Consider the following 87,451-nt stretch of genomic DNA (forward strand, 5'->3'; position numbering starts at 1 on the left):
ACAGCCACGGCCAGGGGCACGAGACCACCTTTGCGCAGGTGGTGGCCGCGCGCCTGGGCATCCCGGTGGAGAACGTGGACATCGTGCACGGCGACACGGGCCGCGTGCCGTTTGGCATGGGCACGTATGGTTCGCGCTCCATCAGCGTGGGCGGCGCGGCCATCATGAAGGCGCTGGACAAGATCGAAGCCAAGGCCAAGAAGATCGCGGCGCATTTGATGGAAGCGAGCGACGCCGATATCGACTTTGCCAACGGCGAGTTCAGCGTGAGGGGCACCGACAAGAAAATTCCTTTCGGCTCGGTGTCTCTGGCTGCTTATGTGCCACACAACTACCCGCTGGATGTGCTGGAGCCGGGCCTGAACGAAACCGCGTTCTACGACCCGACCAACTTCACCTTCCCCGCAGGTACCTACATCTGCGAGGTGGAGATTGACCCCGCCACAGGCAGCACCCGTGTGGACAAGTTCACCGCCGTGGACGACTTCGGCACCATCATCAACCCCATGATCGTGGAGGGCCAGGTGCATGGCGGCCTGGTGCAGGGCATTGGCCAGGCGCTGATGGAAAACTGCGTGTACGACCGCGAAACCGGCCAGCCGCTCACCGGCAGCTTCATGGACTACGCCATGCCACGCGCCGACGACTTCCCCGAGTTCAAGCTGGGCCATGTGTGCACACCCTGCACGCACAACCCGCTGGGCACCAAGGGCTGCGGCGAGGCAGGGGCTATCGGTTCGCCTCCCGCAGTGATCAATGCGGTGCTGGATGCGCTGCACCCGCTGGGGGTCAAAGAATTCGACATGCCCGCATCGCCACACCGTGTGTGGGAAGCGATTCAGAACGCCAAAGCCTGAGGAGAACCAGCATGTACGCATTCACCTTTGAAAATCCCTCCTCCACCGCAGCCGCTGCACAGCTCATCGCCCAGGGCGGCAAGCTGCTGGCCGGTGGCCAAAGCCTGCTGCCGTCGATGCGGCTGCGCCTGGCCAATCCAGAGAAGATCGTTGACCTCAACAGCATCCCCGAGCTGGCGGGCATCCGCCGCGAGGCCAACGCGCTGGTCATCGGCGCCATGACGCGCCACATGGACGTGGCCAACAGCGCCGATGTCAAGGCCGCCATCCCCGCGCTGGCCGACCTGGCGGCGCACATCGGCGACCGGCAGGTGCGCGCACGCGGCACGCTGGGTGGTTCGGTGGCCAACAACGACCCAGCGGCGTGCTACCCCAGCGCCGTGCTGGGCCTGGGCGCCACGGTCATCACCAACCAGCGTGAGATCGCAGCCGATGACTTCTTCGTGGGCATGTACACCACGGCGCTGGAAGGGGGCGAGATCCTCACCGCGATCCGTTTCCCCATCCCCAAGCGTGCGGCCTACCTCAAGTTCAAGCAGGCGGCATCGCGCTTCTCGCTGGTCGGCGTGTTTGTAGCGCAGACCGATGCCGGCGTGCGCGTGGCCATCACCGGCGCGGCCAGCAGTGTGTTCCGCCACGCGGGGTTGGAGGCAGCGCTGAACCAGAGTTTTACAGCGCAGTCGGCTGCGGCTGTGAAGATCGATGCGAGCGATCTGAACGCCGACATCCACGCGAACGCGGCCTATCGCGCCAACCTGATCAGCGTGCAGACCCAGCGGGCAGTGGCGCAGATGTTGGGCTGATGGGGGGAGCACCCGCTGCCACTGCACCGGGTCTCGCAGCGGGTTTTTGAATGAAATTGGCATCTAGCGCTTGTCCATAAAGCGCTAGTAGCTATAAAAATAGTAGCAATGAACATTTCCCCTCCTGCGCCCATGGCCGCACCCACGTTGTCCTCTATCGACGCCCTGGTGTTGGCCTTGCAGGGCGTGGGCTACTTTGCCGACCGGCGCCTGGCCACGGCCGTGTTCTTGGCGCTCAAACTGCAGCGCCCGCTGCTGTTGGAGGGAGAGCCCGGTGTGGGCAAGACGGCGCTGGCCCACGCGCTCTCCAAGGTGCTGGAACGCAGCCTGATCCGCCTGCAGTGCTACGACGGGCTGGAGCAGCGTGAGGCGCTGTACGAGTGGAACTACGCCGCGCAGCTGCTGCACATGCGTGCGGCGGAAGGCAAAGGCAGTGCCGACATGGCGCAGGTGGAGCGCGAGGTGTACCAAGACCGTTTTCTCATCCGCCGCCCCTTGCTGCAGGCGCTGCAGGCCCCAGCGCCCGGCGCGGTGCTGTTGATTGACGAGGTGGACCGAGCCGACGAGCCCTTTGAGGCGTTTTTGCTCGAATACCTGGGCGAGTACCAGGTGAGCATTCCCGAGATCGGCACTGTGCGCGCTACGGCCACGCCGGTCACCATTCTCACTAGCAACCGCACGCGGGATCTGCACGACGCCGTCAAGCGCCGCTGCCTGTACCACTGGCTGGACTACCCCGAGCGCGAGCGCGAGCTGGCCATCGTGCGCGCGCAGGTGCCGGATGCCAGTGCGGCTTTGGCCACCCAGGTGGCGGATTTTGTGGGCCGCCTGCGCAGCCAGCCGTTTGCCAACGCCTTCCAGCGCGCGCCCGGCATTGCCGAAAGTGTGGAGTGGGCCAAGGCGCTGGTCGCGCTCGACACCATCGTGGTGGACCCCGAGGTGGTGTCCGACACAGCAGGCATTTTGTTCAAGCAGCGCGAGGATGTGGCGGCGCTCACGCGCGACATGGCGGTGCAGTTGCTGCAGCCTGCCGACACGACTGCGTGAAGGCTCGCGCCATGGCTGAGGGCAGGACGATCTCTCAATTCGGCGATGCCCGCACGGGCAAGCTCGCCGACAACCTGAGCGGTTTTGGCCGCACCTTGCGCCGCGCTGGTGTGCGTGTGGACGCCGCCCGCATGGCGCTGGCCCAGCAGGCGGTGATGCTGGTGGGCCTGCGGCGTGAGGATTTCAGCGCCGCACTGGAGGCCGTTCTGGTCAGTCGCGAGCAGGACCGTTTGATCTTCCGCGAGTTGTTCGACGCGTACTTTCGCAACCCCAACGTGGCGCAAAAGCTGCTGGCGCAGATGCTGCCCAGCGCCGAGTCCAAGGCTGAGCCTGCCAAGCGCCGCCCGCGCGTGAGCGAGGCGCTGGCCCCCGTGCGGGCCGCGCGCAACGCGCCCCCGCCGCGCGAGGACGAGAAGATCGATTTCGACGCCGCCATGACGGCCAGCGACCTGCAGCGCCTGCGCCATGCCGACTTCAATCAGCTATCGGCCAGCGAATACCTGCTGGTGGAGCGCCTGGCGCGTGAGGTGCCCTTGCCCTTGCCGCGCTACGCGGCCCGCCGTACCCGCCCCGGTGTGCGCGGCAGCCGCCCGCACTGGCCGGGCGCCATGCACCACGCGGCGCGCAACGGGGGCGAGGTGTTGCACATCCCGCTGCTGCAGCGGCGCCAGCAACCGCTGCCGCTGCTGGTGCTGGTGGATGTGTCCGGCTCCATGGAGCGCTACGCGCGGCTGCTGCTGGCGTTTTTGCATGCTGCCACGGCACCGCGCCACACCGGCGATGCCGTGCGCCGCGACGTGTTTGCGTTTGGCACCGGGCTGACCGACCTGACGCCGGCTTTTCGGCTGGCGGACACCGACGCCATGCTACAGACGGCAAGTCATGCGATTGCCGACTTTGCCGGTGGCACCCGCATGGGCGACAGCCTGGCCCAGTTACGTTTGCAGCATGCCCGGCGGTTGGTGGGGCGGCGCACCCTGGTGCTGCTGATCAGCGACGGGCTGGATACAGGCACGCCCGAGGTGCTGGCGCAAGAACTGGGCTGGCTGCGGCGCCACTGTGGTCGGCTGCTGTGGCTCAACCCGCTGCTGCGTTTTGAAGGCTATGCACCCACGGCACGCGGCGCTGCCGAGTTGCACCGCCAAGCCCACGGCATGGTGGCCGTGCACAACCTGAGCCGCCTGCAGGATCTGGCGGCCAGCCTGGCGGCCGTGCTGCGGCAGTGACCGATTTCAGAAACAACCAGACAACACAAGGAACCCACCATGGAAATGCAAGCCAGCCGCACCCTTGCCGTGAGCCAGCAGCAGGCTTGGGAAGCGCTCAACGACCCTGAGGTGCTCAAGCTGTGTATCCCCGGCTGCGACAAGGTCGAGGCGACCGGCGAGAACCAATATGCCGTTGCCATGGCGCTCAAGATTGGTCCCGTTTCGGCCAAGTTCGCGGGCAAGATCACGCTGTCAGAGATCGTGCCGCCCGAAAGCTACACCATTGCTTTTGATGGCTCAGGCGGAGTCGCTGGTTTTGGCAAGGGCAACGCGCAAGTCAAACTGGTGCCGTTGCCTGTCGATGCTGCTGGGCAGGAAAGCTGCGAGCTGCACTACACCGTGCATGCCACGGTGGGCGGCAAGATCGCTCAGCTGGGACAGCGGCTCATCGACGGCGCGGCCAAGAGCATGGCGGAGGATTTTTTCAAGCGCTTTGACAACGAGATGCAGCGCCGCCATCCGCGCGCCGATGTCGCAGAGACGACCGATGGGATTGATACGGTTCCATCAGAGGAGCCCACGCAGCCCGGCGCATTGGCTGCGCTGGCTGCATCCGCAGGCGAGAACAATCCCCCCAGCGGCATACCGGTGTGGGTGTGGGTGGTCGGCGCAGCGGGGCTGGTGCTGTTAGCGTGGGTGGTCAATTGACTCCCCCTGAGCCGCTACGCGTCATCCCCCTGAGGGGGACGCCTCCGGTGGACCGGCGGAGCCGGATCCACGGTGGCGCTGGTGTGGCGCTGCGCCAGTTTCATGGGTTGTTTGGACGCTGAGTAGATGAATTGGTGATGAAACGATGGAAAACTTGGATGTGATGGTGTTGCGTACGCTGCAGGGCTGGCGGGCCGCCGGGCGGCGGGCGCTGCTGGCGACGGTGGTACACACGTGGGGCTCTTCGCCCCGGCCGGTGGGCTCCATCATGGCGCTGTGTGAAGACGGGTCTGTGGTGGGGTCGGTGTCGGGTGGCTGCATTGAGGACGACTTGATTGACCGCCATACCCGTGCCTACGCGCAGGGCGCGCCCACGGCGAATGCGGGCAAAGATCACCGCATTCCGAATGGTCCGCCGACGTTTGTGAAATATGGCGTCACCGCGGATGAGGCGCACCGCTTTGGGCTGCCTTGCGGCGGCACGCTGGAGCTGCTGCTGGAGTACGACCCGGACCCCGAAAGCCTGGCGACACTGATCACTGCATTGGAGGCCGGGCGCCTGATGCAGCGCACTGTGCGCCTGGCAGACGGTGCGGCCGCGTTAAAACCTGCGGCAGCGCCCGCCGATCTGGTGGTGGACGCCGTGCAACTCACCAACACCTTTGGCCCTGAGTACCGCATGCTGCTGATTGGCGCCGGCCAGCTGGCGGAGTACCTGGCCACCATGGCGCTGTTCAACGGTTTTGCGGTAACGGTGTGCGACCCGCGCGAGGAATACCGGGGCAGCTGGAACGTGCCCGCCGCCACCGTGGTGAGCGATATGCCCGATGACGTGGTGCTGGCCTTCAAGCCCGACCGGCGCAGTTGCGTGGTGGCCCTCACGCACGACCCCAAGCTCGATGATCTGGCGCTGCTGGAGGCGCTGAATACTGATGCGTTTTATGTGGGTGGCATAGGCTCGCGCCGCAACAACGAGGCGCGCCGTGCCCGCATGATCGAACACTTCGACCAGACCGAGGAGAGCCTGGCGCGCCTGCGTGGGCCGATTGGCATCTACATCGGCAGCAAGACGCCTCCCGAGATAGCGGTGAGCGTGATGGCCGAAATTTTGGCCGTCAAAAACGGCGTGACCCTGCCGCGCGACATGGAAGTGGCCCAAGCCAAGAACGACCGGGAGCTGGCGCACAACGACCCCGGTGTGCTGGTGTGTGGGGTGCGCGCCGCCTAGTGCTAAAGCGGCTTGGACCGCAGCTGCAACTGCTGCCGCACATGTTGCAGTAGGCCATCACAGGCGTCTTCCACCAGGTCCAGCACCTGTTCAAAACCAGCGGCCCCGCCGTAGTACGGATCGGGCACCACGGGGCTGTCGAATTGTTGGCAGAACTCTGTCATGCGGCGCAACTTGCGGGCGTGGTCGGGTGGACAAAGGTCTTGCGCAAGGGCCAGGTTGTCCCAGTCCATCGCCAGAACCAGATCGTGGCGTTCAAAGTCGTTGGCCAGCATCTGCCGAGCGCGCAGATCCGACAGGTCGTAGCCCCGCTGCGCTGCGTGGCGCTGGGTGCGTTCGTCCGGCGCCTTGCCAGGGTGGTAGTTATGGGTTCCGGCCGAGTCCACACGCACCTGGCTGGCCAAACCGCTGTGAACCACCTTGTGCCGGAAAACCCCGTGGGCCGTGGGGCTGCGGCAGATGTTGCCCATGCACACAAAAAGCACCGAGTAGGTAGCGACGCGGTCAGGCATCTCTGTGATCCCGACTATGTTCAGGCGGACATCACCACCGGGCCACCCTTGGCAATGCCGCGCTGGTACGCGGGGCGGGCCTCCATGCGCTGCTTGTAGGCCAGAAGGTTGGGGCACGCACCGGCCTTGCTGGCGCGTGAGAGGGCAGCCTCCACCGCAAAGCTCATCTGAAAATCGGCCATGGTGAGGTGCTCGCCCGCAAACCAGCGGTGCGTGCCCAGGTGTGCTTCCATGAAGTCGAGCGCGGTGTTCACGTTGGGGTCAATCACCTTCTCCTGCACCTTGCCGCACAGCGCCTTGGCAATCGGCTTGACAAAGAAGGGCATGGGCTGGGTGGGAATAGTCATGAACACCAGCTTCATCACCAGCCAGTTCATGAGCGAGCCTTCGGCGTAGTGCATCCAGAAGCGGCACTGGCGATACTCTGGCGTGCGCGGCGCCGGCTGCAGGTGGGCCAGATCACCGCCCGCCTGCGCGCCGTAGGTTTCCACCAGGTATTCGATGATCGCGCCCGATTCAGCAATGACCTCGTCGCCGTCGGTGATGACGGGAGACTTGCCGAGCGGATGAATCTTCTTGAGCGCGGGCGGGGCCAGCTTGGTGGCTTTGTCGCGCTGGTAGACCTTGAGTTCGTAGGGCACTCCCAGTTCTTCCAGGAGCCAAAGAATGCGCTGCGAGCGCGAGGTTTCGAGGTGGTGGACGGTAATCATTCGCACTATCTTAGAGCCTGTTCAAAGTCTTTTTGGAGACTCCAAAAAGACTTTGAACAGGCTCTTGGGACCCGTTGGCGCAAAGGGCTTGTCACCTGCCTGTAGCGCTGGCTGCGGCTTGGATAAAAAAGTTCGTGGTACGGGATGTTGCCAGCCCGATACGCCCCCCGTGTCAAAGTTGCAGCAAGAATGCCCGCAGCACGAGCCACTGCTCAACGCACCGCCCGGCGGCCGATTGGGCGGCGGCATCTTCAATCTGCCGTGCGCGCGCGCTTTCGGTGGGGTAGCCCAGCGTCAGCAGCACGGTCGCCAGGCTGTGTGTCAGGCGCCGCAGCGCTTGCCAGTCTTGGGCTGCACAGGCCGCGTCTCCCTGTTTCACATCCGCCGGAAACTGGCCCACACAACTGGCCCGGTACGCCTTGAACAGAAACGCATCGCCTGCAAAGTGGGTGGCTATGGCTTCTGCCTCATCAGGCGCAGCTGCAGCATCTGCGTACGCTGTGGTGTGCGTGTCTGTGGATGGGGGCGTGGGCGTGCTCCATGCTGGGTCCTCGTTCAGACTGAGTGCGTCTCGCACACAGGCCTCCAGTTCAAGCACCGATGCCGGTTTGGACAGCATGCGCCACACCTTCATGGCCTGAAGCTGCTCACGCACCGCCGGTGTGAGCCCGGCGCTGAAAACGGCCACGGGCACTCTGTACCCGATGGCTGGATCGCTGAGCAGCCTTTGCAGCAGACCCATGCCCGACTCGCCCGGCAGCATGAGGTCCGTGATGATCAGCTGCATGCCGCCCCGGTGGAGCGCATCCATGGCGTCGGGTACGTTGCTGCAGGTCACCAGTTCAATCGGCAATTCATCGAGCGCCATTTGCACAAAGCGCGCGATGGAACTGTCGTCTTCGACCAGCAGCACCCGGGGCAGCGTCATGCCGATGCCTTGACCGTCGGAAGGCATGCCGCCAGCGCAGCGGGTAGTTCGGCCACCAGGCGGGGCTTGTGGATTACTTTGACGCCTTGCAATGCAAACGCGTAGGGCTCGCGTTGTTCGGCGTCCAGGGATGTAACGACGATGAGGTGGCTGCGAGCAAACTGCGGCTGCGAGCGCAAGGCAGTAATGAGCGTGGCGCCATCAATGCCCGGCAGCAGGATGTCCACGATCAGCACGTCGGGCTGCGTCTGGCCGTACATCGCCAGCCCGGAAATTCCGTCGTTGGCCACATGCAGCACAACGCCGGGAAAGTGCTGCTGAACGATCAGACCCACCAGATTCTGAAAGTGAATGGAGTCTTCGATCAGCAGAACTTGCTGCACGCCAGGCGCCGTTTTAGCGACCGTTTTATTGGCTTTGACCGTACCTGCAGCGGCTGCGCCTTCTGCGGTGGCAGAACCTGCCATGTCCGCTGCGGTGTGCCCGCGGGCGCTGATCCACTGTTCGACAGAGGTGCGCGAGATCCTTCGGTGTCCCCCGGGCGTTTTCCATGCCTCCAGCTCATTGCGGTCCACCATGAGCTGAACAGACCGTACGGCCATGCCTAGCATCTTGGCCACCTCGAGCGTGGTGTAGTGATCTGGCAGCGCGGGTGAGGGGGTGTAGGGGTCAGGTTGCATAGCTCATGCATTTTGGCGCAAATTTTCTGTTCAAAACACTTGTATTTGATAAATATGATTGATATGATTGTTTTAATCGTAAAAACATCCAAATTGCCCCCCTAAGGACCCATGCCATGTCATCTATCCGAAAGTACCCTGCTGTGAAGAGAATCCTTATCGTCGAAGACCACATGGATATTCGCAAGCTGCTCAAGATGACACTCGAATTTGACGATTTCGAAATTCATGAGGCTGCCGATGGCGATGCGGGCTGGGTCATGGCGCAAGAGCTGCGGCCCGACATCGTGTTGCTGGATGTGATGATGCCGGGCACGCTCAGCGGGCTGGACGTGTGCCGTCGCCTCAAAGCCGACCCCGCGACCCGGCACGCCAAGGTCATCATGCTGACGGCGCGAGTGCAGGCGGCTGACCGGGAGGCGGGCGCTGCTGCCGGCGCGGACGACTATTTGATGAAACCGTTCAGCACGCTCCAGGTGCTTGAAACCATCTACCGGATGGAGGCGGCTCTGTGACTGCCGAATGCGCGCAGGATATGGACGGCTCTTTACTGGCCCAGGGATGTCCTCGACGCTTTGAAGAAGCGGCGGCGGCGCAAATGGAGCGGTTTGTGCTGGACTTTGGGCGCATGTACCGAGAACGCAACGAAGCGCTGCGCGAGGTGACACGGGCGCATCATGCGGCGCTGCTGCAGCTGTCTGCAGCAGCGGACCTGAAAGACGACGACACGGGGGGGCACATCGTGCGCATCGGCTACCTGGCGGAGGCCTTGGCGCTTTTAGTGGGGCAAACCCCTGCCTATGCGCGCATGCTGCGCAAGGCCGCGCCCATGCACGATATCGGCAAGATAGGAACCCCCGACAGCGTGCTTAAAAAGCCGGGCCCTCTGACGCCAGACGAGCGGGCGGTGATGAACAGGCACGCTGCCATGGGCGCAGAGATTCTGGGGCGCTCGAACATCCCCGTGTTCCGCATGGCGGCCGATGTGGCGTTGACGCACCACGAGCGCTATGACGGCCTGGGCTACCCGGCCGGGCTGTCTGGGGATGCAATACCACTGTCCGGGCGCATCACCGCTGTGGTGGATTTTTTTGACGCGTTAACCATGGACCGTGTGTATCGCCCGGCGTTTACCGCAGAGCGCGCCCTGGAGATGCTGGCAGCAGAGCGAGGCGCCGCCTTTGACCCCGTGGTGGTGGATGCACTTCTTGCGCATGCCGATGAATTGAACGAATTGCGATGCAAGATCACGCGGGAGTGCCGATCTTTTGATGCATTGATCAATTCGTAGTGAAAAATGGCTGAAGCCTGGATACTGGAGCCAAAACATGAAAATCAAAATCAGCATCTGGCGCCAGTTTGTGGCCGCCCTAGGCGCGTGTCTGGCGCTTTTTGCAACCCCATCCTCTGCGGGGCCAGTTTTGCAGCGGGTGCAGAGACAGGGCTTGGTGAAGGTGTGCATCTGGCCCGGCTACTACGGCGTGACCTATCGCCACCCCCGTACGCAGGAGCTGGGTGGCATCGACATTGAACTGGCCGCCGAGCTGGGCAAAGATCTCAAGGCCAAGGTGGAGTATGTGGAGTCATCTTTTCCTACGCTGGTCGATGACCTGACGCAAGACCGGTGTGATGTCGCAATGTTTGCCATTGGCATCCTGCCCCAGCGCGCTGAGAAACTGGCGTTCACCCAGCCTTACCTGCGCAGCGACATCTATGGCATTACTACCAAGAGTAATGCAGTGGTCAAACAGTGGTCTGACATCGACAAGCCGGGAGTGATGGTGGGGGTGCAGGCAGGCACCTTCATGGAGCCTGTGATGGCGCAGAGCCTCAAGAAGGCAACGATGGTTACGGTGAAGCTGCCAGCCACCCGCGAGCGTGAGTTGGTGGCTGGCCGCGTGGATGTGTTCATGACGGACTACCCCTACAGTCGCCGGCTGCTGGACAACGCCGACTGGGCTCGGCTGATTGAGCCGCCGCAGCCCTTTTTTGTGCTGCCCTATGGCTATGCGGTAAAGCCCGGCGATGAGAGCTGGTTGGCCGCCGTGGATGCGTTTGTGACTCGCATCAAGCGGGATGGTCGGTTGAAAAACGCAGCCAGCCACCACGGCCTGGGCACGATCGTGGTGCGCTGACATGGCGGTTTTTCGCCAACCCCTGCTGGGCGGACTTCGCTCCTGGTTGTCTCACACCAGTCATCTGGTGCTGATTGGTGGGGGGCTGGCAACGCTGCTGACGCTGGCTGCCGTGGTTGCGCTGGCGGTGAATGACTTTCGCGCCACGCGTGCCAACAGTCAGACGCATGCGGCAATGTTGGCCCGTGTGCTTGAAGATCAGGCCACGCGCACGGTGGATACCGCAGAACTGGCTTTGGAGGCGCTGTCGAGTTCCCCGGCTCTGAATGCTGCGTCTTCAGACCCGCGCGGCATGGCTGATGCACTCAATCAGGCATTGGTGGGGCTGTCTTTTCTGCGCGGCCTGGCGGTGGTGGACACCGGCGGTCGCGTAGTGGCCAGTACCCTGGAGGGAGATGCAGAGATTTTTGTGGATCTGCCTTTGCTAGGCCCCCGGGTCATCCCTGGCCAGAGTGCGCTGGGGGGGTTGCTAGCGGGGCGCAGTTTGCAAAGTATCCGGCTGCGCGGAACACCCGCACAAGCGCCCAAAGGCGTTGGTTACATTCCACTGTTGTACGGGTACTCGAACGAAACCGGACATGTGCTGACCCTTGTCGCCTTGATCAACCCTGATGCCTTGTCCAACTTCCAGAACCTTGCGCTGGAGTCTGATCCGTTTGAGTCGGTGGTTACGTCCTACGACGGCCAGATTTTGGCGAGTTCGGGCGCTGCGGCTTCTCTTGCGGGTGCCAGTGTTCGGCACATACCCGTATTCAGCCAGTACCTGCCGAAGCAGGAGCATGCCACCTACCTGGGGCAGGGGGTTCTGGGTACGCAACAGATACTGAGTTTCAGGGCGTCGGGCACCAAGCCTCTGGTTGTGATTGTTGAGGAGTCGTACAGCACGGCCGTCTGGCAGTGGTTCACCGATGCGCGCGCACTGCTGGGCATTGGCACGACCTTGACACTGGTGGTCCTGGGTTTGACCTTTGCTGTGTGGCGCGGTGTGCGCACCCGCGAATCGGCGCAGCAGGCGGTGCTGGTAGCGCAGACCCGCATCGCGCAGAACGAACGTGAACTCACGGTACTGATGCGCAGCGTGCAGGAGCTGATCTTTCGCACCGATGTGCGCGGCGTGATCACGTATGTGAACGCTCACTGGACTGCATTTTCGGGGCGTGATGTGAGCGGTGCTGTGGGGCAGCGGCTGCAAGACCGGGTGGAACCCCAGAGCCGGCAGCATGTGTTCAAAGCCCTGGACCCCGGAGCCGATGAAGGCGTGCGCATGTGCGAAGTAGTGGTCCGAGGGGCCGATGGGCGCGAATTGCTGTTCCAGATGGCCGTGGTACCTCTGCGTCTGGACGGGCGCGTAGTCGGTTTCGCCGGGAGCGCGGTGGACGTGACCGACCGCTGGGAGGCACAGCAGCAAGTGCAGGCGCAGTTGGCGTTCCAGGACCTGCTCCTCGAGACCAACCCGCTGCCCGTGTCGGTAATCGACGAGCGGGGTTGCCTTGTGCGTGTGAATCGCGCATGGGAGGAGTACAAGGGGTGTACCCGAGACTCCGTGATGGGGCGAGAACTGTGCAGTTTGCTGCCAGCGGATGAGGCCAAGGTCCATGACGCGGCCAATGTGCAACTGCTGCGTTTTGGAGGGCGCACTCATGTCGAAACCAAGGTCTTGCATGCGGATGGGTCTCGTCGGGACACCCGAATTGCCAAAGCGGCGATTGCGGACGAACACGGGCGGGTCACCGGGGTACTCAGCATTCTGATGGACGTCAGCGAGTTCCGTGAGGCTGAGCGCGCCACGCAGGAAGCGCGTAGTGCTGCCGAGGAGGCGTCACGCTCCAAATCGGAATTTGTGGCAAACATGAGTCATGAATTGCGCACGCCCTTGCAGTCGATCCTTGGATTCGCCGAACTGGGCATGATGCGAGGCAAGGCCACCCCCAAGCTGGCGGGCATGTTTGAAGACATCCACTCTGCAGGCCAGCGCATGCTGACATTGGTGAACGATTTGCTCGATGTGTCCAAGCTCGAAAGCACGGTGGGCACATTCCACATGGAGCGCATCGACCTGCGCGGCATCGTACGTCCAGTGATCCAGGAACTGGAGCCATTGCTTGCGCGCAGTCATTTGATGATGGATGTGCGCCTGTCTGGCCTGCCGCTGATTGCGAAGGCGGACCCTGTGCGGTTTCAGCAGGTCATTCGCAATGTGGTTGCCAATGCCATCAAGTTTTCGCCGCCCGGCAGCACCATCACCTTGGAGGGCTACATCGATTCGAAAGGCCAGGCGAACCTGGTCATCAGGGACGAGGGCCCGGGTATCCCGGACGCAGAACTGGATCGCATTTTTGAAGCCTTTGTGCAGTCCAGCAAAACCAAGGATGGGTCTGGAGGGACCGGGCTGGGCCTGGCGATCTGCCGCAAGATCGTGGAGGCCATGGGTGGTCAGATCTATGCGCTCAATATACCTGGCAGTGGCGCTGCGTTTTATATCGTGTTGCCCGCACGCGGGCAGTCGGAGACCATGCCCGCCCCGCTGGAGTAGATTGGAAAAGTCTGACAAGCCTCCCGGGAGTACCCATAAACAACAAAGCCCTCACGAGAGGGCAATGTTTTAAGAGGGCGGGGCAGCTCGTGCCCCTTGGCGATTCAACCGCCCTTTTTGGAGCGCTTGCCAGGGTTCTTCTTGCTGCGGGTTGCAACACCGCGCTCCAGGCTCACGCGCTGGCCACGGCCGGCAGTGCGCAGGCTGAAGCCGGGCAGGGGCTTAGGTTGGGGTGTGTGCTTGCGGTCTGCTTCGGTGACGATCTTGTTGCCCATGATAGGTCTCTGAGTTGGTGGAAAAGGAGGGATTTTAGGCTACAGCCCGGTTGCCGGGCTTTTGCAGGTATTTGGCGAGTGTTTCGCGAGTCCGTTACGACGCCACAAACCCTGCGGCTACGCCAGCGCCATGGTCAGTTGAAAGCGCCTGTGCGCAGTGGCGTGGCAACTCGAAACCCCGTGCCGCGTCTTCAATGGCGGTCGTCCGGATGACGGGGGGCTTGGCCCAGACACCGCCAAAGATCGTGGCAAACGCCACATCGGCCGCATCGCGTCCTACGCCAAAACGCAGCAGACCCATGGGGATCGCCGTACCTGATGGATCAAAGATGTACCAGCGGTCCCCTAGGTACACCTCGACATAAGCGTGAAAGTCGGGCGCGCCGAGTGCGGGGTCAGCCCCATAGTCGGTCCCGGTGGTGAAGCGGGCCGGAATGTTGATGGCTCGGCACAGCGCGATCATGAGGTGGGCGAAGTCGCGGCAGACACCCACCTGCTCCACCAAAGTGTCAACGGCCGACGTGTTGGAGTTGGACGTATTGGATGTGAAAGCCACGTGCCTTTGTACCCAGTCGCAGATGGCTTGTACTCGGCTGTGACCCTGCCACAAAGACCCGAACTCATTCGTCGCAAGCCGCAGCAGCCGGTCGGACTGGCAGTACCGGCTGGGGTAGATATAACCCATGACCTCTTGCGGCAGCCGCCGCACCGGCACTTCCGCCAGTTGCGTGGGGTCGACGCGGTAGTGGTTGATATCGACGGTGGCTGAATACGACAGTTCCAGAGTGCCGGGCTCGCCGTGCAAGCGCAAATAGCGATTGCCTGTGGCAGGGTCGGTATGCACGTGGTGCGCGATGGGCTGGTTGATGACCAGGCGTTCTGCGCTGACGGACTGGTTAGGTGTCTGCGCGGCGTGGATGTTGAAGACGAAGTCGGCGCCGTATTGGTCCACTTCGTAGCTCAGGTCAATCTGCAGTTCCATGCGCACGCGGTCGTGGCTGGGTTGGGCTGCCGTCGCTTCTTGAGCAGAGTAAGTGCTGGGCCAGGTGGCAGTATTGCGGGTGTTTGACTGCAGGGGAGGGCTTTGGGTGTTTGCCATGGGCATATCCTTCGGGCACTGCATGCCGGGGCATCCGGCACAGCAGCGTGACTTCAGGATAGTCGATCGTTCGGCGTCCGGTGTAGGCAAAGGGCCCGCCAGCATGCCCGTCCGCTTACCCAGACCAAACACTGGTTCGATGTGGCCCCAGGAGGCCGCCGGTGCTGCCTTATCAAGCAGCGACGGACAAGCGCGCAAGCACCTCTGCCTTACCCCCGCGATCTGCCCGCAATATCAGTGCCTCGCCTGAGCTGGTATTGGTATTTGCCAGGTCAGCCAACACGAACATGTGGGTGAACCACACCTCAAAACGGCCAGTCTGTGCTGATGCCCCGACCAGCGCAGCACGCAATTCGCGCAAGTGTCCGGCGCTGGTGGTCTCCGGGCTGCCTCGGGGTGACCCCAGCGCGGCCCAGACCTGCGGCGCTCCGAAAGCGAGCGTAGCGCTGTCCACGCAGCGACACCAGGGGCTCGACAAGATCTTGCCTGGCTGGAGTTGGCGTTGCTGGAACCACACGCCTATGCTGCGGGCCTGGGTCCGCCCTTCTTCGCTCAGATTGCGCTGGGTGCTGCAGTCACCCAGGCGGAACCCGGGCGGGTCAAACGTGCCCGGGGCCAGAGAGTGGCGAAAGGCCGCCACCACTCCGCCCTTGCGCAACAGGGCCTCGGCATCGGTGTCCTGTGCTGCCCAGCTGCGCAGGCTGGCCAAAGCCAGCCCGGCGCCCAGTACCGCCCGGCGTGCGATGAGAGGGTCAGGCAGCTGGCTGGAAGGCATAGCCTGCACCCGATGCGGTCATACGGCCCATGGCGGGGAACGGGAAGTGGAAGCCGCCGAGCATGGCGTTACTGGCGGTAATGCGCTGGAACACCTCGCGCCGCACTTTGCGAGCGGCCTCGGCATCCATGTCAAACGTCACCGCCCAGTCGGGATTGCGTGCAAACAGTGCGGGCACATTGGTCAGGTCCGCCACATAAAAGAACTTCTGGCCGGAGGAGGTCAGTTCAAACAGCGTGTGGCCCGGCGTGTGACCGTAAGCCGCCACGGACTTGATACCGGGTGCGATTTCGGTGTCTGCCGCAAACTGCACCAGTGTGTCTGCAGGCATGGTGGCAAAAGTGCGCCGCACGTTCTCAAACGCGCCTTTCATGCCTGCCGGAGCCGCTGCCATGCGTGCGTCGTCCATCCAGAATGCGTGCTCAGCGGCGGGTACCATCACCTTGGCCTTGGGGAACATAAGCTCGCCTGCCTTGTTGCGAATGCCGTTGATGTGGTCGCCGTGGTAGTGGCTGATCAGCACTGTGTCAATGTCTGCAGCTTGCAGGCCCGCTGCGCGCAGGCTGTCGAGCAACTTGCCCGTGGTGGCGCCACCAAATTCGCCCAAACCTGTGTCGATGAGAATCTTGCGGGCACCCGCTACCACCAAGAACGGTGTGAAGGGCACATCGATGTAGTCAGTAGGCAAGCCCTGGGACGCCAGCAGCGCACGCACTTCGGTCAGCGGCGCATTCTTCACAAATTCTTCCCCGAGCGGGCGGCGGGTGATGCCGTCGTTCAGCGCTATCACTTCCACATCGCCCACCTTCGTTCTACGGAAGCTGGGACTGGGCAGAGTGGGCGTTCCGAAGTTGGGAGCGTTCTGGGCCCACACGGGCACAAACGATCCCGCGGTATAGGCAGCAGTGGCCAGACTTGCACCCAGGAAGTGACGGCGTGACAGCATAAAACTCTCCAGTATCAGGTTGAACTAATGAGTTTCGGACTGTAACGCCCGCTTTGACGATTGAGCCAATGAGCCTGCGAACCTGTGCGCTGCGTGGGGTTTTTAGCGCCATCGGGGCCCGTATCCCTGCGGCAAGCTGCTTTGCAGGTGTGTGAGCAATGCGCTCACAGATGCTTCATTCCACGCCAAATGCCTCCCGCAGCGCCTCACAAAAGTCAGCGCTGCCGCTGATCGACAAGGTGATGGTGGTGCGTGGTGTCGATGCGGCTCCCGCCGTGCAGTTTATGCACCCGGATACTGCGTCAAAGTCCAATGCGAGAGGTGTGCTCACCTCCTGGACTCCCTGCAGATCGTATTGCCACTGGCCACCGTCCTCTTGGGGCCCATGGCCATCGGGGAACTGCGCGTGGGCCCATGCCAGCAACTGGGCAATCTCGGCGTGTAGCGCAGGGACCTGCGCGGGCGACACGCTGGCCATGGCATCAAAAGTACCCATGCCGTCCGCATCTTCGCTGTAGTCAAAGTCCAGGTAGTTCAAGGTCATGGTGAGTGATCGGTGTGATCGGTAAAAGAGAGTGAAAAATGCTTATGCCCAGGTGCATCCCAGCGCCTGGGTGGCCTCGCACAGGCGTCCGTGGAGTAGCCTTGGCGCACGATCTGCTCCAGCTCGGCCTCCAGTGCAGTGCGGTCCGTGAGCGTGGTGGCTGTGTGCCGCGTCAAGTTCCTCTGCGGGGGATCAACAGGTGGGGCGCCAGGTATAGCAGCGGTCATCGGGCTCACTCTCCAACAGGCCGCCGCTTTCCGGCTGGCCCCGCATGCGGTGCACGCTGGGTTTGGGCCAGCCCGATGCCTCGATCGCATCGGCAAGGCTGAAAGGGCGGCCGTGGGCGCACACGATTTCCAGCAATTGAAGCAGGCGCAGGCTGGGTGCAGGTTTAGTCGCCACAAATCTCGTAATTCGAGACGATTTCATGAGTCATTTTGAGATTATTCCGTACGGTGGCTCAGCTGCCAAACAAGATTTCCGGGGTCACCCATGACAGCGACTTTTCAGAACGCGGGTTTTTGAACAGGTACTTAGAACGTGTGCACGATCTGCTGCTGGTGGTCTACCAGGCCGGTGGCTGGCTGTGGGCACGGCGCGCTTCCTAGAATCTGGTCTTTCAACGCAAGGAAACATGGTGGCCGACAACGTGGTTTTGCAGGTAGAGGGATTGTGTTTTGCCTACCCCGAATGCGGGGTGCTAGACCAGTGGCAGATGGCGCTGCCCGCAGGCCTGGCGCTGGTGCGTGGCGACGAGAGCAGTGGCAAGACCACGCTGCTGCGCCTGCTGGCGGGGGAGCTGAGGCCGCAGGCGGGGCAGATCACGTTGCAGGGCCTGAGCGCAAGTGATGCGCCCAAGGCTTATGCGCAACACGTGTTCTGGGCCGATCCGCGCTCTGGCGAACTGGACAAACTCACGGCCCGTGACTGGCTGGGTAGCCTGCCTGCCCGATACCCGCAGTGGGATGCCGCAGTGCTGGCGACGCACACCGAAGGCTTCACGCTGCACGAGCATCTGGACAAGCCGTTCTATGCGCTGTCCACCGGCAGCAAACGCAAGGTGTTGATGGCCGGTGCCCTGGCGTCGGGCGCACCGCTGACCTTGATCGACGAGCCCGTTGGAGGGCTCGACAAACCGTCAGTCGCTTACCTGGCGCGTGCGTTGACGCAGGTGGCCGGTCAGCCCGGGCGGGTGGTGGTAGTTGCGCACTACGAGGCGCTGCCCGGCGTGCCCTGGGGCACGGTGGTGGACCTGGCAGGCTGACTGATGGGCTGACTACATCGCCTTGAACAGGTGCGCGTAAAGGCGGCTCACGGGCAGCTTCTCGGCCCGGCCCGCCAGCTCCAGATGCAGCTTGCCCGCCTCGTCGCGGGTCACGGTGGTGATGGCACTGGCGCGCACCAGCGTGCTGCGGTGGATCTGCCAGAACACCTGCGTATCGAGCTGGGCCGTCAGCTCCTTGAGGGGCGTACGGATCAGATACTCCCGCGCCGCGGTCAGCACCCGTACGTACTTGTCGGCCGCTTCAAAGTACAGCACGTCGGCCACGGGCACCATGTGGATCTGGCTGCCGTTGCTGGCCTGGATGAAGGTGAGGGGCGCGGTGCTGCTCGGTGCCGCTGCAGCGGGCGGCGAGGCAATACCGGGCGCTGCCAGCAAATGGCGCAACTGTGCCATAGTTGCTTCTAAATTGATAGCTGGTTGCGCTTTATTCATAAGCGCTAGCTGTAGTTTTTGCACTGTTTTTTGAAGGCGCGCCGCCTGCACGGGCTTGAGCAGGTAGTCCACAGCCTGGGCTTCAAACGCTTGCACGGCGTACTGGTCGTAGGCCGTCACGAATACGAGTGCGGGAAAAGGCGTGCCGTCGGGCCAGGCGTCGGCCAGTTCCACGGCGGCATCCAGCCCACTCTGGCCCGGCATGCGGATGTCAAAGAAGAGCACGTCGGGCAGCAGGGCCAGCGCCTGCCTGACGGCCGACAGGCCGTCGCCGACGGTCGCGGCGATCTGCAGTGCGGGCCAGGCGCGGGCCAGCTCCTGCTGCAGGGCGGCGGCCAGCAGATGTTCATCCTCGGCAATCAGGGCGCGGGGGGCGGGTTGGTTCATAGCTGAGAGCCGGTTTTTAAGGGAAAAACGACACTAGCGCTTGTCCCACCTCCGCTAGCAGCTATCAAATTAAGAGTGCCTGCTGCGCCGTGCAGAGTGGCCAGGCGCTCGCGCACCTGAGCGAGACCAAAGCTCTGGCCGGGGCCCGGGGTGGGCAGCGTATTTGGCAGGCCCGCGCCGGTGTCGTTGACTTCAATCACCAGCATCGGGCCGTGGGGTCCGGGTTGTGTGTTGGCGCGCACTGTGATGTGGCCGCCTTCCACCTGGGGCTCCAGGCCATGGCGGATGGCGTTTTCCACCAAGGGTTGCAGCAGCAGCGGGGGCACGGGCACATCCCGCAGCGCATCGGGCAGGTCCAACGTGTAGGCCATGCGTGGGCCCATGCGCACGGCCATCAGCTCCAGGTAGTCGCGCAGGCGGTCAAACTCGTTGGCCAGCGGGTGCTCTGTGCTGCGCGACGCCGTGAGTGTGGCGCGCAGGTAGGTGATGATGCGGTCCAGCATTTGTTGTGCGCGCACGGGGTCGGTGCCGATCAGCGCGCGCAGGTTGGCCAGCGTGTTGAACAGCATGTGTGGTTCGAGCTGGGTTTCCAGCAGTTTGAGCTGGGCCTCGGTGGCCTGGCTGCGTACCTCGTTGACCTTGGCCTGCAGCCAGGCGCTCTTGCCCCGGCTGTAGAAAAAATAGGTCAAACCAAGGGCCGATAGCACCGTGATGCCAATGGAAATTCGCAATTGCGGGCGGTCTTCAAAGTTCCAGGACGAAAAGCCGAACCAGCGGTCTGCAAACAATGTGCCCGCTAAAAAACCCAGCACATTGCCAACGAGGGGCAGGGCAATGCCCGCGACACCCTCAGGCCAACCGGTGTCTTGGCTGGACGGAAAAAAATGGCGTCCAAAGTCAATCAGTACCCATGACGGCAATCCGATGGCCAGGGAGTAGACCAGCGCAATCTCATAGGGTTTGTGCGGCCTGAATGCGTAGTGAATGGCCGCAATGGCCAGGCAAAACGCGATGATCTGCAGAAAATGCCGAAGCTTGGCGATCCAGTCGATTTTCACGCGGGCTCCTGTCGGTGCTAGTGACCGTCGCGCTCGCGCTGTAACCGTTCACGCTCTTTTTGCACCATGCGCTCGCGCAGGCCGCTACCGGTGCCCAGCACAAACACCGAAATCCCGTGCAGTGCGAGGCCCAGCCCCCAGCCCAGCAGCGGGTACACCGACCAGGGGCGGTCGCCAAAGCCGTACCGCGACATCCCAAAAAGCACCAGGTTGACCACGGCGAAGACAGCGGCATGGGTGTACCAGCCCAGTTTGGCGCCAGCCCGCTTGCGGGCCAGTTGGTCGAGGTCGTCGGGTGTCATGGGATGGGGCATTGAGGCGCGATTTTAGGTGGGTGGCGGCGCTGTGATGCCGTGGTGGACGATCAAGCTTTGCAGGCCTGTGCCACCGTTTGCACGGCCACTGTGTCCAGCGTCAGGCCCATGTGGTTCACGCCGGGCACAAGGGTCACCGGCACGGGTTTGCCCGCGTGGGCAAACACGTCGGCAAAGCGGTCTGCGTAGAAAAGCTCGTCGTCCTGCCCAGCCACGATGCAGACTGTGCCGCGGGCGTTGCGGATGTCGCTCTGGTAGTCGTTGTGGGGGCGAAAGTTCATGGCGACGGTGTAGGAGTAGCGGGGGGTAAGACCCGCACGAGAGGCTTCGTCCAACGCAAACTGAAGCACCGAAAGGTGGTTCCACCACGTGATGCCGATACGGTTGAGCAGCGTGAGTGCCACGAGCCTGGGCATTCCAATGGTTGCCCATCCGCCCGTATCGGGCCGGGCGGTGGGTGCCTCCTGGTGTATGAACGGTGAGAGCAGTACGTAACGATCAAAAAGTGCTTGCCGCGCGCTGCCAGCGAAGCGCAAGGCAAATCCGCCGCCTGCAGAAAACCCCATGAGCGTCTGTGGACCAGTGTGCGGCACCTGGCGCACAAAGTCTTCCACGTCATCTTCCAGTTGCCCGATGTAAGCCGCTTGCCCCCGCGTGCCCGACTCACCATGGCCTCGCATGTCAAGCGCTGCCACGCTGTACCCCTGCGCTGCCAGAGCCTGAGCCAGCACATGGGTGGATCGCGCGCGCGAAGACGAGCCGTGGACGACCACTACGCGGCGGTTGGAAGTGTCTGCCCGGGTGCTGTCGGGTGGGTATGCATACCAGGCAAGCAATGTTCCGTCGCGGGCGGTGTAGTGCTGCGCTGGCGGTACGTCGCTGAAGTCAACGCTCTGGAAAGGTTCATTGACGCTGGCCAACGGCGTAATGTCTTTGGGCCCGCCCCAGGCCAGCGCAGCGGCGCAGCCAACGACCCCGAGGAACACAACAAGAACGAGGATGGCGGGCAACAGCATGGTGGTGATGCGGCGTGTGCGGCGTCTGTTAGGAGTGGCAGATTGGATCATGGGTGCGAAAGGTCACAAAGGGCGGTCTTGCTCTGCAATGCGGTTGCGCTCGGCCTTCACCAGCCGCTCATACACCCCGCCGCCGCCCGTCACCAGAAACACCACCACGCCATGCACCGCCAGGCCAATGCCCCAGCCCACTGCTGGGAACACCGCCCAATGGCGGCCGCTGGCCACTGACAGTGTGACCAGCAGCAGGTTGACCAGGATGTAGACGCTGGCGTGTAGATACCAGCCGAGTTTGGCGCCAGCGCGCCTGCGGGCCAGGCGTTCGATGGGGTCAGCGGTGGGGTGGTCGTTGCGCATGGGGTGTACCGGGTGGTTTAGGGAATGGGTTTGGGGGCGTTCAGGCGGATGCGGCGGGCGCAGGGGATGCGGCCAGCGGAGCGTTCTGGCGTGCCAGGCGCCACAGGCGCAGGGATCGGGCCGCAAACAGGCCGTTGAACACCCCGTACAGCACAGCGATCTGCAGTGCAAAACCGCCGTCACGCGCCAGGGCAGGCTGTATGGCCAGCTCGACCCCGACGAAGTACTTGGTCAGGAAAATACCGAGGATCAGCGCCAGCGGCATGGCACTGCCGGGGATGTAGAAGCTGCGGGAGCTACCCGCATACAGCGTGCCCTTGGGGGCTGTGGGCTGCAGCCACAGCGCAATGGCTGCGATCACGACGGCCGCGCCCAGCCAGGCGCCCAGCACGGCAGCGGCCTGGCCCGACTTGCCAAACGCAGAGGCCAGCCCATACACCGACAGGCCGGTCATCGCCACTGGCATGACCATGGCGCGCACCAGGCCCACGTGGCGGTCAAAAAGCTGGTTGCCGCCCAGCCACACAAGGCCGGTCAACAAGGCCCATACCCACACGGGCGTGTTTTGAATGATCTGGCCCAGGGCCTGGGGCTGCTGGATGAGGAGGTTGAAGAGCATGGTGTAGGTCCCGTGAAATTCGAAGAATGGGATGGAGGCGGGGGCGGTTGCTGGTGGGGGGCTGGCAGGGTGCGGTGTCAGGCCACACCCAGCGCGGTCCACAGCGACTGGCCCAGCAAACGATCTGGCAGCAGGGTGAAACCGCCGGCGACCACGCAGGCCCCGACGTAGATGTACTGCATGGTCTTGCGGTGGCCCACCACATTGCGGCGTGCCAGGAACACAAAGGACACCACCAGCATGCCCAGCGTGAGCGGGATCAGCAGGTGAATGAGTCCAAAGCTTCCCCAGCGCGGCCCGCCACCACCGGTGATGAAAAGGGCCGAAACCGCAGTGGCCACCATCAGGGTGACCCAGGCATACCCGGCAGCCCGGTGCAGGCGGGGTCGCTGGGTGCGGCCCTTGCGCGCCCACAGTGCGAGTGGGCCGATGGCAGTGGCGGCCAGCGCGGCCGCGAGGTGGATGGCGATGACGGGAGTGAGTTGCATGGGGTGGCTCCTGGCGCGTTCTATGGGGCGGACTGTGCAGGGCGGTCCCCTGCACTGCCAGTGCTGTGCGACGAAATGCACAGGGGCCTGCCTGAAATGCAGGACGGCGGCGCGATCTGCAGCGCAGTCTGGTGGGGTCCCTTCCGCCGAGGGCCGCAGCTTGCGCCTGGGGTTCGTCAAAAGGGCTCTGCGCCATGCTTCGAATCGGTGGTGGGCAGATGGCGTCCTGCGGGGAAACCCTCAGGTTTACTTTTCTTCGCACAGTGTTCAAAGCAGAGCCTGGGTGGACCCTCTACGATCCAGTACGGCGCGGCCCGGCCGCCCGCCTATCAGCCAGCCCTGCCCGCCCCCAAGAACACAAATCAGGACCGTCATGAATCCGCAAGAAGTCAACGCGCCCCCGCCATCGGCCATCCCCCCCGCATCCCCTGGTCCAGCACCACGCCGGTCCCGGTGGGTAGGAAGCCTGGTGGCGCTGGCGCTGGTGGCTCTTGTGGGGGGCGCCGCGTGGTATCTCGTCAATCGCGGCAGTTCGGGAGGGGGCGAGTCGCCAGGGCGCGGTTTTGCAGGGGGCGGCCGCCCCACCGTGACGGTGGGCGACGCGGTAGCCCGAAAGGCCGAGCTGCCTGTCGTCATCGATGCGCTGGGCACGGTGATCCCTGCCACCACGGTCATCTTGCGGCCCCAGGTGTCGGGCATGCTCACTCAGGTGCTGTTTACCGAGGGGCAGATGGTCAAGAAGGGCCAGTTGCTGGCACAGATCGACCCCAGACCGTTCGAGCAGGCCCTGATGCAAGCCCAGGGCACCCGCCAGCGGGACGAAGCGCAGCTGGAAAACGCGCGCCTGACCCTTGCGCGCTATCGCACGCTGCTGTCGCAGGATTCGATTGCTCGCCAGGACGTGGACACCCAGGCCGCACTGGTCAAGCAACTGGAAGGCACGGTGATGACCGACAAGGCCCAGGAGGGCACCGCCCGCCTGAATCTGGACTACACCCGCATCACGGCACCAGCGACGGGGCGCATTGGCCTGCGCACGGTGGATGCGGGCAACTATGTGACCTCTGGTGACGCCGCGGGCCTGGCCACCATCGCCCAGGTGGCGCCGATTGATGTGCAGTTTTCGGTGCCGCAAGACCGTGTTGGCGACATCCGCGCTGCGCAAAACGACTCGGCCACGCTGGCCGTGACCGCGCTCGACCGCACGCGCAAGGCGGAGCTGGGCACGGGTCAGTTCTCTACGCTGGACAACCAGGTGGACACCACCACCGGCACCGTCAAGGCCAAGGCGCGGTTTGACAATGCGGCGGGCGCGCTGTTTCCGAACCAGTTTGTGAACGTGCAGCTGTTGCTGCGCAATGTGCCTGCCGTGGTGGTGCCCGTAACCGCCGTACGCACAGGTGCCAATGGCGACTATGTCTATGTCATCAACGAAGACCGCACGGTGTCGCTGCGCAAGGTGAAGCGCGGGCAGGCCACCGTGGGGCTGATGGCGATTACCGAGGGCCTGAAAGAGGGTGAGCGTGTGGTGACGGAAGGCGGCGACCGTCTTCAGGACGGTATGGCCGTGCAATTGCCGGGTGCCGCAGGCGCAGCGGGCGCACGTGGACCACGCGCAGGGGCCAGCGGTGCTTCGGGTCCCCGCGATGGGGCGTCGGCAGCGGGGGAGGGTGGTCAACGCCGCCAGCGCCCGCCACAGAACCCATGAGCGCCGACTGACCGTATGAGCCCCTCGCGTCCGTTTATTGAAAGACCCGTTGCCACCGCGCTGCTGATGGTGGCCATTGTGCTGGCCGGGTTGGTGGGTTTTCGCTTCCTGCCACTGTCGGCATTGCCCGAGGTGGACTACCCCACCATCCAGGTGCAGACCCTGTACCCCGGCGCCAGCCCAGAGGTGATGAGCCGCACCGTGAGCGCGCCGCTGGAGCGCCAGTTTGGCCAGATGTCGGGGCTGGAGCGCATGGCGTCCACCAGCGCCTCGGGGGTCTCCATCATCACGCTACAGTTTGGCCTGGGGCTGGCGCTGGACGTGGCCGAGCAGGAGGTGCAGGCGGCCATCAATGCGGGGAGCTCGCTGTTGCCGGCAGACCTTCCGGCCCCGCCCGTGTATGCCAAGGTCAACCCAGCCGACGCGCCGGTGCTGACGCTGGCTATCAGCTCCGACACACTGCCGCTGACCGAGGTGCAGAACCTGGTGAACACGCGCCTGGCCCAGAAGATCAGCCAGGTCGGCGGAGTGGGCCTGGTGTCGCTGGCCGGTGGGCAAAGGCCAGCCATGCGCATCCAGGCGGACACCAAGGCGCTGGCCTCTTATGGCATTGGGCTCGATACCCTGCGTACCGCCATCACATCGGCCAACGCCAACAGCGCCAAGGGCAGTTTTGATGGGCCGCAGCGCTCGTACACCATCAACGCCAACGACCAGTTGCTGACGGTGGACGACTACAAGAACCTCATAGTGTCCTGGCGCAACGGCGCGCCCGTGCGCATGCTGGAAGTGGCGCGGGTGGTGGAGAGTGCCGAGAACAACCGGCTGGGTGCATGGGCGGGCCGCGCTGCGCCCGACCGTTCCGCTCAAGCGGATACCCCGTCGGGAAGCGGGGGGGCCACCATCTCACCGGCGATCATCCTCAACGTGCAGCGTCAGCCGGGCGCCAACGTCATCGCCACGGTGGACAACATCAAGAAGCTGCTGCCCGAGCTTCAGGCCGGTTTGCCTGCGTCCTTGAAGGTGGAGGTGCTGTCAGACCGCACCACCGGCATTCGGTCATCGGTGCACCATGTGGAGATGGAACTGGCGCTGGCGGTGCTGATGGTGGTGCTGGTGATCTTTTTCTTTTTGCACAGCCTGCGCGCCACCATCATCGCCAGCCTGGCGGTGCCCATCTCGCTCATCGGCACCTGCGGCGTGATGTACCTGCTGGGCTACAGCCTCAACAACCTGAGCCTGATGGCCTTGACCATTGCCACGGGCTTTGTGGTGGACGATGCCATCGTGATGATCGAGAACATCGCCCGCTATCTGGAAAAGGGCGAGGCGCCGTTCCAGGCAGCGCTCAAGGGCGCCACGCAGATCGGCTTCACCATCATCTCGCTGACGGTGTCACTGATTGCGGTGCTCATTCCGCTGTTGTTCATGAGTGACGTGGTGGGGCGCCTATTCCGCGAATTTGCGGTCACGCTGGCCATCACCATTCTGATCTCCGGGGTGGTGTCGCTCACGCTGGTGCCGATGATGGCGGCGCGCTGGCTGTGCGCTGAGCCCGAGGGTGGCCCTAAAGGGGTTGCGGGTCGCATCAACCGTGGTTTTGACCGCGTGATAGCAGGCTACGACCGGTGGCTGACCTGGGTGCTGCGGCACCAGGGCGCCACGTTGGTAGTCGCCGTGCTCACCCTGGTGCTGACCGGGTTGTTGTACGTGGTGATCCCGAAGGGGTTGTTTCCGACGCAGGACACCGGGCAGCTGCAGGCACGCATCCAGGCATCACAAGACGTGTCGTATGCGCGCATGAGCGAGCTGCAGCAGGCGGCAGCGCGCGCCATTTTGCAAGACCCGGACGTGTTGTCGCTCAGCTCGTTTGTGGGTGTGGATGCGGCCAACAACACCATGTTGAATGCCGGGCGCATGCTGATCAACCTGAAACCAGATCGCGACACACAGGAAGAAATCATTCGGCGCCTGCGTGAGCGGGTGACGTCTGTGGCGGGCGTAACCCTCTACTTGCAGCCCACACAAGACTTGACGATTGATGCCGAGACAGGGCCGACTGAGTATCGCGTGTCGATTGGCGGGGTGGATTCCGCACAGGTCAACGCCTGGACACACAAGCTGGTGGAGCGGCTGAAGACCGAGCCCAGGGTGCGCAACGCCACCACCGATGCAGGCGCGCAGGGTTTGTCGGCCTTTGTGGACATTGACCGCAACACGGCGTCGCGCCTGTCGGTCACGGCCAGTTCGGTGGACGACACGCTCTACAGCGCATTTGGCCAGCGTATCGTGTCCACTATCTTCACGGAGACGAATCAATACCGCGTCATTCTGGAGGCGCAGCAGGAGCAACTCAACACCCCCGAGGCGCTCGGCACGCTGCAGTTGCGCACTGGCTCTGGTGCACCCACGCCGCTGTCGGCCGTGGCCACCATCCGCGAGCAACTTGCGCCGCTGCAGATCACCCGCGTCGCGCAGTACCCCGCCGCCACGCTGGGTTTTGACAAGGCAGAGGGCGTTTCGCTGGGCAGTGCGGTGGATGCGATTCGTGCTGCGGCCAAGGAGATCGGCATGCCACAGGGCCTGTCGATGGAGTTCCTGGGCGCGGCCGGAGCTTACGAAAAATCCCTGTCCAGCCAGCTGTGGCTGATCCTGGCGGCCATGGTCTGCGTGTACATCGTGCTCGGGGTGCTGTATGAGAGCTACATCCACCCGGTGACGATTCTCTCGACACTGCCTTCGGCTGGCGTGGGCGCCTTGCTGGCGCTGATGGTGTCGGGCAACGACCTGGGGGTGATCGGGATCATTGGGATCATCCTGCTGATCGGCATCGTCAAGAAGAACGCGATCATGATGATCGACTTCGCCATCGACGCGGAGCGCCACCAGAATATGCCGCCCCAGCAAGCCATCCACCAGGCTGCGCTGCTGCGCTTTCGGCCCATTCTCATGACCACGCTGGCGGCGCTGTTTGCAGCGCTGCCGCTGATGCTGGGCTGGGGCGACGGCGCCGAACTGCGGCGCCCGCTGGGGCTGGCCATTTTCGGCGGCCTGATCCTGAGCCAGATGCTCACGCTGTTCACGACCCCGGTCATTTACCTTGCGTTTGACCGCTTGGGTCGCCGCTGGACAGGCCGGGGCACTGCGGCCGCGCCCGTGCAGGCAGGAGAAGCACTGTGAACCTTTCGCGCCCATTTGTGGAGCGGCCGGTGGCCACGGTGTTGCTCACCATCGGTATTGCGCTGGCGGGGATTGCGGCGTTTTTTGTGCTGCCGGTGGCGCCCCTTCCGCAGGTGGACTACCCGGCCATTTCGGTGTCTGCCAGCCTGCCGGGCGCCAGCCCGGAGACCATGGCGTCCAGCGTGGCCACGCCGCTGGAGCGGCGCCTGGGGGTGATTGCAGGGGTCAACGAAATGACCTCGACCAGCTCGAACGGCTCGGCCCGGGTCAGCCTGCAGTTTGATCTGAGCCGTGACATTGACGCCGCAGCGCGCGAGGTGCAGGCGGCCATCAACGCATCACGCGCCGACTTGCCCGCCACGCTGCGAAGCAACCCCACCTATCGCAAACGCAACTCTGCGGCGTCGCCCGTCATCATCCTGGCGCTCACCTCCAAGACCCGCACGCCTGGCGAAATCTACGATGCGGTGTCCAACGTGGTTAGCCAGCGGTTGTCGCAGGTGGACGGCGTGGGCGAGGTGGAGATCGGGGGCGGATCGCTCCCCGCGGTGCGGGTAGAGCTGCTGCCGTTTGCGCTCAACCGCTACGGCATCAGCACCGAAGACGTGCGCGCAGCCATCCAGGCGTCCAACGCCAACCGGCCCAAGGGCGCCATCGAAGGAGATGGGCGCCGACTGCAGATCTATACCCCGTCCCCCGCGCGCAAGGCGGCGGAATATGAGTCGCTGGTGATCGCCTGGCGCAACAATGCCGCCGTGCGGCTGGGCGACGTGGCGCGGGTCCGGGACGGGGTGGAAAACCGGCGTACCGTGGGTCTGTTCAATGGCGAGCCTGCCATCGTCGTGCTGGTCACGCGCCAGCCCGGTGCCAACATCATCGAAACCGTGGATTCCGTGCGCGCCCTGCTGCCGCAGTTGCAGGCACAGCTGCCCCAGGACATTCAGGTGGCTGTCGCGTCGGACAGCACCAACACCATCCGCTCTTCATTGCATGAGATCGAGCTGACCTTGATGGTGTCGATTGCGCTGGTGGTGCTGGTGGTAGGGGTGTTCTTGCGCAAAGCCCGCGCCACGGTGATACCGGCAGTGGCCACCGTGGTGTCGCTGCTGGGCACATTCGGCGTCATGTACTTCCTGGGTTTCAGCCTGAACAACCTGAGCCTGATGGCGTTGACTGTGGCGACCGGGTTTGTGGTGGATGACGCCATCGTGGTGCTGGAGAACACCATGCGGCACATCGAGGCGGGCATGGACCGCGTGCAGGCCGCGCTGCAGGGCGCACGCGAAGTGGGATTCACTGTGCTGTCGATCAGCCTGTCGCTGGTGGCGGTGTTCATTCCGCTGCTGTTCATGGACGGCCAGGTGGGCAGGCTGTTTCGCGAGTTCGCGATCACGCTGTCAGCGGCGGTGATGATTTCGCTCGTGATATCGCTCACCACAACACCCATGATGTGTGCATTGCTGCTGCGTGCCCATGACCCCGCACGCGACAAGCCGCCGGGGCGCGTAGCGCGTTGGGCTGAGCGCGGCTACGGCGGCGTACTGCGCGTGTATGAGCGCAGCCTGGACTGGGCGCTTGCCAGCAAATGGCTGGTGGTGGCGATTCTTCTGGCGGTGGTGGGGCTCAACGTTTATCTGTTTGCAAAGATCCCCAAGGGCTACTTTCCGGAGCAGGACAACGGGCAGCTCAGCGCCGGCCTGCGCGCTGACCAGAGCATCTCGTCGGACGCACTTGCGCGCAAGCTCAGACAGGCAGTAGAGATCATTCGCAAGGACCCTGCGGTCGACACGGTGGTGGGCTTTTCGGGCGGTAGCCGCGCCGGTGGCGGGTTTATGTTCGTCAACCTCAAGCCCCTGAGCCAGCGCACCGACAGCACCCCGTCCGTGATCGCGCGTTTGCGTCCGCAGCTCAACCAGATCACCGGGCTGCGTGTTTTTCTGAACCCTGTGCAAGACCTGCGCATGGGGGGGCGGTCCAGCAATTCGACCTACCAATACACGCTCATGAGTGACAACCTGGCCGACCTCAAACAGTGGGCGACCAAGTTGTCAGATCGGCTCAAGGATGAGTCCCTGCTCAAGGACGTGGACACGGACCAGGCCGAGAACGGCGTCGAGACTTATGTCGAGGTGGACCGTGAGAGCGCGTCGCGCCTGGGGGTGAGTTCGATCGCTATCGACAACGCGCTTTACAACGCATTCGGCCAGCGCTCGGTGGCCACGATTTATGGCGAGCTCAACCAATACGCCGTCATCATGGAATGGGCGCCCGAACACGCGCAGGGCCCCCCGGCGCTCAAGGACATCTATGTGGCGTCCAACCTTGCGGGCGTGACGGGCACCGTGGCCAACCCGGGCCAGCGTGGTGCTTCCACCGGCAATGTCCTCAGCACCGTGCCATCGACCATGGTGCCCCTGAGCGCCATCGCACGGGTGGTGGAGCGGGTGTCCCCCACCTCCATCAGCCACCAGGGTGGCGAGCTGGCCACGACGATCTCGTTCAATATCGACCCCGGTACCTCCTTGGCACAAGCGCGCCAGGTGATTGAGCAGGCCGAGGCCGACATCGCCATGCCGATCAACGTGCGTGGCAGCTTTCAGGGCACCGCGCTGAGCGCGCAGCAATCGCAGGGGCAGCAGGCGTTTCTCATCATCACAGCCATCGTGGTGATCTACATCGTGCTGGGCGTGCTGTACGAGAGCCTGATTCATCCCATCACCGTGCTCACCACGCTGCCCTCTGCGGGCGTGGGTGCCGTGCTGGCTTTGCTGCTGTTCAACATGCAATTCACCATCATTGCGCTGATCGGGGTGTTTTTGCTGATCGGCATCGTGAAGAAGAACGCGATCATGATCATCGACTTTGCGCTGGAGGCAGAGCGTGCGCGCGGGCTCACCGCTCTGGAGGCGGTGCGCGAGGCCTGCATGCTGCGTTTTCGCCCCATCCTCATGACCACCATGGCGGCGGCGCTGGGCGCATTGCCCTTGGCCATTGGCTTTGGCCAGGGTTCCGAGTTGCGCCAGCCCCTGGGCGTGGCCATCATCGGCGGGCTGATTGCGAGTCAGTTGCTTACCTTGCTGACCACTCCGGTGGTCTATGTGCTGCTCGACAAGCTGCGCACTCCTGCACCCAACGAACAACACCTGAGCCGCGCCGGTGCCCCGGGCGCCGCGGCCTGACTGCGCACCATGATCTCTCGTCTGAACCGAATGACACCCCGTGCCTTGATGGGCCCTGAGACCTCAACGATCCTGCACACGCGGTCAGCCCGCCTCGCATCCGTGGGTCTGATGGTCGCTCTGCTGTCTGCGTGCGCCGTCATACCTGCATACCAGCCCCCGGATCTGCCCATGCCTGCGGTGTTCAAAGAAGCTGGGGCCACATGGGCGCCCGCGGCCCCGGCAGATGCGCTGGATCGGGGGGCTTGGTGGGAGATGTTTGGCGATGCCGAACTCAACCGGCTGTCGGAGCAAGTCCAGCTGTCCAACCAGAACATTGCCGCTGCGGTGGCTGCGTACGCCCAGGCCCAGGCGGTGGTGCGGCAGCAGCGCGCGGGCTTGTTCCCTTCCGTCAGCCTGTCGGGCGGTGCCACGAGATCGGGCGGCGAAGGCGCCAGCCGATCTGGCACCACCACGCAGGCATCACTGGGCGTTGACTGGGCGCCCGACCTGTGGGGCCGCTTGCAAAACGGCGTGAATAGCGCGCAGGCCAATGCGCAGGCCAGCGAGGCGGACCTGGCCTCTGCCCGCCTGTCGGCGGTGGGCGCGTTGGCTGCGGCTTATTTTCAGCTGCGCGAGGCCGATGCCGAAATCGACCTGCTGCAGGCGACGGTAGACGGGTATGAAAGGAGCCTGACCATTGCCCAAAACCGGTATGCCGCCGGAGTGGTTGCGCAGACTGACGTGCTGCAGGCGCAAACCCAGTTGGCCAACGCCCGCGCAGACCTTGCCACAGTGCGCCAGAACCGGGCCCGCTTTGAACACGCCGTGGCGGTGCTGACGGGCCAGGCGCCTGCAGCGTTTGCTCTCGCCAAAGCCCCGTGGGTGGCCCAGGTTCCCGAGGTGCCCCTGGGCCTGCCGTCCACGCTGTTGCAGCGCAGGCCAGACATTGCGGCCGCCGAGCGCGCCGTGGCTGCGGCCAATGCGCAGATCGGTATTCAGCGCTCGGCCTACTTCCCCAGCCTGAGCCTCGGCGCCTCGCTGGGAAACACCGGTAGCAGCGTGGCCGATCTTTTCAGGGCGTCGAGCACGGTGTGGTCGCTTGGCTTGTCCATTGCACAGACGTTGTTCGATGCGGGCGCGACGGCCGCTCGCGTGGATGAAGCGCAGGCGGCGCGGGATGCGCGGGTGGCGATCTATCGGCAAACGGTGCTGACTGCCTTCCAGAGCGTCGAGGACCAGCTCACGGTGTTGCGGACGTTGCAGGAGCAGGAACCCCTGCGCCGCGAGGCCGTGTCTGCCACTGAGCGCACCGCGCAGCAGCTACTCAACCGTTACCGTGAAGGACAGGTGAGTTTTACCGACGTGGTGACAGCCCAGGCCTCGGCGCTGTCGGCGCAGCGGGCCTTGCTGCAACTGCAGGTCAACCGGCAGCTGGCGGCCGTGACGCTGATTCAGTCCCTGGGCGGCGGGTGGCAGGCACCGTGGCTGCCTGGCCCTGGCGGATAATCCAGAACAGCCGGGGCGAATGCTCCTAAATTTATAGCTATCAGCGCTTGATCAATAAGCGCTAGAGGCCATTTTGGCCATATTTTTGAAGGAGCAGGAGTGGACGTTGTATTGCTGGTCAAGGCCGCCATCATGGGGATCGTCGAGGGCCTGACCGAGTTCTTGCCCATTTCTTCCACCGGTCACCTGATTCTGGCCGGAGCCCTGCTGGGGTTTGACGATGCCAAAGCCAAGGTGTTTGACATCGCCATTCAGACAGGCGCCATTTTTGCAGTCATCCTGGTGTACTGGCAAAAAATACGCGCCACGGTGGTGGCGCTGCCCACCGAGCGCCAGGCGCAGCGGTTTGTGCTCAACGTGCTCATTGGCTTTCTGCCTGCCGTTGTGCTGGGCCTGTTGTTTGGCAAGGCCATCAAGGCTCATCTGTTCACCCCGGTGGTGGTCGCCAGCACGTTCATCATTGGCGGGTTCATCATTCTGTGGGCCGAGCGCCGGGCGCCGTCGGCCACACGCATAGAGGCGGTGGATGACATGACGCCGCTCGATGCGCTCAAAGTAGGCTTGGTGCAGTGTCTGGCCATGATCCCTGGCACCAGCCGCAGTGGTTCCACCATCATTGGCGGAATGCTGCTGGGGCTGTCACGCAAGGCGGCCACCGACTACTCGTTTTTTCTGGCCATCCCCACGCTCATTGGTGCGGGCGTGTACAGCCTCTACAAAGATCGCGCTCTGCTGTCGGTACAAGACATCCCGATGTTCCTCACCGGTCTGGTGTTTTCGTTCATTAGCGCGTGGCTGTGCGTGCGCTGGTTGTTGCGTTACATCAGTACTCACAGCTTTGTGCCGTTTGCGTACTACCGCATCGTGTTCGGAATCGTTGTGCTGGTCACAGCCTGGACGGGATGGGTGCAGTGGGCGGACTGATAATCCGGCCATGTTCCACCCCTCGCTCCATACCTGTCCACGTGTTGGTGCTCTTGCCTGGGCCCTGGCGCTTGTTTGTGTTGTGCCCGCGGCGCAGGCCCAAGCCGCCCCCAGTGCAAATGAAGACGACAAGGCAACACTGCACTACGCCCTGGGTGCCATCGTCAGCACAGGGCCGGACTACGCAGGCGGCGACGGCCGCAAGAACAGCCTGCGCCCCGCCTGGGCCATTGAGTACGGCCGCTTTCGACTGAGCACATCGCGCGGCAGCGCCTTCATGGGCCATGGGCTGAGGCCGAGGGAATCCGGCGCAAGCGCCACGCTGGCAGAGAATGACCGGTTCCACCTGAGTGCCTCGTTGCGCATAGACAAAGGGCGCGACGGGTCGGATGCACCCATTCTGGTAGGGCTGCCTTCGGTGCGTTCCACCTTGCGAGCAAGAGTCAGCGGCGGCTACGCGCTGACTGAGCGCTGGTCTGTGGGTGCCGGTGTTTCTCAGGACATATTGGGGCGTGACGGCGGCGCCCAGTTGTCCACAAGCGTGGGGTACACATGGCCTGTCACCGAGCAAACGAAGGTGACGTTTGGGGCCGGTGCCAGCTTTGGTGATCGCAAATACATGCGTGGCCACTTTGGGGTGCCGGACGCTGGAGCCAGCGCGCTTCCCGCCTTCAGCCCCCGTGCCGGGCTCTACAGCGTGGATGCTGGCGTGGAGGTGATGTCCGCCATCAATCGTCACTGGGTCGTTTTCGGCGCTGCGCGGGTGTCACAGCTGAAGGCGGACGCAGCGCGAAGTCCGCTCACGATGGATCCGACAGGTTATTCGGTGTCACTGGGGTTGGCGTACCGCTGCTGCCGCTGAGGGCGATGGCAGCAAGCGTGCAAGACACGCGAAACCTGGCTTTTGCTGAAGTGATAAGCTGCCGCTGACACACTGTTACCTTAAGCATGGCAGCCGCGCACGTCCCCCTGTGCTCGACAAGCAAGCGGTCGGGCTGCCTCCGTTGACGTCCAAACCCACTCGGTCATTCGCAGCATGAAGCAAGACGAGCCAGAGTTGTCGCATTTCTCGCCCTCCGGTCGCAAGGAAACCTGGTCCAAGGAGGAATTGCTGGATCTGATCTCGCGCAGCGCAGGCGCCACCATGGCAGTGCTGGACCGCAGTCTGGTCATGATCTACGTCAACGAGGAATACGCGCGCTGGTTCGGCACCATGCCCGACCAGTTGGTGGGCAAGACCCTGGTGGAGGTCTACGGCGAGCAAGACTGTGCCCGGTTCATGCCCTTTGTGGAGCGGGTGTTGCGTGGAGAGCGGGTTCAGTACCAGCGCATGCTGCGCACTCCCTACGGCATCGAAGAATGGCGCACCATTTGCCTTACACCGTGGCACAACGCGCAAGGCGCCATTGATGGCTTCATCACCACGGCCCTGGATGTGCATGAATTGCAGGTAACCATGAACGCGCTGCGGGCCGCCAATCAACGGCTTTCATCGCACATGGAGAACAGCCCGCTGGCGGTGGTCGAAATGGACCACAAATTGCAGCTGCTGCATTGCTCCCAGAGGGCGGTGCAGCTGATGGGATGGCTGCATGTCGCTGGGCTGGAGGGCCGGCTTTTGACCGAGCTGCTGGCGCTGGCGTCCGCCGATGACAGCCTTCAGTCGGCCCTGCAGCGCCTGCAATCCGGTGAGGAGTCGCAAAACCGCGCAGAGACTTGTTTTGTGCGTGCAGACGGAACCGAAGTGCATTGTGAGTGGTTCAACTCGGCGCTGACGGACGAAGACGGGCAGGTGACTTCGATCATGGCCTTGGTGCAGGACGTTTCCGCCAAGATCCAGATAGCGCGCCAGCACCACTATCTGGCCAACCACGATTCGCTGACCGGTTTGCTGAACCGTTCGGCCTTTCAAAGCCGCCTGGAGAAAGCACTTGTCCAAGCGCAAAACAGTGCTGGCTCGGTGGCGCTGCTGTTTATCGATCTGGATGGCTTCAAGCGTGTGAACGATACCGAGGGGCACCGCGCGGGTGACGAGGTGCTTCGTATCGTGGCGCAGCGCATTGCCAGCACCGTGCGAGCGGGCGACACCATGGCACGGCTGGGCGGGGATGAGTTTCTGGTGATGCTGGACCGCGATGTCACCCGCGACGTAACCGACACCATTGGTCACCGCATCATTGAAGCCTTGCACCAGCCCATGACCATCGGCGGGCGCGACCTGCATATCGGGGCGAGCATTGGAGTGGCGGTGAATCCCCCGCTGGAGGGGGATATCGACGCTCTCATGAACCGTGCCGATCAGGCCATGTATTCGGCCAAGCGTGCAGGCAAGGGGCGGCTGCACTATGCGCAAGCTGCTTGCCCTTGATGCTGAAACAGCGCTTACCGGGTGGGTAGCGTGATGCTCTGCTGAAAATGAAAGAAGTTGGTCGGGTCGTATCGCGCCTTGACCTGCTGCAACTTCGGGTACGCCGGGCCCCAGTACGCGTTGGCGAAGTCCTTGAGGCTCGCGTCAGGATAGTTTTGGTAGACATGCCCGTTCATGAAGCGCTTGAACTGGTGCATGAACTGCGCAAGCCAAGCCTCCATGATCGTGCGCTCTTCAGGGGTGGTCCAGAACACATCCACCACCAGGTCGGCATCTACGTTGCGGTGTATGAAGGCGCTGTCGGCCACGGGGTATCGGTTGATGGCGCCGCCATACGGCTCAAGGTATGCCAGCGAATAGGCGTTGGGCGATGTCTTGAAGAACTGGATGATGCTTTGCCAGTCTGCGGGCGTCAGCGGGGCGCTGATGTAGCCGCTGGCCTTGCTTTCGGCGGCGCCGTCCGGCAGGTTGTCGGGCAGCGTGTAGGGGTGGTCTTCCAGCCAGCGGTTCATGTCCGGGTAGGTGCCCGTCTTGTCCACCAACAGCTGGGCGCTGGGAACGGCAAGCAATGGGGCAATGGCCGCGAGGCCTGCGTCCCGTGTGCCGCAGAACATGCCTTGCACCATGTAGACCGGCACACCGCCCTGGTAGCCCAGGTTCATCATGTAGCCGAGCGCATCGGGCGCACCGGTTTTCATGAACCTTTGCTGCATCAGGGTGAGCACCTGCGCGGCATGGGCCTCGTCCCAGCTGATGGACCACGCCCAGACCTGATCAAGGCGGAACATGCGGTAGGTGACCTGCAGAAGAACCCCGAAATTCCCGCCGGTGCCGCCCCGCATGGCCCAGAACAGGTCAGGGTGCTCATTGGCGCTGGCGGTGACGATGGTGCCGTCTGCAAGCGCGACGCGGAGCGACTCCACCAGATCGCTCTGAATGCCGAATTGGCGCGACGTGTATCCGTAGCCACCCCCCTGCACAAAACCGCCCACGCGCACGCTGCCACATGCGCCGGTCGGCACATGCCAACCGGTGTTGTTCATGGCGCCGTTGAAATGGTCAAAGTCAGTGCCGGGCCTCACATGCACGCGCTGAGTCTGCGGGTCCAGGATCACGCCCTGGATTTCACTCAGATCCACCACCATGCCGCTGTTCACCGAATAGCCCGCCGTGCTGTGGCCGCCGGACCGCACAGCCACCCACAGGCCATAGGTGCGGGCGACGGCAAGGCATTCCAGGACATCGTTCTCGCAAGCGCAGTACACGATGATTTCTGGATAGGACTGGAACGCGGGGTTGGACTCCTGCCGGGCCTGGTTGTAGTCGGGGCTCGACGGCAGAACCACGCGGCCCACCAGCATGCTTTCCAGGGCGGCAACTGCCTCCCAGGTCAGGGTGACGCCTGGGGCGTCGCTGGCCGAGTTTTGTGCTGAAAGCGACTGAAAGTGCGCAACACGCGCGTCTTTGGCAATGCGGGCGGGGCTTTTGCGATGGGCCATGGGAAACGATCCTTCATGAAAAACGCGAAGACCTGTGTGTACCCGAGGCCGCGCGGTTTGACCAGTTCACAATGGCCGATCCAGGAGCGAGGTGTGGCTAAGCCCCTTGATCCACCCGGTTCAGACGGACGACAAGGCCAGATCGCCCGTATTGCGGCGCACGCAGAACTTGCCCCCCTGTTTCCCGCTGTACATGGCCGCATCGGCCAGTTTGAGCAGACCCACCGCGTCATTGCTGTCGTGCGGGGCAATGGCGTAGCCAATCGTCAAACCCACCCGCACCTTGATATCGCCCAGAGAAAACGGGGAGCGGAAGGCGTCCAGCAATTTCTCGCCCAACTCCTGCGCCTGCTGCGTGCTGCCCAGGTGCCCGGTCATCACCACAAACTCATCGCCACCCAGTCGCGCCACGACATCGCTCTGGCGCACATGGCCCTGTAAGCGACGGGTAACAGCAATCAGCAATTCATCGCCAATATCGTGCCCATGTTGGTCATTGACCGGCTTGAAACCATCCAGGTCCATCACATAGACGGCCAACAGCTTGTCGGGGCCACTGCGTGAAAGCGCTGACGCCAGCGCCATGCTCAGCCCGCGCCGGTTGGGAAGGCCCGTCAACGGGTCGGTGTGCGCCAGCGAGTGCATGACATCGCGCTCGCGGTTGGCGTCCAGTGCCTCCAGGCGCAACGCCTTCGTTCGCAGGCCCAGCACCCGCATGAACAACAGCATGTCCAGTGTTGCTCCGAACTGGAAGGAGTGCAGCGTCCAGAAATTCACGGGTACCCAGCCATTGATGACGCCGATGACCGTGGCTGTGGCAATGAAATAAATCAGCCACGCCAGCAGCAGGCTGGTACCCACGCCGTCGCCCCGCACTGCACGCCGGGCGGCGCCCGGGATGCCCATCAGCGCGGGAACCAGGCCCAAAATGCTCACGATGGCCGCGATGGCGCGCGTGGAGATGGCGTCCACGGCGTAGGCCACCGCCAAAACCACGCACAGCACGGCCCCACCGCGCATCATGCGCAGAAAACGGCTGTGGGGCCTGTCCCCCGCCAGCGCCTGGCTGATGAACAGGAAGGAGCCACAGGTTGCCAGCAGCGCAGCGAGCCCCGCAACGTGAACCTCATACCAGAGGCTGTTGCTCCACAGGTATTGCCGCCCCACGCCAAACAGGTGCATAGAGAACAGCAGGCTGCCCGATGTCAGCAGTGCGTAGTAGATGAAAAGGGGCTCACGCAGGCTAACCCACTGCGCCACGCTGTACACCAGCAGGCACAGCGCCAGACCCGTGAGTACTCCCTGCAACATTTGCTCGTCGATCGCCTTGTTGAGCATGGCCGCCGGCTTGTGAAAGGCGATCGGCAGGATCATTGCGCCACGGGTCTGCACGCGCACCAGCAACTCGTATTCCACGCCAGCAAGCAAATCGAGCGGTACCGCGTGCGAGCGGCTTTGCAGCGGCCGCTCCGAGTACGGCTGCAGGCTGCCCAGTTTGGCCTGCTGGGCCACCCTGCCGCCTGTGGTGAGGTAAACGCCGATGTGATTCAGGTCGGCGTGGTTGAGGTCCAGGATCCACTGGCCGTCCGATGTGGCCGGGACGGCCAGCGGAATGCGCAGCCACACCGCGTCGGATCGCATGCCCAGCGTGGCGCCCACGCTGGGCGGCTGCTCGAACTGGTGGCGCCGGGCCATCACCTCTTCGACCGTGAGTTCAAGGCTCGGGTCCCCCAGCAAGGTAACGGCTGGCCAGGCGTCGATCGTGGCCCTTTCATCGTGCAGGACCAGGGGCGTTGTAGCAGCCTGCACCCAGGTGCAGGCCAGCAATGCCGACAGCATGGCAAGCCATGTCAGAGGGCGCAGCCAGGGCCAGGCCGGCATGAAGGGGCGGCGGGTGATGGAGGTGCCGGGCCAGTGTAGGCTGCGGGATACCTTCAAAAGCGCGTTGTGGGTCCTCATGGCGTGTGGGGGGTCACGAGGACAGGACCAAGTTGCCGGGGTTCCGGCGAATAGAGTGTTTGCCCCCTTCTTTGCCCGCGTACATCGCGGCGTCGGCCATGCGGATCAGTGCTTGCGGGTCATCGCCGTCCAGCGGAGCGAGGGCGTACCCTATGGTCAGGCCGACCTGCAATCGCAGGTGGCTCAGCACAAAAGGCACATCAAAAGCGCGTAACAGGGATCGGCCAAGCTCTTCGGCATCATCGGCTGTCCCCAGGTTGCAGGCCATGATGATGAATTCGTCACCTCCCAGCCGTGCCACCACATCGGTCTGGTGGCGCACATTGGCTTGCAACCGGTGGGCCACTGCCACCAGAAGGTCATCCCCCACATCGTGCCCGTGGATGTCATTGATGGGTTTGAACCCGTCCAGGTCCATCAGGTAGACCGCCACCAGCTTGTTCGGTGCGCAGGACGACAAGGCAGCCCGGAGCGCATGCTGAAGGCCGCGCCGGTTGGTAAGACCTGTCAATGGGTCGCTGTGCGCGAGGTGGTGCATGATGTCGCGCTCTCGCAGTGCCTCCTGTGCTTGCTGCCTCAGTGCGCTGGCGCGTAGCCCTATGACCCGCAGGAACAGCAGCATGTCTATGGTGGCGCCGAACTGGAACGAGTGCATCGTCCAGAAGTTCGCGGGCACCCAGCCCTGCACCAGGCACACCATGAGGGCCGCCGCAGCTCCGTAGGCAATCCAGGCCACCAGCAGGGTGGCACCAATCGGGTCTTTTTGTCGCACCCGAGCGATGGCAGCAGGCACGCTGATGAGTGAAGGCAGTGGCCCCACCAGGCTCATGAAGGCGATGGCAATCGCGATGCTGAGCCAGCCCAGCGCGACAGCAACGCAGACCATTGCAGTGATCGCAGCGCCTGCGCGCATGGCGCGCGCGTACCGGCTTCGCGGGTTGTGCGCCAGTGCGGCGCCCAAAAAGAGGAACGAGCCTGTCAGCGCAATCAGCCCTGCGACCACGCCCGCGTGCCGGGACATCCAAAGATTGCCAGGCCAAAAAAACTGATCGCCAATGCCGAAGAACTGCATCGAAAATCCGGCGCTGCCCAGCACTACCAGCGCGTAAAAGCCGAACAGATGCTCGCGCTGCATGGCCCATTGAAAAATGCTGTACACCAGCAGGCACAACGCTAGGCCATTGAGCAATCCCTGCAACATCTGCTCGCGCAGGGCCTGGTGCATCTGGTAGGGCATTTCACCGACGGTGATGGGCAGTATCAGCGGCCCGGTGGCCTGTACCCGTATCAGCAGGTCGTAAGGCTGCCCAGCCTGCAGATCGAACGCCATCGCGGGCGTTCGGGTGGCCAGCTGTGTTTGATCGGGCCCGCCCGTGCGGACCTGCTGCAGCACCTGACCGCCGCTGGCCAGGTAGATTTCGGCCTGCAGCGAGCTGTAGCCGATGTCGACCATCCACGCAGTGCGCAGCGCTGTGGGCGCGATGATCGGGATGTGCAGCCACATCGCTGCCTTGTGCACGCCCAACGAGCCGCCGCGCTGGGCGGGTGCCTCGAATTCGTTCAGGCGACCCAGCATGTCCTGCACCGAGAGCTTTTGCGTGGCATCGGCCTTGAGCGTGATGGTCTCCCAGGCATTCACTTGCGGCCTGTCCTGCGTCAGCACCATGGGTGCGCTGGCCTGCGCGCCTAGCGGCAGAGCCATGAACACGAGCATGCAAAGCAGGCCCAACACCACGCTGCAACACGCGCGCGCGCACCGGGCCCACATCAGAACAGCGTAGCAAAGGAGTTGCATTGTGCTGGTAGCAAAGGCTATTTCGGCTGCTGGGCCCTGGCAGCGCGCTCGGTCTGTGCCGTCGTACCCAGGCCTTTGCTCCAGCTGCCATGGGTGGTCAACCGGTCTTCCATCCGGTTGAGCCAGCCGGGGGCCTGGGGGTCATCGCTCCAGCTGTGCACCACGTTGTCCACCTGATTGAGCAGCTCGGTAGGCAACTGCAGCGGGCGGGTCTGGCTCATCAGCACCCGGCTCATGAAGTGGTAGCCCAGCACCCGTGTGAGAGCCCGAACGATGGAAAAGCGCGGCATCGCCAATCGTACTACCGCATCAACGGCGCGCGCCAGCAGCAACACGCCCCAAAAGAGCAGTGCGGACAGCCACGGCACCGGCTGGGTCAGGCCCAGATCGTTGGCCGTGGCGCGCCCGCACAGGTAGCGGGTCATGAGCTGCGGGAACGGCTTCACGATGCTCCATGGCAGGGCTTTTTCCATGGTTTGCATCAGCGCCTGGCCCAGCGCTGGGCGCGGGTCGGGGTTGATGGGCTCGGCGCGGCCACGCGCCTGCATCCGCGCCATCAGGGCTTCGCCCTGGTCCATGGTGTCCACCATCAGCGAGCGGTCGATGCCCAGGACATGGCCCACCACGTTCCAGGCATGCAGATAGGCCTCTTCGTCAGCCGTGCGCAGGCCAATACCCAACTTGCGCAGACTGCGCAAAAAAACATAGCCGAAAGTGAGCAAGGTGTAGGCCAGCTCTTCCTGGTTGCAGGGCAGGCCATTTCCTTTCAGGTTCCAGCCGCGGGCATACAGCGTCTGGAACATGGCCTGGCGCCCGCCCTGTGTCAGCAGCGCCTGCGGCGCGATGTTGCCTGTGCCGCCTGCCAGCAACTGCGCGACGGCGCTTTGGGGGCTGCCGTGCAGGATCAGGTTACGAATGGTGGCGTGGATCAGCCGCACCTTGAGCACCTGTGCCACGCCCGCGCCGCGGTGGCTCAGGCCACCATGCATCATCACCGGGAAGATCATTGCCGCTGTGGACCGGATGCGGTACTCGGCGTTCTGCTCCAGCTGTCCCGACGTATGCAGCACGCTCGACAGGTCCGGAATCACGTAACACTCTGGCAGGCTGGCGCAGAACAGCAGGATGCACGACAGTGCCCCGTGTTCCATGAACAACTTCTCGGCGCGCTCGATCTTGCGGGCATCGGCCCAGTCTGGAAGCACCTGGGCTGTTTGCACGTAGTAGTTCAGGGCGTCGGCCATGGCCGCGTCGACCCCTTCGCCTTGTGCAGTCCAGCCCACCAGGGTCGCGTTGTCTGCCCACTGCCCGAACAGCCGGTTCACGGTGTCGATGCGTGCCCATTGCGGCGCGTCCACCGCCACGTCGCCTGCGGGCCAGTCACCCAGGATGTCGGCAATGGTTTTGTCCGCAAGGGGGTCGGCGTGATGCTGCATGTCTGCCAGCGCAGCGTCCGAGATGGCGTGGGCGTGTGGCGTGCTCTTGCTCATGTGCTGGCCTTGGCAGGGGCGGCCCAGCGCTGGTAGCCCGCCAGCGCGCACAGCAAGGGGATGCCCATTGCAAACGGGGCAACCGAGCGGATTTCCACTGGGTTACCGAACATCATCTGAAACACCATGTTGCTTCCGTACAGGGCAAGCGGAACCAAGGCATGGTGCCGCAGAAAGGGGCTGCTGGGCTGCAGTGCCAGTTTGCGCACCGACATGCGGAAACCAAAGATGATGACGAACGACACAAACACCCAGCCAAAAAACCCCTGCACCGTCTCGCCAAACCATGCGCCATCGGTTTTGGTCATGATCCAAGCCTTCAGGGTGTACACCAGATAAGGATCGGCGCCCAGGTCAAACGCGGTAACGATCATCGCCGCCACAAATGACAGCATGGCGGCATTGCCAATGCCCCGTGTCCCATCGACAGGGCTTTGCCAAACGATCAGGTTGCAAATGACGTAGCCCGCGTAGGTCAAGGAAAACCACATCAGCGGGATGACTAGGGGCACATCGCCCAAGCGCGGGCCCAGCACCTCGGTGTAGGTGTACTGGCCAAAGAACCAGCCCCGGGATGCCCCCATTTGCTCGGCGAACCAGCCAAAGCTCACCGCAATCAGCACAAACTGCAGCGTGGGCCGTACGCCCAGCAAATGGGTGGCACTGGCCCAGCAGCAAGCAAACATGATGACCGAGGCGATCACCAGGGCGATGGTGGTGTCGTTGTTCGTGCGCACCGCCATGGTGACGAGGTAAGCGGCCAGTAGCACATAGGTGAGCACGGGCAGGCGCGAGGCGGATTGAGGCAGAGTTGGCATGTGAGGTGTTTCACGCTGTAACAATTCCGCCAGTGTAGGGGATTGCTCCTTTGCAGGCGAACCTTGTTTGCGCTGATGGGCAGTCTTCTCTGCGGTGCTTTTCCGGGCGTTGAGGAGAAGAGTTTGGTGCTATACCGCACATAACACCCGCCAACTTCCCAAACTCAGCAAACTCCAACGCTGGAGCGCTTCAGCGCCTCAACGCTTGACCGGGTGAATCGACGCCAGATTCAGCAGCGCCGCCTCAATCGCCGCCGCCGTCGCCACCGGCTGCTCCATGGGAAACAGGTGGCTGCCGTCCAACATCATGATCCGGCCCTGGGTGACCCGCAGCGTCATGGCCATGCCCACCTGTTTCATCTCGTCCGAATCCCGCCCGCCGATGAACGCTGCAGGGCATTGCAACGGGTGGCTGCTGAGCAGGCGGCCCAGGTTGTGGGGCAGGGTGTTGTAGATGGCGGTTTCCACCGCACGGTCAAAACCTAGCACGCGTTTGCCCTCGTGGTCTTGCAGGCCGTGCGTGATGTAGTCCTGCAGCACCTCGGGGTGCCAGCGGGCAAAGCTCTTTTTCTTGCGAAAGTGTTCCAGCGCTTCTTCATTGCTGGCCCAGCTGAAGCGCCGCTGGCGGCTGACCTTGCCGGGCGATATCGACCCCACCACTTGAGTGTGCTTGGCCATACCGACGACGTTGGCCTTCCAGCCACCGATGAGCGGGGAGTCAATCAGCACTACGCCCCGCACCAGTTCGGGGTGGCGTGCGGCAGCCATCACGCTCAAAAAACCGCCCAGCGAGTGCCCCACCAGAAACACCGGCGCGCCCAGGCGCTCCACCCGTTCTGTCGCAAAGTCCGCCAACTGCTGCACCAGGTGCGGCCAGTTGCTCGTCACCGGGTACTTGGGGTCGTGCCCGTAGCGGTCCACTGCGCTCACGTCAAATCCGCGGGACTTAAGGTGCTTGAACAGCAGGCGGTACGTGCTGGCCGGAAAACTATTGCCGTGCGAAAAAACGATGGGGAGCATGGAAAGCGTAGGCGGCATTCAGGACCCGAGGGTGGGCGGGCGGCCCCTGCGGCCGCTGCCCGCGCCCTCAGATCAGCCGGTCCGTATGGTTGGTGATTTTCTTGAGCGGCTTGCTGCGCGCCGGGTTCACCAGGATGGGCACCTCGGTGGTTCCACCGCCCCAGGCGGGGTCTTCGATGCTGTCGAACACCTGGCGTAGCTTCTGGCCCCAGCTGTCGTGCAGCATCCGAAAGTACGGGTTGTGCTCGTCAATGCAGATGATCTTGTCGGTGGCAAAGCGGTCGGCCTCGTACACCACCAGGTCCAGCGGCAGGCCCACCGACAGGTTGGATTTGAGCGTGCTGTCCATGGAGACCAGCGCGCACTTGGCGGCTTCGTCCAGCGGGGTTTCAGGCGTGAGCACGCGGTCGAGCACGGGCTTGCCGTATTTGGACTCGCCGACCTGGAAGTACGGCGTCTCGGACGTGGCCTCGATGAAGTTGCCGGCCGAGTACACCTGGAACAGGCGCATGCCCTCGCCTTTGATCTGCCCGCCAAACACCATGGACACATTGAAGTCCACGCCCGACCGCTTGAGTGCGGCGCCGTCGCGTTCGTGCACATGGCGCACTGCCGCGCCCAACACGCGTGCGGCTTCGAACATGCTTTTGGCGTTCCAGATCGTGATGGCCTCGCCAGACTCTCCGTCCTTGATCTGTTCGTTCTGGAGGATCTCGCGCACCGATTGCGAGATGGACAGGTTGCCCGCAGAAAGCAGCACCATGAAGCGGTCACCCGCCTTTTCATAGACCATCATCTTGCGGAAGGAGCTGATCTGGTCCAGACCGGCGTTGGTGCGGGAGTCGGACAGGAAAACCAGCCCGGCATTGAGTTTGATGGCGACGCAATACGTCATGGAAAAAGTGGGGTCGTTGTGTGAGGGGAACCTGCGAGTTTAGTCCGGCCCGGGGTGATGCCCCTGGCGGCTGGAGCAGAGAGACCTTCCATTCTCTGAACAAAGTTCATCAACATTAATAGCTGTTGACGCTTGATGGATAAGCGCTAGAGGCCAATTTGGCTTGATATTTTGCCCCCGAATCTCTTTGGGTTGGTTTCTCCGCCAGCGTTACCGATACGGCGCTGCCCGAGGGCTACTGCGCGGCAGGCGCGCGATGCGAGCCGCGCAGCCTATCATCCGCCGCGCTGGGGCGCTGGCTTTGGTCGCAGCGCTGGCGGCATGCGGCGGGGCGGCGACTCGGCCGACAGCGGCAAACAGCCTGATCCCGTCCCAGCGCCCGAACAGTCCGTTCGGCTCGAATCCGCAGTCTCGCTGCACGCACAGCCCTATTGCCAGCGACAGGCGGTTGACCCGAGGTGCCCGTGGGGCTGGAGGGAGAGTACGTCGTGGTGGGCAAGGCCGCGGGCTCGGCTAAAAAGCTCTCAGCCTCTGAGGCCGGCCGATTCCTCTGCTACCTGCGCGCGGGAGGTGGCCTTGACTACAGGGTCAGTTGCAAGGGTTTCGATGGCAAGGCGCTGGCGGCGTGGTTTCAGTGCTTTTGATAGAGCGAGACTTTGGTCAAGCCACCATCTTCTTGAGCTGGTACAGCGCATCCAGCGCCTCGCGCGGGCTCAGTGCATCGGGGTTGATGCCTGCCAGCGCAGCTTCCAGCGGACTGGCGCCCGCGCTCTCGGCCACCTCCGGTGCGGCGAACAAATCCACCTGTAAATCATTTTCACCTGCGCGTTCTTCCAGCGCCGCCAGGGCGTGGCGCGCATGGTGCAGCACGGGCGATGGCATGCCGGCCAGCTTGGCTACCTGAATACCGTAGCTGCGGCTGGCCGGGCCGGGCTGGATTTCGTGCAAAAAGATGATGTCCGTGCCTGACTCGGTGGCGCTCACATGCATGTTGATGGCGTGGCGCGCCTTGGCGGGCAGCTCGGTCAGCTCGAAATAGTGCGTGGCAAACAGCGTGAAGGCGCGCGTCTTGTCGTGCAGGTGCGTGGCAATGCCGCTGGCCAGCGCCAGGCCGTCAAACGTGCTGGTGCCCCGGCCGATCTCGTCCATCAGCACCAGGCTGTGCGGCGTGGCGGCGTGCAGGATCTGCGCGGCCTCGGTCATCTCCAGCATGAAGGTCGATTGCGCGTTGGCCAGGTCGTCCGCGGCGCCGATGCGGGTGTGGATGGCGTCGATGGGGCCGAGGCGGCAGCTGGCGGCGGGCACATGGCTGCCCATGCTGGCGAGCAGCACGATCAGCGCCACCTGCCGCATGTAGGTCGATTTACCCCCCATGTTGGGGCCGGTGATGACCTGCATGCGCGTGTTGGCGTTCAACCGCGTGTGGTTGGCGATGAAGCTGCCGCTGGACGTTTCGGCCAGGCGGGCTTCGACCACCGGGTGGCGGCCGCCTTCAATCTCGATGCAGGGCTCGGGCACAAACTGCGGCGCGCACCAGTTCAGCGTGAGCGAGCGTTCGGCCAGTGTGCACAGCACATCCAGCGTGGCCAGCGCCTGGGCCAGGCGGGTGAGGGCGGGCACGTGGGGCTGGAGCTGGTCGAGGATCTGTTCGTACAGCCACTTCTCGCGGGCCAGGGCACGCTCGTTGGCCGACAGTGCCTTGTCCTCAAAGGTTTTCAGCTCGGGCGTGATGAAACGCTCGGCATTTTTCAGTGTCTGGCGGCGGCGGTAGTCGTCGGGCACGCGGTCGAGGTGGCTGCCGGTCACTTCAATGTAAAAGCCGTGCACCTTGTTGAACTGCACCCGCAGGTTGGGGATGCCGGTGCGGGCTTTCTCGCGGGTTTCCAGGTCCAGCAAAAAGGCATCGCAGTTGGTCTGGATGGCGCGCAGTTCATCCAGTTCGGTATCAAAGCCGTTGGCGATCGCCCCGCCGTCGCGGACCAGGGCGGCGGGCTCTTCGGCGATGGCAGCCTGCAGCAGGTCGGTGCAGCCCTCGGGCGGCTGCAGGTGACCGAAAATTTGAATCAAATAGGGCTCTAGCGCTTGTCCATTAAGCGCTAGTAGCTCTGCTTTTTGTAGCGTTTTGCCCAGCCCCACCAGTTCGCGCGGGCGTACCTGGCGCAGCGCGATGCGGGCGGTGATGCGCTCCACATCGCTCACGCCTTTGAGTTCGCCGCGCAGCAGTGCCCAGGGGCCGCTGCCGCCACCGGCACCGCCCGCGCCGCGCAGCGCGGTGGTGGCCGACAGGCGCTGGCGCGCATCGGCGCGGTCGCGGCGTGGCTCCAGCAGCCAGGTCTTGAGCAGGCGGCTGCCCATGCCTGTCATGCAGGTGTCGAGCAGCGAAAAGAGCGTGGGCGCGTCGTCGCCGCGCAGGGTTTTGATGAGTTCCAAGTTGCGCCGCGTGGTGGCGGGCAGGTCGATGAGGTCGTCGTTGCGCTGCACCTGCACGCTGTGCACGTGGGTGAGCGTGCGGCCCTGTGTGTGCTCGGCATAGGTCAGCAGCCCGGCGGCGGCGGCGTGCGATTCGCCCAGGTCTTGCGCACCCCAGGCCTGCAGGCTGGCGGCGCCCAGGTTTTCGAGCAGCTTGCGTTCGCCCAGGGCGCTGTCAAACTGCCAGTCGGGCCGGGGGCTCATGGGGCAGGTGAAGGCGCCGCTTTGGCGCAGCACCTGCAGTTGTTGCTCAAAGCGTTCGGTCACGCCTGCGCTGTAGATCAGCTCGCTGGGCGCCACGCGCGCCAGCCAGGCGCCCAGTTCGTCCTGCGCACATTCGGCCAGGAAGACGCGGCCCTGCGTCACGCTCAGCCACGCCAGGCCGCAGCGCGCACGCGGCGCCTGGTGCACGGCCATCAGCATCGATTCGGATTTGTCGGACAGCAGTTCGGTGTCGGTCAGCGTGCCGGGCGTGACCACACGCACCACCTTGCGCTCCACCGGGCCCTTGGTCGCGCCGACTTCGCCCACCTGCTCGGCAATGGCCACCGACTCGCCCATCTTGATGAGGCGCGCCAGGTAGTTCTCCAGCGCGTGGAAGGGCACGCCCGCCATCACCACCGGCTGGCCGCCTGACTGGCCGCGCTGCGTGAGCGTGATGTCGAGCAGGCGCGCGGCTTTTTCGGCGTCTTGCCAGAAGACCTCGTAGAAGTCGCCCATCCGGTAGAACAGGAGCGTCTCGGGATACCCGGCCTTGAGGGCCAGGTACTGCTGCATCATGGGGGTGTGGTGTTCGAGCGTGTCTGACATGCAGGAGGCGCTGGGACGCTGGGAAAGAAGGCGTGGACTTTAGCGCATGGGGTTTCCCCTCAAGGGATTGCCGCAGGTTTTGGCTTTCTGTTACGTTTTGACATACTCTTGCATGTATGCTGGCAGATTCGTTTCAAACGTTGCCGCCCCCTTGGTGAGGGGTTTTTTTCCAACCGCAGGATTTGAAGGCTTCAGAGCGACCGTGATTTCGTCCGAACTGTTGACTGACCTTCTTGCCCCCACGGGCGAGGCACTCCTCTTAGAGCCCATGGCCCAGGCGCGTCTGCAGGCGTTGGTCGATGCCGTTCCGGTGGCGTTGATGGAGTTCCGGCTGGTAGGTGGGCGCTTGAAGTTGCTAGCAGCCAACGCGGCGGCGCGGCGCATGCCCGGCCTGGGCGCTGTGCGCAATCCCGGCGTGGATGCGAGCGAGGTGTTTGACCTGTTGGCCAACACGCAGTTGCTGGACCAGTTGCATGGGGTGGTCCGCGTGGGCGCGCCGCTTGAATGCCGCCAGGTGGTGCGGGAGCCGGGGCGCTTGTTGCTGGCATGGGACCTGTCGGCCCGCCGTGTCACCAACGACTGCATTGTGATCACCGTGCGCGACGCGACCGAAGCCGAAACCCTGCGTGTGGCGCTGGCGGCCACCGAACGTGCGCTGGAAGAGGTGCGCCGCGAGTTGCGCGAGCAGACCGAAGTATTCAACACCATGGAAAGCCTGGCGCGCACAGGCCACTGGCGCCGCATCGAGGACCCGGGCGAAACCGTGCTGCTGTGGTCTCCGGGGCTGTGTGACATCGCCGGGTTTGAGCAGCAGGAATGGGTGGACCCTGAGCGCGCGGTCAGCGGCATCCTCCCTGAGGATCTGCATGTTTTCAATCAGGCGCGCGAACGCGGCGAGGGCTTGGATGTGGAATACCGCTGGCGCCGCCCCGATGGCGATGTGCGCTGGATGCGGTCGCGCGTGCGGCACACCTTGCCACGCGACGGGGTGCAAGTGGTGATGGGTGTGGTGCAGGATGTCACCGACGAGCACCGCGCTGCAGAGCAACTGCGCGAACAGCTGCTGTTCATCCAGCGCATTGCCAGCCGCATCCCCGGTTTCATTTATGAATACCGGCTGCACCTGGATGGCAGCACCAGCGTGCAGTACATCAGCGATGCGGTGCGGGAGTTTATGGGGGTAGAGCCGCACGAGGTGACCGCCGACCACGGTGTGCTTATCCACCGCGTGTTGCCTGAGGACCTTCCGCTGGTGCAGCGCTCGGCGATCACGTCGGTGCGCAAGCTGGTGCCATGGCAGTGCGAATACCGCGTGCGCATGGACGACGGCAGCATCCGCTGGCACATGACCAATGCCATTCCGCACCGTGAGCCCGATGGCTCGGTGGTGTCGCATGGCTTCACCATGGACATCACGGACCGCAAACGCGCAGAACAAGAGATCGAGCGACTGGCGTTCTTTGATGCCCTCACCGGCCTGCCCAACCGCCGCCTGCTGCTCGACCGCCTGCAACGCTCCATCGCCGCCTGCCAGCGCAGCAAGAACCAGGGCGCCTTGCTGTTCATCGACCTCGATAACTTCAAAGACTTGAACGACACCCTGGGCCACGACATGGGCGACCAGCTCCTGGCCCAGGTCGCCACCCGCCTGGTAGGCAGCGTGCGCGAAGCCGACACCGTGGCCCGCTTTGGCGGTGACGAATTCGTCGTCATGCTCGACAACCTGAGCCCCGACCTCACAGAGGCCGCCACCCAGGCAGAAACCGTCGCAGAAAAACTCCTGGCCAGCCTGAACCAGCCCTTTGAGCTGGACGGCGGCCAGCACTACAGCACACCCAGCATCGGCATCACCCTGTTTGGAGACACCCGCCTCACGGTCGACGAACTCCTCAAACGCGCCGACCTGGCCATGTACCAGGCCAAAGCCGCAGGGCGCAACACCCAACGCTTCTTCGACCCCGACATGCAGGCCGCAGTCAACGCCCGCTCCAACCTGGAAGCCGACCTGCGCCAGGGTTTGGCCCGGGGTGAACTGCTCGTGCACTACCAGCCCGTGGTCGACCACCACGCCACCCTCATGGGCGCCGAAGCCCTGGTGCGCTGGCGCCACCCCCAGCGCGGCATGATCAGCCCCGGCGACTTCATCCCCCTGGCAGAACAGACCGGCCTCATCCTCCCGCTGGGCCAATACGTGCTCAAGACCGCCTGCGAACAACTGCAGCGCTGGAGCCAACACCCAACCACCGCCCACCTGTCTATAGCCGTCAACGTCAGCGCCCGGCAATTCAGACAACCGGGCTTCGTCGCCGAAGTGCTGCAAACCCTGCAAGACCACAGCGCCGACCCCAGAAAACTCAAGCTCGAACTCACCGAAAGCCTGCTGCTGGGGGACATCGAAGACACCATCGCCCGCATGGTGCAGCTCAAAAGCGAAGGTGTGGGCTTTGCGCTGGATGACTTTGGCACTGGCTACTCCAGCCTGTCCTACCTCAAACGCCTGCCGCTGGACCAGGTCAAGATCGACCAGAGCTTTGTGCGGGACGTGCTGACAGACCCCAACGACGCGGCGATCGTGCGCACCATACTGGCACTGGCCAAGAGTCTGGACCTGGAGGTGGTGGCCGAGGGGGTGGAGACGACGGGGCAGCTGTCGTTCCTGAGGCTGCATGGGTGTGAGGCGTTCCAGGGGTATCTGTTTGGGCGGCCTGGGCCGGTGGAGGACATCGATGCCTATCTGCATCCTGCAGGGTGACAAGGTCAACCTGAAACACCGCTCGGCATCTGCCGAAGGTGCGCCATGAAGCGCGCGAAGGAAGGGGAGGGCATGTTTGAAGACAAGGTGCTCGACCGCAAGACGCCGGGCGCGCGCGCGCTGCTGCTGGTGGCTGCGTTTGCGTTGCTGGGGGCGCTGCTGGTAGTGCAGGGCGCCGTGCAGTGGCGCGCATCAGACAGGGCGGTGGAGCGTTCGCGCCTGCTGCAGCAGACCGCCGATGCGCTGGTCAGCCAGACCACGGGCGGTGGCATGCTCGGAGCTGTGTCGCTGCTGGGCCTGAGCGAGCCCCTGCTCAAGGACATGGCCAAAGGCCATCTTGCGCCAGACGATGCTGAAGCACTGTCTCGTCTGGCCGTGGCGCGGGGGCGGTTCCTGGTCAATGGCGTGTATGTGATGTCTGCCGATGGCACGGTGGTGGCACATGAGACGGCGGGCGACCGCTCCACCGGCATCAACCTCGCGTTCCGTCCGTATTTTCAGCAGGCCATTAATGGCGCCAACAGCGTGTATGCGGCCATCGGCAGCAATACCCATGAGCGTGGCCTGTATTACGCGGCGCCCTTGTACGAAAGCGATTCCCCATCCAGCAACATCATCGGCGTGGTGATGTTCCGGGTCGGTGTGGAGCCTTTTGACGGACTGCTCAAGCGTTCGGGCTTGACCACGGTGTTGTTGTCCCCCCAAGGGGTCACGTTTGCTTCCACGCGCCCTGAGTGGTTGTTTGCCGTGGCACCGCCGCTCACACAGGCGCGCATCGACGCCATCCGCGCGTCGCGGCAGTTCGGCAACCATTTTGAGAACGGCGTGGCCTCCGCGTTGCCGTTTGCGCCGGATGCAGACCAGGTCATGCTCAACGGCGTGGACTATGCCGTAGAGCGCCACGGCATCGACTGGAACGACCCCGGTGGCCAGTGGCAACTGGTGGTGCTCGACGACATCAGCGCGCTGATGACGCCCACCCAGCGCCTGCAGGTGGGCGGGGGGGCGTTTGTGCTGCTCAGCCTGATGGGGCTGCTGATGCTGGATCTGCTGCGCAGTCGCGCGCGCGTTGCAGCCGCTATGGAGCGTTTTCGCGTGCTGGGCGCAGCGCTGGAGAGCAGCCCGGTGTCGGTGGTGATCACCGATGGCGACGGCCGCATCGACTGGGTGAACCCGCAGTACGAGCGGAACACGGGGTATGCGCTGGATGAGGTGCGGGGCAAAAAGCCGTCGCTGGTGGCCAGCGGCCAGACCCCGGCGCAGACCTACCAGGTGATGTGGTCTACCTTGTTGTCGGGTCAGTCCTGGCAAGGGCATTTTGTGAACCGCCGCAAGGACGGCAGTATTTATCACGACGAAGCCACGCTGTCGCCGGTGTTCGACGCCCGCGGCAATCGGATCGCCATTGTGGGACTGCATGAGGACGTGTCTGAACGCATCCAGGCCCAAAAGGAACTGGAGCGCCGCGAACGGCTGCTCAATGAGCTGCTGGAGCAGCAGACAGCGATTTTTGACAACGCGCCGCCTATCGTGCTGATCTGCGAGGGGCAGTTCCGCCAGTTCAACCCGGCGTTTGTCGAGCTGATGGGCGGCACCGCATCACAGCTGCTGGGCCTGGGTGTATCGGCATTGTTTGGCGGCACGGGCAACTCCGACCTGTTTGCTGCCCGCGTGGCGCCGGGCTTGGCGGCGGGTCAGCCTTTGCGGGAAACCGCGACGCTGAACCGCCTGGACGGCAGCAGCTTTGAAGCGCGGCTGGCAGGCCGCAGCCTGAAGATTGAAGGTTTTAGTACCGCTTCCATCTGGGTCATCGAAGATGTGAGCGAGCAGCGCCGGGCCGAAGTCGCCATGCAGCAAGCGAAAGACCGCCTGGAGCTGGCGCAGGAGGCTGGCAAGATCGGCGTGTTCGACATTGACCTGGTGGCCGATGAAGTGCTGTGGAGCGAAAAACTGGTCGCCATGCTGGGCTTGCCCCCCAAAGAGCAAGTGCGTACCAAGCGCGACTGGATGGATCGCCTGCACCCCGATGACCGGGATCGTGCGACCGCGCATTTCGCTCAAACGCTTGGCAGCGGGGCGACGGATCTGCGCGATTCGTGGCGCATCGTGCGGCCTGATGGCGAGGTGCGGTGGTTCCTGTCGGCCGCACGCATCTTCCGCGACGAAGCGGGCAACCCCGTGCGTGTGGTGGGCGTCAACGTGGACATCCATGACCAGAAGCTGCTGGAGGCCCGCGTTGCCGAGCAGCTGGATTTTCAGCAGGCGCTGATCGATGCCATTCCGGTGCCGCTGTTTTACAAAGGGGCAGATGGGCGGTACATCGGCTTTAACCGCGCGTACGAACAGGCCTTTGGCGTGCAGCGAGAAAAGTTGATCGGCAAGACCGTGATGGACCTTGACTTTCTGCCAGAGAGTGACCGCAGCCGGTTTGAGGCAGACTCGCACGAGGCGCTGCACGGTGTGCAATCGGTGCACAAGGAGGTGGATATGCCGTATGCCGACGGCATGATTCACCACACCCTGTTTTGGCTGCATGGGTTTTCGCGGCCCGATGGATCACCAGGCGGTGCCATCGGCACGTTTGTGGATATCACCGATCGCCAGCGTGCCGAGCAGGACCTGCGCCGCGCCAAGGAGTTGGCGGAGGAATCCACCGCGCTCAAATCCAACTTCCTGGCGAACATGAGCCACGAGATCCGCACGCCCATGAACGCGATCATCGGCATGTCCCACCTGGCACTCAAGTCGGGCCTGTCCCCGCGCCAGCACGACTACGTTAGCAAGATCCAGCAGGCGGGCCAGCATCTGCTGGGCGTGATCAACGACATCCTTGATTTTTCCAAGATCGAGGCGGGCAAGCTCGCGGTAGAAAAGCACCCGTTCATGATCGACCGCATGCTGGAGAGCGTCTCGGACGTGGTCGGCTACAAGGCAGGCGCCAAGGGGTTGGAGCTGGTCTGCGACGTGGCGGCCGATGTCCCGCCCAATCTGGTGGGGGACTCCCTGCGGCTGGGGCAGATCCTCATCAACTTTGCCAACAACGCCATCAAGTTCACCGAGACGGGTGAGATCAGCATTGCCGTGCGGATGCTGGAGGACGGGGGCAGTCGCGTAATGCTGCGTTTTGAAGTGCGTGACACCGGCATTGGCCTGACTGCGGAGCAGATGGGCAGGCTGTTCCAGAGCTTTCAGCAGGCCGACACCTCCACCACGCGCCGCTACGGCGGCACGGGCCTGGGCCTGGCAATCTGCAAAAGCCTGGCCGAACTCATGGGCGGCCAAGTGGGTGTGGAGAGCACGTTTGGCAAAGGGTCCACCTTCTGGGTGTCTTTGCCCCTGGAACGAGGCGCCCCCGCGCGGGTGCTGCTGCCACCGCCCGATCTGCGCGGGAGCCGCGTGCTGGTGGTGGACGACAACCACACTGCAGCCACCGTGCTGTCGGACATGTTGCACGCCATGGGCTTCGAGGTAGAGCAGGCCTATTCGGGGCTGGAGGCGCTTGACCGCCTGCGCGAGTCCATGGCTCAAAGACGGCTTTTTGGCTTGCTGCTGCTGGACTGGCACATGCCCGGCATGGACGGCATTGAGCTGGCGGGCCACATCCGCAGCCTGGGCATGGCCCAGGTGCCACAAATGCTCATGGTCACCGCCTACGGGCGCGAAGACGTAATGCGGGCTGCGCGCGCGCAGGGCATCGAGACCGTACTCATCAAACCCGTTAACGCCTCCGTGCTGTTTGACACGTTGATGCAGCCGCTGGAGCATTCCACCCACACCGGTCGCCGCGTGGTGGCTCCAGCCCCGGCGGCCGACGAACTGCCCCTCGAAATACGGGGCGCCTATGTGCTGCTGGTGGAGGACAACGAGCTCAACCAGATGGTGGCGGTGGAATTGCTGCAGGATGCCGGGTTTGCAGTGGATGTTGCCGAGAACGGGCGCATTGCCATCGACCGCATCGAGCGCAAACACTATGACGTGGTGCTGATGGACATGCAGATGCCCATCATGGATGGTGAAACGGCTACCCGCCAGCTGCGGGCCTATCCGCGCTATGCAAACTTGCCCATCATCGCCATGACCGCCAACGCGATGGAAGCCGACCGCCAGCGCTGTTTTGCCGCAGGCATGAACGACCATGTCGCCAAACCCATTGAACCGGCTGCATTGTGGGCCGCACTGGGGCGCTGGATACGTCCGCGACCCGGCTTAGGGGCACCACCCACCGGCGCTCCGCCCCTGGTGGGTGCCGCAAGCGGCGCGATGGTGGCGCCCGCGCCTGTTCGCGCGCTCTCTGTCGCCCTGCCTTCGGTGGAGGGGCTGGACACAACCTTGGGCCTTCAGCGCGCGCTGGGCAAGCCGGTGCTGTATGGCGAGATGTTGCGCCGGTTTGCCGCAGGCCAGGCCAACATCCTCAACGACTTTAAGCAGGCGCTTGCCGCGGGCGATGTCGTCTTGGCCGAACGCCTGGCGCACACGCTGCGATCCGTGGCGGCCAACATTGGGGCGCAGGCCGTGTCCGACCGCGCACAGGCGCTGGAGGGCGCCTTGCGCTCCCAGCAAACCGCCGATACCCATGCGGCTCTGCTGGTCGAGCTGGGGTCTGCGCTGGCGCCCGTGCTGGGCGGTCTTCAGGCCTGGGCGCCGCACGCCGAAGCGGTGATGGCAAACAGCGAGGCCGCAGCTCAAGTCGCTGACCCCGCAGGAGCCCTGGAGCGCCTTGGCCACCTGCTGGCGCAGGACGACCCTGCAGCGACCGACTTTTTACAACACAATGCCGCTGTGCTGAAGGACGTGCTGGGCGGCGTCTTCAAAGTGGTAGAGATGCACACCCTGAATTTTGATTTCGAGCAGGCACTGGAGGCGATGGATGCCACCCCAGGCCCCGAATACCCTGCCGTTCATTCCCCCTGAACGGCGCAACACGCAGGACAACCCATGGACAACGCGCCCTTTGCCTCCAACCAGGCAACTCTCGTTGATAAACCGATTGCCACCGTGCTGGTGGTGGACGACACGCCGGACAACCTCACCCTCATGGGCAGCCTGCTGCGGGAGCATTTTCTGGTGAAAGTGGCCAACCATGGGGACAAGGCGCTGAAGATCGCCCAGTCGGGCACGCCGCCCGACCTGATCCTGCTCGACATCATGATGCCGGAGGTCGATGGCTACGAAGTCTGTCGGCGCCTGAAGGCCGCGCCCAGTACGCGCGACATCCCGGTGATCTTTCTCACCGCACGCTCCGACCCAGATGACGAACGCATGGGCTTGGCGCTGGGCGCGGTGGACTACATCACCAAGCCCATCAGCCCGCCCATCCTGCTGGCGCGGGTCAACACCCACCTGGCGCTCAAGGCCACGGCCGACTTTTTGCGCGACAAAAGCTCGTACCTGGAGCGCGAGGTGGCCATGCGCACGCTGGAGGTGCAGGCCATCCAGGACGTGACCATCATGGCGATGACGTCGCTGGCCGAAACGCGCGACAACGAAACCGGCAACCATATTCGCCGGACGCAGCTGTACGTGAAGACGCTGGCCGAGCGGTTGCGACACCACCCGCGGTTTGAGCATCTGCTCAACGACCGCATGATCGAATTGCTCTACAAGTCGGCGCCGCTGCACGACATCGGCAAGATCGGCATCCCGGACAGCATCCTGCTGAAACCCGGCAAGCTCACGGTAGAAGAGTTCGAGGTCATGAAGACCCACACCACGCTGGGCCGCAACGCCATAGAGGACGCCGAGCGGCGCCTTGGGATGCGCGTGGCGTTTTTGAGTGTGTCCAAGGAGATCGCCTACAGCCACCAGGAGAAATGGGATGGATCGGGCTACCCCGAGGGGCTGGCGGGAGACAACATCCCAGTATCAGCGCGGCTTATGGCAGTGGCTGACGTGTATGACGCGCTCATCAGCAGGCGCGTCTACAAACCCGCTTATTCGCACGACCAAGCCTGCAGCACGATTGTGCGGGGCAAGGGCACGCATTTTGACCCGGACATGGTGGACGCGTTCGTAGACATCGCGGAAGACTTCCGCAGCATTGCGCAAAAGTACCCCGATCCAGCCTGAGTGAATCTCAGGCGGAGCGATGGCAGGGATTAAAACGGCGCGTCTTCGCCCTTATGGGCGTCGGCCTGTGGGGCGGCTGGTTCCGCTGCGTCCGCGCCTTTGTCGGCGTCTTGGCTAACGGTGGCAGGTGTGTCTGCCGCTGCCGCCTGGCGCACAGCCGCCTTGTCGCCAGCACTTGCAAATTTGCTGTACTTGGAGAGGATGGGCACCAGCTGGCCGTAAATGCGCGGATTGCCCGCCAGGCATTCGCGCTGCTCCAGAAAGTCTGCCTCGCCCGTGAAATTGCCCACCAGTCCACCGGCCTCGGTCACCAGCAGCGAGCCTGCCGCCACGTCCCAGATCGACAGGCCAGTTTCAAAAAAGCCATCGGTAAAGCCTGCAGCCACATAGGCCAGGTCCAGCGCGGCAGCGCCCGGGCGGCGCAGGCCGGCGGTGCGTTGCATCACGTCGCTCATCATGTTCAGGTAGCTCTTGAAGTTGTCACCTGGGCGGAAGGGGAAGCCGGTGGACACCAGGCAGTCTTTGAGCTGTGTGCGCTTGCTCACGCGGATGCGGCGCTCGTTCAGGTACGCGCCGCGGCCCTTGGTCGATGTGAACAGGTCATTGCGCGACGGGTCATAGATGACAGCCTGCTCGACCTTGCCTTTGACGGCCAAAGCGATGCTCACGCAGTACACGGGAAAACCGTGGATGAAGTTGGTAGTGCCGTCCAGCGGGTCGATGATCCAGACGAATTCCGAATCCTTGGCGCCGTATTCGGTGCCTGACTCTTCGGCCAGGATGCCGTGGCCGGGGTAGGCCGTCAGCAGCGTCTCGATGATGATTTTTTCGGACGCGTGGTCCACTTCGGTCACAAAGTCGTTGATCTGCTTTTGCGAGATCCGCACCGATTCCACGTCAAGGGCCGCGCGGTTGATGATGGCGCCGGCGGCGCGTGCGGCCTTGATGGCCACGTTAAGCATGGGGTGCAGATTAGACGACATAGATTGTGGTGGTGAGCAGGGCGCCTGCATGCAACAGTGGCATGGGCAGCCTGCGAATCAGGAGCGGTGCGATCCGGCCCGGCGATGCGGGCGGCGACAATGAGGGCGGGATTTTACCCGCAGAGTCCTTTTTTGCCTAACCGCGCGCCCTTTGTCCTCGTCCTGCCTTTGCCCATGAAGACCCGTTTTGTCCTGATCAACACCAGCCACGCTGGCAATGTGGGCGCCGCTGCCCGCGCCATGAAAACCATGGGTTTCGACGACCTGGTGCTGGTGGCCCCACGCTGGGCCAATGTGCTGCGGCGCGAGGAGACCATCCAGCGCGCCAGTGGCGCACTCGACGTGCTGGAGAACGCCCGCATCGTGGCCACGCTCGACGAGGCGCTGGACGGTATCAGCCACCTGTGCGCCACGGCGATGACCCCGCGCGACTTCGGGCCGCCCACGGCAGCGCCGCGTGCGCATTTCGAAATGCTATTAAAAAAAGAGCTACTAGCGCTTGATGGAAAAGCGCTAGAGGCCAAAAACACTCGAAACCCTGAAGAATTAGCCCCCATGACGGGCAATCAGACGGGCGTGGCCTTCCTGTTCGGCTCCGAGCGTTTTGGCATGACCAACGAGGACGTCTACCGCTGCCATGTGGCGCTGTCCATTCCTACCAATCCCGGCTTTGGCTCGCTCAACCTCGGCGCCGCCATTCAGGTCATCGCCTACGAATGGCGCATGGCGCTGGGCGGATTCCCGGTGCAGGGCGCCACACCCCAGCGCGCGCTGGCCGACGCCGCCCAGTTGGCGGGCATGCTCGGCCATTGGGAGCAGGCGCTCACCACCATCGGTTTTCTGGACCCCGCCGCGCCCAAGAAGCTGATGCCCCGCCTTAACCAGCTTTTCAACCGCGCGCAGCTCAGCCCTGAGGAAATCCACATCTTGAGAGGTGTCGCCAAAGCCATGATCGAGGCTGCGGAGCCGAAACGATAGACTGCTCAACCCATTTACAAATAACCATAACAACGATGTTTGCCCGCCTGAGCTCCGATATCCAGTGCATCCTCGACCGCGACCCTGCCGCGCGCAGCACGTGGGAGGTGATCACCTGTTATCCGGGCTTGCACGCGATCTGGCTGCATCGCCCCGCGCACTGGTGCTGGCACCACGGCCTCAAATGGCTCGGGCGTTTCATCTCGCACTTTGCGCGCTGGCTCACGGGCATCGAGATCCACCCGGGCGCCAAAATTGGCGAACGCGTGTTCTTCGACCACGCCATGGGCGTGGTGGTGGGCGAGACGGCCGAGATTGGCGACGGCTGCACCATCTACCAGGGCGTCACGCTGGGTGGCACCTCGCTGTACAAGGGCGCCAAGCGCCATCCCACTCTGGGCAAAGATGTAGTGGTGAGTGCGGGCGCCAAGGTGCTGGGCGGCTTTGAAGTGGGCGACGGCGCCAAGATCGGCAGCAACGCCGTGGTCATCAAGCCCGTGCCCCCCGGTGCCACGGCGGTGGGCATCCCGGCGCGCATCATCCCGTCCAAAGCGGGCGAAAGCGCCGACGTGACCGAGCCACAGCAGGCGCGCAAGTTCACGGCTTATGGCATCACGCAGGAGGACGACCCGCTGTCGCAGGCCATGCGCGGCCTGATCGACAACGCATCGTCGCAAGAGCACCAGATTGCGCTGCTGTGGCAGGCCATCGAGAAGCTGTCCGCCAACCCGCAGAACAAGGATTGCGTGCCGTGCGATGCGGCGCTCAAGGAGCAGTTCGAGGCGGGCAAGCTCAATGAACTGGTGGGCAAATAGAGGCTTGGCCCGGTTCAGTCAAGCATCAGCATGCTATAAAAAATATAGCTGCCAGCGCTTATGGAGTAAGCGTTAGCAGCTATTTGTGCTTTGAGTCTTGAGAGCTCAAGCTGGGCGAGGCGTTCGCATCGCGTTCTTGGGCCGGAACGCCTTGCATACTTCGTCGCGCGTTTCCAGATACGGGCCGCCAATCAGGTCCACGCAGTAGGGCACGGCGGCAAAGATGCCAGGCACGATCTGCTTGCCCTCCGCGTCCTTCAACCCTTCCAAGGTTTCCGCAATCGCCTTGGGTTGGCCAGGCAGGTTGATGATAAGGCTCTGGTCGCGCACCACGGCCACCTGGCGCGACAGGATGGCGGTGGGTACGAACTTCAGGCTGATCTGGCGCATCTGCTCGCCAAAGCCGGGCATCTCCTTGTGCGCCACGGCCAGCGTGGCCTCAGGAGTCACATCACGCAGGGCAGGGCCCGTGCCGCCGGTGGTCAGCACCAGGCAGCAACCCGCATCGACCAGTTCGATCAATGCGGCGCTGATGCCGGCCTGCTCATCAGGGATCAGGCGCGACTCGAATGCGATGGGGTTGTGCAGCGCGCGCGTCAGCCAGTCCTGCAGCGCGGGCAGGCCCTTGTCTTCATAGACGCCGCTGCTGGCGCGGTCGCTGATGGAGACGATGCCGATCTTGACCGCGTCGCGGCTGCTCACCGACTCAGTCATCGTTGCTGTCCTCATCGGCATCATCCATAGCCTCGTCAGTTCCCGTGCCGCCCAGGTGCTCGCGTACCAGCTGGAACAGTTCGCGGTAGGCGCGGCCCTTGCGGGGCGCCAGCCCTTGCGAGACCTGAACATTGGCCTCCTTGCCGGCAGGCTGCGCATCCTTGCGGGCCTGGCGGATCAGCGCGCGCAGTTGCTGAGTGTCGGTGTCGGGGTGCTCGGCCATCCAGGGGGCCAGTGCATCGTCGTCGGCAATCAGGCGGTCGCGCCATTGTTCAACCAGGTGCAGTTGCAGTTTTTCGGTGGCAGAGCCCTTGTGCTGCTCTTCCAGGGCCAGGCGCGCGGCTTGCACCAGCGCGGGTTCAAGCTTGCGCATGATCTTGCCCACGTACTGCATCTGGCGGCGTTTGCCTTCAAAGTTGGTGATGCGTTTGGCCTCGGCCAGCGCGTCCACCAGCTTTTCGGGCAGACCCACGGACTCGAACAGGTCCGCGCGCAGGCTCAGAAGCTCCTTGCCCAGGTCCTGCAGTTCGTCGCTTTCGCGTTTGAGGTCGGTGCGACTGGCATCGGGAGTGCCTTTGAGTTCGGCCTTGAGCTGAATGTCCATTTCGCTGCCTTCGGCAACGAACTGGCCTCGCACAAAGTAGCCTTTTTTGGGTTTGCGTGACATGGGTGGGGGCAAAGAGAGAGGTGACGGCGAGTGCGCCACAGCGGCAAGTATCATAGCTGCCGCTATGAATAAACCCTCCCATCGCGCCGCGCGCCCCCAAAGCGCCCCGGCTGCCGCGCAAGCTTCTGCTACCCCCCGCACCCCAGACAGTGGCTTCAGCTACAGCCGCCCGTTCTTTGAAGAGCTGGTGGACCGTGCCCTGGCGCACGCCAAAAAGCTGGGCGCCACCGACGCCGGCGCCGAGGCGTCCGAGGGCTGTGGTCTGTCGGTCAGTGTGCGCAAGGGCGAGTTGGAAAACGTTGAACGCAACCGCGACAAGTCCCTGGGCGTGACGGTGTACTTGGGCAAACGCCGTGGCAATGCCAGCACCTCTGATTTCTCCAACCAGGCCATCGAGCAGACGGTGCAAGCCGCATACGACATTGCCCGCTTCACGGCAGAAGACCCCACGGCCGGGCTGCCCGATGCCAACGACATTGCGCCGCCCGAATCGCACCGCGACCTGGACCTGTTCCACCCCTGGGCCATTGACAGCGAGGCCGCCGCCCGCATCGCCATGGAGTGCGAAGCCGCCGCCCTCAAGACCAGCCGCCGCATCACCAACAGCGAAGGCGCGGGCGTGTCAGCGCAGCAAAGCCATTTCTTCAGCGCGCACACGCGTGGCTTTCGCGGCGGCTACGCCAGCTCGCGCCACAGCTTCTCGGTGGCTCCCATCGCCTCGCTGCCCGGCCGCAATGCCGAGATGCAGCGCGACGCGTGGTACAGCTCGATGCGCGACGCCACCGAGCTGGCCTCGCCCGAGGCCGTGGGCCGCTACGCCGCGCAGCGCGCGCTGAGCCGACTGGGCAGCCGCAAGATTCCTACGACCCAATGCCCGGTGTTGTTCGAGTCCACCCTGGCCGCAGGCCTGCTGGGAGGATTTGTGCAGGCGGTCAGCGGTGGTTCGCTCTACCGCAAGAGCAGCTTCTTGCTCGACTCGCTGGGCAAGATGGTGTTCCCCAAGCACATCGACATCGCAGAAGACCCGTTCATCCTGCGCGGCAAGGGTAGTTCACCGTTTGACGAGGAAGGCGTGCGCGTGGCGCCGCGCAAAGTGGTCAAAGGAGGGCGCGTCGAAGGCTACTTCCTGTCCAGCTACTCGGCCCGCAAACTCGGCATGAAGACCACCGGTAACGCTGGTGGTTCGCACAACCTCACCATGACCTCGCGCCTGACCCAGTCCGGCGACAACCTGGACGCCATGCTGCAAAAGCTGGGTACGGGCCTCTTCGTGGTGGAGCTGATGGGCCAGGGCGTGAACTACGTGACGGGCGACTACTCGCGCGGTGCGAGCGGCTTCTGGGTCGAGAACGGCAAGATCGCCTTCCCCGTGCACGAGATCACCATCGCGGGCAACCTCAAAGACATGCTCAAGGGCATTGAGGCCGTGGGTGCGGATGCCTACAACTACGGGGCCAAGACGGTGGGGTCGATTCTGGTCAACCGGATGAAGGTGGCGGGGAGCTGAAGGCTCCGAAGTTCATGGCAACATCTGAACACGAAGAATTTCATCGCACGTTTCATGCGGCATTGGTGGCGTTTCTGGTGGTGGACGAGTCCTCCATCGCGGCTTTGCAAGCCCGGTTCGCTCAGTATGCGGACACATGGACCCGTGCAATGGCCTCTGGGTTTTACCGGGCCGCTCATCTCTATCCGGCGTTGATGGATTCAGAAAAGGACTTCTACGCCTTCAGTGCCGCAGAACTGGCGCAATTGGTTGCGCCAGGGATTGACACCGGGCCGGAATGCAGTGCTGACGTACGAAGCATCACGGCGGGATTCGAGGCCACACTCGCCTACGAGGCTACGGATGGAGCGCTCAAGCTGGAGCAGATCAACAGTCTTGCTAACGGTCTCGCCACCTTGTTGATTGCGAACCCTGCGTTTGCGGAGCACCGTGGACGGGAGCGCGTCCTTCAATCACTGTGCCGTGATGTGACCATAGATGTGATGGGTGAGTAGCGGCGGTGAGGGATTGGTAGGCGGCGCGGGAGGCGGTGCGATGCGACAGGCAGCACCGCCTGGTTGCGCTAAATCGCGTTGTTGTGGCGCGTTATCCCCCCGAATTCAACCAACACCGCCAGCACCCCCCCCCACGGCAGCCGGGGTCCGCGGCTGATGGCGGTGCGCCACGGCCATGGGGCGCATGAGCGGCGGCAGCAGGTGGCGGATATGCACGTCGGTAGCCCCTTGCAGGTCCCCCACCTCTTCCAGCGGCAGCAGTGCGGCGCACTGGCTGGCCGCGGCCAGGCTTTTGAGCGCACCGGGGTAGCTCAGCGCCAAAAAAGGCCGTGGGTGGTGCCCCGCCTGGCCAAACCAGTTGGCAATCAGCCCGTGCATCTGCGTGGCGGGCGCAAACGATGCCCAGCGGCGGCTGGCAAGCCAGTCAGGTGTCACGTGCTCGGGCGCCTCCCACGCGGCGGGCAGCAGCGCCACCATGGGGTCGTTGCGCCACGGGGTCTGGCGTACCTCTGCCAACGGCGGTTGTGGGCTGGCGACGAGGCCAATGTCCAGCGTGCCCGCTTTGAGCCGTTGCATGGATTCGGCCGACCCCACGGCCTCCAGTCGGATTTCAACGCCCGGGCTGCGCTGGGCCAGAGCCTCCAGCATGCGGGGCAACAGCAGGGTGCTGACCCCCGCTGATACGCCCACCCGCACAATGCCCTCACGGCCTGAGGCATGGCGGCGCACCCTGTCGATCAGGTCGTCGCTGGCCAGCAGCAGCTGACGGCCCTCTTGCACCATCAGTTGCCCGGCGGGCGTCAGCTCCGCCTGCCGTCTGCCGCGGATGACCAAGTCGGCCTGCAGGCGGGATTCCAGCTCCTTGATGTGCAAACTGACCGTGGGCGGAGCCAAGTGCAAGGCCTGCGCGGCAGCGGCAAACGTGCCCAGGTCAGCGATGGCGATCAACGTCTGCAATTGGTCCAGGTTGAGGGTACGCATCAGTTTTTCTGACTTTGATAGTCATGGAATTCAACTTTACAGATGGTAGCCTGCGCGCGAGCATGCCGGGCATGTTCTATCGCACCCGTCCTGACACCGCCATCGCCCCCGCCGCCCCCTCGCCGCCAGAGTCAGCGGCTGTGGAGACGGGCCCTCAAGAGCCTGCGTGTAAATCGGGCGCCGTCCGTCGCTGGCTTGCGCGCATGGGTGCTGCGTTGGACAGGGGGGAGCAGCGCATCATGGACAACTTCAAAGTGCCGCCCCATGGGGGTTAAAGCCCAGGCCATGTTGGCGTCAAGCGGCAAGTTCGCGGAGCGGCTGCTCAGGCCAGTGCCTGGTGCCCGGGATGTCTGTCCCTCAGCAAATTACTGGCCTGGGCAAGAATCGTCCAAGCCCGCCATCCCCGCCAGCCTTTGCAGGCGAGATCGGTTGTCCAGGCAGGCCTGGTGTTGCGCGTCAGACGCCTTTTGCAGGGCTGCACGGGTGGCCTTGTCGCGCTCGGCCTGCCACTGCGCCACCCGCTCCCGGATCTGCGGCATGGCCGCCAGGGCGGCCTTTTCGCCTTCCAGAATGGCTGCCGCACGCTGGCTGAAATCGGTTGCCCCAATGTCCAGCACCTTCGGCCGGATGATCACATCCGCCCGCGCCAGCTCCGCCTCGCCCAGCTTCTGCCCCATGATGGCAATCGACTGGTTCAGCGCGCCCAGCATATTGCCCGGTGAATGACCCCGCGCCTTGTTGGAGATGTCCACGGCGACCACCACATCGGCACCCAGCTGCCGTGCAGCGTCCACCGGCACGGGGCTCACGATGCCGCCATCCACAAAGTGGTACTTGCCGATGGTGACGGGCTGGAACACGCCTGGCACGCTGCTGGATGCGCGCACCGCCTGGCCCGTGTTGCCGCGCGCAAACACCGTGCGCTCGCCGTCCTCCAGTCGCGTGGCCACTGCCACAAAGGGCTTGGGCAACTGCTCCAGCGGCTTGCGGCGCACTTGTTCATTGACGTAGTCCTCCAGCTTTTGACCGAGCACCAGGCCGCCCGAGGACAGCTGCAGATCGCGGATGCGTGTTTCGTCCAGCGCAACTGCTTTTTCCTGCAGCTCAAACGCATTCATGCCGCTGGCATACAGCGCGCCCACCACGCTGCCCGCGCTGGTGCCTGCCACCACGGCAGGGGTCAAGCCATTGGCCTCCAGCATCTTGATGACGCCAATGTGCGCAAAGCCTTTGGCCGCGCCGCCACCTAGGGCGATGCCGATCTTGATCTGCGTGGGAGGAGGGGAGACTGCAGAAGTTGTGGGTGGGTTGCGGGGTATGGTGGTGCCGCAGGCCGTGATGGCAGCAGCCAAGCTCACAACGGCCACTGAGCGCAAGCAAGCCTTTAGACGCATAAACGGAAGGGCGCCCTTGCGTGAGTGGGAGCTCCGTTTCAGGAGCTGAGACCGCATGACATGCATCGCTTTTGTTTCCATGGCGGAAAGATCACCCCGAAGCTGAGCAATACCGACACTGCCAACCCAATGGACACCCAGCTTTTTTCCTTTCGGAACTGGCGCGATCGACATTGGGTGCAGGTCTGCGGGTCCACAGACTGTTCCTCCATCAGTGCCGCTTCAAGCACACCGCTGTCCCGCAATGCCAGTGCCTGGTGGGCTGCTTCCCGGTCCTGTTCGTGCACGAGCACTCGGACTCCACCCAGTACCAACGACATCTGCCAGTTCGCAGTTATGTGGTGTTCGTTCGTCAGGAATGACGGGATCCCTTCGGATTCAAGAAGTGCGCGGCATATGTGCGCGTCCCACGGACTGAGGTGGTGGTCGACAACCGCGAACTGATGCCTGCGCTGCATGGAGTTTGAAAAATCAAAAAAACCGATGGCCTGTCCGGATCTTGCAGATTGGTTTGGTGCCATGCACGGAAAAAATGTGCTACAAAAAACCTAGCTAGTAGCGTTTGAATTTAAAAGGATTCAGATAGATAAGAGTCTGAAACTGTTTTAAAAAAAGCGCTAATAGCTATCTTTTTGATGGCAGGATCAGCAAATCAACCCGCCAGCGCAGCCTTCACCGCCGCCGATACCTGGCCCATGTCGGCCTTGCCTGCCAGGCGGGTTTTGACCACGCCCATGACTTTGCCCATGTCGCCAGGGCCTGCCGCGCCCAGCTCGGTCACGATGGCTTTCACGGCAGCTACGGTTTCTTCGGCCGACATGCGCTCGGGCAAATAGCCTTGCAGCACGGCCATCTCGCCCTTTTCCTTGTCGGCCAGGTCCTGGCGGCCTGCGCCTTCAAAAGCGGCGATGCTGTCCTTGCGCTGCTTGATGAGCTTGTCAACGATGGCCACCACAGCCACATCGTCGAGCACCACACGCTCGTCCACTTCTTTTTGCTTCATGGCGGCCAGCAGGTTGCGGATGGTCAACAACCGCTCACTGTCCTTGGCGCGCATGGCGGTTTTCATGTCTTCGGTGATCTGGTCCTTGAGGCTCATGGCGGCTTCCTTTTGATGGTCAGGCAGAGACAAAGGGTGTGCACAAAGCCTTTCTGGCTAGGCGCAGCGCCGCAGACAGTCGTCTCGCTACGGCAAGGCGCTGCAACGACGCCAGAAAGGCTTTTTGCAGACCCGAAAAAACAAAAACCCGCGCTTGGCGTCCCTAGCGCGGGTTTTGGGACCCAAGCGAAAGGCTCGGGGCCGAAGATCAATCAGTACATCTTCTTGGGCAGTTGCATGCTGCGAACGCGCTTGTAGTGGCGCTTCACGGCGGCTGCCTTCTTGCGCTTGCGCTCGGCGGTGGGCTTCTCGTAGAACTCACGGGCGCGCAGGTCGGTCAGCAGGCCGAGCTTTTCAATGGTGCGCTTGAAGCGGCGCAGTGCAACGTCAAAGGGTTCGTTTTCTTTTACGCGGATCGTAGTCATTAGCTAATGGTTTTCCAAATGGTGCCTGCAGAGGGGCTTGGGGAGATCGGGCCTCAAGTCCGTACAAAGCGGTTTCCCCGTCTGTAACTAGTATTTGGCCGACGGGGCATTGCCAGCAAAGCCGGAGATTATAGCTGAACACAATTCCCGCTGTGTCACCTTTCAGCGCCTTCCCCGTCGCTCGCCAGGTGGGAGGGGGCTCTACGGGTGGCCTCGCTGAGCCCCTTCCAAAGCGGCACTGGTTTTGGGCCCGCCGGGCAAAAAGGGCTGTCCATGGCCGAGCGACTGGGGCCACAACTTTCCATCCCAGGGGAAACCCGTGTAATGGCGTGGAAATTGCTTCACGTTGTAACACTCATTCTCCGCTGTTGGTAGGTAGCCCGGGTCATCCACCCGGGTGCGCCTGCCGCAGGCACACAACATGGCATTCATGCACCGCGTATCGGGTTGGCTGGGCCGGCTCAGTGTGGGCCGCAAGCTCATGCTCATTTATCTGCTGGACCTGACAGCAGTCATCTTTGTCTCAAGCATCCTGATTCACGAGAAGTACCTGGCCATCGATTTCACGCGCAAGGAAATCGTGGGCACCACCTATGCCGCCGTGGTGCGTGACGGGCTGCTGGGCCAGTTTCTCGATGCATCGCAGCAGCCCCCGCAGGTGGCAGAAGTGTTGACGCGGCTGGCGGGTGTGCGTGCCGCGCATGACGAGCAGTTGCGCACGTCCGATGCAGGCCAGCGTTTCAGCACTGCGCTTGAGGAACTGCCCGTCAGCGCGCCCAAGGCGAGCGATACGCAGTCGCTCACCCGCCAGCGCAGCCAGTTGCTGCGCGAAGGGCGCGAGCTGCTGACCACCGTGGGCAATCAGTCCAACCTGATTCTCGACCCGGACCTGGACAGTTACTACGTGATGTCGCTGGTGGTGTTGCGGTTTCCCGAGCTGCTGCAGGCCGTGCACGACACCGTTATTTTTCTGAATGCGGCACCCAGCGGGCGCGGGCCGCAGTGGTCGTCCGAACTGCTCACGCTGGTGGGGCGCCTGGACGCCGTGATGCTGGGCATCGAATCGGACTACAACCAGGCCTTCATTGCAGGGTCGCCCGAGATGCGTGCGGCGCTGGTCGGCCAGCGCCAAGCGCTGAAGTCATCGCTGGAGAGTTTCCAGGCGCTGCTGCAAGGCATTGCAGCAGGCGAGTCGCGCCTGACGCTGGCGCAGGTCGGCGCGCAGCAGTCGCAGGTGCTGGGTGCGCTGCGCGACGCGTGGACGGTGGGCATCATGGACCTGGAGCGCCTGCTCCACCAGCGGGTAGACAGCCTGTTTGCGCGCATGTGGCTGCACCTGGGCACGGCGCTGGTGCTGCTGGGCTGCATCTTGGGCCTGGTGACCCTGGTGGCCCGGCAGATTGCCAAGCCGCTGCAGCAGCTAGCCCGCGTGGCAGATGAGGTGCGCACAAGCGGCGACCACACGCTGCGCGCGCACTGGAGCAGCCGCGATGAGATTGGCCGGCTGTTCACCGCTTTTAACGAAATGCTGTCCCAGCTTGACCGCGACCGCGTGCTGCAGCAGGAACTGGCTGCCAGCGCCCGTGCGTCCGAGGCGCAGCGCGAGCTGGTGGAGGCTTTTCCCATCCCGATGGTGGTCACGTCCATCCCCGAGCACGAGGTGCTGCATTTCAACGCCCCGGCAGCGCACTGGCTGAACGGCCGCACCACCGACCCGTGGGCTGCGGGGCTGGAGCCGGGCGTGCGCGCGCGGTTCTTTCAACGCCTGGCCGATCAGGGCTCGGTGGACGAGTTTGAGGTGCGCTGGAAGGGCAGCCCCGAGCCTTCCTGGGCCGTGCTGTCGGCGCGGCGCCTGATCTTTCAGGGACGCGATGCAGTGTTGACGGCCTTCACGCCGATCAACGTGCTCAAGGTGATGGAGCAGCGGCTGGAGCTGTGGGCCAAGGTGTTCGAAGCCTCGTCCGAGGGCATCATCATCATGAACGCCGAGCAGCAGATCATCAGCGTGAACAAGGCGTTCTGCCGCAGCACGCACTACGATTTTTACGAAGTCATCGGCGAAGACCTGGGCTTTTTGTTGGAAGAAGCCGGGGGCGAGCCGCTGTCGGCGCAGATCAACCGCACCATGCTCGAAAAGGAATCCTGGCAGGGCGAAGTGCGGTTTCGCCGCCGCTCTGGCGAGACGTACCCGGCCTGGCTCATGGTGTCTGCCGTGCGCGAGAGCAAAGGCGGTCCGGTGGCCAACCACATCGGCATTGCCATCGACATCACCGACCGCAAGCTCAATGAAGAGCGCATCCAGTTCCTGGCGCACCATGATGTGTTGACCGAGCTGCCCAACCGCTCACTCTGCGTTCAGCGCCTGCAGCTGGCGTTGGCCCAGGCGCCCATGACCGGCGAAAAGGTGGCCGTGCTCTTCATCGACCTGGACCGATTCAAGGCCATCAATGACACGCTGGGCCACCACATTGGCGATGGGCTGCTGCGCTCGGTGGCTGCGCGCCTCACGCAGGCCGTGCGCAGCCGCGACACCGTCAGCCGCCTGGGCGGCGACGAGTTTGTGGTGGTGATGCGCGACGTGGCCGGGCGTGAGGACGTGCAGCAACTGGTGGAACGGCGGCTGATCCCGCTCATCCGGCAAAGCCATCCGGTGGAGGGGCATGAACTGAACGTGTCCTGCAGCGTGGGCATTGCGGTGTACCCCGAGGACGGCAGCGACATCGACGAGCTGATGCGCCGCGCCGACGCCGCCATGTACGAGGCCAAAACCACCGGGCGCGACATGGCGCTGTTCTATTCGATGGAGACCGACCAGCGCGCGCTGGCCCGCCAGTCGATGGAGCAGCAACTGCGCCGCGCGCTGGAGCGCAACGAGTTCACCCTGCACTACCAGCCCCGCCTTGCCGCCAAGGGCGCGCGCCTGCTGGGAGTCGAGGCGCTGCTGCGCTGGAGCAACCCCACGCTGGGCCACATACCGCCCAGCGAGTTCATCCCGATTGCCGAAGAGACTGGCATGATCCGCGCGATTGGCAGCTGGGTGCTGCAACAGGCGTGCGAGCAGTGGGTGCGCTGGCAGCCCGTGGCGGGCGACTCCAATCGTGGCACTGCGGCGCACCCGCTGGCCGATGTGTCGATATCGGTCAACCTGTCGGCCGCGCAGATGGCCGACCCGCTGCTGGTGCCCGACATCGAGGCGCTGCTGGCCCGCACGGGCATGCCCGCGCATCGGCTGGAGCTGGAGATCACCGAGTCACAGCTCATGGACAACGCCCACGCGGCTGAACAGCAACTGGCTGCCCTCAAGTCACTGGGCGTGCAGTTGTCCATCGACGACTTCGGCACCGGCTATTCCAGCCTGGCGTACCTCAAGCGTTTTGACATAGACCGTCTCAAGGTCGATAAATCGTTTGTGCACGACATGCTGAGCAACCCTGCCGACATGGCCATCACCCGCGCCATCATTGCGCTGGGCCACACGCTGGGTTTGAAGATCGTGGCCGAGGGCGTGGAGGACCTGGCCACCGCGCAGGTGCTTGGCGTGCTGGACTGCGAAGAGCTGCAGGGCTATTACTTCAGCCGCCCGCTGCCGGTGGACCAACTGGAGGTCTGGGCCCGGCAGCATCGCGGATTGCCCGCAACGGGCCGGGATGCCGCGCTGGCATCTGTTTGAGAACGCGGGAGCGGAGCCACGCGCCGATTGCGGGAGGCAGCCCCCCGCCCGTTCGGGATGAGCCTTTCGAAGCCGGGTCTCGGACTCGATCAGCCCGCGATCCGCTGCCCGAAGACTGGCGCGAAAAACGTTCAGCCAGCTGCCTCTGCAAGCGGCAATGCCTGCGCGCACGCAAAGGCACTGGCCCAGGCCCACTGAAAGTTATAGCCGCCCAGCCAGCCCGTTACATCGACCACCTCGCCGATGAAGTACAGCCCGGGCTGCGTCTTGCACTCCATGGTCTGCTGCGACAGCACGCGCGTGTCCACACCGCCCAGGGTGACCTCGGCCTTTTTGTAGCCCTCGGTACCCGTGGGCGTCAGCTCCCAGCGCGCCAGCTGCTCGGCCAGCCGCGCCAGGGCCTTGTCCGATGCCTCCGCAATGGGGCGCTGCCAGTCGACCTCGCGCTGCGCCCAGGCATCGGCCAGGCGGCTGGGCACCAGGGTGGCCAGCTCGTTGGCAATCAGCTTGCGTGAACGCGCCTTGCCCTGCGCCAAGGCGGCGGGCAGGTCTACCGTGGGCGCGAGGTTGATGGTCAGTGGTGTGCCTTCTTGCCAGTAGCTGGAGATCTGCAGCACCGCTGGGCCCGACAGGCCGCGGTGGGTGAACAGCAGATCCTCGTCAAACGCCATGCGCGCCTTCTTGGCCCCGGTGCTGATCTGCACCGGCAAAGCCAGGCCCGACAGCTGCGCATACGGCGCCCAGCCCGCTCCATCAAACGTCATCGGCACAAGCCCCGGGCGGCGCTCGATCAGCGGAATGTTGAACTGCTGCGCCAGGCGATAGCCAAAGTCGGTCGCGCCAATCTTGGGGATGGACAACCCGCCCGTGGCTATGACCAGCGACCGTGCCACCACCGGCCCCCGGTCAGTATCAATTTGATAGCTGCTAGCGCTTGATGGATAAGCGCTAGAGGCTAAAAACGCTATATTTTTGACGCCACAAGGCTGCCAGTGCGTGACCTGGCCTGCAGCGCACTCGGCCAGCAGCATGGCAATGATGTCCTCTGCGGATCGGTCGGCAAACAACTGGCCCTTGTGTTTTTCATGGAAGGCAATGCCGTGCTTTTGCACCAGCGCAACGAAGTCGGCAGGCGTGTAGCGCGACAGCGCCGACCGGCAGAACTGCGGGTTCTGGCCGACAAAGTGCTTGTGCGGCGCGGCCGCGTCCAGGTCGCGGTTGGTGAAGTTGCAGCGCCCGCCGCCCGAGATGCGGATCTTCTCGGCCACCTTCTCGGCGTGATCGATGAGCAAGACCTTCAGGCCGCGCTGGCCCGCCTGCGCAGCGCAGAACAGGCCGGCGGCGCCGGCGCCGATGACGACGGCGTCGTAAGAATTTGAAGCGTGGGGCACGATAGGGCGAAAGGGGGCGGTGGCGGGGCCGCCATTGTCGCCGCAGCGATCAGGGCCGTCGCTCAGTGCCTTGTGGGCTACGCCCTTTTGCCGGTACACCCCGCCCGAGCTCACCACGGCGATGTCCACAAAGTTGGAACCATGGTGGTTTTGCGCGCTGAACTGGTAGCGCGCACATAGGCCACCACGGGCGGCCCAGCGACCACCCGCAGCGCGGCCTGTGGCGTTTGTGCGGCCATGGCCTTGGCGGCCTCGGCAGCGTCCGCGCCCTTGGGGCTCAGCGCAAACGCCCCCACCAGGGCGCGGCCTTCGGCTGCAATCGTCTTCTCGACAAGCGGCAGCAGCAGCTTGCCGAGGTCCTTGTTCTCATAAGCCAAGGTAATGCGCGAGGTTTGCACCGCCACCAGGTCGCGCGCGATCTTGATCACCTCACCTGCATGGCTGGCACGTGTGGTGAACAAACAAGGGTGTTGCTGCGCGCGTACAGCCTGTCAGCGGCTGGGTATGCGGTGCAATCAGTTTCTTCATCAAACAACTCCTGCTGGCGTCGGCCATCACGGCCCCAGGTGCGGCGATGGTAGGAGGGCTGAGGTCCGCGTCCGCAGTGGGCTTTTGCCGGGCGCGCGTCAAGTGGGCGACAGGCGATTGCCAGCGCTGCATCGAATGCGACCTCCATCGCGCAGAGCCTGGTTCATCAGGACACAGGGCGAACACCACGCGTGCGCGCTGCCGCTGCGCTACTTTTTTCGGGCCTTGTTCATCTGGTGTTCACGTTCTGCTCAGGTTCTGCTCATTCAGCATTCACAGCGCATCCATTCCAACTTGGTGAACTCAAGGTCTTGCAGGCAGCCATCCGGGCGTCAGCGAGATAAACCCATTCAACCTCCGAAAATCATGAAAACAAACACCTGCATTGCCATTGCCACCCTCCTGCTCGGCGCAGCCGTTTTGCCGGCTGCGGCCAAGGGCCCGGTGGTCAACCACGCCATCCTCGAAAGCGAAGTGCTGTCTGCCCAGAAAGCCTGGTGCAAGGCCCTGGTCGACATCAGTGCCATCAACACCGCCAGCGGCCCGGTGGCGGCCAAGGCTCTGGCAGAGAAAGTGATCGACAGTGCCTACGGCTACCAGATGGGTGCGGTGCTGTTCAAGCCCACGCTGACCACAGCGCCCCAGACGTTCCGCGTCACGCGTGAAGGCGCGCTGTCGTACTTTGTGGGCGGCAACCCGGCCTTCCCCAAGGACACCGGCTTTGCACTGAAGGGCTGGACTCAGTGCGAAGTAGCCAACAGCGCGGTTTTCATTGCAGGTGACTCTGCAAGCACCATGGGCAATGTGATGTTTACAGACAAGGCCGGCAAGGTCACGTCGGTCGACAAGACCTGGACTTTCGTCAAGGACGACGCGGGCAAACTGCGCATCGTGGTGCATCACTCTTCGTTGCCGTTTACCGGCAACTGACGCGTTGACGCACTGCGCGCCCCTCTTGAGGGGCGCTTCGATCACGCGTCCGCGCCCCTTCATAATTCAGGCCTTCTTTCGGGGCCTACCGATGTACCGCGCACGACTTTCTCTGGCATTTGCCGCTCTGGTGGCCCTGGTCTGTATTCAGGCCGCGTTTGTGTACTGGGGCGCCAATCGCGTCAATGACTACGCCCAGCACAGCCGGCTGGCCAGCGACATCCAGTCCGAGCTGTTGGACCTGTCGGCCAACAAGCAGCGCCTGCGCGTGTGGGCCATGCAGCGCCTGATGAACACCGATGCCCAGCCCGAGCAGCGCGATCGCCTGGTGGCCGCCATGGTCGCCAGTGCCACCAACCTCGATGACCTGGTGCAACGCGACCTGGCGTTGTGGACCGAGATCGCGCGCCGCGACGGCGTGAGCATGCCAGCCGAGGTGCCTCAACTGGTGGGCGTGACAGAGCTGCTGCACGACAACATCCAGGCGGTGCAGGCGCGGCTGGCGCAACTGGTGCCGCTAGAGCAGGGTGCCGATTTTCCTGCCCTGTGGGGCGAGCTGACCCAGGTTTTTGACATGGCGCGGGGGCGCGACCTGCGCGAGCTGATCAACGGCGCCATCGCACACCAGCGTGCTGCGGTGCCCGTGGCACGCGCAGCCACCGAGCGCGGCCTGGATGTGCTGCGCGGGCAGGCGATTGGAATGGCCCTCATCACCCTGGCGTTGGCCGCAGTGCTGGCGTTGCACCTGACGCGGCGCCTGCAGCGCCCGCTGGACCGCCTTCTGGAGGGTACGCAGGCCTTGCAGGCCGGTGCGTTGGACCACCGGGTGGCCACAGGCTCTCACGATGAATTCGATCGCGTAGCCCAGCACTTCAACGCCATGGCGGCCGAGCTGCAGCAACACCGCGCCCGGGCCGACGCTGCCCGCCGTGGGCTGGAAGATGCCGTGCAGGCCCGAACGCAGGAGCTAAGCGCCGCGCACGACACCTTGCAGCGCCTGGACCAGCGTCGCCGCCAGTTGTTTGCGGACCTGGGGCACGAGTTGCGCACCCCCGCCACCTCCATCCGCGGCGAGGCCGAGATCGCGCTGCGCGGCGGCGACAAGCCGGTGGAGGAATACCGCCAGACATTGGCGCGCATCGTGGGTGGGGTGGACCAGCTCACCCGCGTGATCCACGACCTGCTGCTCATCGCCAAGGCCGAGGCCGACCAGCTGGTGATGCACCCGGCCCCGGTGGACTTGCGCGCTCTTTTGGGCGACGCATCCGAGCAGGCCATGGCCCTGGGCGCGCCACAGGGTGTGCAGGTGCAATGGCTTGAGGATCAGCGAGGAGTCGATGGCGTGGAGGCACTGCCCACCGGTCCCGTGGCCGTGTATGCCGATGCTGACCGTCTGCGCCAGGCGCTGATGATCGTGCTGGACAACGCGGTGCGTTATTCCGCGCCAGGAACCACCGTGCGCGTGGGGCTGCGCGGCGCACCCGACGGTGTGCAAGTGGTGGTGCGTGACGAGGGCATTGGCATTGATGCGGATGAGCTGCCCCGCGTGTTCGAGCGGTTTGTGCGCGGGCGCCGGGCGCGTGCGCATCGGGCTGATGGAACGGGCATCGGCCTGTCCATCGCCCATGCCATCGTGCAGGCGCACCAAGGCGAAATCGATGTGGATAGCGCGCCGCTGCAGGGCACGGTGGTGCGCATTACGCTGCGGCGGGTGAACGCATCGCCGCAGCTTGATTCGGGCGATGGCACTCGGCAACAAGGGCAACAAGGGCAACGAGGTAGACAGGCATGAACAACATCCTGGTGGTGGAAGACGATGGGCGTGTGGCCGACTTTCTGGTGCGCGGCCTCAAGGCCGAGGGCTACCGCGTGGAGCTGGCCCGCACCGGCCCCGAAGGCCTGGCCATGGCCCGCGAAGCGGAGCCCGGTGTGCTGTTGATACTGGACCTGATGCTGCCCGGCCTGAGCGGCCTGGAGCTGTGTCAAACCCTGCGCGCCGAAGGCCGCCAGATGCCCATGCTGATCCTGAGCGCGCTGAGCAACACCGAAGACAAGGTCAACGGGCTACGGCTGGGAGCCGACGACTACCTGACCAAGCCCTTTGTGTTTGAAGAGCTGCTGGCTCGCATCGAGGCCCTTCTTCGCCGCGGGCGTGAGCAGCGCGCGCGCGCCAGCACCCTGCAGGTGGCAGACCTGTCGCTCGACCTGGAGCGCATGCAGGCGAGCCGCGCTGGTCAGCCCATCGTGCTCACGGCGCGTGAGCTGGCGTTTCTGGAGCTGCTCATGAGCGCGCCGGGCCGCGTGTACAGCCGCGAGCGCATTCTCTCCAACGTCTGGGGCACCAACGAGGACCCATTGACCAACGTGGTGGACGTGTATGTGCGCCGCCTGCGCGCCAAGATCGACGAAGGCCACGGGCTTGCGCTCATCAAGACGGTGCGAGGCTTTGGCTATCGGCTGGATGCCGCGACGGACTAGGCGGTTGGTGGCTGCTAAGTAGAAGTTCGCCCTTCCAACGTGCATCGAATGATGAGTGCTTATTAAACCTGTTCGGCGCGGACTCCTCCGCAGGAAAGGGGCGTCCGATGGGCGTCCGGCCCTTGCAGAAGGCATGAAGCAGAGTGCGCGCGGCGCGGTAGCATGCGGCATTCATCTGCCAAGGACTGTTCCATGAATCCCATCCGCTGTGCCGCCTGTAGCTTATTGCTGGCTTTCGTGGCCCCAGCCTGGGCCATCAATAAATGCACCGACGTCAATGGCAAGGTGTCGTTTCAGGATGCGCCCTGCGTGGGCCAGGGAGAGAAGATCGACGTGCGGCCTGCGATGCAGGGTGCCACGCCCATACCGCCCAGCCCCTCTGCGGCGCAAGAGGGCGCTTTCGGCCCGTCGTGGCAACGCAAGAACCATCTGCAGAGCCAGGGCATACCGCAGGCGCGCGCTGCCATCGAGCGCAATCAGCGGGAATGCGCGGCGGCGCCACAGCAGCAGGAAGGTGTCGCCCAGTCGGGGCCGCTACGGCGCAGTCTGGGGGCAGGCTCTCAGTTTGCGAAGGAGCGCGCGGACGCTGCCTCCAAGGACAAAGCCGCTTGCGAAGCGCGTACTCAGGAACTGCGCGGGCAATTGAAATCGCTCGAAGACGAGCTGTCCAATTTGTGATGCAACGGCCGGGTCATGCTTGCGCACTTCGGAGCGGCGCAGGCTTTTACCCCTTCCAGGTAAACGGAAACTTGAACTGCTTGATGAACCCGTTGGGCACGTAGTCGCCCAGCACGCCGTAGTGCTCTGGCCAGAGCTTGGTGCTTTTCACGGCGGTGCCAAACAGGTAGTCCAGAAACGCGAAGTGCGCGGCGTAGTTTTTGTCCAGTGCCTCGTTGTCCTGGCTGTGGTGCCAGTGGTGAAAGTTGGGCGTGACCAGCACGTAGCGCAGCGGGCCCAGGCGCACGCTCACGTTGGCGTGGTTGAACACTGCCTGGAAGCCCACGATGACGATGTAGGCGTCGATCACTTCCTTGGAGAACCCGAACACATAGATGGGCGCCAGCACCAGCGTGCGGGTGATGATGAGCTCCAGAATGTGCTGGCGCGAGCCTGCCATCCAGTCCATGCTTTTGACGCTGTGGTGCACGGCGTGCAGGCGCCACAGCAGGGGCACCTCGTGGTAGGCGCGGTGCGTCCAGTACTGCACCAGGTCGGCCACCAACACGATGAGGAACAGCGCCACCCAGAAGTTCAGGCCCTGCACCCAGCCTCGAATGCCGTCATTGGCAGCCCAGCCAAAAAACTTGTGCACCAGCAGGTTGGTGGCCAGCAGCACAAAGCCCACCACCATGTGGTTCACGATGAAGTGGTGAAAGTCGGTTTGCCATTCTTCGCGAAAGATGGGCTGGTCTTTGCGCAGGGCCCACAGCTTTTCGATGAAGATGAAAATCAGCGAGCTGCCCAGCAGGTCGAGGATGAACCAATCGAGGCCGATGTACAGCGTGTCGTCCGGGAAGTTCGGGTCCACTTCCACCTTGTGGCCGCCCAGCACCGCGGCAAGCGCGACCATTGCAAACGCGAAGGTGGACAACCAGCGCGACCGGTTGAACAGAATGTTGACCAGCGATATGCCACCCGCGATGGCCATGGCCACCAGCATGATGTTGCGGATCACCGCCACGTCGTAGCTCTTGCGCAGCTGCGGCGTGGTCAGGTACTCAGGGAAGTGGAATGCCAGAACGCCCAGAAAACACAGGATGGCGAGTGTGAGTGCAATCACCCCGGACACCAGACCCCGCCCGCGGCGCAGCGCGCCATGGCTTTCCGTGAACTCATTGAGCTTGTCGATTTCGAGCATGTTTCCCTCCGGCATCCCGTGCCTGCGTGCTGTTGAAGCGATTGACCACGATGGGTGTAATTGGTCTTCTACAAGCCTGAAACGGCTTGTGTGGCGCGAGTGTAGCGGGCCACAGCGCACCTATGTCACCGCCACCTCACCCCTAAAATCCGCGCATGAACATCCCTTCCCACCAACTCAGCATGACCGTGCTGATGTCCCCCGACATGGCCAACTTCTCGGGCAATGTCCACGGCGGGGCTATTTTGAAACTGCTGGACCAGGTGGCCTACTCGTGCGCCAGCCGCTATTCGGCCTGTTATGTGGTCACACTTAGCGTGGACCAGGTGATGTTCCTGCAGCCCATCCATGTGGGCGAGCTGGTGACGTTTCTGGCCAGCGTCAATTACACCGGCAGCTCGTCGATGGAAGTCGGCATCAAGGTGGTGGCCGAGGACATCCGCTCGCAGGTGGTGCGGCATGTGAACAGCTGCTTTTTCACGATGGTGGCCGTGGACGAGTCCCGCAAGCCTGTGCAGGTGCCGCCTCTGTCGCCGTCCACCCCGGATGAGCGCCGCCGCTGGGACGCTGCGCTGTTGCGCAAGTCGTTGCGCAAAGAGCTGGCAGAACGCTTTCAGCAAGTGCGCGAAACCACCACGCCTTAACAACAACGGGGCCTGCGCAGCGCGGCGCGTTACGCTGCGTTGCGGCTGCGCCCCGCCAGCGACACCGCTTGCAGCGACAGGCCATCGATCTCGTTGGTGATGCCCGAGAGCACGTTGGCCACCACCGCAAACTCGCGCCCATGCTGCCCTGCGCGGGCGGCCATAACCTGGGCGTTGAAGCTCACCACCTTGGCCTCGCGCGCCACGGTCTGGATGGATGCCACGATGCCTGCCAGCTCTTTCAGCAGTGTTTCGGATTTGGCCTTGGCCACCCGGTCAAACGCCGTCGTGGCCGTGTTCAGCGCGTCCAGCGCGCTGTCCGTAGATTCCACCAGCCGCGCCAGGGCGTCGTCCACCCGCGGGCTCTGGCGTTCAGCCAGATCCAGCGCTGTGCCCACCTGCTGGGCAAACGCGTCGATGGTGGCACCCACGCCCGCAGGGCCGTGGTAGGCCTTGCGGATGATGTCTCCGCTGGCAGCATCCAGATGGCGGGCGGTGTCCACCAGCCGGGCCTGGCTGTCGGTGAACAGTGCCAGCGAGCTGCGCGCGGCCTTCATGTGCAGATCGCTGCCACGTGCGGCCAGCACCGTTTGCAGCACCATGCGCTGCGACAGCATGCGCTGGCGTGCTGCCAGGTTGACCAGCGACATGTCGTTGTCGCGACCTGCCACAGGCGCTGCCTTGGGCGGCAGGGAAAGTGCCGAGGAGGGCGTGGTAGGCGTGGAGGAAGTGGCCATGCCGTTGCGGGCGGAGAGGGGAAAGGCTGCCATGGTGTTCCTTGTGCTGGTTGCATCCAGATACAAACAGTCAAGCAATACCCGGGCCAGAGCCCCGCGTTGCGATGGTGGGTGGCGCGATGGAGTGCCACACCGATGACAGCCGCACCACGCGGCGTTGGCATACGCCCCTCAGGCGGAGGGTTCAGTACAGCGCCGCAAACCGCTCCACCATGCGCGTGGGGCCTGCCACGATGAGGTGGTCGCCCGGTTTGATTTCGGTGTCTGCCTTGGCGTAGATAAAGTCGATATGGCGGCGCTTGATGCCCACCACCGTGATGCCATGGCGTTTGCGCACGTCGGATTGGGACAGCGGTTTGTTGTGCGTCTCCATCGGTGCCCTGGTTTTGGCAATGGCAAAGCCGTCGTCAAACTCGATGAAGTCGATCATCTTGCCGGTGACCAGGTGCGCCACGCGCTCGCCCATGTCGGCTTCGGGGTAGACCACGTGGTGGGCCCCCACGCGCTCGGCAATGCGGCCGTGTTGCGGGTCGATGGCCTTGGCCCAGATGTCCTTGATGCCGAGCTGGCTCAGGTTCAGGATGGTGAGCACGCTGGCCTCCAGGTTGCCGCCGATGCTCACCACTGCATGCGCAAAGTCGGGCACGGCCAGCTGGCGCAACGTTTCAAGGTCGGTGGCGTCGGCCTGCACCACATGGGGTAGCACGCTGGAGAGCGACTGCACCGTGTCGGCATCGCTTTCGATGGCCAGCACATCGTGGCCCAGCTCCACCAGCGATTTGGCAACGCCTGTGCCAAACCGGCCCAGGCCAATCACCACCACGCTGCCCGACAGGTTCTTTACGGCTTTATCCAACAATGGGTCTCTCCTCGGGGTAACGGTAGTTGCGGCGCAGCTGGTTGGTGGCCAGGGCCACGGCCAGGGTGACCACGCCCACGCGCCCAATGAACATGAGCGCAATGATGATGGCCTGTGCGCCTGGCACCAGGTCAGCCGTGATGCCGGTAGACAGGCCGACAGTGCCAAATGCGGAAACCACTTCAAACAGCACCTTCTCCAGCGGCAGCGGCGTCAGCGGCAGTATGAGCAACATGGCCAGGCCCACCACTGCCGAACTGAGCACCAAGATGGTGATGGCCTGGCGTTGCACCGAATCAGCGATGCGACGGCCGCGAAACTCCACGTCGCGGTGGCCACGGATCTCGTTCCACACCACCAGCACCAGCACGAAGAACGTAGTCACCTTGACGCCCCCTGCCGTGCCCGCGCTGCCCCCGCCGATGAACATGAGGATGTAGTGCAGCGCCAGTGATTCGGTGCTCAGCGCACCGATGTCGAGCGCATTGAACCCTGCCGTGCGCGCCGACACCGAGGTGAACAGCGAAACCAGCCCTTTGTGTGCCCAGCCCATGGGTCCCAGGGTGCCCGGGTTGCTGAACTCGGCCAGAAAGATCACCACCGTGCCCAGCACGATCAGCGCCAGCGAGCCCCACACGGTGATGGCGGTATGCATGGACCACAGTGGGCGCTTGCGTCCGCGTTCAGCCAGCAACTCGTGCAGTACCGGAAACCCCAGGCCGCCGATGATGATCGCCAGCATGAGGGGAACAAGCACCAGCGCATCGGACGAAAACCGCATGACGCTGTCGCCCCAGGTCGAAAAGCCCGCGTTGTTGAAGGCAGAGATGGCGTGAAAGACACCTTGCCACGCCGCCTCGCCCCAGGGCATGTCGTAGGCCAGTGCAAACCGCAGACACAGTGCCAGCGCCATCAGCAGCTCCACCGCCACGGTCACCTTGAGTACGAGCTTGGCCACGCTTTTCACGTCACCTAGCGCCAGCGAATGGGTCTCTGCCTGCAGCAGCAGCCGGGTGCGGATGCGCATTTGCCCACTGATCAGCAGGCCCATCAGCGTGGCCGACGTCATCATCCCGAACCCGCCGATCTGGAACAAACCCATGATGAGGACCTGCCCCGAGCCGCTCCAGTAGGTGCCGGTGTCCACCACCACCAGACCGGTCACGCACACGGCCGATGTGGCCGTGAAAAGTGCCGTGAGAAAAGGTGCGCTCTGCCCTTGTGCATGTGCAAGCGGCAGCATGAGCAGCGCAGTGCCCAGTGCGATCACGGCTAAAAACGACAGCACCAGGACAACGGCTGGGTGCGCAAAACGAGTGTTCAAGCAAATTCCTGGGCGGATGGCGATGGCGCGCCTGCAGCTGCGTCGATGGGGTCAGGGCTGCCCAGAAGACGCGGCTTGTTGCAAGTGCGCGGCGATGCTATCAGCTTTGGTGTGCAGCCCTGGTGCTGGCTGACCGGGGTGTCGCGGCAAAGTGTTGCGTGCAGCGGCCGCGGCAGGGTCAAAAGGCCAGGCGTGTCCGGGGCGCTGGGGTGGCGTGGTGCCCGGCGTGTTGCTGTGCGGCATCCTGCGATGCCAGCGCTACACCCCGCACCACGTCGCCCACCACGATCACGGACGGGCTGGCCAGCCCTTCGCGCGCGATGGTGGCGTGCAGTGCGCCCAGCGTGGTGACTGCGTGGCGTTGCTGGGGCAGGCTGGCGTGCTGGATGATGGCCACGGGCGTGCTGGTGGGCAGACCGGTCAGCAGTTCCTGCTCGATGGTGGCGGCACCGCTCACGCCCATGTAGATGACCAGCGTGAGCTTGGCATCGCGAGCGGTTGCGGCCAGCTGGCGCCAGTCGGTTCCGGTGTCGCCAGGCTTGGCGTGGCCGGTGACAAACACCACGCCGTGCGCATGTTCGCGGTGCGTGAGGGGGGCGCCCAGCGACGTGAGCCCGGCCAAGCCCGCCGTGATGCCGTTGATGACGGTGACTGGCACGCCCGCTGAGCGCAGGTGCTCCACCTCTTCACCACCCCGGCCAAAGATGAACGGGTCGCCACCCTTGAGGCGCACCACGTTTTCACCCTCGTTCACGGCCATCAGCATCAGCTTTTCGATGAAGGCCTGCGGCGTGCTTTTGCAGCCACCGCGTTTGCCCACGTAAACGATGCGCGCGGTGGGCGATGCGTGGGCCACGATGGCGTCGCTCACCAGGTCATCCACCAGCAGCACGGTGGCCGCCTGGATGGCCTTGAGCGCCTTGATGGTGAGCAGCTCCGGGTCGCCGGGGCCTGCGCCCACCAGCGTGCAGCTGCCGCCAGTGCCCAGGTGGGGCTTGGACGGGGGCAGGGTGTTGGTGTGCGTGGGGCGGCTCATGGGGATGTCTCCGAATTAGTTTGTTCCGCAAGCTGCAAGATATGTTCCACCTGCCGCTCAATCGCGGGCGGAATGGGCAACTCGCCAGCAAGCACCTGGCGTGTGTAGGTGGCCGTGGTGGCAACGTCGATCTCGGCGGGCAGGCCGGGCACTTCGCTGGCTGTGCCGGGCTGTTGCGATTCGAGCACCGCGTGCACGCCGTGCACAAAGCCGTCGTAACGGGGTGTACGGCGGGGGTCGGTGGCCACCTCGCCCTCCAGCCCGCGCGAGAGCAGGGCGCTCATGCCCAGCGTGCGGAAGGTTGTCTGCAGCATCTCGAAGTATTCAGGGTGCGTGTACGCCGTCACCACCACCGAGGGGCCCGCGCATGGGCTCATCAGCTTGACCACGCTGTGCCCCGGGTTGCGCAGGCCCACCACCTCGCGCACAGCCAGCAAGCGCGCCAGGCCAGCGTGCAGGTGTTGCGTATGGATATGGCGCACGGTGCCGTTTGCTATTTTTTCAGGAGCTGTTAGCGCTGGTATATCAAGCGCTAGAAGCACATCTGATGCCAAAACCCGCCGCGCCTCAGTGCGCATGCCGTGCAGCAGCACGGGCAAGCCCTCGCGTGCCAGCAGCAGCGCGAGCAGCGGCGTCAGCACAGGCAGCTTGCGTGCACCGTTGTAGCTGGGCAGCACGATGAGCGGGCGGTCGGTGGCGGGCAGCAGCGCCAGGCGTTGGTGCGTGGCATCCAGAAATCCGCACATCTCTTCAGCCGTCTCGCCCTTGATGCGCATGGCCAGGCAGAAGGCGCCGATCTCCAGGTCGGTCACGGCGCCATCCAGCACTTGGCCGAACAGCTCGGTGGCCTGCTCGCGCGTTAGCGGCTTGGCGCCGCGCGCGCCGCGGCCGATTTCCTTGATGTACTGGCTAATGCCCATGGATTTGTGGTTTTTTGGTGGCGGGACTTGTGAAACAGGGCGCCAGCGTCGTTGTTTCGGCTTGCCGTACAGGCGTACTGTCTGCGCCGAAAGCGCCTAGCTGGAGCCCTGTTGCACAAGTCCTTGTGGGTATATTGGGGGCGAGGCGCTATTTTCGCGCAACCAAGCCAACTTCTGGTTATATGGTGACGTGGGCAGCAGCCGCCGCAGGTGCTGCAGCCAGAGGCCCCGTGGCGCGCACTGTGCGTTTGAGTTCGGGCAGGCACGATCCGCAGTTGGTGCCGCAGCGCAGCTTGCCCTGTAACTGCGCCAGACGGTCGTCGTCGGTGCCGTGGCAATGCGCCAGCTCACCAGTGATGGCCACATCGGTCACGTTGAAACAGGTGCACACCGTCTTGCCGCGTGACTGCACCGCCACCGGAGCCTTGGCGCCGGGCACCAGCAGCAGGCGGCCGTAGGTTTGCGCAGGCAGTTCCTCTTGCAGCAGGGTCTTGAGCCAGCCTTCGGCGCTGGTGTCACCCGCCAGCACGATGGCTTCGAGCGTGGTGGTGTCTCCCTCGGTGGATGGCCTGCGCACCAGCCGCGCGGCGCGGCGCTGGCCGCGTTTTTTGTCGGCGTAGCGCAGGGTGTCTGCGGTGTTCAGGCCGATCAAGGCCTCAATGCGTTCCAGCAGTGCGTCTGGCGGCGCCTCGTGCGCAGCGGCGCGCAACAGCACGCCGTTGCGTTCACGGCCGGGTTCGTCCAGGGGGGTGTTGTTGCTGAAAGGCACGCAACTCGCAAACGGGAACTCCGCCATCAAGTCCGACAGCGCCTCGCGCGCAGACAGTGCGCCGCTCGTGCCTTCTGCGGGCAACCAGGCCATGGCCAGCAGCGTCCAGGGCAGATCGGCCTTCAGCACTTTGACCGCCGCGTGTTTCAACTCGGGCTGTTTGGAGGTGGGGCAAAACGCTGAGGTGGTGAGCGCATTCACGCCCGCCAGTCGCTCGCCGGTGGCAGACACGCCGCTCAAAAATGCGCTGCCCCAGTGCATGGCCATGAAGGCCTGCGACAGCCCGAGCGTGGCATCGGCTTGCACGGGCACCACGATGGAGCCGCGTTTGCTGGTCACCTGCACGAGGTCGCCGTTGGTCAACTTGCGACGCTCCATGTCCTGCGGGTGCAGCTGAACACACGGCTCGGCCACATGGCCAAACAGGCGGCCCAGCGTGCCAGTGCGCGTCATGCCGTGCCACTGGTCGCGCAGGCGGCCGGTGGTCAGGCTGAAGGGGTAGCGCGATTCGCGTTGTTCGGCCGTGGGCTGCCACGCATGCGCGGCAAAACGCGCGCGGCCATCGGCGGTGGGGTAGACGCCGTCTTCGTACAGACGGGCCTTGCCGGTGGTTGCATCTGCAACGAACGGCCACTGTTGCGGGCCTTGAGATTCAAGCCGGTCCCACGACAGGCCGGTGATGTCCAGGTCGCGCCCGCGTGTGCTTTCGCGGTGTTCGTTCCACACGGTTTCAGCGCCCTGGTCGGCCGTGTCTGTGGCGTAAGGAAACAGCGTCGGCGCGCCGGGCCGCAGGCGTGCCTCCAACTGGTGCGCAAACTGCACCGCAATGGCCCAGTCGTGCCGCGCCAGGCCCGGTGCGGGCACGGCGGTGCGCACGCGCGAGATGCGGCGCTCGCTGTTGGTCACCGTGCCGGTTTTCTCGCCCCAGGTGGTGGCGGGCAGCATCAGGTCGGCGTACGCGCAGGTTTCTGCGGTGACGAACGCCTCCTGCACGATCACAAACTCGGCGCGCTGCAGAGCACGGCGCACCGTGGCCTGGTCGGGCATGCTCTGCGCGGGGTTGGTGCAGGCAATCCACAGGGCCTTGATTTCGCCGTCGGCGGCGGCCTGGAACATCTCCACCGCCGTCTTGCCCGGCTGGCTGGGCACATCGGCCACGCCCCACAGCGCGGCCACTTCGGCGCGGTGCTCGGGAAGGCCCAAGTCGCGGTGGGCGCTGAGTAAGTTGGCCAGGCCACCCACCTCGCGCCCGCCCATGGCGTTGGGTTGGCCCGTCAGGCTGAAGGGGCCTGCGCCGGGCCTACCGATCTGGCCGGTGGCCAGGTGCAGGTTGATCAGCGTGGCGTTCTTGGCGGTGCCGCTGCTGCTCTGGTTCAGGCCCTGGCAGTACAGGCTGAGCGTTGCTTTGGAGGTTGCAAACCACTTCGCAGCCGTGGTCAGGTCGGCCACAGAAATGCCGCAAACCTGCGCCGTGCGCTCGGGCGTGGCTTCGCGCACGAGGGCCTTGAGTTGTTCAAAGCCCGTGGTGTGCGCGCCGATGTAGTTGGCGTCGATCCAGCTTTCCCACAGCATCAGGTGCAGCATGCCGTTGAACAGCATCACGTCGCTGCCGGGCTGGATGGGCAAAAACAGGTCGGCCATGCCAGCCGTGTCGGTGCGGCGCGGGTCGGCCACGATGACCTTCATGCCAGGGTTGGCGGCGCGTGCGTCTTCGATGCGGCGGAACAGGATGGGGTGCGCCCAGGCCGCGTTGCTGCCCACGATGAACAGGCACTGTGCGTGGTTTACGTCGTCGTAGCAGGCGGGTGGCGCGTCGGCACCCAGGGTCTGCTTGTAGCCCGCCACCGCGCTGCTCATGCACAGGCGCGAGTTGGTGTCGATGTTGTTGGTGCCGATCAGGCCCTTGGCGAGTTTGTTGAAGACGTAGTAGTCCTCGGTGAGCAACTGGCCGCTGACGTAAAAGCCGACGGCGTCGGGGCCGTGCTCGCTGATGACCCGTGCGAATTGGTCGGTGGCCAGGGTCAGGGCTGCGTCCCACGTGACGGGCAGGGCGACTTTGTCGTTGCGCTGTGCGCGGTGCAGGGGGTGCAGCAGGCGGGTTTGCAGGGTGACGGGGCTGGTGGCGGTGAGGTGCAGGGTGGAGCCCTTGGTGCACAGGCGGCCGAAGTTGGCGGGGTGGGTGGGGTCGCCGCGAACGCCGGTGATGTGCGCGCCTTCGGATTCGATGATCACGCCGCAGCCTACGCCGCAGTAGGGGCAGGTGGATTTGGTTTCTTGCATGGCGTTGTTTTGGGTGTTTTTGGCTTCTAGCGCTTATCCATCAAGCGCTGGTAGCTATTATTTTTGTAGTATGCGATCTTCCCGCTATCCGTTCGGGCTGAACTTGTCGAAGCCGGGGCGTGCTAGTTGGGAAAGCATGCTTGGTTTCAGGGCGGGAGCCGGGAGTCGCCCGGCGGGCGAGTAACTTTCTTTTGGGTCGCCAAAAGAAAGTCACCAAAGAAAAGGCGACCCCCAGTCTGCGACCCCTTCGCTGCGCTACGGGGCGACCTGCGTCGGGGCGGTTGCGGGGTGCGCCGCAGAACTCACTTCGCGCTGGCGCGCTACGTTCAAACAACTGCGGCGAGTCAGATAACGAGGCATGCGCGCTTCGACGCGCATGCTCACCCCGTAACCGCCCCGACGCAGGCGCAGCCAGCAGGGGTTGGACAGCCGGACAGCCAAACACCCACACGGGCCATTGCTTCGCTCGGCCCAGGCTGCGCAGCGCGTGGCGCTTGCGCCCGCGAGGTGGTGCCGAGCGCAGCGAAGCGAAGCAATGGCCCGAGTGGATGTTTCTCCCCAATCCCCTCTGTATGCGCCGAGGAGCGCAGCGGGCGGGGTGGCATG

At 63.9% G+C, this 87,451-nt stretch carries 74 protein-coding genes and 1 pseudogene; 33 read left to right on the forward strand and 42 right to left on the reverse strand.

Going from position 1 to position 87,451, the window contains the following annotated elements; all coding sequences use genetic code 11:
- The 6 genes from ACK4OE_RS03505 to ACK4OE_RS03530 form a co-directional block, all read left to right on the forward strand.
- Positions 1 to 857 (forward strand): xanthine dehydrogenase family protein molybdopterin-binding subunit (locus ACK4OE_RS03505; RefSeq protein WP_409883059.1); only part of this gene is annotated, 857 nt, incomplete at its 5' end.
- Positions 858 to 868: 11 nt separating this feature from the next.
- A complete protein-coding gene (locus ACK4OE_RS03510) occupies positions 869 to 1,660 on the forward strand; it encodes an FAD binding domain-containing protein (protein WP_409883061.1) in 792 nt (263 codons plus the stop codon).
- A 132-nt stretch (positions 1,661 to 1,792) separates the two neighbouring features.
- Positions 1,793 to 2,707 (forward strand): AAA family ATPase, encoded by a 915-nt coding sequence (locus ACK4OE_RS03515; RefSeq protein ID WP_409883173.1) that lies wholly within the window; start codon positions 1,793 to 1,795, stop codon positions 2,705 to 2,707.
- 11 nt (positions 2,708 to 2,718) lie between these two features.
- A complete protein-coding gene (locus tag ACK4OE_RS03520) occupies positions 2,719 to 3,933 on the forward strand; it encodes a vWA domain-containing protein (protein WP_409883063.1) in 1,215 nt (404 codons plus the stop codon).
- Between the two features lie 39 nt (positions 3,934 to 3,972).
- Positions 3,973 to 4,623, forward strand: a complete 651-nt coding sequence (locus tag ACK4OE_RS03525; RefSeq protein ID WP_409883065.1) for a CoxG family protein — start codon at positions 3,973 to 3,975, stop codon at positions 4,621 to 4,623.
- Between the two features lie 145 nt (positions 4,624 to 4,768).
- Complete coding sequence (locus tag ACK4OE_RS03530) at positions 4,769 to 5,851, forward strand: XdhC family protein (RefSeq protein ID WP_409883067.1); 1,083 nt, start codon at positions 4,769 to 4,771, stop codon at positions 5,849 to 5,851.
- A 2-nt stretch (positions 5,852 to 5,853) separates the two neighbouring features.
- Here ACK4OE_RS03530 and ACK4OE_RS03535 read toward each other — a convergent pair whose 3' ends face one another.
- The 4 genes from ACK4OE_RS03535 to ACK4OE_RS03550 all read right to left on the reverse strand — a co-directional run bounded on the left by ACK4OE_RS03535 (position 5,854) and on the right by ACK4OE_RS03550 (position 8,681).
- Positions 5,854 to 6,363, reverse strand: a complete 510-nt coding sequence (locus ACK4OE_RS03535; RefSeq protein WP_409883069.1) for a low molecular weight protein-tyrosine-phosphatase — start codon at positions 6,361 to 6,363, stop codon at positions 5,854 to 5,856.
- Between the two features lie 20 nt (positions 6,364 to 6,383).
- Positions 6,384 to 7,073 carry a glutathione S-transferase family protein gene (locus ACK4OE_RS03540; protein WP_409883071.1) on the reverse strand — a complete coding sequence of 230 codons (690 nt, stop codon included), beginning with the start codon at positions 7,071 to 7,073 and terminating at the stop codon, positions 6,384 to 6,386.
- A gap of 172 nt (positions 7,074 to 7,245) precedes the next feature.
- On the reverse strand, positions 7,246 to 8,028 hold the full coding sequence (locus ACK4OE_RS03545) for a response regulator (RefSeq protein WP_409883073.1): 783 nt from the start codon (positions 8,026 to 8,028) through the stop codon (positions 7,246 to 7,248).
- A complete protein-coding gene (locus ACK4OE_RS03550) occupies positions 7,998 to 8,681 on the reverse strand; it encodes a response regulator (protein ID WP_409883075.1) in 684 nt (227 codons plus the stop codon). The genes ACK4OE_RS03545 and ACK4OE_RS03550 overlap by 31 nt, the downstream gene beginning before the upstream one ends.
- Before the next feature lie 143 nt (positions 8,682 to 8,824).
- Here ACK4OE_RS03550 and ACK4OE_RS03555 point away from each other — a divergent pair, with 143 nt between their 5' ends.
- From ACK4OE_RS03555 to ACK4OE_RS03570, 4 genes are read left to right on the forward strand one after another with little or no spacing between them, the layout of a single operon-like run.
- Positions 8,825 to 9,196 (forward strand): response regulator transcription factor, encoded by a 372-nt coding sequence (locus ACK4OE_RS03555; RefSeq protein ID WP_409883174.1) that lies wholly within the window; start codon positions 8,825 to 8,827, stop codon positions 9,194 to 9,196.
- A gap of 20 nt (positions 9,197 to 9,216) precedes the next feature.
- Positions 9,217 to 9,972 carry an HD-GYP domain-containing protein gene (locus tag ACK4OE_RS03560; RefSeq protein WP_409883175.1) on the forward strand — a complete coding sequence of 252 codons (756 nt, stop codon included), beginning with the start codon at positions 9,217 to 9,219 and terminating at the stop codon, positions 9,970 to 9,972.
- 37 nt (positions 9,973 to 10,009) lie between these two features.
- Positions 10,010 to 10,816: an ABC transporter substrate-binding protein gene (locus ACK4OE_RS03565; RefSeq protein WP_409883077.1), complete on the forward strand. Its 807-nt coding sequence runs from the start codon at positions 10,010 to 10,012 to the stop codon at positions 10,814 to 10,816.
- 1 nt (position 10,817) lies between these two features.
- Positions 10,818 to 13,349, forward strand: coding sequence for a PAS domain S-box protein (locus tag ACK4OE_RS03570; protein ID WP_409883079.1), 2,532 nt, complete (start codon positions 10,818 to 10,820; stop codon positions 13,347 to 13,349).
- A 104-nt stretch (positions 13,350 to 13,453) separates the two neighbouring features.
- Here ACK4OE_RS03570 and ACK4OE_RS03575 read toward each other — a convergent pair whose 3' ends face one another.
- From ACK4OE_RS03575 to ACK4OE_RS03600, 6 genes are all read right to left on the reverse strand, one after another.
- Entirely contained in the window at positions 13,454 to 13,624 is a 171-nt protein-coding gene (locus tag ACK4OE_RS03575) for a hypothetical protein (RefSeq protein WP_291324645.1), read from the reverse strand.
- A 94-nt stretch (positions 13,625 to 13,718) separates the two neighbouring features.
- Positions 13,719 to 14,606 (reverse strand): transglutaminase-like domain-containing protein, encoded by an 888-nt coding sequence (locus ACK4OE_RS03580; protein WP_409883176.1) that lies wholly within the window; start codon positions 14,604 to 14,606, stop codon positions 13,719 to 13,721.
- A gap of 289 nt (positions 14,607 to 14,895) precedes the next feature.
- Complete coding sequence (locus tag ACK4OE_RS03585) at positions 14,896 to 15,498, reverse strand: histidine phosphatase family protein (RefSeq protein ID WP_409883081.1); 603 nt, start codon at positions 15,496 to 15,498, stop codon at positions 14,896 to 14,898.
- Entirely contained in the window at positions 15,476 to 16,444 is a 969-nt protein-coding gene (locus ACK4OE_RS03590) for an MBL fold metallo-hydrolase (protein WP_409883083.1), read from the reverse strand. The genes ACK4OE_RS03585 and ACK4OE_RS03590 overlap by 23 nt, the downstream gene beginning before the upstream one ends.
- A gap of 175 nt (positions 16,445 to 16,619) precedes the next feature.
- Complete coding sequence (locus tag ACK4OE_RS03595) at positions 16,620 to 16,988, reverse strand: hypothetical protein (protein WP_409883085.1); 369 nt, start codon at positions 16,986 to 16,988, stop codon at positions 16,620 to 16,622.
- 192 nt (positions 16,989 to 17,180) lie between these two features.
- A complete protein-coding gene (locus tag ACK4OE_RS03600) occupies positions 17,181 to 17,417 on the reverse strand; it encodes a helix-turn-helix domain-containing protein (RefSeq protein WP_409883088.1) in 237 nt (78 codons plus the stop codon).
- Between the two features lie 205 nt (positions 17,418 to 17,622).
- Here ACK4OE_RS03600 and ACK4OE_RS03605 point away from each other — a divergent pair, with 205 nt between their 5' ends.
- Positions 17,623 to 18,252 (forward strand): ATP-binding cassette domain-containing protein, encoded by a 630-nt coding sequence (locus ACK4OE_RS03605; protein WP_409883090.1) that lies wholly within the window; start codon positions 17,623 to 17,625, stop codon positions 18,250 to 18,252.
- A gap of 12 nt (positions 18,253 to 18,264) precedes the next feature.
- Here the strand turns inward: ACK4OE_RS03605 and ACK4OE_RS03610 are convergent, their stop codons facing one another.
- From ACK4OE_RS03610 to ACK4OE_RS03640, 7 genes are all read right to left on the reverse strand, one after another.
- Positions 18,265 to 19,092: a LytR/AlgR family response regulator transcription factor gene (locus tag ACK4OE_RS03610; protein WP_409883092.1), complete on the reverse strand. Its 828-nt coding sequence runs from the start codon at positions 19,090 to 19,092 to the stop codon at positions 18,265 to 18,267.
- Complete coding sequence (locus tag ACK4OE_RS03615; RefSeq protein ID WP_409883094.1) at positions 19,089 to 20,150, reverse strand: sensor histidine kinase; 1,062 nt, start codon at positions 20,148 to 20,150, stop codon at positions 19,089 to 19,091. Before ACK4OE_RS03615 ends, ACK4OE_RS03610 begins: the two co-directional genes overlap by 4 nt.
- A 17-nt stretch (positions 20,151 to 20,167) precedes the next feature.
- Positions 20,168 to 20,464: a 2TM domain-containing protein gene (locus tag ACK4OE_RS03620; protein ID WP_409883096.1), complete on the reverse strand. Its 297-nt coding sequence runs from the start codon at positions 20,462 to 20,464 to the stop codon at positions 20,168 to 20,170.
- A 50-nt stretch (positions 20,465 to 20,514) separates the two neighbouring features.
- On the reverse strand, positions 20,515 to 21,531 hold the full coding sequence (locus tag ACK4OE_RS03625; RefSeq protein ID WP_409883098.1) for an alpha/beta hydrolase: 1,017 nt from the start codon (positions 21,529 to 21,531) through the stop codon (positions 20,515 to 20,517).
- Positions 21,532 to 21,543: 12 nt separating this feature from the next.
- Positions 21,544 to 21,837, reverse strand: a complete 294-nt coding sequence (locus ACK4OE_RS03630; protein WP_409883100.1) for a 2TM domain-containing protein — start codon at positions 21,835 to 21,837, stop codon at positions 21,544 to 21,546.
- A 40-nt stretch (positions 21,838 to 21,877) separates the two neighbouring features.
- Positions 21,878 to 22,456 carry a DUF6622 family protein gene (locus ACK4OE_RS03635; protein WP_409883102.1) on the reverse strand — a complete coding sequence of 193 codons (579 nt, stop codon included), beginning with the start codon at positions 22,454 to 22,456 and terminating at the stop codon, positions 21,878 to 21,880.
- 77 nt (positions 22,457 to 22,533) lie between these two features.
- Positions 22,534 to 22,944 (reverse strand): DUF2306 domain-containing protein, encoded by a 411-nt coding sequence (locus tag ACK4OE_RS03640; protein ID WP_409883104.1) that lies wholly within the window; start codon positions 22,942 to 22,944, stop codon positions 22,534 to 22,536.
- Positions 22,945 to 23,317: 373 nt separating this feature from the next.
- On the opposite strand from ACK4OE_RS03640, the gene ACK4OE_RS03645 reads away from it, so the two are divergent.
- The 7 genes from ACK4OE_RS03645 (at position 23,318) to ACK4OE_RS03675 (ending at position 35,791) form a co-directional block, all read left to right on the forward strand.
- A complete protein-coding gene (locus ACK4OE_RS03645) occupies positions 23,318 to 24,652 on the forward strand; it encodes an efflux RND transporter periplasmic adaptor subunit (protein WP_409883106.1) in 1,335 nt (444 codons plus the stop codon).
- A gap of 15 nt (positions 24,653 to 24,667) precedes the next feature.
- Positions 24,668 to 27,832 (forward strand): efflux RND transporter permease subunit, encoded by a 3,165-nt coding sequence (locus ACK4OE_RS03650; protein ID WP_409883108.1) that lies wholly within the window; start codon positions 24,668 to 24,670, stop codon positions 27,830 to 27,832.
- Positions 27,829 to 31,011: an efflux RND transporter permease subunit gene (locus tag ACK4OE_RS03655; RefSeq protein ID WP_409883110.1), complete on the forward strand. Its 3,183-nt coding sequence runs from the start codon at positions 27,829 to 27,831 to the stop codon at positions 31,009 to 31,011. Before ACK4OE_RS03650 ends, ACK4OE_RS03655 begins: the two co-directional genes overlap by 4 nt.
- A gap of 111 nt (positions 31,012 to 31,122) precedes the next feature.
- The gene (locus tag ACK4OE_RS03660) at positions 31,123 to 32,499 is read left to right on the forward strand and encodes an efflux transporter outer membrane subunit (RefSeq protein WP_409883177.1); all 1,377 of its coding nucleotides are present in this window, start codon (positions 31,123 to 31,125) and stop codon (positions 32,497 to 32,499) included.
- 99 nt (positions 32,500 to 32,598) lie between these two features.
- On the forward strand, positions 32,599 to 33,423 hold the full coding sequence (locus tag ACK4OE_RS03665; RefSeq protein ID WP_409883112.1) for an undecaprenyl-diphosphate phosphatase: 825 nt from the start codon (positions 32,599 to 32,601) through the stop codon (positions 33,421 to 33,423).
- Positions 33,424 to 33,433: 10 nt separating this feature from the next.
- Positions 33,434 to 34,285: a MipA/OmpV family protein gene (locus tag ACK4OE_RS03670; RefSeq protein WP_409883114.1), complete on the forward strand. Its 852-nt coding sequence runs from the start codon at positions 33,434 to 33,436 to the stop codon at positions 34,283 to 34,285.
- Between the two features lie 174 nt (positions 34,286 to 34,459).
- Positions 34,460 to 35,791 (forward strand): diguanylate cyclase domain-containing protein, encoded by a 1,332-nt coding sequence (locus ACK4OE_RS03675; protein WP_409883116.1) that lies wholly within the window; start codon positions 34,460 to 34,462, stop codon positions 35,789 to 35,791.
- 14 nt (positions 35,792 to 35,805) lie between these two features.
- Here ACK4OE_RS03675 and ACK4OE_RS03680 read toward each other — a convergent pair whose 3' ends face one another.
- From ACK4OE_RS03680 to mutS, 8 genes are all read right to left on the reverse strand, one after another.
- A complete protein-coding gene (locus ACK4OE_RS03680) occupies positions 35,806 to 37,290 on the reverse strand; it encodes an FAD-binding oxidoreductase (protein ID WP_409883118.1) in 1,485 nt (494 codons plus the stop codon).
- 120 nt (positions 37,291 to 37,410) lie between these two features.
- On the reverse strand, positions 37,411 to 39,249 hold the full coding sequence (locus ACK4OE_RS03685; RefSeq protein WP_409883121.1) for a diguanylate cyclase domain-containing protein: 1,839 nt from the start codon (positions 39,247 to 39,249) through the stop codon (positions 37,411 to 37,413).
- Positions 39,250 to 39,262: 13 nt separating this feature from the next.
- Positions 39,263 to 40,951 (reverse strand): diguanylate cyclase domain-containing protein, encoded by a 1,689-nt coding sequence (locus ACK4OE_RS03690; RefSeq protein WP_409883124.1) that lies wholly within the window; start codon positions 40,949 to 40,951, stop codon positions 39,263 to 39,265.
- A 110-nt stretch (positions 40,952 to 41,061) separates the two neighbouring features.
- Positions 41,062 to 42,534 (reverse strand): oxygenase MpaB family protein, encoded by a 1,473-nt coding sequence (locus tag ACK4OE_RS03695; protein ID WP_409883126.1) that lies wholly within the window; start codon positions 42,532 to 42,534, stop codon positions 41,062 to 41,064.
- On the reverse strand, positions 42,531 to 43,352 hold the full coding sequence (locus ACK4OE_RS03700; RefSeq protein WP_409883128.1) for a carotenoid biosynthesis protein: 822 nt from the start codon (positions 43,350 to 43,352) through the stop codon (positions 42,531 to 42,533). Before ACK4OE_RS03700 ends, ACK4OE_RS03695 begins: the two co-directional genes overlap by 4 nt.
- A 198-nt stretch (positions 43,353 to 43,550) precedes the next feature.
- Complete coding sequence (locus ACK4OE_RS03705) at positions 43,551 to 44,372, reverse strand: alpha/beta hydrolase (protein ID WP_409883130.1); 822 nt, start codon at positions 44,370 to 44,372, stop codon at positions 43,551 to 43,553.
- A gap of 67 nt (positions 44,373 to 44,439) precedes the next feature.
- Positions 44,440 to 45,267: a peptidase gene (locus ACK4OE_RS03710; protein WP_409883132.1), complete on the reverse strand. Its 828-nt coding sequence runs from the start codon at positions 45,265 to 45,267 to the stop codon at positions 44,440 to 44,442.
- Positions 45,268 to 45,927: 660 nt separating this feature from the next.
- On the reverse strand, positions 45,928 to 48,546 hold the full coding sequence (gene mutS, locus ACK4OE_RS03715; RefSeq protein ID WP_409883135.1) for a DNA mismatch repair protein MutS: 2,619 nt from the start codon (positions 48,544 to 48,546) through the stop codon (positions 45,928 to 45,930).
- 268 nt (positions 48,547 to 48,814) lie between these two features.
- On the opposite strand from mutS, the gene ACK4OE_RS03720 reads away from it, so the two are divergent.
- From ACK4OE_RS03720 to ACK4OE_RS03730, 3 genes are read left to right on the forward strand one after another with little or no spacing between them, the layout of a single operon-like run.
- Complete coding sequence (locus ACK4OE_RS03720) at positions 48,815 to 51,298, forward strand: putative bifunctional diguanylate cyclase/phosphodiesterase (protein WP_409883178.1); 2,484 nt, start codon at positions 48,815 to 48,817, stop codon at positions 51,296 to 51,298.
- A gap of 45 nt (positions 51,299 to 51,343) precedes the next feature.
- Positions 51,344 to 56,209, forward strand: coding sequence for a PAS domain S-box protein (locus ACK4OE_RS03725; protein ID WP_409883138.1), 4,866 nt, complete (start codon positions 51,344 to 51,346; stop codon positions 56,207 to 56,209).
- A gap of 24 nt (positions 56,210 to 56,233) precedes the next feature.
- Entirely contained in the window at positions 56,234 to 57,364 is a 1,131-nt protein-coding gene (locus tag ACK4OE_RS03730) for a two-component system response regulator (RefSeq protein ID WP_409883140.1), read from the forward strand.
- A gap of 29 nt (positions 57,365 to 57,393) precedes the next feature.
- Here the strand turns inward: ACK4OE_RS03730 and ACK4OE_RS03735 are convergent, their stop codons facing one another.
- Positions 57,394 to 58,347: an inositol monophosphatase family protein gene (locus ACK4OE_RS03735; protein WP_409883141.1), complete on the reverse strand. Its 954-nt coding sequence runs from the start codon at positions 58,345 to 58,347 to the stop codon at positions 57,394 to 57,396.
- 174 nt (positions 58,348 to 58,521) lie between these two features.
- On the opposite strand from ACK4OE_RS03735, the gene ACK4OE_RS03740 reads away from it, so the two are divergent.
- Together ACK4OE_RS03740 and cysE are read left to right on the forward strand one after the other, a co-directional pair.
- Entirely contained in the window at positions 58,522 to 59,325 is an 804-nt protein-coding gene (locus tag ACK4OE_RS03740) for an RNA methyltransferase (RefSeq protein ID WP_409883144.1), read from the forward strand.
- 35 nt (positions 59,326 to 59,360) lie between these two features.
- Positions 59,361 to 60,140, forward strand: coding sequence for a serine O-acetyltransferase (gene cysE / locus ACK4OE_RS03745; protein ID WP_409883146.1), 780 nt, complete (start codon positions 59,361 to 59,363; stop codon positions 60,138 to 60,140).
- A 105-nt stretch (positions 60,141 to 60,245) separates the two neighbouring features.
- On the opposite strand, the gene mog is transcribed toward cysE, so the two are convergent.
- Positions 60,246 to 60,854, reverse strand: coding sequence for a molybdopterin adenylyltransferase (mog, locus tag ACK4OE_RS03750; RefSeq protein WP_409883148.1), 609 nt, complete (start codon positions 60,852 to 60,854; stop codon positions 60,246 to 60,248).
- Positions 60,847 to 61,521, reverse strand: coding sequence for a ribosome biogenesis factor YjgA (gene yjgA, locus ACK4OE_RS03755; RefSeq protein ID WP_409883150.1), 675 nt, complete (start codon positions 61,519 to 61,521; stop codon positions 60,847 to 60,849). The genes mog and yjgA overlap by 8 nt, the downstream gene beginning before the upstream one ends.
- A gap of 64 nt (positions 61,522 to 61,585) precedes the next feature.
- On the opposite strand from yjgA, the gene pmbA reads away from it, so the two are divergent.
- Together pmbA and ACK4OE_RS03765 are read left to right on the forward strand one after the other, a co-directional pair.
- The gene (pmbA, locus tag ACK4OE_RS03760) at positions 61,586 to 63,028 is read left to right on the forward strand and encodes a metalloprotease PmbA (protein ID WP_409883152.1); all 1,443 of its coding nucleotides are present in this window, start codon (positions 61,586 to 61,588) and stop codon (positions 63,026 to 63,028) included.
- 14 nt (positions 63,029 to 63,042) lie between these two features.
- Positions 63,043 to 63,522, forward strand: a complete 480-nt coding sequence (locus ACK4OE_RS03765; protein WP_409883153.1) for a hypothetical protein — start codon at positions 63,043 to 63,045, stop codon at positions 63,520 to 63,522.
- A 68-nt stretch (positions 63,523 to 63,590) separates the two neighbouring features.
- Here the strand turns inward: ACK4OE_RS03765 and ACK4OE_RS03770 are convergent.
- Positions 63,591 to 64,503, reverse strand: a pseudogene (locus ACK4OE_RS03770) (LysR family transcriptional regulator).
- 23 nt (positions 64,504 to 64,526) lie between these two features.
- Here ACK4OE_RS03770 and ACK4OE_RS03775 point away from each other — a divergent pair.
- Complete coding sequence (locus ACK4OE_RS03775) at positions 64,527 to 64,778, forward strand: hypothetical protein (protein WP_409883154.1); 252 nt, start codon at positions 64,527 to 64,529, stop codon at positions 64,776 to 64,778.
- Between the two features lie 90 nt (positions 64,779 to 64,868).
- Here ACK4OE_RS03775 and ACK4OE_RS03780 read toward each other — a convergent pair whose 3' ends face one another.
- The 4 genes from ACK4OE_RS03780 to rpsU all read right to left on the reverse strand — a co-directional run bounded on the left by ACK4OE_RS03780 (position 64,869) and on the right by rpsU (position 67,421).
- Positions 64,869 to 65,897 carry a patatin-like phospholipase family protein gene (locus tag ACK4OE_RS03780; protein ID WP_409883155.1) on the reverse strand — a complete coding sequence of 343 codons (1,029 nt, stop codon included), beginning with the start codon at positions 65,895 to 65,897 and terminating at the stop codon, positions 64,869 to 64,871.
- A gap of 38 nt (positions 65,898 to 65,935) precedes the next feature.
- On the reverse strand, positions 65,936 to 66,418 hold the full coding sequence (locus tag ACK4OE_RS03785) for a DUF2007 domain-containing protein (RefSeq protein ID WP_409883156.1): 483 nt from the start codon (positions 66,416 to 66,418) through the stop codon (positions 65,936 to 65,938).
- 131 nt (positions 66,419 to 66,549) lie between these two features.
- Complete coding sequence (locus tag ACK4OE_RS03790; RefSeq protein WP_409883157.1) at positions 66,550 to 66,996, reverse strand: GatB/YqeY domain-containing protein; 447 nt, start codon at positions 66,994 to 66,996, stop codon at positions 66,550 to 66,552.
- A 212-nt stretch (positions 66,997 to 67,208) separates the two neighbouring features.
- Positions 67,209 to 67,421 carry a 30S ribosomal protein S21 gene (rpsU, locus tag ACK4OE_RS03795; RefSeq protein ID WP_005799779.1) on the reverse strand — a complete coding sequence of 71 codons (213 nt, stop codon included), beginning with the start codon at positions 67,419 to 67,421 and terminating at the stop codon, positions 67,209 to 67,211.
- A gap of 421 nt (positions 67,422 to 67,842) precedes the next feature.
- Between rpsU and ACK4OE_RS03800 the strand changes: the two genes are divergently transcribed.
- Entirely contained in the window at positions 67,843 to 71,091 is a 3,249-nt protein-coding gene (locus tag ACK4OE_RS03800; RefSeq protein ID WP_409883158.1) for an EAL domain-containing protein, read from the forward strand.
- A 131-nt stretch (positions 71,092 to 71,222) separates the two neighbouring features.
- Here the strand turns inward: ACK4OE_RS03800 and ACK4OE_RS03805 are convergent, their stop codons facing one another.
- Together ACK4OE_RS03805 and ACK4OE_RS03810 are read right to left on the reverse strand one after the other, a co-directional pair.
- The gene (locus ACK4OE_RS03805) at positions 71,223 to 72,482 is read right to left on the reverse strand and encodes an NAD(P)/FAD-dependent oxidoreductase (RefSeq protein WP_409883179.1); all 1,260 of its coding nucleotides are present in this window, start codon (positions 72,480 to 72,482) and stop codon (positions 71,223 to 71,225) included.
- Between the two features lie 110 nt (positions 72,483 to 72,592).
- Positions 72,593 to 72,943: a hypothetical protein gene (locus ACK4OE_RS03810; protein WP_409883159.1), complete on the reverse strand. Its 351-nt coding sequence runs from the start codon at positions 72,941 to 72,943 to the stop codon at positions 72,593 to 72,595.
- Between the two features lie 433 nt (positions 72,944 to 73,376).
- On the opposite strand from ACK4OE_RS03810, the gene ACK4OE_RS03815 reads away from it, so the two are divergent.
- From ACK4OE_RS03815 to ACK4OE_RS03830, 4 genes are all read left to right on the forward strand, one after another.
- Entirely contained in the window at positions 73,377 to 73,940 is a 564-nt protein-coding gene (locus ACK4OE_RS03815; protein ID WP_409883160.1) for a hypothetical protein, read from the forward strand.
- A gap of 91 nt (positions 73,941 to 74,031) precedes the next feature.
- Positions 74,032 to 75,732 carry an ATP-binding protein gene (locus tag ACK4OE_RS03820; protein WP_409883161.1) on the forward strand — a complete coding sequence of 567 codons (1,701 nt, stop codon included), beginning with the start codon at positions 74,032 to 74,034 and terminating at the stop codon, positions 75,730 to 75,732.
- Positions 75,729 to 76,418, forward strand: a complete 690-nt coding sequence (locus tag ACK4OE_RS03825; protein ID WP_409883162.1) for a response regulator transcription factor — start codon at positions 75,729 to 75,731, stop codon at positions 76,416 to 76,418. The genes ACK4OE_RS03820 and ACK4OE_RS03825 overlap by 4 nt, the downstream gene beginning before the upstream one ends.
- A gap of 192 nt (positions 76,419 to 76,610) precedes the next feature.
- Positions 76,611 to 77,096: a DUF4124 domain-containing protein gene (locus tag ACK4OE_RS03830; protein WP_409883163.1), complete on the forward strand. Its 486-nt coding sequence runs from the start codon at positions 76,611 to 76,613 to the stop codon at positions 77,094 to 77,096.
- Positions 77,097 to 77,142: 46 nt separating this feature from the next.
- On the opposite strand, the gene ACK4OE_RS03835 is transcribed toward ACK4OE_RS03830, so the two are convergent.
- A complete protein-coding gene (locus ACK4OE_RS03835) occupies positions 77,143 to 78,276 on the reverse strand; it encodes a sterol desaturase family protein (protein ID WP_409883164.1) in 1,134 nt (377 codons plus the stop codon).
- Between the two features lie 155 nt (positions 78,277 to 78,431).
- On the opposite strand from ACK4OE_RS03835, the gene ACK4OE_RS03840 reads away from it, so the two are divergent.
- A complete protein-coding gene (locus ACK4OE_RS03840) occupies positions 78,432 to 78,920 on the forward strand; it encodes an acyl-CoA thioesterase (protein ID WP_409883165.1) in 489 nt (162 codons plus the stop codon).
- A 29-nt stretch (positions 78,921 to 78,949) separates the two neighbouring features.
- Here the strand turns inward: ACK4OE_RS03840 and ACK4OE_RS03845 are convergent, their stop codons facing one another.
- The 6 genes from ACK4OE_RS03845 to ACK4OE_RS03870 all read right to left on the reverse strand — a co-directional run bounded on the left by ACK4OE_RS03845 (position 78,950) and on the right by ACK4OE_RS03870 (position 86,845).
- A complete protein-coding gene (locus ACK4OE_RS03845; RefSeq protein WP_409883166.1) occupies positions 78,950 to 79,690 on the reverse strand; it encodes a methyl-accepting chemotaxis protein in 741 nt (246 codons plus the stop codon).
- Positions 79,691 to 79,841: 151 nt separating this feature from the next.
- Positions 79,842 to 80,516: a potassium channel family protein gene (locus tag ACK4OE_RS03850; RefSeq protein ID WP_409883167.1), complete on the reverse strand. Its 675-nt coding sequence runs from the start codon at positions 80,514 to 80,516 to the stop codon at positions 79,842 to 79,844.
- Positions 80,506 to 81,840 (reverse strand): TrkH family potassium uptake protein, encoded by a 1,335-nt coding sequence (locus tag ACK4OE_RS03855; RefSeq protein WP_409883168.1) that lies wholly within the window; start codon positions 81,838 to 81,840, stop codon positions 80,506 to 80,508. The genes ACK4OE_RS03850 and ACK4OE_RS03855 overlap by 11 nt, the downstream gene beginning before the upstream one ends.
- Positions 81,841 to 82,018: 178 nt before the next feature.
- Positions 82,019 to 82,876 carry a uroporphyrinogen-III C-methyltransferase gene (gene cobA / locus ACK4OE_RS03860; protein ID WP_409883169.1) on the reverse strand — a complete coding sequence of 286 codons (858 nt, stop codon included), beginning with the start codon at positions 82,874 to 82,876 and terminating at the stop codon, positions 82,019 to 82,021.
- The gene (gene ybiB / locus ACK4OE_RS03865) at positions 82,873 to 83,796 is read right to left on the reverse strand and encodes a DNA-binding protein YbiB (protein ID WP_409883170.1); all 924 of its coding nucleotides are present in this window, start codon (positions 83,794 to 83,796) and stop codon (positions 82,873 to 82,875) included. Before ybiB ends, cobA begins: the two co-directional genes overlap by 4 nt.
- Before the next feature lie 178 nt (positions 83,797 to 83,974).
- On the reverse strand, positions 83,975 to 86,845 hold the full coding sequence (locus ACK4OE_RS03870; RefSeq protein ID WP_409883171.1) for a molybdopterin-dependent oxidoreductase: 2,871 nt from the start codon (positions 86,843 to 86,845) through the stop codon (positions 83,975 to 83,977).
- On the opposite strand from ACK4OE_RS03870, the gene ACK4OE_RS03875 reads away from it, so the two are divergent.
- Positions 86,844 to 87,029 (forward strand): DUF1010 domain-containing protein, encoded by a 186-nt coding sequence (locus tag ACK4OE_RS03875; protein WP_409883172.1) that lies wholly within the window; start codon positions 86,844 to 86,846, stop codon positions 87,027 to 87,029. The two genes, ACK4OE_RS03870 and ACK4OE_RS03875, sit on opposite strands and share 2 nt — an antisense overlap.
- Positions 87,030 to 87,451 lie beyond the last annotated feature (422 nt).

Origin of the sequence: Acidovorax sp. (assembly GCF_046314175.1) — a bacterium.
Taxonomy (GTDB): domain Bacteria; phylum Pseudomonadota; class Gammaproteobacteria; order Burkholderiales; family Burkholderiaceae_C; genus Acidovorax.

Excerpts from the sequence above, each read along its gene's own strand:
- pmbA (WP_409883152.1), top strand. The coding sequence starts at position 61,586 with ATGAATAAACCCTCCCATCGCGCCGCGCGCCCCCAAAGCGCCCCGGCT.
- ACK4OE_RS03610 (WP_409883092.1), bottom strand. The coding sequence starts at position 19,092 with ATGAACCAACCCGCCCCCCGCGCCCTGATTGCCGAGGATGAACATCTG.
- ACK4OE_RS03550 (WP_409883075.1), bottom strand. The coding sequence starts at position 8,681 with ATGCAACCTGACCCCTACACCCCCTCACCCGCGCTGCCAGATCACTAC.
- ACK4OE_RS03710 (WP_409883132.1), bottom strand. The coding sequence starts at position 45,267 with ATGACGTATTGCGTCGCCATCAAACTCAATGCCGGGCTGGTTTTCCTG.
- ACK4OE_RS03670 (WP_409883114.1), top strand. The coding sequence starts at position 33,434 with ATGTTCCACCCCTCGCTCCATACCTGTCCACGTGTTGGTGCTCTTGCC.
- ACK4OE_RS03510 (WP_409883061.1), top strand. The coding sequence starts at position 869 with ATGTACGCATTCACCTTTGAAAATCCCTCCTCCACCGCAGCCGCTGCA.
- ACK4OE_RS03650 (WP_409883108.1), top strand. The coding sequence starts at position 24,668 with ATGAGCCCCTCGCGTCCGTTTATTGAAAGACCCGTTGCCACCGCGCTG.
- ACK4OE_RS03825 (WP_409883162.1), top strand. The coding sequence starts at position 75,729 with ATGAACAACATCCTGGTGGTGGAAGACGATGGGCGTGTGGCCGACTTT.
- ACK4OE_RS03875 (WP_409883172.1), top strand. The coding sequence starts at position 86,844 with ATGGCGTTGTTTTGGGTGTTTTTGGCTTCTAGCGCTTATCCATCAAGC.
- ACK4OE_RS03660 (WP_409883177.1), top strand. The coding sequence starts at position 31,123 with ATGGTCGCTCTGCTGTCTGCGTGCGCCGTCATACCTGCATACCAGCCC.
- ACK4OE_RS03630 (WP_409883100.1), bottom strand. The coding sequence starts at position 21,837 with ATGCGCAACGACCACCCCACCGCTGACCCCATCGAACGCCTGGCCCGC.
- ACK4OE_RS03580 (WP_409883176.1), bottom strand. The coding sequence starts at position 14,606 with ATGGAACTGCAGATTGACCTGAGCTACGAAGTGGACCAATACGGCGCC.
- ACK4OE_RS03635 (WP_409883102.1), bottom strand. The coding sequence starts at position 22,456 with ATGCTCTTCAACCTCCTCATCCAGCAGCCCCAGGCCCTGGGCCAGATC.
- ACK4OE_RS03815 (WP_409883160.1), top strand. The coding sequence starts at position 73,377 with ATGAAAACAAACACCTGCATTGCCATTGCCACCCTCCTGCTCGGCGCA.
- ACK4OE_RS03800 (WP_409883158.1), top strand. The coding sequence starts at position 67,843 with ATGGCATTCATGCACCGCGTATCGGGTTGGCTGGGCCGGCTCAGTGTG.
- ACK4OE_RS03830 (WP_409883163.1), top strand. The coding sequence starts at position 76,611 with ATGAATCCCATCCGCTGTGCCGCCTGTAGCTTATTGCTGGCTTTCGTG.
- ACK4OE_RS03525 (WP_409883065.1), top strand. The coding sequence starts at position 3,973 with ATGGAAATGCAAGCCAGCCGCACCCTTGCCGTGAGCCAGCAGCAGGCT.
- ACK4OE_RS03585 (WP_409883081.1), bottom strand. The coding sequence starts at position 15,498 with ATGCCTTCCAGCCAGCTGCCTGACCCTCTCATCGCACGCCGGGCGGTA.
- ACK4OE_RS03600 (WP_409883088.1), bottom strand. The coding sequence starts at position 17,417 with ATGAAATCGTCTCGAATTACGAGATTTGTGGCGACTAAACCTGCACCC.
- ACK4OE_RS03700 (WP_409883128.1), bottom strand. The coding sequence starts at position 43,352 with ATGCCAACTCTGCCTCAATCCGCCTCGCGCCTGCCCGTGCTCACCTAT.
- ACK4OE_RS03530 (WP_409883067.1), top strand. The coding sequence starts at position 4,769 with ATGGAAAACTTGGATGTGATGGTGTTGCGTACGCTGCAGGGCTGGCGG.
- ACK4OE_RS03535 (WP_409883069.1), bottom strand. The coding sequence starts at position 6,363 with ATGCCTGACCGCGTCGCTACCTACTCGGTGCTTTTTGTGTGCATGGGC.
- ybiB (WP_409883170.1), bottom strand. The coding sequence starts at position 83,796 with ATGGGCATTAGCCAGTACATCAAGGAAATCGGCCGCGGCGCGCGCGGC.
- ACK4OE_RS03765 (WP_409883153.1), top strand. The coding sequence starts at position 63,043 with ATGGCAACATCTGAACACGAAGAATTTCATCGCACGTTTCATGCGGCA.
- yjgA (WP_409883150.1), bottom strand. The coding sequence starts at position 61,521 with ATGTCACGCAAACCCAAAAAAGGCTACTTTGTGCGAGGCCAGTTCGTT.
- cobA (WP_409883169.1), bottom strand. The coding sequence starts at position 82,876 with ATGAGCCGCCCCACGCACACCAACACCCTGCCCCCGTCCAAGCCCCAC.
- ACK4OE_RS03625 (WP_409883098.1), bottom strand. The coding sequence starts at position 21,531 with ATGATCCAATCTGCCACTCCTAACAGACGCCGCACACGCCGCATCACC.
- ACK4OE_RS03640 (WP_409883104.1), bottom strand. The coding sequence starts at position 22,944 with ATGCAACTCACTCCCGTCATCGCCATCCACCTCGCGGCCGCGCTGGCC.
- mog (WP_409883148.1), bottom strand. The coding sequence starts at position 60,854 with ATGACTGAGTCGGTGAGCAGCCGCGACGCGGTCAAGATCGGCATCGTC.
- ACK4OE_RS03605 (WP_409883090.1), top strand. The coding sequence starts at position 17,623 with ATGGTGGCCGACAACGTGGTTTTGCAGGTAGAGGGATTGTGTTTTGCC.
- ACK4OE_RS03560 (WP_409883175.1), top strand. The coding sequence starts at position 9,217 with ATGGACGGCTCTTTACTGGCCCAGGGATGTCCTCGACGCTTTGAAGAA.
- ACK4OE_RS03735 (WP_409883141.1), bottom strand. The coding sequence starts at position 58,347 with ATGTCGTCTAATCTGCACCCCATGCTTAACGTGGCCATCAAGGCCGCA.
- ACK4OE_RS03520 (WP_409883063.1), top strand. The coding sequence starts at position 2,719 with ATGGCTGAGGGCAGGACGATCTCTCAATTCGGCGATGCCCGCACGGGC.
- ACK4OE_RS03845 (WP_409883166.1), bottom strand. The coding sequence starts at position 79,690 with ATGGCAGCCTTTCCCCTCTCCGCCCGCAACGGCATGGCCACTTCCTCC.
- ACK4OE_RS03690 (WP_409883124.1), bottom strand. The coding sequence starts at position 40,951 with ATGGCTCTGCCGCTAGGCGCGCAGGCCAGCGCACCCATGGTGCTGACG.
- ACK4OE_RS03565 (WP_409883077.1), top strand. The coding sequence starts at position 10,010 with ATGAAAATCAAAATCAGCATCTGGCGCCAGTTTGTGGCCGCCCTAGGC.
- ACK4OE_RS03730 (WP_409883140.1), top strand. The coding sequence starts at position 56,234 with ATGGACAACGCGCCCTTTGCCTCCAACCAGGCAACTCTCGTTGATAAA.
- ACK4OE_RS03705 (WP_409883130.1), bottom strand. The coding sequence starts at position 44,372 with ATGCTCCCCATCGTTTTTTCGCACGGCAATAGTTTTCCGGCCAGCACG.
- ACK4OE_RS03775 (WP_409883154.1), top strand. The coding sequence starts at position 64,527 with ATGGAATTCAACTTTACAGATGGTAGCCTGCGCGCGAGCATGCCGGGC.
- ACK4OE_RS03620 (WP_409883096.1), bottom strand. The coding sequence starts at position 20,464 with ATGCCCCATCCCATGACACCCGACGACCTCGACCAACTGGCCCGCAAG.
- ACK4OE_RS03820 (WP_409883161.1), top strand. The coding sequence starts at position 74,032 with ATGTACCGCGCACGACTTTCTCTGGCATTTGCCGCTCTGGTGGCCCTG.
- ACK4OE_RS03645 (WP_409883106.1), top strand. The coding sequence starts at position 23,318 with ATGAATCCGCAAGAAGTCAACGCGCCCCCGCCATCGGCCATCCCCCCC.
- ACK4OE_RS03685 (WP_409883121.1), bottom strand. The coding sequence starts at position 39,249 with ATGAGGACCCACAACGCGCTTTTGAAGGTATCCCGCAGCCTACACTGG.
- ACK4OE_RS03835 (WP_409883164.1), bottom strand. The coding sequence starts at position 78,276 with ATGCTCGAAATCGACAAGCTCAATGAGTTCACGGAAAGCCATGGCGCG.
- ACK4OE_RS03870 (WP_409883171.1), bottom strand. The coding sequence starts at position 86,845 with ATGCAAGAAACCAAATCCACCTGCCCCTACTGCGGCGTAGGCTGCGGC.
- ACK4OE_RS03720 (WP_409883178.1), top strand. The coding sequence starts at position 48,815 with ATGGCCCAGGCGCGTCTGCAGGCGTTGGTCGATGCCGTTCCGGTGGCG.
- ACK4OE_RS03545 (WP_409883073.1), bottom strand. The coding sequence starts at position 8,028 with ATGCCTTCCGACGGTCAAGGCATCGGCATGACGCTGCCCCGGGTGCTG.
- ACK4OE_RS03725 (WP_409883138.1), top strand. The coding sequence starts at position 51,344 with ATGAAGCGCGCGAAGGAAGGGGAGGGCATGTTTGAAGACAAGGTGCTC.
- ACK4OE_RS03780 (WP_409883155.1), bottom strand. The coding sequence starts at position 65,897 with ATGCGTCTAAAGGCTTGCTTGCGCTCAGTGGCCGTTGTGAGCTTGGCT.
- ACK4OE_RS03785 (WP_409883156.1), bottom strand. The coding sequence starts at position 66,418 with ATGGCACCAAACCAATCTGCAAGATCCGGACAGGCCATCGGTTTTTTT.
- ACK4OE_RS03515 (WP_409883173.1), top strand. The coding sequence starts at position 1,793 with ATGGCCGCACCCACGTTGTCCTCTATCGACGCCCTGGTGTTGGCCTTG.
- ACK4OE_RS03695 (WP_409883126.1), bottom strand. The coding sequence starts at position 42,534 with ATGAGCAAGAGCACGCCACACGCCCACGCCATCTCGGACGCTGCGCTG.
- ACK4OE_RS03740 (WP_409883144.1), top strand. The coding sequence starts at position 58,522 with ATGAAGACCCGTTTTGTCCTGATCAACACCAGCCACGCTGGCAATGTG.
- ACK4OE_RS03790 (WP_409883157.1), bottom strand. The coding sequence starts at position 66,996 with ATGAGCCTCAAGGACCAGATCACCGAAGACATGAAAACCGCCATGCGC.
- ACK4OE_RS03595 (WP_409883085.1), bottom strand. The coding sequence starts at position 16,988 with ATGACCTTGAACTACCTGGACTTTGACTACAGCGAAGATGCGGACGGC.
- ACK4OE_RS03575 (WP_291324645.1), bottom strand. The coding sequence starts at position 13,624 with ATGGGCAACAAGATCGTCACCGAAGCAGACCGCAAGCACACACCCCAA.
- ACK4OE_RS03840 (WP_409883165.1), top strand. The coding sequence starts at position 78,432 with ATGAACATCCCTTCCCACCAACTCAGCATGACCGTGCTGATGTCCCCC.
- rpsU (WP_005799779.1), bottom strand. The coding sequence starts at position 67,421 with ATGACTACGATCCGCGTAAAAGAAAACGAACCCTTTGACGTTGCACTG.
- ACK4OE_RS03570 (WP_409883079.1), top strand. The coding sequence starts at position 10,818 with ATGGCGGTTTTTCGCCAACCCCTGCTGGGCGGACTTCGCTCCTGGTTG.
- ACK4OE_RS03540 (WP_409883071.1), bottom strand. The coding sequence starts at position 7,073 with ATGATTACCGTCCACCACCTCGAAACCTCGCGCTCGCAGCGCATTCTT.
- ACK4OE_RS03680 (WP_409883118.1), bottom strand. The coding sequence starts at position 37,290 with ATGGCCCATCGCAAAAGCCCCGCCCGCATTGCCAAAGACGCGCGTGTT.
- ACK4OE_RS03675 (WP_409883116.1), top strand. The coding sequence starts at position 34,460 with ATGAAGCAAGACGAGCCAGAGTTGTCGCATTTCTCGCCCTCCGGTCGC.
- cysE (WP_409883146.1), top strand. The coding sequence starts at position 59,361 with ATGTTTGCCCGCCTGAGCTCCGATATCCAGTGCATCCTCGACCGCGAC.
- ACK4OE_RS03590 (WP_409883083.1), bottom strand. The coding sequence starts at position 16,444 with ATGCTGTCACGCCGTCACTTCCTGGGTGCAAGTCTGGCCACTGCTGCC.
- mutS (WP_409883135.1), bottom strand. The coding sequence starts at position 48,546 with ATGTCAGACACGCTCGAACACCACACCCCCATGATGCAGCAGTACCTG.